Origin of the sequence: Eubacterium sp. AM05-23, assembly GCF_003477535.1 — a bacterium.
Classification (GTDB): domain Bacteria; phylum Bacillota; class Clostridia; order Eubacteriales; family Eubacteriaceae; genus Eubacterium; species Eubacterium maltosivorans.
On the sequence record NZ_QUDF01000004.1, the window covers coordinates 1 to 108,615 of the forward strand.

139 protein-coding genes, 6 tRNA genes and 1 riboswitch (1 of these 146 only partly in view) are annotated in these 108,615 nt (G+C 48.7%); of the genes, 121 read left to right on the forward strand and 24 right to left on the reverse strand.

All coding sequences use genetic code 11. From position 1 onward, the window contains the following. Positions 1–293: 293 nt before the first annotated feature. From DW091_RS05680 to DW091_RS05690, 3 genes are read right to left on the reverse strand one after another with little or no spacing between them, the layout of a single operon-like run. Complete coding sequence (locus DW091_RS05680) at positions 294–1,523, reverse strand: aminopeptidase (RefSeq protein WP_058695253.1); 1,230 nt, start codon at positions 1,521–1,523, stop codon at positions 294–296. A gap of 11 nt (positions 1,524–1,534) precedes the next feature. Next, positions 1,535–3,118 carry a carboxylesterase family protein gene (locus DW091_RS05685; RefSeq protein WP_118517606.1) on the reverse strand — a complete coding sequence of 528 codons (1,584 nt, stop codon included), beginning with the start codon at positions 3,116–3,118 and terminating at the stop codon, positions 1,535–1,537. Continuing rightward, the gene (locus tag DW091_RS05690; protein WP_118517607.1) at positions 3,115–4,356 is read right to left on the reverse strand and encodes a nucleotidyltransferase family protein; all 1,242 of its coding nucleotides are present in this window, start codon (positions 4,354–4,356) and stop codon (positions 3,115–3,117) included. The genes DW091_RS05685 and DW091_RS05690 overlap by 4 nt, the downstream gene beginning before the upstream one ends. Before the next feature lie 145 nt (positions 4,357–4,501). Between DW091_RS05690 and DW091_RS05695 the strand changes: the two genes are divergently transcribed. From DW091_RS05695 to acpP, 5 genes are all read left to right on the forward strand, one after another. Beyond that, positions 4,502–5,692: an acetate kinase gene (locus tag DW091_RS05695; RefSeq protein ID WP_058695250.1), complete on the forward strand. Its 1,191-nt coding sequence runs from the start codon at positions 4,502–4,504 to the stop codon at positions 5,690–5,692. Positions 5,693–5,882: 190 nt separating this feature from the next. Next, on the forward strand, positions 5,883–6,353 hold the full coding sequence (locus DW091_RS05700) for a DUF177 domain-containing protein (protein WP_074618482.1): 471 nt from the start codon (positions 5,883–5,885) through the stop codon (positions 6,351–6,353). Positions 6,354–6,383: 30 nt separating this feature from the next. Next, positions 6,384–6,560: a 50S ribosomal protein L32 gene (gene rpmF / locus DW091_RS05705; RefSeq protein ID WP_013381192.1), complete on the forward strand. Its 177-nt coding sequence runs from the start codon at positions 6,384–6,386 to the stop codon at positions 6,558–6,560. Positions 6,561–6,616: 56 nt separating this feature from the next. Further along, entirely contained in the window at positions 6,617–7,633 is a 1,017-nt protein-coding gene (gene plsX, locus DW091_RS05710) for a phosphate acyltransferase PlsX (protein WP_118517608.1), read from the forward strand. Further along, complete coding sequence (gene acpP, locus DW091_RS05715; RefSeq protein WP_058695247.1) at positions 7,633–7,857, forward strand: acyl carrier protein; 225 nt, start codon at positions 7,633–7,635, stop codon at positions 7,855–7,857. Before plsX ends, acpP begins: the two co-directional genes overlap by 1 nt. Here acpP and DW091_RS05720 read toward each other — a convergent pair whose 3' ends face one another. Continuing rightward, on the reverse strand, positions 7,858–8,088 hold the full coding sequence (locus DW091_RS05720) for a hypothetical protein (RefSeq protein WP_118517609.1): 231 nt from the start codon (positions 8,086–8,088) through the stop codon (positions 7,858–7,860). It lies immediately after the preceding gene. Between the two features lie 39 nt (positions 8,089–8,127). On the opposite strand from DW091_RS05720, the gene rnc reads away from it, so the two are divergent. The 15 genes from rnc (at position 8,128) to DW091_RS05795 (ending at position 21,518) form a co-directional block, all read left to right on the forward strand. After that, a complete protein-coding gene (gene rnc, locus DW091_RS05725) occupies positions 8,128–8,796 on the forward strand; it encodes a ribonuclease III (RefSeq protein WP_118517610.1) in 669 nt (222 codons plus the stop codon). Between the two features lie 31 nt (positions 8,797–8,827). Next, positions 8,828–12,406: a chromosome segregation protein SMC gene (gene smc, locus DW091_RS05730; protein ID WP_158577836.1), complete on the forward strand. Its 3,579-nt coding sequence runs from the start codon at positions 8,828–8,830 to the stop codon at positions 12,404–12,406. Between the two features lie 157 nt (positions 12,407–12,563). Then, the gene (gene ftsY, locus DW091_RS05735; protein WP_199678135.1) at positions 12,564–13,472 is read left to right on the forward strand and encodes a signal recognition particle-docking protein FtsY; all 909 of its coding nucleotides are present in this window, start codon (positions 12,564–12,566) and stop codon (positions 13,470–13,472) included. A 246-nt stretch (positions 13,473–13,718) separates the two neighbouring features. Continuing rightward, positions 13,719–14,084, forward strand: coding sequence for a YlxM family DNA-binding protein (ylxM, locus tag DW091_RS05740; protein WP_074618623.1), 366 nt, complete (start codon positions 13,719–13,721; stop codon positions 14,082–14,084). 8 nt (positions 14,085–14,092) lie between these two features. Beyond that, positions 14,093–15,439 carry a signal recognition particle protein gene (ffh, locus tag DW091_RS05745; RefSeq protein WP_118517612.1) on the forward strand — a complete coding sequence of 449 codons (1,347 nt, stop codon included), beginning with the start codon at positions 14,093–14,095 and terminating at the stop codon, positions 15,437–15,439. A 48-nt stretch (positions 15,440–15,487) separates the two neighbouring features. Next, on the forward strand, positions 15,488–15,733 hold the full coding sequence (rpsP, locus tag DW091_RS05750; RefSeq protein WP_058695241.1) for a 30S ribosomal protein S16: 246 nt from the start codon (positions 15,488–15,490) through the stop codon (positions 15,731–15,733). A 15-nt stretch (positions 15,734–15,748) separates the two neighbouring features. Further along, positions 15,749–15,979 carry a KH domain-containing protein gene (locus DW091_RS05755; protein WP_058695240.1) on the forward strand — a complete coding sequence of 77 codons (231 nt, stop codon included), beginning with the start codon at positions 15,749–15,751 and terminating at the stop codon, positions 15,977–15,979. Positions 15,980–16,108: 129 nt separating this feature from the next. Next, a complete protein-coding gene (gene rimM / locus DW091_RS05760) occupies positions 16,109–16,627 on the forward strand; it encodes a ribosome maturation factor RimM (RefSeq protein ID WP_082669341.1) in 519 nt (172 codons plus the stop codon). Further along, on the forward strand, positions 16,624–17,313 hold the full coding sequence (gene trmD / locus DW091_RS05765) for a tRNA (guanosine(37)-N1)-methyltransferase TrmD (RefSeq protein ID WP_118517613.1): 690 nt from the start codon (positions 16,624–16,626) through the stop codon (positions 17,311–17,313). Before rimM ends, trmD begins: the two co-directional genes overlap by 4 nt. A 343-nt stretch (positions 17,314–17,656) precedes the next feature. Beyond that, on the forward strand, positions 17,657–18,448 hold the full coding sequence (locus DW091_RS20815; RefSeq protein WP_317985597.1) for a D-Ala-D-Ala carboxypeptidase family metallohydrolase: 792 nt from the start codon (positions 17,657–17,659) through the stop codon (positions 18,446–18,448). A gap of 142 nt (positions 18,449–18,590) precedes the next feature. Further along, positions 18,591–18,932 (forward strand): 50S ribosomal protein L19, encoded by a 342-nt coding sequence (gene rplS, locus DW091_RS05775; RefSeq protein ID WP_058695236.1) that lies wholly within the window; start codon positions 18,591–18,593, stop codon positions 18,930–18,932. A 53-nt stretch (positions 18,933–18,985) separates the two neighbouring features. Continuing rightward, positions 18,986–19,525, forward strand: coding sequence for a signal peptidase I (gene lepB / locus DW091_RS05780; protein ID WP_118517614.1), 540 nt, complete (start codon positions 18,986–18,988; stop codon positions 19,523–19,525). 1 nt (position 19,526) lies between these two features. After that, the gene (gene ylqF, locus DW091_RS05785) at positions 19,527–20,357 is read left to right on the forward strand and encodes a ribosome biogenesis GTPase YlqF (protein ID WP_058695234.1); all 831 of its coding nucleotides are present in this window, start codon (positions 19,527–19,529) and stop codon (positions 20,355–20,357) included. Further along, positions 20,344–21,132, forward strand: a complete 789-nt coding sequence (locus DW091_RS05790; RefSeq protein WP_118517615.1) for a ribonuclease HII — start codon at positions 20,344–20,346, stop codon at positions 21,130–21,132. The genes ylqF and DW091_RS05790 overlap by 14 nt, the downstream gene beginning before the upstream one ends. Positions 21,133–21,152: 20 nt before the next feature. Next, entirely contained in the window at positions 21,153–21,518 is a 366-nt protein-coding gene (locus DW091_RS05795) for a YraN family protein (protein WP_074618474.1), read from the forward strand. A 210-nt stretch (positions 21,519–21,728) separates the two neighbouring features. Here the strand turns inward: DW091_RS05795 and DW091_RS05800 are convergent, their stop codons facing one another. Next, a complete protein-coding gene (locus tag DW091_RS05800) occupies positions 21,729–22,049 on the reverse strand; it encodes a nucleoside triphosphate pyrophosphohydrolase (RefSeq protein WP_058695232.1) in 321 nt (106 codons plus the stop codon). 139 nt (positions 22,050–22,188) lie between these two features. Between DW091_RS05800 and DW091_RS05805 the strand changes: the two genes are divergently transcribed. From DW091_RS05805 to DW091_RS05850, 10 genes are all read left to right on the forward strand, one after another. Beyond that, positions 22,189–22,956 carry a ZIP family metal transporter gene (locus DW091_RS05805; protein WP_058695231.1) on the forward strand — a complete coding sequence of 256 codons (768 nt, stop codon included), beginning with the start codon at positions 22,189–22,191 and terminating at the stop codon, positions 22,954–22,956. Between the two features lie 332 nt (positions 22,957–23,288). Further along, positions 23,289–24,773, forward strand: a complete 1,485-nt coding sequence (gene glpK / locus DW091_RS05810; protein ID WP_074618475.1) for a glycerol kinase GlpK — start codon at positions 23,289–23,291, stop codon at positions 24,771–24,773. A gap of 258 nt (positions 24,774–25,031) precedes the next feature. After that, on the forward strand, positions 25,032–25,586 hold the full coding sequence (locus DW091_RS05815) for a glycerol-3-phosphate responsive antiterminator (RefSeq protein WP_118517616.1): 555 nt from the start codon (positions 25,032–25,034) through the stop codon (positions 25,584–25,586). Positions 25,587–25,795: 209 nt separating this feature from the next. Beyond that, positions 25,796–27,295, forward strand: coding sequence for an FGGY-family carbohydrate kinase (locus DW091_RS05820; RefSeq protein WP_118517617.1), 1,500 nt, complete (start codon positions 25,796–25,798; stop codon positions 27,293–27,295). Positions 27,296–27,563: 268 nt separating this feature from the next. Further along, on the forward strand, positions 27,564–28,322 hold the full coding sequence (locus DW091_RS05825) for an SDR family NAD(P)-dependent oxidoreductase (protein WP_058695227.1): 759 nt from the start codon (positions 27,564–27,566) through the stop codon (positions 28,320–28,322). Positions 28,323–28,504: 182 nt separating this feature from the next. Further along, positions 28,505–29,953: an NAD(P)/FAD-dependent oxidoreductase gene (locus tag DW091_RS05830; RefSeq protein ID WP_118517618.1), complete on the forward strand. Its 1,449-nt coding sequence runs from the start codon at positions 28,505–28,507 to the stop codon at positions 29,951–29,953. 13 nt (positions 29,954–29,966) lie between these two features. Beyond that, on the forward strand, positions 29,967–31,223 hold the full coding sequence (locus tag DW091_RS05835) for an FAD-dependent oxidoreductase (RefSeq protein ID WP_058695225.1): 1,257 nt from the start codon (positions 29,967–29,969) through the stop codon (positions 31,221–31,223). A gap of 4 nt (positions 31,224–31,227) precedes the next feature. After that, positions 31,228–31,599, forward strand: coding sequence for a DUF1667 domain-containing protein (locus DW091_RS05840; protein WP_074618369.1), 372 nt, complete (start codon positions 31,228–31,230; stop codon positions 31,597–31,599). A 2-nt stretch (positions 31,600–31,601) separates the two neighbouring features. After that, positions 31,602–32,471 carry a class II fructose-bisphosphate aldolase gene (locus tag DW091_RS05845; protein WP_118517619.1) on the forward strand — a complete coding sequence of 290 codons (870 nt, stop codon included), beginning with the start codon at positions 31,602–31,604 and terminating at the stop codon, positions 32,469–32,471. A gap of 361 nt (positions 32,472–32,832) precedes the next feature. Then, a complete protein-coding gene (locus DW091_RS05850; RefSeq protein WP_118517620.1) occupies positions 32,833–33,378 on the forward strand; it encodes a hypothetical protein in 546 nt (181 codons plus the stop codon). Positions 33,379–33,462: 84 nt separating this feature from the next. Here DW091_RS05850 and DW091_RS05855 read toward each other — a convergent pair whose 3' ends face one another. Beyond that, positions 33,463–34,113 (reverse strand): TetR/AcrR family transcriptional regulator, encoded by a 651-nt coding sequence (locus DW091_RS05855; RefSeq protein ID WP_118517621.1) that lies wholly within the window; start codon positions 34,111–34,113, stop codon positions 33,463–33,465. Positions 34,114–34,484: 371 nt separating this feature from the next. Between DW091_RS05855 and DW091_RS05860 the strand changes: the two genes are divergently transcribed. The 9 genes from DW091_RS05860 to DW091_RS05895 all read left to right on the forward strand — a co-directional run bounded on the left by DW091_RS05860 (position 34,485) and on the right by DW091_RS05895 (position 41,514). Continuing rightward, positions 34,485–35,660: an MFS transporter gene (locus DW091_RS05860; protein ID WP_158577837.1), complete on the forward strand. Its 1,176-nt coding sequence runs from the start codon at positions 34,485–34,487 to the stop codon at positions 35,658–35,660. A 29-nt stretch (positions 35,661–35,689) separates the two neighbouring features. Then, a complete protein-coding gene (locus DW091_RS05865; RefSeq protein WP_118517623.1) occupies positions 35,690–36,853 on the forward strand; it encodes a uroporphyrinogen decarboxylase family protein in 1,164 nt (387 codons plus the stop codon). Between the two features lie 10 nt (positions 36,854–36,863). Beyond that, positions 36,864–36,989, forward strand: coding sequence for a hypothetical protein (locus tag DW091_RS20670; protein ID WP_263422105.1), 126 nt, complete (start codon positions 36,864–36,866; stop codon positions 36,987–36,989). Between the two features lie 183 nt (positions 36,990–37,172). Then, complete coding sequence (locus tag DW091_RS05870; protein ID WP_118517624.1) at positions 37,173–37,547, forward strand: DUF2089 domain-containing protein; 375 nt, start codon at positions 37,173–37,175, stop codon at positions 37,545–37,547. Positions 37,548–37,615: 68 nt separating this feature from the next. Beyond that, on the forward strand, positions 37,616–38,041 hold the full coding sequence (locus DW091_RS05875) for a hypothetical protein (RefSeq protein WP_118517625.1): 426 nt from the start codon (positions 37,616–37,618) through the stop codon (positions 38,039–38,041). 17 nt (positions 38,042–38,058) lie between these two features. Continuing rightward, the gene (locus DW091_RS05880) at positions 38,059–38,322 is read left to right on the forward strand and encodes a hypothetical protein (RefSeq protein ID WP_118517626.1); all 264 of its coding nucleotides are present in this window, start codon (positions 38,059–38,061) and stop codon (positions 38,320–38,322) included. A 112-nt stretch (positions 38,323–38,434) separates the two neighbouring features. Beyond that, positions 38,435–39,355 carry a hypothetical protein gene (locus DW091_RS05885; protein ID WP_118517627.1) on the forward strand — a complete coding sequence of 307 codons (921 nt, stop codon included), beginning with the start codon at positions 38,435–38,437 and terminating at the stop codon, positions 39,353–39,355. A 137-nt stretch (positions 39,356–39,492) separates the two neighbouring features. Then, positions 39,493–40,845: a butyryl-CoA:acetate CoA-transferase gene (locus tag DW091_RS05890; protein WP_118517628.1), complete on the forward strand. Its 1,353-nt coding sequence runs from the start codon at positions 39,493–39,495 to the stop codon at positions 40,843–40,845. Positions 40,846–41,256: 411 nt separating this feature from the next. After that, entirely contained in the window at positions 41,257–41,514 is a 258-nt protein-coding gene (locus DW091_RS05895) for a hypothetical protein (protein WP_118517629.1), read from the forward strand. A 48-nt stretch (positions 41,515–41,562) separates the two neighbouring features. Here DW091_RS05895 and DW091_RS05900 read toward each other — a convergent pair whose 3' ends face one another. Continuing rightward, on the reverse strand, positions 41,563–41,898 hold the full coding sequence (locus DW091_RS05900) for a helix-turn-helix domain-containing protein (RefSeq protein WP_058695215.1): 336 nt from the start codon (positions 41,896–41,898) through the stop codon (positions 41,563–41,565). 181 nt (positions 41,899–42,079) lie between these two features. Here DW091_RS05900 and DW091_RS05905 point away from each other — a divergent pair, with 181 nt between their 5' ends. The 3 genes from DW091_RS05905 (at position 42,080) to DW091_RS05915 (ending at position 43,672) form a co-directional block, all read left to right on the forward strand. After that, complete coding sequence (locus DW091_RS05905; protein WP_118517630.1) at positions 42,080–42,856, forward strand: protein-ADP-ribose hydrolase; 777 nt, start codon at positions 42,080–42,082, stop codon at positions 42,854–42,856. Positions 42,857–43,000: 144 nt separating this feature from the next. Further along, complete coding sequence (locus DW091_RS05910) at positions 43,001–43,210, forward strand: helix-turn-helix transcriptional regulator (protein ID WP_058695213.1); 210 nt, start codon at positions 43,001–43,003, stop codon at positions 43,208–43,210. 27 nt (positions 43,211–43,237) lie between these two features. Beyond that, positions 43,238–43,672 (forward strand): hypothetical protein, encoded by a 435-nt coding sequence (locus DW091_RS05915; RefSeq protein ID WP_058695212.1) that lies wholly within the window; start codon positions 43,238–43,240, stop codon positions 43,670–43,672. Between the two features lie 29 nt (positions 43,673–43,701). Here the strand turns inward: DW091_RS05915 and DW091_RS05920 are convergent, their stop codons facing one another. The 7 genes from DW091_RS05920 to DW091_RS05950 form a co-directional block, all read right to left on the reverse strand. Continuing rightward, the gene (locus tag DW091_RS05920) at positions 43,702–44,586 is read right to left on the reverse strand and encodes a hypothetical protein (protein ID WP_096919270.1); all 885 of its coding nucleotides are present in this window, start codon (positions 44,584–44,586) and stop codon (positions 43,702–43,704) included. A 164-nt stretch (positions 44,587–44,750) separates the two neighbouring features. Further along, on the reverse strand, positions 44,751–45,242 hold the full coding sequence (locus DW091_RS05925) for an ACT domain-containing protein (protein WP_074618379.1): 492 nt from the start codon (positions 45,240–45,242) through the stop codon (positions 44,751–44,753). Positions 45,243–45,251: 9 nt separating this feature from the next. Continuing rightward, entirely contained in the window at positions 45,252–46,466 is a 1,215-nt protein-coding gene (locus DW091_RS05930; protein ID WP_058695209.1) for an aspartate kinase, read from the reverse strand. 7 nt (positions 46,467–46,473) lie between these two features. Then, entirely contained in the window at positions 46,474–47,205 is a 732-nt protein-coding gene (gene dapD / locus DW091_RS05935; protein WP_118517631.1) for a 2,3,4,5-tetrahydropyridine-2,6-dicarboxylate N-acetyltransferase, read from the reverse strand. A 20-nt stretch (positions 47,206–47,225) separates the two neighbouring features. After that, positions 47,226–47,981 (reverse strand): 4-hydroxy-tetrahydrodipicolinate reductase, encoded by a 756-nt coding sequence (dapB, locus tag DW091_RS05940; RefSeq protein WP_074618381.1) that lies wholly within the window; start codon positions 47,979–47,981, stop codon positions 47,226–47,228. A 40-nt stretch (positions 47,982–48,021) separates the two neighbouring features. Beyond that, complete coding sequence (gene dapA / locus DW091_RS05945) at positions 48,022–48,903, reverse strand: 4-hydroxy-tetrahydrodipicolinate synthase (protein ID WP_074618382.1); 882 nt, start codon at positions 48,901–48,903, stop codon at positions 48,022–48,024. 45 nt (positions 48,904–48,948) lie between these two features. Further along, a complete protein-coding gene (locus DW091_RS05950) occupies positions 48,949–49,947 on the reverse strand; it encodes an aspartate-semialdehyde dehydrogenase (RefSeq protein WP_058695205.1) in 999 nt (332 codons plus the stop codon). A gap of 143 nt (positions 49,948–50,090) precedes the next feature. Next, positions 50,091–50,261: riboswitch (Lysine riboswitch) on the reverse strand. Positions 50,262–50,640: 379 nt separating this feature from the next. Between DW091_RS05950 and DW091_RS05955 the strand changes: the two genes are divergently transcribed. The 9 genes from DW091_RS05955 (at position 50,641) to DW091_RS05995 (ending at position 56,531) form a co-directional block, all read left to right on the forward strand. After that, on the forward strand, positions 50,641–52,872 hold the full coding sequence (locus tag DW091_RS05955) for a PTS transporter subunit IIABC (RefSeq protein ID WP_118517632.1): 2,232 nt from the start codon (positions 50,641–50,643) through the stop codon (positions 52,870–52,872). A gap of 125 nt (positions 52,873–52,997) precedes the next feature. Next, complete coding sequence (locus tag DW091_RS05960; protein ID WP_096919276.1) at positions 52,998–53,822, forward strand: PRD domain-containing protein; 825 nt, start codon at positions 52,998–53,000, stop codon at positions 53,820–53,822. A gap of 122 nt (positions 53,823–53,944) precedes the next feature. Then, positions 53,945–55,132 carry a M20 family metallopeptidase gene (locus DW091_RS05965; RefSeq protein ID WP_118517633.1) on the forward strand — a complete coding sequence of 396 codons (1,188 nt, stop codon included), beginning with the start codon at positions 53,945–53,947 and terminating at the stop codon, positions 55,130–55,132. 23 nt (positions 55,133–55,155) lie between these two features. Then, entirely contained in the window at positions 55,156–55,899 is a 744-nt protein-coding gene (locus DW091_RS05970; protein WP_058695202.1) for a class I SAM-dependent methyltransferase, read from the forward strand. 84 nt (positions 55,900–55,983) lie between these two features. Continuing rightward, positions 55,984–56,059, forward strand: a tRNA-Val gene (locus DW091_RS05975). 15 nt (positions 56,060–56,074) lie between these two features. Continuing rightward, a tRNA-Asp gene (locus DW091_RS05980) sits at positions 56,075–56,151 on the forward strand. A gap of 106 nt (positions 56,152–56,257) precedes the next feature. Continuing rightward, positions 56,258–56,333 (forward strand) — tRNA-Phe (locus tag DW091_RS05985). Between the two features lie 42 nt (positions 56,334–56,375). Beyond that, a tRNA-Gly gene (locus tag DW091_RS05990) sits at positions 56,376–56,450 on the forward strand. Positions 56,451–56,457: 7 nt separating this feature from the next. Continuing rightward, a tRNA-Cys gene (locus DW091_RS05995) sits at positions 56,458–56,531 on the forward strand. 71 nt (positions 56,532–56,602) lie between these two features. On the opposite strand, the gene DW091_RS06000 is transcribed toward DW091_RS05995, so the two are convergent. Next, positions 56,603–57,190, reverse strand: coding sequence for a hypothetical protein (locus tag DW091_RS06000; RefSeq protein ID WP_147365275.1), 588 nt, complete (start codon positions 57,188–57,190; stop codon positions 56,603–56,605). Between the two features lie 326 nt (positions 57,191–57,516). Here DW091_RS06000 and DW091_RS06005 point away from each other — a divergent pair. Then, positions 57,517–57,591, forward strand: a tRNA-Gly gene (locus DW091_RS06005). A gap of 140 nt (positions 57,592–57,731) precedes the next feature. On the opposite strand, the gene DW091_RS06010 is transcribed toward DW091_RS06005, so the two are convergent. The 4 genes from DW091_RS06010 to DW091_RS06025 all read right to left on the reverse strand — a co-directional run bounded on the left by DW091_RS06010 (position 57,732) and on the right by DW091_RS06025 (position 60,904). Further along, positions 57,732–58,871, reverse strand: coding sequence for a site-specific integrase (locus tag DW091_RS06010; RefSeq protein ID WP_118517635.1), 1,140 nt, complete (start codon positions 58,869–58,871; stop codon positions 57,732–57,734). A 155-nt stretch (positions 58,872–59,026) separates the two neighbouring features. Further along, a complete protein-coding gene (locus DW091_RS06015) occupies positions 59,027–60,070 on the reverse strand; it encodes a peptidoglycan DD-metalloendopeptidase family protein (RefSeq protein ID WP_118517636.1) in 1,044 nt (347 codons plus the stop codon). A gap of 13 nt (positions 60,071–60,083) precedes the next feature. Continuing rightward, positions 60,084–60,506 (reverse strand): ImmA/IrrE family metallo-endopeptidase, encoded by a 423-nt coding sequence (locus DW091_RS06020; RefSeq protein WP_118517637.1) that lies wholly within the window; start codon positions 60,504–60,506, stop codon positions 60,084–60,086. A gap of 5 nt (positions 60,507–60,511) precedes the next feature. Continuing rightward, entirely contained in the window at positions 60,512–60,904 is a 393-nt protein-coding gene (locus tag DW091_RS06025) for a helix-turn-helix transcriptional regulator (RefSeq protein WP_118517638.1), read from the reverse strand. 262 nt (positions 60,905–61,166) lie between these two features. On the opposite strand from DW091_RS06025, the gene DW091_RS06030 reads away from it, so the two are divergent. After that, the gene (locus DW091_RS06030; RefSeq protein WP_118517639.1) at positions 61,167–61,493 is read left to right on the forward strand and encodes a helix-turn-helix transcriptional regulator; all 327 of its coding nucleotides are present in this window, start codon (positions 61,167–61,169) and stop codon (positions 61,491–61,493) included. 3 nt (positions 61,494–61,496) lie between these two features. Next, positions 61,497–61,691 (forward strand): hypothetical protein, encoded by a 195-nt coding sequence (locus DW091_RS06035; RefSeq protein ID WP_118517640.1) that lies wholly within the window; start codon positions 61,497–61,499, stop codon positions 61,689–61,691. Here DW091_RS06035 and DW091_RS06040 read toward each other — a convergent pair. After that, complete coding sequence (locus DW091_RS06040; RefSeq protein WP_118517641.1) at positions 61,656–62,099, reverse strand: hypothetical protein; 444 nt, start codon at positions 62,097–62,099, stop codon at positions 61,656–61,658. The genes DW091_RS06035 and DW091_RS06040 overlap by 36 nt on opposite strands. Before the next feature lie 484 nt (positions 62,100–62,583). On the opposite strand from DW091_RS06040, the gene DW091_RS20050 reads away from it, so the two are divergent. From DW091_RS20050 to DW091_RS06290, 57 genes are all read left to right on the forward strand, one after another. Further along, entirely contained in the window at positions 62,584–62,736 is a 153-nt protein-coding gene (locus DW091_RS20050) for a hypothetical protein (RefSeq protein WP_158577838.1), read from the forward strand. 206 nt (positions 62,737–62,942) lie between these two features. Further along, on the forward strand, positions 62,943–63,152 hold the full coding sequence (locus DW091_RS06050) for a helix-turn-helix domain-containing protein (protein ID WP_118517643.1): 210 nt from the start codon (positions 62,943–62,945) through the stop codon (positions 63,150–63,152). Positions 63,153–63,237: 85 nt separating this feature from the next. After that, complete coding sequence (locus tag DW091_RS20055; protein WP_158577839.1) at positions 63,238–63,378, forward strand: hypothetical protein; 141 nt, start codon at positions 63,238–63,240, stop codon at positions 63,376–63,378. Beyond that, entirely contained in the window at positions 63,360–63,989 is a 630-nt protein-coding gene (locus DW091_RS06055) for a hypothetical protein (protein WP_118517644.1), read from the forward strand. Before DW091_RS20055 ends, DW091_RS06055 begins: the two co-directional genes overlap by 19 nt. 449 nt (positions 63,990–64,438) lie before the next feature. Then, positions 64,439–64,648, forward strand: a complete 210-nt coding sequence (locus DW091_RS06060) for a hypothetical protein (protein WP_147365276.1) — start codon at positions 64,439–64,441, stop codon at positions 64,646–64,648. Continuing rightward, complete coding sequence (locus tag DW091_RS20060) at positions 64,632–64,802, forward strand: hypothetical protein (RefSeq protein WP_158577840.1); 171 nt, start codon at positions 64,632–64,634, stop codon at positions 64,800–64,802. The genes DW091_RS06060 and DW091_RS20060 overlap by 17 nt, the downstream gene beginning before the upstream one ends. Continuing rightward, on the forward strand, positions 64,792–64,941 hold the full coding sequence (locus tag DW091_RS20065; protein ID WP_158577841.1) for a hypothetical protein: 150 nt from the start codon (positions 64,792–64,794) through the stop codon (positions 64,939–64,941). Before DW091_RS20060 ends, DW091_RS20065 begins: the two co-directional genes overlap by 11 nt. After that, entirely contained in the window at positions 64,934–65,155 is a 222-nt protein-coding gene (locus DW091_RS06065) for a hypothetical protein (protein ID WP_118517646.1), read from the forward strand. Before DW091_RS20065 ends, DW091_RS06065 begins: the two co-directional genes overlap by 8 nt. Before the next feature lies 1 nt (position 65,156). Beyond that, the gene (locus DW091_RS06070; RefSeq protein WP_118517647.1) at positions 65,157–65,768 is read left to right on the forward strand and encodes an AAA family ATPase; all 612 of its coding nucleotides are present in this window, start codon (positions 65,157–65,159) and stop codon (positions 65,766–65,768) included. Positions 65,769–65,782: 14 nt separating this feature from the next. After that, the gene (locus DW091_RS06075) at positions 65,783–66,301 is read left to right on the forward strand and encodes a hypothetical protein (protein WP_118517648.1); all 519 of its coding nucleotides are present in this window, start codon (positions 65,783–65,785) and stop codon (positions 66,299–66,301) included. Between the two features lie 15 nt (positions 66,302–66,316). Next, positions 66,317–66,766 carry an ERCC4 domain-containing protein gene (locus DW091_RS06080; RefSeq protein WP_118517649.1) on the forward strand — a complete coding sequence of 150 codons (450 nt, stop codon included), beginning with the start codon at positions 66,317–66,319 and terminating at the stop codon, positions 66,764–66,766. Beyond that, positions 66,763–67,326, forward strand: a complete 564-nt coding sequence (locus tag DW091_RS06085) for a CHC2 zinc finger domain-containing protein (protein ID WP_118517650.1) — start codon at positions 66,763–66,765, stop codon at positions 67,324–67,326. The genes DW091_RS06080 and DW091_RS06085 overlap by 4 nt, the downstream gene beginning before the upstream one ends. A 15-nt stretch (positions 67,327–67,341) precedes the next feature. Beyond that, a complete protein-coding gene (locus tag DW091_RS06090) occupies positions 67,342–69,243 on the forward strand; it encodes a DUF927 domain-containing protein (protein ID WP_224168754.1) in 1,902 nt (633 codons plus the stop codon). A 248-nt stretch (positions 69,244–69,491) separates the two neighbouring features. Next, positions 69,492–69,971, forward strand: coding sequence for a hypothetical protein (locus DW091_RS06095; protein ID WP_118517651.1), 480 nt, complete (start codon positions 69,492–69,494; stop codon positions 69,969–69,971). Positions 69,972–69,974: 3 nt separating this feature from the next. Next, positions 69,975–70,268 carry a hypothetical protein gene (locus tag DW091_RS06100; RefSeq protein WP_118517652.1) on the forward strand — a complete coding sequence of 98 codons (294 nt, stop codon included), beginning with the start codon at positions 69,975–69,977 and terminating at the stop codon, positions 70,266–70,268. A gap of 2 nt (positions 70,269–70,270) precedes the next feature. Next, the gene (locus DW091_RS06105; RefSeq protein ID WP_118517653.1) at positions 70,271–70,693 is read left to right on the forward strand and encodes a hypothetical protein; all 423 of its coding nucleotides are present in this window, start codon (positions 70,271–70,273) and stop codon (positions 70,691–70,693) included. Next, a complete protein-coding gene (locus DW091_RS20070; protein WP_158577842.1) occupies positions 70,690–70,854 on the forward strand; it encodes a hypothetical protein in 165 nt (54 codons plus the stop codon). The genes DW091_RS06105 and DW091_RS20070 overlap by 4 nt, the downstream gene beginning before the upstream one ends. After that, positions 70,851–71,096, forward strand: a complete 246-nt coding sequence (locus DW091_RS06110) for a hypothetical protein (RefSeq protein ID WP_118517654.1) — start codon at positions 70,851–70,853, stop codon at positions 71,094–71,096. Before DW091_RS20070 ends, DW091_RS06110 begins: the two co-directional genes overlap by 4 nt. After that, positions 71,077–71,361 (forward strand): hypothetical protein, encoded by a 285-nt coding sequence (locus tag DW091_RS06115; RefSeq protein WP_118517655.1) that lies wholly within the window; start codon positions 71,077–71,079, stop codon positions 71,359–71,361. Before DW091_RS06110 ends, DW091_RS06115 begins: the two co-directional genes overlap by 20 nt. Continuing rightward, positions 71,351–71,554, forward strand: coding sequence for a hypothetical protein (locus DW091_RS06120; RefSeq protein ID WP_118517656.1), 204 nt, complete (start codon positions 71,351–71,353; stop codon positions 71,552–71,554). Before DW091_RS06115 ends, DW091_RS06120 begins: the two co-directional genes overlap by 11 nt. Then, positions 71,538–71,924: a hypothetical protein gene (locus tag DW091_RS06125; RefSeq protein WP_118517657.1), complete on the forward strand. Its 387-nt coding sequence runs from the start codon at positions 71,538–71,540 to the stop codon at positions 71,922–71,924. Before DW091_RS06120 ends, DW091_RS06125 begins: the two co-directional genes overlap by 17 nt. Then, positions 71,921–72,148 carry a hypothetical protein gene (locus DW091_RS06130; protein ID WP_074617057.1) on the forward strand — a complete coding sequence of 76 codons (228 nt, stop codon included), beginning with the start codon at positions 71,921–71,923 and terminating at the stop codon, positions 72,146–72,148. The genes DW091_RS06125 and DW091_RS06130 overlap by 4 nt, the downstream gene beginning before the upstream one ends. A 22-nt stretch (positions 72,149–72,170) precedes the next feature. Continuing rightward, entirely contained in the window at positions 72,171–72,533 is a 363-nt protein-coding gene (locus DW091_RS06135) for a DUF4406 domain-containing protein (protein ID WP_118517658.1), read from the forward strand. A gap of 166 nt (positions 72,534–72,699) precedes the next feature. Next, positions 72,700–72,876, forward strand: a complete 177-nt coding sequence (locus DW091_RS20290) for a hypothetical protein (protein WP_187368458.1) — start codon at positions 72,700–72,702, stop codon at positions 72,874–72,876. A 9-nt stretch (positions 72,877–72,885) separates the two neighbouring features. Continuing rightward, positions 72,886–73,266, forward strand: coding sequence for a hypothetical protein (locus tag DW091_RS06140; RefSeq protein ID WP_118517659.1), 381 nt, complete (start codon positions 72,886–72,888; stop codon positions 73,264–73,266). An 81-nt stretch (positions 73,267–73,347) separates the two neighbouring features. After that, positions 73,348–73,761 (forward strand): DUF1492 domain-containing protein, encoded by a 414-nt coding sequence (locus DW091_RS06145; RefSeq protein WP_118517660.1) that lies wholly within the window; start codon positions 73,348–73,350, stop codon positions 73,759–73,761. 253 nt (positions 73,762–74,014) lie between these two features. Then, a complete protein-coding gene (locus tag DW091_RS06150) occupies positions 74,015–75,235 on the forward strand; it encodes a DNA adenine methylase (protein WP_224168755.1) in 1,221 nt (406 codons plus the stop codon). Positions 75,236–75,728: 493 nt separating this feature from the next. Beyond that, positions 75,729–76,106, forward strand: coding sequence for a hypothetical protein (locus tag DW091_RS06160; RefSeq protein ID WP_118517662.1), 378 nt, complete (start codon positions 75,729–75,731; stop codon positions 76,104–76,106). A 76-nt stretch (positions 76,107–76,182) separates the two neighbouring features. Next, positions 76,183–77,535, forward strand: coding sequence for a terminase large subunit (locus DW091_RS06165; protein WP_158577844.1), 1,353 nt, complete (start codon positions 76,183–76,185; stop codon positions 77,533–77,535). Beyond that, complete coding sequence (locus tag DW091_RS06170) at positions 77,490–78,959, forward strand: phage portal protein (RefSeq protein WP_147365277.1); 1,470 nt, start codon at positions 77,490–77,492, stop codon at positions 78,957–78,959. The genes DW091_RS06165 and DW091_RS06170 overlap by 46 nt, the downstream gene beginning before the upstream one ends. Then, complete coding sequence (locus tag DW091_RS06175; RefSeq protein ID WP_118517664.1) at positions 78,940–79,659, forward strand: hypothetical protein; 720 nt, start codon at positions 78,940–78,942, stop codon at positions 79,657–79,659. Before DW091_RS06170 ends, DW091_RS06175 begins: the two co-directional genes overlap by 20 nt. A gap of 97 nt (positions 79,660–79,756) precedes the next feature. Beyond that, a complete protein-coding gene (locus tag DW091_RS06180; RefSeq protein WP_118517665.1) occupies positions 79,757–80,251 on the forward strand; it encodes a DUF4355 domain-containing protein in 495 nt (164 codons plus the stop codon). An 18-nt stretch (positions 80,252–80,269) separates the two neighbouring features. After that, positions 80,270–81,148 carry a phage major capsid protein gene (locus DW091_RS06185; RefSeq protein WP_118517666.1) on the forward strand — a complete coding sequence of 293 codons (879 nt, stop codon included), beginning with the start codon at positions 80,270–80,272 and terminating at the stop codon, positions 81,146–81,148. A 14-nt stretch (positions 81,149–81,162) separates the two neighbouring features. Then, positions 81,163–81,312: a hypothetical protein gene (locus tag DW091_RS20075; protein ID WP_158577845.1), complete on the forward strand. Its 150-nt coding sequence runs from the start codon at positions 81,163–81,165 to the stop codon at positions 81,310–81,312. 11 nt (positions 81,313–81,323) lie between these two features. Further along, entirely contained in the window at positions 81,324–81,716 is a 393-nt protein-coding gene (locus tag DW091_RS06190; RefSeq protein ID WP_118517667.1) for a Gp19/Gp15/Gp42 family protein, read from the forward strand. Continuing rightward, the gene (locus DW091_RS06195; protein ID WP_118517668.1) at positions 81,713–82,054 is read left to right on the forward strand and encodes a hypothetical protein; all 342 of its coding nucleotides are present in this window, start codon (positions 81,713–81,715) and stop codon (positions 82,052–82,054) included. The genes DW091_RS06190 and DW091_RS06195 overlap by 4 nt, the downstream gene beginning before the upstream one ends. Further along, entirely contained in the window at positions 82,047–82,307 is a 261-nt protein-coding gene (locus DW091_RS06200) for a hypothetical protein (protein ID WP_118517669.1), read from the forward strand. The genes DW091_RS06195 and DW091_RS06200 overlap by 8 nt, the downstream gene beginning before the upstream one ends. Beyond that, entirely contained in the window at positions 82,304–82,642 is a 339-nt protein-coding gene (locus tag DW091_RS06205) for a hypothetical protein (RefSeq protein WP_118517670.1), read from the forward strand. The genes DW091_RS06200 and DW091_RS06205 overlap by 4 nt, the downstream gene beginning before the upstream one ends. A gap of 13 nt (positions 82,643–82,655) precedes the next feature. After that, on the forward strand, positions 82,656–83,213 hold the full coding sequence (locus DW091_RS06210) for a phage tail protein (RefSeq protein WP_118517671.1): 558 nt from the start codon (positions 82,656–82,658) through the stop codon (positions 83,211–83,213). 8 nt (positions 83,214–83,221) lie between these two features. After that, positions 83,222–83,500, forward strand: a complete 279-nt coding sequence (locus DW091_RS06215; protein WP_118517672.1) for a hypothetical protein — start codon at positions 83,222–83,224, stop codon at positions 83,498–83,500. A 128-nt stretch (positions 83,501–83,628) separates the two neighbouring features. Continuing rightward, the gene (locus DW091_RS20080) at positions 83,629–83,895 is read left to right on the forward strand and encodes a DUF5361 domain-containing protein (protein ID WP_158577846.1); all 267 of its coding nucleotides are present in this window, start codon (positions 83,629–83,631) and stop codon (positions 83,893–83,895) included. Further along, positions 83,885–86,647: a tape measure protein gene (locus tag DW091_RS06225; RefSeq protein WP_118517674.1), complete on the forward strand. Its 2,763-nt coding sequence runs from the start codon at positions 83,885–83,887 to the stop codon at positions 86,645–86,647. The genes DW091_RS20080 and DW091_RS06225 overlap by 11 nt, the downstream gene beginning before the upstream one ends. After that, a complete protein-coding gene (locus DW091_RS06230) occupies positions 86,640–88,181 on the forward strand; it encodes a distal tail protein Dit (protein ID WP_118517675.1) in 1,542 nt (513 codons plus the stop codon). Before DW091_RS06225 ends, DW091_RS06230 begins: the two co-directional genes overlap by 8 nt. 3 nt (positions 88,182–88,184) lie before the next feature. Further along, positions 88,185–92,510 (forward strand): phage tail spike protein, encoded by a 4,326-nt coding sequence (locus tag DW091_RS06235; RefSeq protein ID WP_118517676.1) that lies wholly within the window; start codon positions 88,185–88,187, stop codon positions 92,508–92,510. Between the two features lie 19 nt (positions 92,511–92,529). Then, positions 92,530–92,790, forward strand: coding sequence for a hypothetical protein (locus tag DW091_RS06240; RefSeq protein ID WP_118517677.1), 261 nt, complete (start codon positions 92,530–92,532; stop codon positions 92,788–92,790). After that, entirely contained in the window at positions 92,790–93,131 is a 342-nt protein-coding gene (locus DW091_RS06245; protein WP_118517678.1) for a hypothetical protein, read from the forward strand. Before DW091_RS06240 ends, DW091_RS06245 begins: the two co-directional genes overlap by 1 nt. Before the next feature lie 31 nt (positions 93,132–93,162). Continuing rightward, on the forward strand, positions 93,163–93,489 hold the full coding sequence (locus DW091_RS06250) for a hypothetical protein (RefSeq protein WP_118517679.1): 327 nt from the start codon (positions 93,163–93,165) through the stop codon (positions 93,487–93,489). Further along, a complete protein-coding gene (locus DW091_RS06255; protein WP_118517680.1) occupies positions 93,479–93,748 on the forward strand; it encodes a phage holin in 270 nt (89 codons plus the stop codon). The genes DW091_RS06250 and DW091_RS06255 overlap by 11 nt, the downstream gene beginning before the upstream one ends. A gap of 18 nt (positions 93,749–93,766) precedes the next feature. Next, complete coding sequence (locus DW091_RS06260; RefSeq protein WP_118517681.1) at positions 93,767–94,777, forward strand: peptidoglycan-binding protein; 1,011 nt, start codon at positions 93,767–93,769, stop codon at positions 94,775–94,777. Positions 94,778–94,996: 219 nt separating this feature from the next. Further along, complete coding sequence (locus DW091_RS06265) at positions 94,997–95,455, forward strand: type II toxin-antitoxin system antitoxin SocA domain-containing protein (RefSeq protein WP_199678138.1); 459 nt, start codon at positions 94,997–94,999, stop codon at positions 95,453–95,455. 2 nt (positions 95,456–95,457) lie between these two features. Continuing rightward, positions 95,458–95,889, forward strand: a complete 432-nt coding sequence (locus tag DW091_RS06270) for a hypothetical protein (protein ID WP_118517682.1) — start codon at positions 95,458–95,460, stop codon at positions 95,887–95,889. A gap of 303 nt (positions 95,890–96,192) precedes the next feature. Continuing rightward, positions 96,193–97,167, forward strand: coding sequence for a choloylglycine hydrolase (bsh, locus tag DW091_RS06275; RefSeq protein WP_118517683.1), 975 nt, complete (start codon positions 96,193–96,195; stop codon positions 97,165–97,167). A 171-nt stretch (positions 97,168–97,338) separates the two neighbouring features. Then, the gene (locus DW091_RS06280) at positions 97,339–97,638 is read left to right on the forward strand and encodes a hypothetical protein (protein WP_118517684.1); all 300 of its coding nucleotides are present in this window, start codon (positions 97,339–97,341) and stop codon (positions 97,636–97,638) included. Positions 97,639–97,652: 14 nt separating this feature from the next. Continuing rightward, positions 97,653–97,811: a hypothetical protein gene (locus tag DW091_RS20295; RefSeq protein ID WP_187368459.1), complete on the forward strand. Its 159-nt coding sequence runs from the start codon at positions 97,653–97,655 to the stop codon at positions 97,809–97,811. A 435-nt stretch (positions 97,812–98,246) separates the two neighbouring features. After that, positions 98,247–98,867: a lysozyme family protein gene (locus tag DW091_RS06285; RefSeq protein ID WP_279219877.1), complete on the forward strand. Its 621-nt coding sequence runs from the start codon at positions 98,247–98,249 to the stop codon at positions 98,865–98,867. A gap of 39 nt (positions 98,868–98,906) precedes the next feature. Continuing rightward, positions 98,907–99,062: a hypothetical protein gene (locus DW091_RS20085; RefSeq protein ID WP_158501363.1), complete on the forward strand. Its 156-nt coding sequence runs from the start codon at positions 98,907–98,909 to the stop codon at positions 99,060–99,062. A gap of 197 nt (positions 99,063–99,259) precedes the next feature. Then, positions 99,260–99,778, forward strand: coding sequence for a GNAT family N-acetyltransferase (locus DW091_RS06290; protein ID WP_118517685.1), 519 nt, complete (start codon positions 99,260–99,262; stop codon positions 99,776–99,778). Here DW091_RS06290 and DW091_RS06295 read toward each other — a convergent pair. Continuing rightward, a complete protein-coding gene (locus DW091_RS06295) occupies positions 99,773–99,982 on the reverse strand; it encodes a KTSC domain-containing protein (RefSeq protein ID WP_207665235.1) in 210 nt (69 codons plus the stop codon). The two genes, DW091_RS06290 and DW091_RS06295, sit on opposite strands and share 6 nt — an antisense overlap. Before the next feature lie 79 nt (positions 99,983–100,061). After that, the gene (locus tag DW091_RS06300; RefSeq protein WP_013379637.1) at positions 100,062–100,229 is read right to left on the reverse strand and encodes a YjzC family protein; all 168 of its coding nucleotides are present in this window, start codon (positions 100,227–100,229) and stop codon (positions 100,062–100,064) included. Positions 100,230–100,766: 537 nt separating this feature from the next. Between DW091_RS06300 and DW091_RS06305 the strand changes: the two genes are divergently transcribed. Continuing rightward, the gene (locus tag DW091_RS06305) at positions 100,767–101,960 is read left to right on the forward strand and encodes a CaiB/BaiF CoA-transferase family protein (protein ID WP_074618209.1); all 1,194 of its coding nucleotides are present in this window, start codon (positions 100,767–100,769) and stop codon (positions 101,958–101,960) included. Between the two features lie 151 nt (positions 101,961–102,111). On the opposite strand, the gene DW091_RS06310 is transcribed toward DW091_RS06305, so the two are convergent. Further along, complete coding sequence (locus DW091_RS06310; RefSeq protein ID WP_058695195.1) at positions 102,112–102,402, reverse strand: hypothetical protein; 291 nt, start codon at positions 102,400–102,402, stop codon at positions 102,112–102,114. Positions 102,403–102,577: 175 nt separating this feature from the next. Between DW091_RS06310 and DW091_RS06315 the strand changes: the two genes are divergently transcribed. From DW091_RS06315 to DW091_RS06335, 5 genes are all read left to right on the forward strand, one after another. After that, positions 102,578–102,757 carry a hypothetical protein gene (locus DW091_RS06315; RefSeq protein WP_013379641.1) on the forward strand — a complete coding sequence of 60 codons (180 nt, stop codon included), beginning with the start codon at positions 102,578–102,580 and terminating at the stop codon, positions 102,755–102,757. A 149-nt stretch (positions 102,758–102,906) separates the two neighbouring features. Continuing rightward, complete coding sequence (locus DW091_RS06320) at positions 102,907–104,379, forward strand: alpha-amylase (RefSeq protein ID WP_074618210.1); 1,473 nt, start codon at positions 102,907–102,909, stop codon at positions 104,377–104,379. Positions 104,380–104,418: 39 nt separating this feature from the next. Further along, the gene (locus tag DW091_RS06325) at positions 104,419–105,327 is read left to right on the forward strand and encodes a CorA family divalent cation transporter (RefSeq protein WP_158577847.1); all 909 of its coding nucleotides are present in this window, start codon (positions 104,419–104,421) and stop codon (positions 105,325–105,327) included. Between the two features lie 76 nt (positions 105,328–105,403). Beyond that, positions 105,404–105,856, forward strand: a complete 453-nt coding sequence (gene mscL, locus DW091_RS06330) for a large conductance mechanosensitive channel protein MscL (RefSeq protein WP_058695192.1) — start codon at positions 105,404–105,406, stop codon at positions 105,854–105,856. 75 nt (positions 105,857–105,931) lie between these two features. After that, the gene (locus DW091_RS06335; RefSeq protein WP_118517687.1) at positions 105,932–106,279 is read left to right on the forward strand and encodes a DsrE family protein; all 348 of its coding nucleotides are present in this window, start codon (positions 105,932–105,934) and stop codon (positions 106,277–106,279) included. Positions 106,280–106,370: 91 nt separating this feature from the next. Here DW091_RS06335 and DW091_RS06340 read toward each other — a convergent pair whose 3' ends face one another. Beyond that, positions 106,371–106,730 carry a hypothetical protein gene (locus DW091_RS06340; RefSeq protein WP_118517688.1) on the reverse strand — a complete coding sequence of 120 codons (360 nt, stop codon included), beginning with the start codon at positions 106,728–106,730 and terminating at the stop codon, positions 106,371–106,373. 254 nt (positions 106,731–106,984) lie between these two features. On the opposite strand from DW091_RS06340, the gene DW091_RS06345 reads away from it, so the two are divergent. From DW091_RS06345 to mscL (DW091_RS06360), 4 genes are all read left to right on the forward strand, one after another. After that, positions 106,985–107,545: a TetR/AcrR family transcriptional regulator gene (locus tag DW091_RS06345; RefSeq protein ID WP_058695189.1), complete on the forward strand. Its 561-nt coding sequence runs from the start codon at positions 106,985–106,987 to the stop codon at positions 107,543–107,545. A gap of 16 nt (positions 107,546–107,561) precedes the next feature. After that, the gene (locus DW091_RS06350; protein WP_118517689.1) at positions 107,562–108,005 is read left to right on the forward strand and encodes a hypothetical protein; all 444 of its coding nucleotides are present in this window, start codon (positions 107,562–107,564) and stop codon (positions 108,003–108,005) included. 107 nt (positions 108,006–108,112) lie between these two features. Continuing rightward, positions 108,113–108,412, forward strand: coding sequence for a hypothetical protein (locus DW091_RS06355; RefSeq protein ID WP_147365278.1), 300 nt, complete (start codon positions 108,113–108,115; stop codon positions 108,410–108,412). An 82-nt stretch (positions 108,413–108,494) separates the two neighbouring features. Further along, positions 108,495–108,615 carry the 5' portion of a large conductance mechanosensitive channel protein MscL gene (mscL, locus tag DW091_RS06360; RefSeq protein ID WP_224168756.1) on the forward strand. It continues 410 nt past the right edge of the window, so 121 of the gene's 531 nt are visible here — the first part of the coding sequence; it begins with the start codon at positions 108,495–108,497; the stop codon falls past the right edge of the window.

Below are 108,615 nucleotides of genomic sequence, written 5' to 3' on the forward strand. Positions count from 1 at the left end.
CTTTTAATCAGGGTGTCGGGCGTTCAAGTCGCCCATGGGTCACCATTTTAGAAGATATAGCAGCTGTGAAAACAGTTGCTTTTTTTATTTTTTAGAGAAACAAGCCAGGCGGCTTGAATGCTGAGAGGGGAACATGGCGCGCTGTTTTGGCACGTCATCTCACGGGGATTTGGTGAAAAATTGGGCCGGAGCTGAGTGCACAGCATGGTGTGTCGTTTTGGCATGTCGTCTTATTCCATCAAAAAGAACCTTTGGCTGGAACTGCCAAAGGTTCTTTTTTTTGACAGCTTGGGCTAGATGGCCCAGTCGCCGTTCACAAAGATGGGCACTTCGGTGCCGTCGGCCTGGATACCGGTAATGCTCAGGTCTTCGGTGCCGACCATGAAATCGACGTGGGTGGTGGAATAGTTAAGACCAGCCTTTTTAAGCTCGTCCACGCTCATGCTGGAGCCGTCCTTGACACAGGTGGGATAGGCAGCGCCAAGGGCAAAATGGCAGGAGGCGTTTTCGTCGAACAGGGTATTGTAAAACAGGATATCCATATTGGAAATGGGGGAGTGGTAGGGAACGAAGGAGATCTCACCCAGGTAGTTGGAGCCTTCGCTGGCTTCGACGAGGTTTTTGAGGGCTTCTTCGCCGGTTTCGGCCTGGTAGCTTACGACCTTGCCGTCTTTAAAGGTCAGTGAGAAATTGTCGATGAGCTGGCCATTGTAGACGAGGGGATGGGAGCTGACCAGTGTGCCGTTGACCTTGTCCTTATGCGGGGCGGAGAACACTTCCTCGGTGGGGATATTGGGGAAGAATTCGACGCCGTCAGCGGCTTTTTCACTGCCGCCGGCCCAGATATGGTTTTCGGGCATGCCGACCTCAATGTCGGTGCCCAGGCTGTTTTTATAGATGAATTTGACGAACTGGCTGTTGTTGAGGAAACGGGTTTTATCCTCAAAGCTTTTGTTGAACTGGCGCCAGGCGGCAATGGGGTCATCCTGGTCGGCCCGTGTGGCCTTGAAGATGGAATCCCAGAGCATATCGACAGCGGTTTCGGGCTCGACGCCGGGGAATACTTTGGTGGCCCAGCCGACTGTGGGTACAGAGACGACACACCAGCGGCATTCGTTGTTCATCATAGCCATGTGGTAGGCTTCGGTGGCGCTCTGGATGGCGGCTGAGGCGGTTTTGATCTTTTCGGGGTCGACGTCCTTCAGGAGATCGGGGTCGTCGGCGTAGACAGAGATCATGGCTGAGCCTTTTTCGACCACGGCGTTCTGCTTGGCCACGAACCAGTCGGGCACTTCTTTAAACACGTCGAGGTCGGCGTGGGTATAGCGGATTTTGCTGAATTTTTCGTCGCTGTAATTGATGCTGACGTCTCTGGCGCCGGCCTTGTAGGCTTCTTCGGCCAGGGCTCTGGCGAAGGCGCTGCACTCGATGGGGGAATTGACGACCAGGTTCTGGTCTTTTTGAATGTTGACGCCAATGCGGACAGCCAGTTTAGCCAGCTTTTGTAAATTTTCTTTCTGCATGATTATCTCCTTTATAGATAGTAGGGTTTTTTACCATAGAGTAAATTCTGTAAAAAATCGAGGGTATCGGCATCGGGCATGGTCTTGTTGGAAAGCTCCTTGTCAAAAACCATGAGCTGCCGGGTTCTGGTGTTGTAGAAGGGCCAGAACATCATATTTTTGTACTCGCCGCCAGTGTTTGGGTTGCCGGTTTTCATAAAATTGGTCCAGTGGGTCTGCATCTGGTCGGACAGGATGCTGATTTTGCTGATGCGCATTTTTCCGATGGCGTTGCCGAACACAAAGGGCAGCTCCAGGGAGTGGGCGGTGTCGAGTCCGACAATTTTAAGGATGGCCGGATCATAGTTAAAGTTATAGAAAAACACGCTGCGCCCGGCGTCGGCAAAGTAGTCGGCGATGATGCGCATGCCCAGGATAAAGCCGGTGTGGGTAAAGATGGCTTCGAGCTGGCGTTCGGCTTTGCGCTCGTCCTTGATGGGGAAGCGCTCAAACACAGCGGGGGCGTTGTCGGCGCCGAAGAGATCATAGATCATCATCTGGTAGGAGCCAAAGTTGTTGTTGCTCTTGAAGAACAGGGTGGCCTCGTTGGTGTTGTAGCCGATGAGCAGATCGACGGCGTTGTAGTCGCCGTTTTTCAGGGCCTGTATGGGGTCCTTTGGCAGGATGACGCCGTCGAATACGGGCCAGAAGGAAAAACGCAGGGGCAGGGCGCGGTCGGCCTTGATCATGGAGAGGTAGGCCATGGCCTCGGCCGGGGCTTTCCGGAGTTTTTCAAGCCCCTCCGGGCTGTCATCTGCGCCGAAGATCTGGGCAAAGTCTTTTCCCATGGCAATGGATTTTGCGAGGTTACCCTTGGCCCGGGTGCAGAAGGCTCCGATGGACAGGATGGAGCCGCTCTCGACGATGGCCCGGTGGAACAGGCCCCTGGCCAGCGGGCTGAGCAGCAGGCCGGTCACGCTGAAGGCGCCGGCGGACTCGCCGCCCAGGGTGATGTTTTCGGGATCGCCGCCGAAGGCTTCGATGTTTTCCCGCACCCACTTCAGCGCCTGAATCTGGTCGAGGAGGCCGAGGTTGCCGATGCTGCCGGATTCTTCTGCCATGGCCCCGAGGGCTAAAAAGCCGAAGGCGCCGAGGCGGTAGTTAAAGGTGACGACCACCACGCCCCGCCCGGCCATATTGGCGCCGTCGAACATGAGCTCGGAACCGGAACCGGTGGCAAAGCCGCCGCCGTGGACGTAGACATAAACGGGGAGCTTTTCCCCGGGCTCGGTGGCGGGTGTCCAGACGTTAAGGTACAGGCAGTCCTCGCTTTTTCCGACGGCGCTATACATGGGCGGCAGGTCGGCCAGAATGCCGCCGAACTGGAGGCATTTATCGCTGAATTCAAAGCATTCGCGCGGGCTGATCCAGGCCGGGGCGGGCTCTGGCGGCCGGAACCGCAGGGGGCCCACCGGCGGTTTGGCAAAGGGAATGCCCTTGTAGCTGGTGACGTTTTTCCGGAAAACGCCGGTGACGGGGCCGCAGGGCGGATAGATGGTGGGATTGGGGGGCAGGGGGGCTTCTGCGTTGGGGATCATGTTAAAGTTCAGATTCATAAGGCCTCCTTTTCGGCGATGATGACAGGGTTTTGGGTGTAGTCGCGGTGGTAATGGTACTGCTTTTCGCAGAACAGGCTGAACAGGTCGGTGGCGCGGGCGTCGAAATCGAAGCAGGCGCGCTGGTCGGGGCTCAGCCTTGTGATATTGGCGCGGGTGTTGGTGATGACGGGCAGGCTGTCCTGTTCGCGGATGGCCTTTAGCAGCGCCCGGCCTTTTTCGTTAAAGCCCAGAACCCGGAGGCAGGGCACAAAGCCGGGGGCTGCGAAACGGCTGAGGTCGCGGGCCTCAAAGCCCATGGACAGGTTCATTAAAATTCGCCGTATCCGGCTTTTGGGCGCGCGTTTTGAGGTGAGGGTATCCACAATACTGTCGTAGCTCCCGCTTGCTTCCAGGGCCTTTTTAAGCTTAAATTCGAGGCCTTTCTCCATATAGGGCAGGGTTCTGAAGCGAGCCAGATCCTGGGAGTGGATCTGGCTGAGCAGGGCCTTGGCGTAGCTTTCCTCCCAGGGGACGCGGGCTTTTTGCATATAGCTTAAGAGCAGGCTGGGATCGTAGGGCAGCAGGGGCGCCAGGGCCGGGGCGCTGACGCCCGGCGCGGCCAGCAGCTGCCGGATGGCGGTGGCGCTGGCAAAGCGGCTCTGGGTGTCGGTGTCGTGGTAGGCGTTTCCTTGCCGCTTTATGGTGACGGGCCGGATGGCGCTGTGGGTGCGGAGCAGGGCTTTGAGATATTCTATACCCAGAATATTGTTGGGCTCCCGCAGATAAGATGCGGATTTTTCGCCTTTTGTAGCTTTAAAAGCAAGTTCCCGGGCCTTTGGAAAGGCCAGGCCCTGGCCGAGGGCGGCCTTGAGGGCGTCTCTGAAGGCGGGCGTCTCAAAGGCGAGGCTCTGGGCCACGTGGCTCAGGGCCTCGAGGTCGCCGGCCTCGGAGCCAAAACAGAGGGTGTCGCACACGCCGGTGGCGTTTAGGATTTTGACGGCGCCGGCGGCAAAGTACTCGGCGCTCTGGGCGGCGTAGCAGAAGGGAAGCTCGCAGACCAGATCGGCCCCGGACAGCAGGGCGGTGCGGGCGCGCAGCCATTTATCGGCTACGGCAAAGGTGCCCCGCTGGACCACGCTCCCGCTCATGAGCGCCAGGGTATGGGTGCTGCCAGCGGCCTTTTTTCCTGCCTGTATCTGGTAGGCGTGGCCGTTGTGAAAGGGGTTGTATTCGCAGATGATGGCCTGGGTTTGCATGGTTTCCTCCAACTGAGCAATAATTTAGCCCAAAAAAACAAAAAAATAATGGCATTATTGGTTTGTTACTGTTATTATATACTAGTGTAGTTCAATTATAAATTGTTTATCTGAAAAAGACAATAAAAGGAGAAAAAATTTAAAAATGAATGTACTTGTTATTAACTGCGGTAGCTCATCACTGAAATATCAGTTGCTGGATATGGACACTGAAACAGTGTTGGCAAAAGGTTTAGCTGAGAGAATTGGTATTGACGGCTCTGTTGTGGTGCACCAGCCGGCTGGTAAAGATAAGGTTAAGTTTGAACAGCCAATGGAAACACATAAGGAAGCCCTGGATATTATTATGGCGGCTCTGGTTGACGCGGACCATGGCGTGATCAAAGACCTTAAGGAAATTGACGCTGTCGGCCACAGAACCGTTCACGGGGCTGAAACTTTTGCGAGCTCTGTTGTGATCAATGATGAAGTGATTAAGAAAATGGAAGACTGCTCTGAGCTGGCGCCGCTTCACAATCCTGCCAACTTAATCGGGATTCGTGCCTGCGAAGAACTGCTGCCGGGCGTACCGATGGTCGGCGTGTTTGACACGGCTTTCCACCAGACCATGCCGGCAGAAGCTTATATCTACCCGCTGCCCTATGAAATGTACGAAAAATACAGAATCCGTAAATACGGCTTCCACGGCACCTCTCACCGTTTTGTGAGCCTGACGGCTGCTGAGCTGTTAGGTGAAAACATCGGCAACTTAAAATTAATTTCCTGCCACTTAGGAAACGGCGCGAGTGTCGCTGCGATCCGCTATGGCAAATGTATTGACACTTCCATGGGCTTAACCCCGCTGGCTGGCCTTGAAATGGGTACCCGCTGCGGCGATATTGACCCGGCCATCATTCCTTTCTTATGTGACAAGGGATATACCGTGGATCAGGTAAACACCATGATGAACAAGGAATCCGGCGTGCTGGGCGTTTCCGGCGTAAGCTCGGACTTCCGTGATGTTGAAGCGGCGGCTGAAGCGGGCAATGAACGCGCGAAGCTGGCTCTGGATATCTTTATCTACCGTGTCAAAACCACCATCGGCGCTTATGTCGCTGCCATGGACGGCGTTGACGGCATTATCTTCACTGCCGGCCTGGGTGAAAACTCTGCCAAGGACCGCGCAGCGATCTGCAGCGGCTTAAAATACCTGGGCATCCAGTTGGACGAAGAAAAGAACAGCAAACGCGGCGAAGCGCTTGTGATCTCTACCCCGGACTCCAGAACCAAGGTCATGGTGATCCCGACCAACGAAGAATTAATGATCGCCCGCGATACCGTCGAATTAGTCGGTTAATCATAAGAAAAACAATCACACAGAGATGGCGTGTCATATGGGCACGCCATCTTAGTGTCCAGAGGCATAGAAATCCCGTATTTTTAAGCTTTTGTCAGCCTTTGAAATTTGTGGCCTGTTTGTAAAGATTTTTACTTGACAAAATGGGCAATCCTATATATAATGAGGATTGCCCATTTGGAGTTATGAAATGATTATTAATGTTTTAAAATTATTAAATGATGAAACCCTGAATTATGAATTTCGTCTGTTTCAGGATGATCTCAAAGGATATGGGGACGATTATGAGGGCAAGCTGGATGAAAACGGCGCTTTGGTAAAGGGCAGCATCAAAAAGCTCGGAGCTACTGAGTTTTTGATGAAGTTTACCTTGACCGGAGTGATTGTTTACCCCTGCGCCCGCTGTCTTACACCCACCCCCGTTAGCAGTGTCTTTGAATTTGAGGACACGATCGAAACGGACCCGGGTACGGAGACCATTGATATGGTGCCCTATGTTGAGGAGTGTCTCTTTATCAACGAGCCGTTTAAGGTTTTGTGTGACGAAGACTGTAAGGGGTTATGTCCAAGTTGTGGAGCAAACTTAAATCAAGAACAATGCAGTTGCGGGGATGAATCGGATATTGATCCGAGGATGGAAGCCCTTAAAAAGCTACTGTAAGATGTGACTTAAACATAGGAGGTGTAAAAGATGGCAGTACCAAAGAGTAAAATTTCTAAATCTAGAAGAGACAAGAGAAGAACACATTACAAACTGAATATCCCTGGTATGAGCGTATGCCCAAAATGTGGTGAAATCAAATTACCACACCGCGTATGCAAATCCTGCGGAACTTATAAAGATGTAAATGTAATGATTGAAGACTAAACAGAGTTCCGACTCTGTTTTTTCTCTATACGGAGTTATTTTAGGAAGGTGTTAACGTGAATATATTCGTCGATGCAATGGGCGGCGACAACGCGCCGGTTGAGATTGTCAAAGGCGCGGTGGACGCCGTTAAGGAGTACGGCGTGCCCCTCACCCTTGTGGGTAAGGAGGACATCGTAAAGCAGGAGCTGGCAAAATATACCTATCCACAGGATAAGATAAAGGTGCTTCACGCAGAAACCGTCATCGGCTTTGACGAGGAGCCGGCAATGGCGATCCGCCGAAAAGAGGATTCCTCGCTGGTGGTGGCCCTAAACGCCATGAAGGGCGACCCGGACAGTGTGCTCATCTCAGCGGGCAGCACAGGTGCGCTGCTTTCCGGCGGGCTTCTTAAACTGGGAAGGATCAAGGGGATCAAGCGTCCCGCGCTGGCGGCTGCCCTGCCAAAGGACGGCGGCGTGGTGCTGCTCATTGATACCGGAGCCAACGCGGACTGCAAGTCCGAGTATCTGGAACAGTTCGCCATGCTGGGACATGTCTATTTTGAGAGCGTTTTGGGTAAAAAGAATCCTAAGGTGGGCCTGGTCAACATTGGCTCTGAGGAGGAAAAGGGCAGCATGATGGTCAAGGAAGCTTACCAGCTGCTCAAAAACAGTGACCTGAATTTTGTGGGCAATGTCGAAGCCCGGGATATCCCCACCACCGATGCGGATATACTGGTGTGCGACGGCTTTACAGGCAACATTGTGCTCAAGCTGCTCGAGGGCCTGTCCAGCTACCTGATGAAAGGGATCAAAAAATCCATCATGGGCTCTGCCAAGGGCAAGATCGGCGGGGCGCTCATCAAGAACGACCTGAAGCAGTTCAAAAAACAATTTGACTCAGACGAAGCCGGCGGAGCACCGTTTTTGGGCGTAAAAGGCGGTATCATCAAGGCCCACGGCAGCAGTGGCGCCTATGCCATCAAAAACGCCATTAACCAGAGCATTAAGTTTATCGACAACGATGTTCTGGGCAAAATCACTGCCAAACTACAGGAAGAAAAGGCAGTTAAGGAACAGGAGAAAGAATAATGGAAGAAAAATTTGCAAAAGTTCAGGAAATTATTGCGGAACAGCTGGAGCTTGACCCGGCAAAGATCACCATGGAATCCTCTCTGATGGAGGATCTGGAAGCGGATTCTCTGGACGTTATCGAGCTGGTCATGGCCTTTGAGGAAGAATTCGGCGTTAAGATGCCCGATGAGGAGCTTGAAAACATTAAAACCGTTGGCGATATCGTAAACGCCTTGCAGTAATCAAAAGTCCCTTTGCGGACTTTTCTTTTGTTTTGGCCCCAAAATTATGATTTTGGCTGTTAGAAAAGCAGCTGTCAGAACCGAAAAGAAGCTCTTAAGGAGGTATAAGAGGTTTCTTAATTGAGAATTGAGAATTGAGAATTGAGAATTAAGGAAACAAATTTGCCCTGGCAAATTTGAAATTAAATCGAATTGGCAAGCCAATTCGTTCATAAATTCTCCATTTTCCATTTTCCATTCTCCATTATTCTAAAAGCGAGGTGGAAAAGAATGAAGAGAATTGAAGATCGCATTGCTTACACATTTAAGGACAAGGAACTTCTGAAGGTGGCGCTGACCCACAGCTCACATTCAGGAACGACCACGAACAATGAACGCCTGGAGTTTTTGGGGGATGCAGTATTGGAACTGATTATCAGCGAGTATTTATATAAATACAACAAGCTTTCCGAGGGAAAGATGACGAAAATCCGCTCCAATATTGTATGTGCCGAATCCTTGTCCCAGGCCGCCTCTGACCTGAACCTGGGCGATTATATGCTCCTTGGCAAGGGAGAAATCGTGACTGGAGGCAGAAAACGCAAATCCAATCTGGCCAACGCCTTTGAGGCGGTGATGGGTGCGGTGTTTTTAGACAGTGACTACGACACCACCAAAAAAGTGGTGCTGGGAACCCTGGAAAAAAACATCGAGCTGGCCCTGAGCGGCGGCCTCATCAAGGATTACAAAACCGAGCTTCAGGAGCAGATCCAGAAGCACAGTGACAACGCCATCGAGTATGTGCTGGAAAAATCCGAGGGGCCGGAGCACAACAAGACCTTTTTCATCGACCTTTCCTTTAACGGCGTGGTCGTGAGCAAGGGCACCGGCAAGAGCAAGAAGGAAGCCGAGCAGAATGCTGCTAGAAACTATCTGTTTAAAGACAAAAAGAGTGAATAAATAAACCAATCAAAAAAGAGGAGGTGTGCGGTTGTACCTGAAAAAACTGGCCCTGGCCGGCTTTAAATCCTTTGCGGAGCCCGTAGAGCTGGAATTTTCCAAGGGGGTATCGGCCATCGTCGGCCCCAACGGCAGCGGGAAGAGCAATATCACCGACGCGATCCGCTGGGTGCTGGGGGAACAGAGCACCAAGTCCCTGAGGGGCAAGAAAATGGAGGATGTTATCTTCTCCGGAACTGAGAAAAAGAAACCCCTCAGCTATGCAGAGGTCACCCTGACCTTAGACAACACCAGCGGCTTCACCCTGGACAATCTGGACGAGATTGTCATCACAAGACGACTTTTCCGCTCCGGCGAGAGCGAATACCGCATGAACCAGAAAAACTGCAAGCTCAAGGACATCCATGAGCTGTTTATGGACACCGGCCTTGGCAAAAACGGGTACTCCCTTATCAGCCAGGGCGGGATCGAGAATATTATCGGCGCCAGCCCCCAGGAGCTCCGCGGCATTGTGGAGGAGGCTGTCGGCATTGTCAACTACAAGACCAAGAAGCAGGAGGCCGAGAAAAAGCTTGAGAACACCCAGAATAACCTGGAACGGCTGAAGGACATCCTGGAAGAAATTGAAAAACAGCTGAAGCCTTTAAAGGCCCAGTCCGAAAAGGCCAAGGAATACCTGGAGCTGCGGGAGGCCCTGAAAAAGGTTGACCTCATGGTGTTCTACCACAACATGAAGGACGCCTCAGAGCAGCTGGCCGCCTATGAGAAGCAGCTGGCCGAAATCCGGTTTCAGATTTTTGAGATTGAGAAAAAGACCGAAGAAAAGGACCGCGCCTTCCAGGCCGCCCGGGGCAATATCCGGGGCATTACCGAGCAGGCCGACGCCATGGCAGAAGCCTTGGAGCAGTTAAAAAAGCGCATTGGCGCGTGTGAGCGTGAGCTTTTGGTCACTCAGGGCAAAAGTGAGAACGAGTCTGCCAACGCTGAGCGGCTCACCCAGGACCTGAACGCCCACCTGGACGAGCACAGCCGCTGCCAGGCGGAGTATGACGGGCTGGCCGCCTCCCGCGACGCGGCCGCCCAGGCCTACGCGGCTGAGAGCGAAGCCCTGCAGAAGCTGGTGGACGAGAAAAGCCGGCACCAGGCCGAGCTGGAAGCCGAGAAGCTGAAGCAGGCCGAGGGCGTGAGCCTGAGGGAAGAACGGGAGCAGCAGCGGGCTGTGCTGAACGATACGCTGTTGGATTTAAAAACCCGCCTGGCCGGCTTTACCACCAGGAAAAGCTTTCACGAGGACCAGCTGAAACGGGTGAGCGAGGAGCAGGCGCGCAGCAGTCAGCTGCTGGCCGACATTAAGCTGGAGGCCGAGCAGAACGAGCGCACCCACGCCCGCCTGGCCGCGGAGACCGAGAGCCTTAAAACCCAGGCCGAGGCGGCTGAGAAAAAAGCCCAGGGCCTGAGAAATGACTACAGCGTGCTGGAAAACAACTATAAGGTAAACCTGTCCCAACGCGATTATCTCAAGAGTGTCCAGAAAAATTACAGCGACTACTTTCCGAGCATCCGGACCATTATGAACTCCCGGGAGCATCTGGGCGACATGATCGACAAGGTCTACGGCCCGGTCGGGGAGCTTTTATCCATTCCCGACCGCTTTACCATGGCTGTGGACGTAGCGCTGGGGGCCAAGAGCCAGAACATCGTGGTGGAGGACGTGTCCACTGCCAATCAGTGCATCAATATTTTAAAAAAGCAGCGGGCAGGCCGGGCGACTTTCCTGCCGCTGGACAATCTGCGCTACGGCCGGGTAGAGGCAAGGGACCTGGAGATTCTGTCCCGCGCCCCGGGCTTTGAGGGCATCGCTTCCGAGCTGGTGGCATACGGCCCCCGGTTTAAGCGGGTCATCGAGAGTCTGCTGGGCCGCATTGTGGTGGCCGCCGACTTTAACGCCGGCCGGGCCATCCAGAAAGCCATCTTCGGCAAATATACGGTGGTCACCCTGGAGGGAGAAATCTTTTACCCCGGCGGGGCCATCGTGGGTGGTTACAACAAGAGCGGCAAGCAGTCGCCTCTGTTTAAAAAGGCCGAGATCGAAAAGCTGGAAGCCGAGATGAAACGGCAGGACAGCGAGAAAATCAAGCTCAAGGCCGCCTACCGCGAGGCCTTTAAGGCCTATGAGGGCCTGAAAGAGGCCGCCAAAAAGGCCGAGCTGCGCCTGAACAGCGTGGAGCAGGAGCGCTGGAAAATCAGCCAGAACCTGGAGACCACCAAAAAGCGCATAGCCGAGAGCGACCGTATTTTTATGAATCTGCAAGACGACGCGGGCAGCTCTTTGGAAAAAGAAAAACGCCTGCGGGAAACTGTCGCCCAGAAGGAGGCCGAGCTGGCCGCCCTGGAGGCGGAAATGGAGCAGGACGATACCGGCAGCGCCGAGTACATCGAGGTGATCCGCGGGGCCATCGAGGGCCTGAACCGTAAAATCTCCGAGGGGCGGGTCAAGCTGGCCCGGGACAACGAGGGCATCCGCTCCCTGGAGCAGCAGATGGCCATGATCCACAGCCAGATCGAGACCAGCGTCAGCCGGGAGAAAAAGGTGGAGAGCGAGATCCGGGCCTGCCGTGAGAGCAGCGCCCTGCACCGCACCCGCTGCGAGGTGCTGAAGGTCGAGACCGAGGAGCTGCAGGCAGCCGTCAACGAAAAGCGCGCGGCCTTAGAGAGCTTCTCCGCCGAGACGCGAGAGCAGACCGCCATCAGCGAGGCCCTGGAGCAGGAGATCAAAGACCTGAACCACCAGCTCATCCTGCAGAATGAGACCAAAAGCAACGCCGAGATGGCAAAGAACAAGCTGGAAATGCAGATGACCCACTGGGAAGAAAATATCTTCGAGAGCTATGACATGAACTTTGTGATGGTGGGGGACATCTATGAGGCCCTGAGCCGGGAGAACCTGGACCTGAGCCCCGAAAACCAGCGCAGCTTAAAGGGCCGCATGGCCGCCATGGGCAATGTGAATGTGGGGGCCATTGAGGAATATCTGGAGCTGAACGAGCGCTACGGCTTCATGAGCGCCCAGTATAAAGACCTGATCAAGGCCAAGGGCGAGCTGGAGCGCATTATCGACAACCTGTACGAATCCATGGAGCGGCAGTTCGCAAAGCAGTTCGCCGAGCTCCAGAAAAAATTTACCCGGATCTTCGGCATCCTCTTCGAGGGCGGCAAGGCCCACATCGAGTATACCGACCCCGAGAACGTGCTGGAAAGCGGTATCGAGCTGGTCGCCCAGCCGCCAGGCAAGAACCTGCGCCACATTTCCCTGCTGTCAGGGGGCGAGAAATCCATGATCGCCATCGCGCTGCTGTTCTCCTTCCTGGAGCTGAACCCGTCGCCCTTCTGCGTCATCGACGAGATCGACGCCGCTCTGGACGACCATAACATCTACCGGTTCACCAGCTATTTAGAGCATATTGCCGCAGATAACCAGTTTATTATCATCACCCACCGTAAGAGCACCCTGGAGGCCTGCGACGCCATATACGGCGTTTCCATGGCCAAAAACGGGATCTCCAAGCTGGTGGCGGTAAGGCTGTCGGACTATATCGAGCCGGGCGCTTAACAGCTTTTGTGGAAGGTTGAAGCTGGAAGGTTGAAGGTTATAGAACGAATTTGCTTTGGCAAATTCGATTTAGAAACAAATTCGCATAGCGAATTTGAACCTGAACTTTCCACTTTCCACCTTTCACCTTCAACTTTAAAAAAAAACGAGGTGTAACATGTCAGAACTGACCCTTTATGAGCGGATGTGCGAGAAGCTCAAAAAGACCAAGGATAGCTTTATGCAGAAGGTCGAGAACGTCGTGTACTACGGCGACCTCGACGATGATTTTTTCGATGAGCTGGAGGAAACCTTTATCCTTTCCGACCTGGGCATCGAAACGGCCGCCAAGATTACCGAGACCCTGCGTGAGCAGATCAAGGAGACCAAGACCAAGGCCAAGCAGGACGTCATGGACCTGCTCAGGCAGATCATGACCGAGATGGTCGAGGTGGAAAAGCACGAGACCAAATTACCTGTGATCATGCTGGTGGTGGGCGTCAACGGTGTGGGAAAGACCACCACCATCGCCAAGCTGGCCCAGAAATACAAGGACCAGGGCAAAAAAGTCATGGTGGCCGCAGCCGATACCTTCAGAGCCGCCGCGGCCGAGCAGCTGGACGTGTGGGCAGGCCGCGTGGGCGTGGACATTATCAAGAGTGTGCAGGGGGCAGACCCGTCCTCTGTGGTCTTTGACGCCATCGGCGCCGCTCGGGCCCGCGGCGCCGACATCCTGCTCTGCGACACCGCCGGGCGCCTGCACAACAAAGTCAACCTGATGAAGGAGCTTGAAAAAATCACCCGCATTGTCGACCGGGAAGGCCCGGATTTCAGCCGGCATAACCTGCTGGTGCTCGACGCCACCACAGGCCAGAACGCCCTGAACCAGGCCAAAACCTTTAACGACGCCGTACACCTGGACGGCATTGTCATGACCAAAATGGACGGCACCGCCAAAGGCGGCGTGGCCATTGCCATCATCGACGCGCTCCAGGTGCCCATCGAGTACGTGGGCATCGGAGAAAAGCCCGAGGACCTTATTGATTTTGACGCCGGCGAATTTGTGCGCATGCTGTATGAGGGATAAAAAAATGTGGAAGGTTGAAAGTGGAAAGTGAAGGTCCAAATCCGCACAGCGGATTTGATTTGAAATCAAATTTGCATTGCAAATTTGTACCAAAACCTTCCACCTTCAACTTTACACCTTCCACCTGTTTTCCCCTGTCAAGTTTTTTTCTTGACAAAGGCGAAAAAAGCTTGACAAGCGGATCGAAAAACCTTAAAATAGGTAAGTGCGTAAAGGGAAGAGACTTTACGCGCTGTGAAGGTGCTTATGGAAAAGAACGTATTAGAGCGGTTACTCTTTGATTTCTACGGAGAATTGCTGACAGACAAGCAGAAAATGATCATGGATTATTATTATAACGATGATTATAATCTGGCCGAAATCGGCGATGTGGTTCATGTCACAAGGCAGGGCGTCTACGATGTCGTCAAGCGTTCGAAAGCGCAGATGCAGGCCTACGAGGACAAGCTGAAGCTGGTGGAGCGGTTTTTAAAAAGCCAGGAGCTCATCGACGGCGTGATCCTTGAGCTGGAAGCGCTCCTCGCGACCGAGCTGGTCACAGGGCATCCGGCCCTGGGCAGCGAGCTGACAGCCATCAAAGAGAAAATGAACAGAATTAGCGAAGATTATTAGGTGATATCATGATTTTTGAAGGCTTGAATGAAAAATTTCAAAACATCTTCTCAAACTTAAAACGCAAGGGCAAGCTGAGCGAAGCCGACATCAAGGCCGCCAGCCGCGAAATCAAGCTGGCACTTTTGGAAGCCGACGTCAACTTTAAGGTCGTCAAGCAGTTCACAAAAGCTGTGAGCGAGCGCGCCATAGGCGAGGAGGTCTTAAAATCGCTGACCCCGGGACAGCAGTTCATCAAAATCGTCAACGACGAGATGACCAAGCTGCTGGGCGGTGAGCTCCAGAAAATGGCATTTGTGGACCAGGGCATCAACATCTTTATGATGGTGGGGCTCCAGGGGGCGGGTAAAACCACCACCGCGGCCAAAATCGCGAACCTTCTGCGCAAAGAAAAGAAGCTTAAACCACTGCTCGTGGCCTGTGACGTCTACCGTCCCGCGGCCATCGACCAGTTAGAAATACTGGGCAAGGAGCTGGACATTCCCGTTTACCTGAACAAGGACGAGAAGGACCCCAGAGTCATTGCCAAAAAGGCCCTGGAATTTGCCGAGGCTGAGGGTTACGACCTGGTGATCATCGATACCGCCGGGCGCCTCCAGATCGACGAAGCCTTGATGAACGAGCTGGTCGACCTCAAGGCACTGCTCGAACCAACCGAGATTTTGCTGGTGGTCGACGGCATGACCGGTCAGGAATCCGTGAATGTGGCCGACGAATTTAACAAACAGCTGGAAATAACCGGCGTTGTCCTGACCAAGCTTGACGGGGACACCCGGGGCGGGGCGGCACTGTCCGTCACCTACACCACCGGGAAGACCATCAAATACATCGGGACCGGCGAAAAGCTGACCGATATCGAGCTCTTCTACCCCGACCGCATGGCCAACCGTATTCTGGGCATGGGCGATGTCCTGTCACTGATCGACAAGGCACAGAACATGATCGACGAGGAAAAGGCCAGGGCGCTCGAAGAAAAGCTGAGGACCCAGGAATTTGACCTCAACGATTTCTTAGACCAGATGCAGCAGCTTCAGAACATGGGCTCCATGAGCGAGCTGATGGAAATGGTGCCAGGCGTCAACAAAAAAATGCTGAAGGGCATGAACATGGATGCTGCCGAGGGACAGACCAAACAGACCGAGGCCATTATCCGCTCCATGACGCCCGAGGAAAGGCTGAAGCCCGGAATCATTAACGGCAGCCGCAGAAAGCGCATCGCGCTGGGCAGCGGCACCACCGTCTCCGACGTCAACCGGATGCTCAAAGGCTTTGAGCAGACCAAAAAGATGATGAAGCAGATGGGCGCCATGCAGGGCAAGGCCAAAAAAGGACGGTTCAAGCTACCGTTTATGTAAGCTTTTAGATAAATTAATTTAGCAATTTCACAGAAAGGGGGAAATAAAATGGCAGTTAAAATCAGATTAAAAAGAATGGGTAAAAAGAAAAAACCTTTCTATAGAGTCGTTGTTGCGGACATCCGCGCACCAAGAGATGGTAAATTCATCGAAGAAGTAGGTTACTACAATCCATGCGTAGAACCCGCAGAGTTAAAGCTGGACGCAGAAGCCATCAAAGGCTGGTTAGCCAACGGCGCAAAGCCGACGGACACCGTTCAGGCATTACTGAAAAAAGAAAATATCATTGGATAGTCCAGGAGAGTGGTAATGAAAAAGCTTGTAGAAATCATTGCTAAAGCGCTGGTCGATCATCCGGACGCAGTTGTCGTCAACGAAATTGACAAAGAACAGAGCATTGTTCTGGAGCTCAGAGTCGCCGACGAGGACATGGGTAAAGTGATCGGCAAGCAGGGCCGCATTGCCAAGGCAATCCGTACGGTTCTCAAAGCAGCGGCTACAAAAGACGATAAACGCGTTGTACTGGAAATTGTTCAATAGAGAAAAACGGGATTGTTCAAAAGCGAACGGTCCCTTTTTTGATACCAAGGGTCCAAAAGGGCCTGTGTTTCACGCTCGCGTGAAAAAACAGGGCTTTTGCCCCCGATAGCGTATTTTAATTTGGAGGAAATGATGAAAAAAGAAACCATGGTGATCGGTAAAATCCTGGGCGCCCACGGCATCCGCGGTGAGCTCAAGGTCTACCCGCTGACCGACGATCCCGGCCGGTTTTACGGTCTGGACGCCGTCTATCTCCAGGACGATAAAAAGCGGGAGCGCCGCGAGGTAGAGCTGGTGCGCCTGCACAAGGGCAACGTGCTCCTGACCCTGAAAGGCGTGAGCGACCGCAACCAGAGCGAAAAGCTCATCGGCCGCACCATTGCCATTGACCGCGAGGACGCAGTGGCCCTGGAGGCGGACGAATATTTTATCGAGGATATGATCGGCCTGGAAGTCTCAGACCCGGACGGCGCGCCCATCGGCGTCGTAAAGGACGTGATCCAGACCGCCGGCAGTGTGGATAATATCGAGATCAAAACCCCGGAAAAGCTGGTCTACGTCCCGGCGCGCAAAATCTATTTCCTGAAGGTGGATTTAGAGGCAGGGCGCATCACCGCCGACATTCCAGAGGAACTGATGAACCTATGAAATACTATTTCCTGACCCTGTTTCCGGGGCTCATTCACCAGTACTTCGGAGACAGCATGATGAAGCGGGCGGTGGACAGCGGCGTGGTGGACTACACGGTCATCGATATCCGGGATTACTCGGGCAACAAGCACAAAAAAGTGGACGATTACCCCTACGGCGGCGGCGCGGGCATGGTCATGGCCGCCCCGCCCATTGCCGCGGCCCTTAAGAGCATCGAGGGCTGGGAGCGTTACCCAGTCATCCACCTGAGCCCGGGCGGCAGAACCTTCGTCCAGCAGGACGGCGAAGCCCTGTCCCAGGCAGAGGGGCTCATCTTTATCTGCGGCCACTACGAGGGCATTGACGAGCGCTTTATCAAAGCCTATGTCACCGACGAGTACTCCATCGGGGACTATGTGCTCACCGGCGGCGAGCTGCCAGCCCTCACCATGGCCGACTGCATCGCCAGGCACCTGCCCGGCTTTCTGGGCAACAACGAGAGCCTGAGCGAGGAATCCTTTGAGAACGGCCTGCTGGAATACCCCCAGTACACAAGGCCGCCGGTGTTTGAGGGCCGCGAGGTGCCCCCGGTGCTGCTCTCCGGCAACCACAAGGCCATCGCCGACTGGCGCCACGAGCAGGCCGTCCAAAAGACAAAAGCCCGGCGTCCCGATTTGTACGAGAAGTGGAAGCGGAAGCAGTAAAAAGAGAGAAGAAAGATGGAGTGCTTTTTGGGCGCTTCGTCTTTTTTGTCGTGGCGAGCTGCGAGGCGGCGCCTTTCACCTAAGTAAAGAAAAGTCGTCCTGCGGCTACATCATTTGGACTTGGATCAAGCGATACTAAGTGGGGCCTGTTATCTCACAAGTGGCCGGCTGTTCCGGTCAATTACCGCGATTCCAGATCGTATTCGTCAGCGACTGGACACTTTTCTTTGTCTGGATGAAAGGCAGAGCCTCGTACCCCGTATCTCCCCATATCTCCCTGTATCCATTCCGCCCTCTTTCTGCTATAATAAAATAAACACTGCAACGCAGAGAGGGAGGGCTCATGGATAAACCAGATTTTATCAATGATGATTTTTCGGAGTTTGAGGATTTTCTGATGGGGGAGGAGCATGGAATCATCCGGCGCAAAAAGGGCGAGGTGCTCAACGGCGCGGGCGACGTGTTCGACCGTTATTTTTACGTTTTGGAGGGAGCGGTCCGCTCCTTTTATTTTCATGAGACGGGAAATGTCCGCACGGTGCTCACCTATTACGGCAAGGGCGCGCTTTTTCCACTGTACTGCCCAGGCGCTTCAGTCTTTGAAATGGCCACCAGTTTTGTGGCCGATACCGACACGGTGCTGCTGACCCTGGCGCCAGAAGTCATGGACCGATGCGTCAACGGCAGCGCCAGCTTTAACCGGGCCAGAAAGCCCCGAAACCCCGGCAGAGACCACCGATCCCCCGGCAGCCACAGACCCGCCGCCCGAAGCCCCGCCGGACAGCCCGCCCCCGAGCCCATGGCCAGCGCGCATTTCGCCCTGTGGGAGTATGCCTGCGACTGCGCGGGTTACTGCGACGGCTACCCCCACAGCCTGGAGCCCGAGCTGCTTGAAAAGGTCGAGGCCCTGCGAACCGGGCTGGGCCGCCCGGTCATCATCACCTCCGGCGTGCGGTGCGAAGCCCGCAACCAGGAAGTGGGCGGCGTATCCTGGTCCTTCCACAAGCGCGGCGCCGCCGCCGACCTCTACTGCCCCGGCGTGGGCGTGGGAGAGGTGGCCGCCGCGGCCCAGGCCGCAGGGCTGAATATCCTGCCCCATTACAGCGAGGGCTACATCCATGTCGAAATCCCCTGATTTTCAAAGGATAAAATTTCAAAAACAGCTTGCCAAACACTTTGCTTTAGGGTATACTATCATAGTATGCGAAATCAAGAGATGGTCCTCTGTATGGGCTTCATATACGAACATCAAAAAACGAACTGAAGGAGGCTGTGAGATGGATATTATCAAAAAGATCGAACAGGAAAACATGAAGGCAGAAAAACCGGAATTTAACGTAGGGGACACCGTAAAAGTCCACGTACGCGTTATTGAGGGCAAGCGAGAAAGAATTCAGATTTTTGAAGGCGTTGTACTGAAAAAACAGCACGGCGGCATCAAAGAAACCTTTACCGTAAGAAAGATTTCTTCCGGCGTTGGTGTTGAAAGAACCTTCCCGGTACACTCACCAAAAATTGAAAAAGTTGAAGTGACTAGACGCGGTAAGGTCAGAAGAGCAAAACTTAACTACCTGCGCGACAGAGTTGGTAAAGCAGCAAAAGTCAAAGAAAGACGGTAAAAACGAGAGGGGGCCTGTAGGCCCCTTATTTTATATGTAAAGGAAGTGATTCTGTGAGTCAGAACGAAAATGTAAAGCCTAAAAAGCAGCATTCCGAAGCCAGAGAGTGGATACAGTCCATCATCATCGCCGTGGTGCTGGCCTTTGTCATAAAAATGTTTCTCTTTGATTTTGTGCTGGTACAGGGGAGCTCCATGCACCCCACGCTGGAAAACGGCGACCGGCTCATCATCAATAAAATTGAGTACCGGCTGGGCGAGCCCGACTACGGCGACATCGTCATCCTCAATTACTCCAGCAGCGTGGAATACGTGAAGCGCGTGATCGCCAAGGGCGGCGACACCATCGCCATCAAGGACCAGGTGGTTTACGTGAACGGGAAGCCCATCGACGAGCCCTACGTGAACACCGATCCCTACGGCGATTTCCCAGAGGTAACGGTGCCCGAGGGCACCTATTTTGTCATGGGCGACAACCGGGCCAACAGCTCCGACAGCCGTTTTACAAGCCTGGGCTTTGTGGACCGCAAGGACATCGTGGGCCACGTGTTCTTCAGGTTCTGGCCCTTTGACAAGTTTGGATCGGTGAGCTGATATGGAAAAGAACGATGCAATCCAGTGGTATCCGGGCCATATGGCCAAGGCCAGCCGGCAGATCCGCGAGAAGTTAAAGCTCATAGACATTGTGGTCGAGGTGCTGGACGCCCGCCTGCCTGTGGCCAGCAAGAACCCCGATATCGACCAGTACACCGAGCATAAAAGACACCTGGTACTCTTAAACAAGGCCGATTTGGCCGACCCCGACCAGAACCAGAAGTGGGCCGACTACCTGAAGGGCAGAGACAGCGTGGACGAGGTCATGCTCTACAACGCCTTCGACCAGAAGAAAAAGCCCGAGCTGGTCGCCAAGCTCAGGAGCCTGAACCCAAAGGATAAAAAGCAGCTCAAATGCCTGATCTGCGGGATTCCCAACGTGGGCAAGAGCACCATCATCAACTCCCTGATCGGCAAGAAAAAAACCCAGATCGGCAACAAGCCCGGCGTGACCAAGGGCCAGCAGTGGCTCACCGCGCCCGACGGCCTCATGCTGCTCGATACACCGGGTATCCTCTGGCCTAAATTCGAGGACCCCGAGGTCGGCGTTCACCTGGCCTGGATCGGCTCCATCAAGGACACTATTTTTGAAAAAGAAAACATCGCCGCCGACCTGCTCAAATTCCTGGTCGGGCACTACCCGCAGGACGTGGCCGCCCTGTATAAAATCGACCTCGCAGACAAGCGCCTGCCCGAAATCTTCGACGCGGTCGCAAAGAGCCGCGGCCTCCTTTTGCGCGGGGGCGAGTACGACTATTTCAGGACCAGCGAAATGCTCCTGAATGATTTTAAAAACGGAAAGGTTGGGAGAATCACCATTGACCAGCGTTAACCCAGAACAGATCGCGGGCATGACGGCAAAAGCCGTCCGAGAGCTGTGCCAGAGCGCGGATATAAACGGCTATCCCGCCCTGGCGCAGGTGCTCTCACAGGACAGCCGGGCCGCGGTTAAAAAGCAGGGCCAGAGCCTGATGCGGCAGTACGAAAAGCACTGCGCCGCTATCCGGAAAACCGCCCGGATGAAGGCTGTCGAGGAAGGTTTTTACGGCGAGGGCTACCAGATCATCGGCGGCAGCGACGAGGTGGGCCGCGGGCCCCTGGCAGGCCCGGTGGTCTGCGCGGCCGTAATCCTGCCCAGGGACTCCGCCATTCTGCACGTGGACGACTCCAAAAAGCTCTCCGCCAAAATGCGCGAAGCCCTGGATGCGCAGATCCGCGCCGAGGCCCTGTCCGTCACCATCGGCCTGCGCACCCCAGAGCAGATCGACGCCATGAATATTCTGGAAGCCACTAAAAGCGCCATGAGCGAGGCTGTCAGCCGGCTGGCTCCCCAGCCCGACCTCATGCTCATCGACGCCCTCACCATCGAGACACAGGCCGAAGTAAGAGGCATTGTCCACGGCGACGCCACCTGTTATTCCATCGCCGCAGCCAGTATTGTGGCCAAGGTACACCGGGATAAGCTCATGCACGAATACCACGAGCAGTACCCCGAATATGGCTTTGACCGCAACGTGGGCTACGGCACCGCTGAGCACATCGCCGCCATCAAAAAGTACGGAATCACCCCCATACACAGGCGGTCCTTTGTTAAGAATTTTGTGTAGGGTAGAGCAGGGAAAATGGCATGAAAAAAGACAATAAGCAGAAGGGTGACCGCGGCGAGGCCATGGCGGCCCGCTATCTTAAAGAAAAGGGCCATGTCCTCCGGACGCGCAATTACCGCAGAAAGACCGGAGAGATCGACCTGGTCAGCCAGATTGGGGAGACCCTCGTCTTTACCGAGGTCAAGCTGCGCACCACCGACGCCTACGGCACCCCGGCCCAGGCGGTGGACAGCCGCAGGCAGCAGCGCATGATTAAAACGGCCCTGTGGTATCTGCAGGAGAACAGCCTTTTTGACTGGAACGTGCGCTTTGACGTGGTGGAGATTCTGGGAAGCCCCGAAACCGGCTATGTGATGAACCATATCGAGAACGCGTTTTTAATGTAGATAAACTTTAACATTGAGAGATAAAGCGTTAAGAAGAGGCTTTTGAAAGTTGATAGTGGAAAGTGGAAAGTTGAAAGTTCAGGAGCAAATCAGCCCTTGGCCGATTTGATTGGATGCGGCCTGCGGCCGCAGCTTTAATCGCTTGAGCAAAGCGAAAGCGTTCAATAACTATCCACTATCAACTAAAAAAAGCGGTCAAAGACCGCTTTTCTAATTCCCGTCATCTGCGGAAATCAGGAAGGTGTTGCCGGAGTAGGTGCCTTTGCTCTCCTTGTTCTGGAGCTTGAGATAATCGATGTGCATGGGTTCATAGTCAAATTTTTCCACAATGGCGTCGATGAGCTCATAGATATCGGAGATTTCATCCTCAGAAGGACGTTCGGCGAAAATATTGGCCTTTTCGATAAGCTTATCCTTCAAGGCATCTAAAACTTCTGCATCACTAAGAATTTTGTAATCACAGCTTCTGCCGCTTTCTCGAATGATATCAGGGATTTTGTCTCGTACTAATTTGTTATATTCGTGTTTCATATCATCACCTCGCTATTATTATATCCTATTTGGGGTATATTTAAAACAGATCATCCCCAAAAACGCAATATTTTCTCTTTTAACCCTCCCAAAAAGGGCATATAATTAAGATAATACGAAGAAAACAACAGGAGTTTTTATGATACAGATCTATTTTGGCGTTTTAGCAGCCGCCGCTATGATGCTGGTGGGCGGCTACATCTTTGTCACCTTAAACAAAAAATACCCCAAAAGCATCGGCCTTTTGCTGGGCCTGTCCGGCGGTTTTTTATTGGGCATTATCTTTTTCGGCATTATCCCCGAGGCTCACGAAATCTTAGAGGAAGCCTTTGACGCTCCGCTGTGGGTGATGGCCGCTGCCCTGACCGGCGGCGCCCTCTTTATTATCCTGTTCGAGAAAATGATCCCGGTTCAGCACCACCACGATCTGGCGCCCGGCGAGCGGGAGCACCACGGGCATCACCAGCTGGTCTACATTATTCTGGCCGCCTTTGGGTTCCACAGCCTCTTTGAGCTTTTGTCCATCCTGGTTGCAGGAAACGCAGATCCGGTGCTGGCCTGGTTCATGATCCTGGTCATCGGCCTGCACAATATCCCCATCGGCTTTGTCATCATCGCCCAGCTTGAAACCCTGGAATGTAGCCAGAAAAAGTGCCTGCTGCTCATCGGCGGACTGGCGGTGGCAGAGGCCCTGCTGGCCATTGTGTGCTATTTGATTTTAATGCCATTTATTACAACTGCATTTCAGGGAGTACTTCTCGCCATGACCGGGGGCATCATGCTCTATCTGGTTTTTGACGAGCTGCTCCCCAAAATTTACCAGGACGAGGAACAACACCATGTCAATTACATGATCATCCTGGGCGTGCTGCTCATGTACGTCTTTCTCCAGCTCGCGGGACATTAAAAATCCCGGGGCGGTCAATGGAGAATGAAGAATTGAGAATGGAGAATTATGGGAACAAAATGCTGTGCATTTTGATTGGATTGGCGGCTGCAGGCCGCTTTTTTTTATCGCTTTTTCGTTAGAAAAAGGGCACGTGAATTTGCCATTTTCCATTCTCAATTTTCCATTGAAAAAGCCTTGTTCTAAAAAAAATAAAAGGCAGTTTTAACAAGTGTTTATCAGGGTTTCAGCGGCATGGCTTTTAGATTTCTGAAAAACAAGCGTTTACAAATCCGGATTTATGATATACAATTTTGAAAAAGATTATTTATGAGCTATAGGAGGTTGTAAGTATGAGCAAGTATATTTTGGTTATGGACCAGGGAACCACTGGTTCAAGGGGGATTGTATACAACGAACAGGGAAAGGCCATCGCGCTGGATTACGAAGAGTACGAACAGTTCTTCCCGCAGTCTGGCTGGTGGGACCAGAGCGGTCTGACCGTCTGGAACGTGACCCTGAAAACTGCGCGCAACGCCATCAAGAAGGCGGGTCTGGAAGGAAAAGACATCGCAGCCATCGGCATCACCAACCAGCGTGAAACCACCACCCTGTGGGATAAGAACACCGGCGTGCCAGTGCACAACTCCATCGTCTGGGGCTGCCGCCGCACCACCGAAATCTGTCAGGGCCTGATCGAAAAAGGCTATAACGACATGGTGAATAAAAAGACAGGCCTTGTAATCGACCCCACCTATTCGGCCACCAAGATCCGCTGGGTCTTAGACAATGTGCCGGCAGCCCAGGAAAAGGCCGAAAACGGCGATCTGCTCTTTGGCACCATTGATTCCTGGCTGCTGTGGAACCTGACAAAGGGCAAGGTACACGCCACCGATTATTCCAACGCCGCCCGCACCATGGTCTTTAATTCCTACGACCTGAAATGGGACGACGAGCTCATGGACATGCTGGATCTGCCCTGGAAGATCTTCCCGGAAGTCAAGGAATCCGTAGGGCTTTTCGGCTACGCCGACCCTGAATGGTTTGGCGCGGAAATCCCAATCACCGGGATTGCCGGCGACCAGTCCGCCGCTTTGTTTGGACAGGCCTGCTTTGAAGAAGGAACCGCGAAAAATACCTACGGCACCAGCGCCGTTCCGCTCATGTTTACGGGCGACAAAGCCCCGGAAACCGAAAAAGGCCTGCTGACCGTTGCCTGGGGCAAGGACGGCAAGGTCAAATACTCCATGGGCGCCAGCATTCTCATCGCCGGACAGGTTATCCAGTGGCTGCGCGATAAGGTCAACATCTGCGAAAAGGCAGCGGACACCGAAGCCATGGCCGAAAGCATTCCAGACAACGGCGGCCTGTACTTTGTACCAGCCTTTACCGGCCTGGGCGCGCCGCACTGGAACATGAATGCCCGCGGCATGATGATTGGGATCACCGCTGCCACCACCAAGGAACAAATGGCCCGCGCGGCCCTCGAATCCATGGCGTACCAGACCCGCGACCTGCTCGAAGAAATGGAACGGAACTCCGGCGTCAAGCTCAAAGAGCTGAAAGTCGACGGCGGCGCCGCCCAGAACGATTTCCTCATGCAGTTCCAGGCCGATATCCTGAACTGTAATGTTATAAGACCAAAAGATATTGAAACCACCGCCCTTGGCGCCTGCTACCTGGCCGGTCTGGGCTGTGGCATTTTCGAAAACGAAGACCAGATCAAGGCCCTGTGGGAAGCCGACCGCGTCTTTACCCCACAGATGGACGAAGCGACACGCGAAGCCCTGTACGCCCAGTGGTGTAAAGCCGTCGAAAAATCAAAAGACTGGCTCTAAAAAAAAGCCCTTCGGGGCTTTTTTTTAGGTGGAAGGTTGAAAGTTCTGGTACAAATGTGCTCTGCACATTTGATCAGATGCGGCCTGTGGCCGCAAATCCAATCAAATCGGCCAAGGGCTGATTTGCACATTAACCTTCCACCTTCCACCTTCCACTTTTAACTTTCAATTTTTAACAATTTTCCATTTTAAATTTTCCATTTTTTTATTGACGTTTATTTTTTTCTGTGATAATATTTAGACAATTGGTGAGTGACTATGAATAAAATTGACTTTGAAAAATTTCAGATGATTCCGTCCATACGGCGGCTTAATGACCTCGAGTTCGCGCTTAAGAGCGCGCGGGACATTGTCCTTCTGACCGAAGCCAACATCGCCAATTTGCAGTCCCTGGTGGAGATGGTCCACCAAAATGGCAAGGACGCCTGGGTAAACCTGGAGCTTCTCGGAGGTTTTGGACGGGACCAGGTGGGCATGAAGCTGCTGAAAAACTATTATAAGGTGGACGGCGTGATGTCGACCGACAGCACCAAGCTCGGCATGGCCAGGCGGTGCGGCCTGGTAACCGTACAGCGTTTCTTCATTGTCGATTCAAGGGGTTTTGACACCAGCCTGAGGATTCTGGAATCCGCCAAGGTCGACGCAGCCGAAGTGCTGCCCGCCGTCGCGGCCCTCGGATTTGTCAGCGAGCTGAAACGGGTATCCCGGATTCCGCTGTTGGCAGGCGGCTTTATCCAGACCGCTGAGATGATCGAAAAGGTACAGCGTACCGGTTTCGCAGGCATCACCATCAGCAAAAAGGCTTTCTGGTAAACTTTTAAAAACAAAATAATCATGCATGGATGGTTTTTGGTGAGTCCTGCTTAATAGACACACAGTGCACAGGGGTGTAAGACTGTGGGTTTATTAAGCAGGATTTTTTTCGTATTATTTTGGGGGACCGGGCCTGCAGACAGGCCCGGAAAATTGTGAACCATCGGCTAGAAGCCGAAAATATAGATCCATGAAAGGGGTTAAAAACAATGGGAAAATATTTACTTGGTTTAGACAACGGGGGGACAATGACAAAGGCGGCGCTGTACGACCTGAACGGTAAGGAAATCGCGGTTTCCAGCCGGAAAACAGAAATGTACCAGCCAGCGCCTGGTTTTACCGAAAGAGATTGTGAAGAAATGTGGGCCGCCAATGTGGGCGCGATCCGCGCAGTGCTGGAGCAGTCCGGCGTCAGCGGTGAGGAAGTGCTGGGCGTGGCCGCCACTGGCCATGGCAACGGCATGTACCTTATGGGTTATGATGGGAGAGCGCCCTACAACGGCATGATCTCCACCGACTCCAGAGGTAAGCAGTACGCCATTGACTGGATGAAGGACGGCACCTTTGAAAAAATCCTGCCAAAGACCATGCAGTCTGTATGGGCCGGCCAGCCGACCACGCTGCTCCGCTGGTTCATGGACAACCGCCCGGACGTCCTGGAAAATACCCAGTGGATTTTCATGTGCAAGGACTATATCCGCTATAAGCTGACCGGCGAAGCCTACGGCGAAATCGCCGATATGTCCGGCTCCAGCCTCATGAACGTCCGCGACGTCTGCTACGACAAAGACCTGCTGGCCGACATGGGCCTCGAGAGCATTTACGACAAGCTGCCGCCGCTCAAGTATTCCGGCGAAATCTGCGGCTACATCACCGAGGACGTGGCAGGGCTGACCGGCTTAAAGGCCGGCACGCCAGTAGCCGGCGGCTGTATGGACATCCACGCCTCCGCCATGGCGGTGGGCATCACCGACGAGGAAAAAATGTGCGTGGTGGCAGGTACCTGGAGCATTAACGAGTACATCAGTAAAAAGCCAGTGGTGGATAAGGACCTGTTCATGACCTCGATCTACACCATGCCAGGCTACTGGATGATCCTGGAAGGCAGCCCGACCTCCGCCAGCAACCTCGAGTGGTTCCTGGCAGAGATTTTGAAGGACGTAAACCTGGGAGACAAGGACATCTACGAATACTCCAACCAGTGTGTGGACGGCATTGGCGATCAGGACTGCGGCGTGGTATTTCTGCCCTTCCTGTTCGGCAGCAATGTGAACATCAACGCCAAGGGCGCCTTTATCGGGCTGCAATCCTGGCACACCCGCGAAAACCTGCTGCGCGCAGTTTACGAGGGCATTGTGTTCTGCCACAAATACCACATCGAAAAGCTGCTCAAGTTCAGAGACCAGCCCAAGATGATCCGTATGGCCGGCGGCGTCGCCAAATCCGAAATCTGGGTTCAGATGTTTGCCGATATCCTGCAGGTGCCCATTGAAGTGGCCAAAAGCCAGGAGCTTGGCGCCTTAGGCTCAGCCATCTGCGCCGGTATCGCCACCGGAACCTTTGATTCCTTCCAGTCCGCGTCCGAGTCCATGGTTGACATCATGTACACCGCTGAACCAAACCCGGAAAAATTTGCCGGCTACGACAAAAAATACGCGCGGTACAAAAAAATTATCGAAGCCCTGGACCCGATCTGGGACGAATATTGAAGCTGAATCCGGTTTCTGAAAGAAACCGGTAGGACGAAGGAGCGTGAGCGGTCGTCCGGCAATGAAGCAAATGCAGATAATCCAGAAATGCTCCAAGTTTGAAATAAAAATTTCTGGATTATCTGTAAATAATTGAAAGGGAGATGGGGCGCCGAACCGGCACCTCATCTCCGCACAGTAAGAATTGAAAATTGAAAATGGAAAGGCGCAGCGTCAAGCCGCCCGCTTTCCACTTTCAATTTTCAATTGACAAAGAAGGGGTGCAAAAATGGATTTAAAATTAAAAGGAAAAAACGCAGTGGTCACCGGAGCCTCCAGGGGCGTGGGACGGGCCATTGCACTGGGACTGGCAAAGGAAGGGGTTAACCTCGTGATCTGCGCCAGCCGCATGGGAGCCGCCATCGAAGAAGTGGCAAAGGAAGCGGAAAGCTATGGCGTCAAGGCCACCGCGCTGGCAGCGGATCTGGGGTCTTCCGAGAGCACGCTGGCCTTTATGCAGGAAGCCGAACGGCTTCTGGGCGATCTGGACATTCTGGTCAACAACGCCGGTATCTGGCTCCAGGGCTGGTGCCAGGAAATCCCGCTCGAGGACTGGCAGCGCTCGCTGGACGTTAACCTGACCGGGCCGTTTTTAACATCTCAGTATTTTGCCAAATCCAATCTGGCGAAGGGCCGTCCAGGCAGGATCATCAACATCAATTCCCAGGCAGCCTTTAACGGCTCCACCACCGGTCATGCCCACTACGCGGCCAGCAAGGCCGGCATGGTCGCTCTGACCATCTCCATGGCCAGAGAGCTTTCCCCCAAGGGGATCACCGTCAACGGAATTGCCCTGGGCATCGTGGCCACCGACATGACCAAAGCGTCCCGCGAGAACAAGCCAGGCTACTACGAAAGCCGTATCCCTCTGGGCCGTGTGGCCGAGCCCGAGGACATCGCCGGGATTGTGGTGTTCATGGCCTCCGAGCCGGCAGCCTACCTGACCGGGACCACCATTGACGCCACCGGCGGCATGCTGATGCGGTAAAAACCGGCCAGAGACCGCGATCGCTGTGTGTTGCCTGAACGGGCGCGGTTACATATGCGCAATATGCGCCCTCACCCTTATCCGGCAGCCGCCTTGCGCTCACGGCCTCTGACGCGGTTTTAGGCTCTGGCATTATTTAATTGGTTAAACGAGTATTAAAGAGTATAGTTAAGGAGTTTGCAATGAAAAATTACGATGTAATCATTATCGGCGGGGGCATCACCGGTACCGGGATCGCCCATGAGCTGGCAAAGTACGATGTGAAAACAGCCCTGATGGAACGGGGAATGGACGTGGGCATTGGCGCCACCAAGGGAAACGGCGGGGTAGTTCACCCGGGTTACGACCCGCATCCGGGCACCCTGAAGGCCAAGCTGAACCCCGTGGGAGCCAGAATGTACCCGAAGCTCTCTAAAGAGCTGGGCTTTGGTCTGCGCCATACCGGCACCCTGGTTGTCGCATACTCTGACGCCGACCTGAAAAAGGTAGACGAGCTTTTAGATAACGCCAAGGTTAATGGTGTCGATCAGGTTGAAAAAATCAACGGCGAACAGCTCAGAAACCGCGAGCCGTTCATGAACCCGGCGGCAGTGGGGGCGCTTCTGGCCCACACCACCACCATGATCGACCCCTTCGAGGTCGCCATCGCCTTTGCTGACAACGCTAAGGATAACGGCACCGACATTCTGACAAACCACGAAGTTCAGGGCATTACCAAGGACGAGGACGGCCTCTTTACGGTGCGCACCTCAGCCGGGGACTACAGAACCCGCTACGTGGTCGACGCCGCCGGTGTCCACGCCGATGATGTGGCCGCCCTGGCAGGCATTCACGAGTACCGGGTTCAGGGCCGCCACGGCAACATCTGCGTGCTGGACAAGGAGCTCTCAACCCCCATCAGCACCGTTATGTTCCCCTGCCCAAGCCCGGAAACCAAAGGCCTGGCCCTGATCCCGACCGTCTCCGGCAACACCCTTATCGGCTCCACAGCTACCATGAAGGAGGATAAAGAGGATGTGACAAACGATGCCGAAGGCATTAACGAACTGATCGCTGGCGCCAGACACCTGGTGCCAGATATTGATATCAGCAAAATTATCCGTACCTTTGCCGGCCAGCGCCCCGTCGCTCTGGACAACGGCAACGACTTTTATATCGCAGAGTCCGAAACCGTGCCCGGCTTCATCCACGCAGCCGGTATTCAGTCGCCGGGGGCGGCCTCCTCGCCGGCCATCGCCGAGTATGTCCGCGATCTGCTGGCAGACGCAGGCCTTGAGCTCAAGGACCGCGAGGGCTATAATCCTTACCGCGAACCCGCACCGGATTTCAGTGAGCTGTCCGCCGAGGATCAGGACGCCCTTATCCGCAAAGACCCGGCCTACGGACGGATTGTCTGCCGCTGTGAGACAGTGACCGAGGGTGAAATTGTCGCCGCCATTCACGAGGGCGTGGGCGCCAGAACCGTCGAGGCGGTCAAGCGCCGGACCAGAGCCGGTATGGGCCGCTGCCAGAGCGGCTTCTGTCAGTACCGCGTCATGCAGATTTTAGCCAGAGAGCTGGGGATTCCGGAAGAAGAAGTCCACTTCGAGGAAAAGGCTTCGCAGGTACTGTTTGGAAAACTGAAGGGTTAAGGAGAGTAGAGCAATGAAAATTTTAGATTATGATGTTGTCATTATCGGCGGCGGCCCCGCGGGTCTGGGCGCTGCGATTAAAGCAAAGGAAAACGGCGCCCGGGTAGCGGTCATCGAGCGAAACGACGAGCTGGGCGGTATCCTAAACCAGTGTATTCACAGTGGTTTCGGCCTTCAGTACTTTAAAGAAGAGCTGACAGGGCCGGAATATGCCGAGCTGTTTATCAATAAAGCCAAAGAAGCCGGTATCGATTGCTATTTAAAGACCATGGTCCTGGATATTACAGGCGACCGAAAGGTCACAGCGATCAATGAAGAAGGCACAGTCATTTTTAACGCGGGAGCTGTGATTTTAGCCATGGGCTGCCGCGAGCGAACAAGAGGGGCAATTAAGATCCCGGGATCAAGACCAGCCGGTGTTTTTACGGCAGGCCTGGCACAGCGCTATGTGAATATGGAAAACTTTAAACCGGGCAGCAGGGTGGTCATTCTGGGCTCGGGCGATATCGGCCTGATCATGGCCAGACGCCTGACCCTGGAGGGGATCGACGTTGTGGGCGTATACGAGCTCATGCCGTACCCCAACGGCCTGTACCGGAATATCAAAAATTGTCTGGACGATTTTGATATTCCGCTGCACCTGTCCACCACGGTTACCAAGATCAACGGCAGTGACCGGGTCGAGTCCATCGAGGTCACCAGGGTTGACGAAAACCTTCAGCCAATAGAGGGGACTGAAGAAACCATAGAGTGTGATACATTATTACTGTCCATTGGTCTGATCCCGGAAAATGAGTTGTCCAAAAAAGCGGGTGTTAAGCTAAACCCGGTTACCAACGGCCCGTTGGTCGACGACTCGCTTGAAACCAGCGTAGACGGCATTTTTGCCTGCGGTAACGTGCTCCATGTCCACGACCTCGTCGACAATGTTACCATAGAGGCAGAGGAAGCCGGCGCAAACGCTGCCCGTTACGCCAAGGCGGCTAAAGCGAAGGAAGGAGACGCCCTCGCTGTCAAGCCGGAAGGACTTGTGCGTTACACTGTGCCTTCAAAAATTTATAAAGGTGAAAATGACCACGTTATTGTCAAGTTCCGCGTGGGGCGCCCGGTGGACAGCGCCAGAGCTGTGATTACAAGCGGCGGCGAGGTGGTCTTTGAAAGCAAGAAAGCCCGTAAATTTATCCCGAGCATCATGGAAGAAATCAAGCTGAAAGCAGAGCAGCTGGAGGCGCTTACAGAGCCCCTGGTCGTGAGCGTAAAGGAGGCGTAAAAATATGAAAGAAGTAACAATGTGCTGTACAACCTGTCCGTCGGGCTGCGCCCTGGTCGTGACAGTGGACGGTGACAAGGTCGTAAAGGTTGAAGGAAACACCTGCAAACGCGGGATCAAATTTGCCGAAAAGGAACTGGTAGCGCCTGAAAGAATGCTTACCAGCACCATTCTGGTGCGCTGCGGTGGCCAGGAATGCCTGATCCCCATCAAGTCGAAGGAGCCCATGCCAAAGGAAAAAATGCTGGACGCCATGACCGCGATCAAGGCAGTGCGCCTGGACCACCCGGTTAAAATGGGCGAGGTCATTATCCCGAACATCGTGGACTGCGGCGTGGATATTGTCGCCTGTAAGTCGATGGAAGGGCAGGCCTGAAGATGTTAGTAACCCTGAATGAAATCATGAAGGACGCCTACGCCAAAAAGTACGCGGTGGGGGCCTTCAACACCGTTAATCTCTCCAGCATCCGCGCGGTGCTGGACGCGGCCGAAAAGCTGGACGCGCCGGTTATTTTACAGCACGCCCAGATCCATGAGCGCGTCGCGCCCTTAAAGGTCATCGGGCCCGTCATGCTGGAAATGGCCAGGGCCGCCCAGGTGCCGGTCTGTGTGCATCTGGACCACGGCGAAGATATCGACTACCTGCTCACCGCCATGGAAATGGGCTTTACCTCTGTCATGTTTGACGGCTCGGCCCTGCCCTACGACGAAAACGTGGCAGGGACCCGCGCGGTGGTACAGGCCGCTGCCAATTATAATGTCTCTGTCGAGGCAGAGCTGGGCCGCGTCCTGCGGCCAGAGGGCGGCGGAGAACCCTCCGAGGAGGAAGCGGACCTCACACCAGAGGACTGCTACACCCGGCCCGAAGAAGCCCGGGCCTTTGTAGAAGCCACAGGCATCGACGCCCTGGCCATTGCCTTCGGCACCGCCCACGGCGTGTACGAAGCCGAGCCAAAGCTTGATTTTAACCGCATCGCGGAAATCCGCGCCGCGGTGGGGATGCCCCTGGTCATGCACGGCGGCTCCGGCGTCGGCGATGCCGACTTCAGAGAAGCCATTAAAAACGGCATCACCAAGGTCAACTACTTTACCTATATGTCCTTAGCCGGCGGCGACGCCGTCAAGGCCTTTTTAAAGGAAAACGCGGCCCGGGCCGAGATTCGTTACGACGAGCTGGCCGAAGCCGCCAGAACCGCAATGCAGGCCCATGTCGAGCATGCCATTGGGATCTTTACCAAACAAGCCTAATAAAGATATGATGCCTTGGGATTTCTACGTGTTTCACACTTCCGAAATCCAAAAACATTCGAAATCCGCTCATTTTTCTACGAAAAATGGCTACTTTCTCATGTTTAGCGGGTCCCAAAGTCCTGTTTTTTCACGCGCGCGTGAAACACATGACCTTGGGACCCTGGCATCAAATCATTGTTAGTATAACCCCTGTAAAAGCCGCCGGCGCATCCTCCCCGATCAACCCGGCGGCTTTTATGCGGGCGTCTTTAAGAATTCTTTACTTTACAGAGCAAGGGTGTTCAGGTATAATTAAGGAAGTATTAATCTTCTTTGTTTGCAACAAAGAGTTTTTTCAATCAGTTTAAGGAGGTTGAATATGAACGCAAGCGGAAAAACCTTTATCAAGGTTACAGCAATTATTCTGATTATTTTAGGCGCCTTTTCTGCTTTAACCGGGGCACTGTCCATGGCTGGCAGCAGCATGATGGGCTCTGTGGCAAATGACCCGGCTGTACAGGACGCCCTCGCGCAGGCAGGCTCATCCGTTTCCACAGACGAGCTCGCGCGTATGGCCATGATCAGCGGCGGTATGCTGCTGGGAATGGGGATACTCTACCTGGTCGTTGGGATTTTAGGCGTTGTTTTTGCCAAGAACACCGGAAAAGCCAAGCTTTTGATGGTTCTGGGCGGGATTGTAGCCGTTCTGGCCATTGTCAGCACAGTGATCAATATCGTCAACGGCGCCAGCATGAGCGGTGTTTTCATGGATCTGGCCTTTATCGTGCTCGCCGGCCTGTATTTCCTGGGCGCTAAGCTCAATAACGACGCCGCCAAAGCCGAAATGGCCGCCGCGCCAGCCGCAGAAACAGTCGAAGTCGTCGAAGCCGAAATCGTCGGGGACGATCAGGACGAAGAAAAGTAGAAACTTAGGAAAAGAAATGATAAAAAAGCATCCGAAAGGGTGCTTTTTTAATACTTTAAATTTATAAATATTTTTTTGATTTGATCACACAAGAAATTTAATACTGCTGTAATTTAAGGATTTTGCGATATTGGCGGATTGGAGAAGAATACTGTCGACAATGCTTTTATCAATACGCATCATAAGAGGAATGATAGACTCGACATAATCTGAAACCTCGTATGGTGACAGGTTTAAATGATGCTGAAAATAGTGCACAAAAAATTCTCTGCGAGCTCCGGCGTTAAGGACACACATAATTTCAAATTGTTCATCAGAAAGAATGAGATTAAATTCGTCGATGTACTTTTTGAAAATGGGGTCTGTAATGTCCTTATTTACGCGGTAATTTGAATTTTTTTCCAGAACTTCATAATAAAATTGGGCGTTCTTTTTATCGCTTAAAATAATTTCATAGTAAATTTTAGATAATATGGTTTGTTTTAAAAAGTATGAAGTCTTTAAATTAGGATACTTTTGAACGATCAGCTGGTCAATAGAATCAAAAAGTTCTTTATATATTTCCTGAACGAGTAAATCCTTTTTTTTAAAATAATAGGTAAACACGCCAATGGGAATATCAATCTCTGAAAATATTTTTGAAATCGTTGTTTTCTTATATCCATAATGATAAAAATTAAATTTTGCGGACTGAAGGATACGTTTTTTGGTGGTCTCATTTTCCTTACTAAGCATTCGATTTACCCTGCCTGTTTTGATTTTTTATTAGATTATACAACAAATACTTTCAATGCGCAAATATGATAAAATTAAATAAAAAAATTAATTTTTTGAAAAAAATCAGAAAATAACGGCGTATAAATACGATATTCTTAAGAAAAAATATTAAAATTATTATTTTTACAGATATACCTTGACAAAAATCCATGCGCGAGTATAATAAATAATATAAAATTTATTATTTATACTCGTTTACAATCGTTGATTTTAGATAAATTAATAATTTATCTATTAATATTTATTGTTTTGCAAAAATTGATTTTTTACTAATAATGATAATTCTTTGTAGCTACAATGATTATAATTATAAAATGAGGAGAGAAGTAATGAATGATGAAACAAAAAAGGGCTCTCGGTGGTTAATTCTTTTTCTACTATTTGCGGCATTTATGGGTTCATTTGCAGCGCGGATGATTTGGTCTCCATTTATTGCGTCGGCGTCTGAAGAATTTGGAATTAACGCAGCTCAGGCAGGTTTGTTTGTTTCGATGTTTTATATCGGGTATATGGTCACTCAATTACCAGGGGGAATTCTGGCTGACCGTATAGGCGTCAAGTATGTTTTATCCATATCGGTAATGATAACAGGTATATTTACCCTGCTTATCAGTGTAATTGATTCTTACACACTTGGCTTGGTTTTTCGATTGCTGGCGGGTTTGGGATCCGGCACCATTGTGGCATGTTCCTCAAGAGTGATTGCTTCAAGTTTTGAGGTTCAGCGGCGCGGCACGGCAATGGGAATTTTCTTTTCTGCAACAATGGCGGGACTATTGCTGAGTAATACCCTTGCGCCAGTCGCATTGCGTATTGGGACCTGGCGGACAGGTTTCCTTTGGCTGGGGGCTGGCTTAATTATTTTAGCAGTTTTATTATTCCTGTTCATCCAGAAAGAACCAAGGAAAATAACAAATGAGACCGTTTTTGGCGGCGTCATTACAGTTTTTACAGTTAAAAATGTGTTGATTATGGCTTTTGTTGGTTTTGCGTATATATGGCTGGTACTTGCTTTTGCCACATGGGCAAACCGCTACATGGGCTCAATTGGAATTGATGTAGCTGCGGCTGCGGCCGTCATGAGCTGGTACAGCGTTGCAGGATTAGTTGGAACGATTGTTGGCGGCTGGGTCGTCGATGCGCTTAAACTAAACCGGCGTTATTTTGTAATTATTCTGTTTGTGCTGATGATTATTACGACCTTTGTATTTTCGGTTCAGACAACAATTTTGGGTCTCAGCATTGTAGCTGCGGTCTATGGCTTTGTCTCTTACCTGCCGAATTCAAATCTTACCTCGCTGGTCATTACCTATGCCGGAGATAAATACGCGGCAACAGCCGTCGGAGGAACGAATTTTATCTGGCAGTTTGGTGCGGTTTTAAGTCCGACCATTGCGGGAGCTGTTTTTGGCGCTACCGGTAGTTTCAGTGCGGTTTGGATTGTACTGATTGCCCTGCCGGTTATGGGAATTTTAGGATTATTCCTTTTACGAAACAAACAATAAGAAATAAGTATAAAGAGAAAGGTAAAAAAATGAATACAAATAAAATATTAGCTTACCGGAAAAAGTTATTTACAGATGTGACAAACCATGAGGTGCCAGATCGGGTGCCGCTGTGTCCTTTTGTTGAAACCTGGGCATTTCATTATGCGGGGGTCAGTATTAAAGACGCTTTTATGAAAGATAACAATCTTCTATTTGAAGGGATTAAAAAATTTACTGATGATGTTCCAGTAGACGCAATCGGAAGTATCTCAAATACGATTCCCTTTAAAATGGGAATGCATTACGGCGAAGGCATTTACATGGTCAATGATGATGGTGTTCAGATTAAAGGCTCCTACGGGAAACTAATGGAAGGTGAAGAACTGTCTGAACTGGCAAAGGGTGCCAAAGAATTTTTTGCCAATAAGCTTGCTCCAAGAAAATTTCCAAAATTAGATCAAAGCCTAGAAAAAAATGTTGATTTGATAAAAGAATCAATTAAGGATATGAACGATTGGAACGTTTATAATGGCGAAGTAATCGCCAGGATCGAAAAAGAATTAGGGATACCAGTCATCATTAAAGCAACAAATTATATGCCAACTGATGTTGTTCTTGACTATCTGCGGGATTTTGTAGGGATTTCTGCCGATGTCCGTAAAAGACCCGACGAGCTTTACGCGGCTTCCGAAGCTTTGTTGGATTTTGTTATGGAAATGTGTTTGGATTCAAAACTGCCCGTAGATGAAAAATGGCTGTTTTCCCCGCTCCACTATCCAACCTATATGCGACCAAAAGACTTTGAACGATTATATTTTCCGTTTTTGAAAAAATATATTGAAGAATTTAGCGTAAAACGCGGATATACGCTGCATTTTTTTATGGAAAATGATTGGATGCCATATTTGGATATTCTTCAGGATCTTCCTGAAAATGCAAAAGTAATTGGCCTGTTTGAGGCTGGAAACGCAAAAGAGATCAAAGAAAAACTTAAAGGTAAGATGATTTATCATGGTGGACTCTCAGCTTCTGATTTGATGTACCGAACAAAAGAAGAAGTGAGTGATATCGTCAGAAAAACCTTTGATGAGCTTGCGCCCGGTGGCGGATTTATCTATGGAACCGAGTTTTCAATGATGAATCTTAATGACGGTAAGCCAGAAAACTTTATTGAAGCGATGACCGTTGCAAAAGAATACGGAAAATACTAGGAGGCATAAAATGGATTATAATTTAATGGATGCTTTTCAGAAAGTGCAGGAAGATATGATTAAAAACGGCATGACAGAGGAACAGGCTGAGGCGGTAATAAAGAAAGTTATCTGGACGCTTATATGCCGTTTATAAATGAAATAAGAAATAAGTTTTAGAAGTAAAAAATAACAGCCCCATCTGAGGGTTGTTGTTTTTTTAAGATATTTCATAAGAAAATTAATTTTTTAAATAATTATATTAATATTATTAAAATAATAATTGACAATGTTTATTTTTAGGTTTATATTATAGATATCAAAGAGAGAAGGTGATGTGATGTACCAGGTAATCAGCCGATGCCCTGTGTGCGGCGGCAGGCTTAAAGCCGTTAAGCTCCAGTGCGAAAATTGCGATACCGCCATCGAGAATGATTTCTGCCTGAGCAAATTCGATTATCTCTCCGCAGAGGATCTGTTTTTTGTCGAGACCTTTCTGGTCTGCCGGGGCAATATCAAGGAAGTGGAAAAGAGACTGAAGATTTCCTACCCGACTGTCCGATCCCGTCTGGACGGGATCATCGAGAAGCTCGGCGGAAAGCCCGAGAGCCCGCCGCCAGTTTCCGAAGCCCGGAAAAAGGAGATTCTGGACGCCCTGGAAAATGGGGAGATCACGCCCGAGGAGGCTCTGGAGCAGATGAAAGAAACCGAATAGCGGCCCGGCAAAACAGGCATTAAAATTTGAGTGCAGAACCGGACAGGTCTGCAGAAAAGAGGAATATAATGGAAGAAAAAATGCGAATATTAAAAATGGTAGAAGAAGGCAAAATTTCCGCCGAGCAGGCAGTGGGCCTTCTGGACGCGCTGGGGCAGGCAGCTCCGGCAGAAGCCGGAACACCGGCAGACACCCCGGAAGGCAACTGGATTGAGCCTGTCAGCACGAAGGGCACTGGCTATGATGACAAAATGCTGCGCGTGGTCGTGGATACCCCGGAAGGGGACAAGGTGAATGTGCAGCTGCCCGTTAAAATTGTGCAGCAGATGCTCAAGGTTACCGGTAAACTGCCGATCCAGTGGGAGGGCTCCGAGAAAATTGACCTGGAAGCTCTGACCACCGCCATTCTGGAATGTATTGATAATGAAACCCTTGGGACCATTGTCGATGTGAGCGCGTCAGACGGCTCGACCGTTAAAGTTTACATTGGCTGACTCTGGAGGAACGACCCATGCGCATTGTAGTACATGAAGGCAACCTGCGGCTTCGGCTGCCTGTTCCGCTGCGGCTGGCCTCCCTCGCGGTTAACCTGGTGCCAGAGATCGCCTTTGTCAAAATGCGGGAGTCTGTTCCCGAGCCCTTCCGGGAACTGGTGACCAAGGATTGTTTTAAGATGATCGTGCGGGACTGTACCTCTGTTCTGAGACAGTATAAGGGCCTCGAGATCGTCCGCGTCGAGGCGAAGGACGGCACCTATGTCTCCATCCGGATCTGACAAACGGGGACAGGCAGGAGATAAATATTTACTCTCGATAAAACGATTGCAAAATGCTATACTAAATCAAAAGCTGCTTGAGTATAGCATTTTTTGGAAAGAGGTGTGAATTATGAAACAGGAAATCCACCGGATACGGGGCGGCCTGCTGGCCATTCTGTTTATCCTGCTGTACGCGGCCGTTCAGGCCTTTTATGCCATATATCTTAGCGCGGCGAATCAAAGCTTTTCAGAAAGCGGCGGCGTGGTGGCGGTGCCGTTCTATATCCGGGCCATGTTCTGGGTGTACCTGGTGCTTCTGGGGGCCCTGATCGGGGGCATTGCCAACGACTTTAAACGCCGCAAAGCCCACTTGTCGGTTTTTAACCTGACTGTTGGCCTTGTGATGGCAGCTCTGGGCGCGTCCCTCACGGCCCTTATCGCGGTAGTTCCTCTGCGGGCCTCCCTCGCCAACGCTTCCAGCGGCCTTTTCCTTTTCGGCGGGGTTTTTCTGTATAAGGGGCTGCGCAGCGCGCCCAACCCTGAGCCCGTCTCCAAAAAAATCATGAACCTGATTCTGGCCATTATTCTGATCATGCTCTTTGTCGTCGCCTACGATCAGCTTCAGGCCCATATGACCGGGGCCATGGCGGCTGTGAGCATGGAGGAAAGAGTAGGGGTAACAGGCAAAATCCTCGCGGTTTACAATTTTCTGGTCACGCCGCTGCTCACCCTGCTCCTGGCCGCAGGCGCCTGCTTTGTTGCATGGTTTCGCACGCCGCGGCCAGATTTTGACGTGAGCCACTTGCTTTTCGCCCTGGCCTGCCTGGCGCTTTATGGAGGAACCGTTTATATGATGCTTGACGGACGGATTTTTGCTTCACTTATAAAAAGCCTTCCGGAGTTGTATAAAACCGAAATTGTGAACAGCGTCTGCTCGTCACTGGCCTTTACCCTGCCAGTATTTTCAGGACTTTACCTCCTCAAGGCCTTTTTTAGAGGCGCGCCGGAGGTATGGATCAAAAAAGGCGGTAGAAGCAGCAAAAAGAAATAAGGGAAACGCCAGAATGACAAAAAATTCCACGTAATTTCTCGCTTTTTTTTAAAAACCAGCGGATAGTATGTTATAATAAGGGATAAGTAAACATTGACAATTGTTTAACTAAGAGCAATTCCAAATGGGAGGGAAAAATGAGTTTTATTAAAGAATATGCTGAAAAACTGGTAACGGCAGAAGAAGCTGTCAAGGCTGTAAAATCCGGCGACTGGCTGGATTACGGCTGGTGCTCCGCCACAGCAAGAGAGCTGGATCGGGCACTGGCAGCCCATGTGGTCGAAAACGACCTGGTTGACCTCAAAATCCGCGGCGGGATCCTGATGTGGGTGCCAGAGATTTTTAAAATCGAAAATCCGGCAGATCATATCACCTGGAATTCCTGGCACATGAGCGGCATCGAACGAAAGGCCATTGCCCAGGGCTTCGCCTACTACACACCGATCCGTTACTCCGAAATGCCGAGATACTACCGAGATTCCAAGCAGGATGTGGACGTGGCCATGTTCCAGGTCGCACCGATGGATGATCATGGTTATTTCAATTTTGGCCCCAACGCCTCACATATGATGGCAATGTGCGAACGCGCAAAAACAATCATCGTTGAAGTCAATAAAAATATGCCGAGATGCCTTGGCGGCTTTGAAGAAGCCATTCACATCTCTCAGGTCGATAAAATCGTCGAAGGGCCTAATCCTCTCATGGCAGAGCTGGGCGCCGGCGGTCCCGCAACCGATGTTGACAAAAAAGTTGCCGAGCTGATCGTAGAAGAAATTCCGAACGGCGCATGCCTCCAGCTTGGTATCGGGGGAATGCCAAACGCTGTCGGATCACTCATCGCCGAATCCGATCTGAAGGATCTGGGCGTTCACACCGAAATGTACGTCGATGCCTTTGTCGATATCGCGAAAGCCGGCAAAATCAACGGCTCCAAAAAAAATATCGACCGCTTCCGCCAGACCTACGCTTTTGGCGCAGGTACCCAGAAGCTGTATGATTATATCCACGACAATCCGCAGTGCATGAGCGCGCCGGTAGATTATACCAACGATATCCGCTCCATCGCCGCCATTGATAATTTTATGTCCATCAACAACGCGGTCGACGTTGACCTTTTCGGCCAGGTCAGCTCAGAATCCTCCGGGATCAAGCACATCAGCGGCGCTGGCGGACAGCTCGACTTTGTGCTGGGCGCTTACCTGTCAAACGGCGGAAAGAGCTTTATCTGCTGCTCCTCCACCTTTATGACAAGAGACGGCGAAATGAAATCCCGTATCGTGCCGACCCTGCAGCCGGGCTCCGTTGTCACCGACACCCGCGCGAATATTCACTACCTGGTAACCGAGTACGGCAAGGTCAACCTTAAGGGCCTGTCCACCTGGGAAAAATGTGACGCCATTATCTCCGTAGCCCATCCGGATTTCCGCGACGAGCTCATCGCAGAAGCCGAAAAAATGCATATCTGGAGAAGAACCAACAAAGATAACTAAAACATTCAGGGATCAGCCCAATCCGGGCTGGTCCTTTTTTCATGAGGATGATGTGCCGAATGGGCGCGCCATCCTCCGGCCGCCTTGCGGGCGTCCGATATGGATGAATTTGATCCCGACGTTTAAGAAAGCTTTAATTTATGTAAAAAGACGCAGTGGCCGCAAGCCCGCCCAGAAAGCGGCCTGCAGTGAATAAAAGTATTTTATCGTTAAACAGATAACTAACAAAGGAAACTTTTATCTGAAATTCCTTGATTTTAAAGGATTAACCGTCTATAATGAGGACACAGCCAAAGAACATAGTGACAGAAAAGAAAAAAGTTCGTTTGTTTGGCGATTGCCAGTACGGCGGCGGCAGATGGTCAAATTTGTCCCGCGTGATGTTGGAATGTAAGGAGCCTTTAGTTTAAAATGAAAACGGATAATACGATCAAGAAGGAATATGCAACCTGGGAAGAATTTCAAAACAGGCTTGAGCATGATATGGCAGTGATGAATAATGTGGAAAAAACCAAAAGAAGCAGCGTTACCGTCATTTTCAAAACCGCTGTCGTCAACGAGGAAACCGGAAAAATTGAAGTCAGCTTTAAAAAACAGAAGGACAGAAAATATACAAAGAAGTCGAGAGCCATGCTGCCAGGGCTGAAGCAGTCCTGCCAGAAAATCTAAACGCAAAAGAGATGAGGCGCCAAAAAGGCACGCCATCTCTTTTTTGTTTCAGGGTTTAGCGGCCCCGGACTGGTTTTTGTACGCTGTGCCCCAGTCCACCATGGAGTCGAGAATGGGTTTCAGGCTGTAGCCGGTCTCGGTCAGGGTGTACTCAACCCTCGGGGGCACCTCGGGGTAGACCGTACGGGTGAGCAGGCCGCAGTCCTCCATATCTCTCAGGTTAGAGGTCAGCACTTTCTGGGTAATGGCCCCGATGGATTTTTTAAGCTCGCTGAAACGGCGGGTGCCGTCCATCAGATCCCTCAAAATCAAAACCTTCCATTTACTGCCGATGAGCATCAGCGTGGTTTCGACAGGACAGGCCGGAAGTGGTCGGTCGTTCATTTTTTCACCTGCTTTCACTGGATTTGTGGTATCCTAAAGATACTTACATAAAAAAGTATATCAGGTTTTGGATAAAATTTCAACCCTGGTATCCCGAGAGATACCAGGCCACTATTTTGTGCCTGCTTCACAATGGGCCCCTTGTGCATTACAATAGAAGAAAAAAGAAAGGAGCCGTCTTATGAACAGAAACGAGCAAATGCTCCGGCTGATCACCGCCCTGCTGGCAGAACAGCCGGAATATAACCTGATAAAAATCCCGGAGACAGCGCAGGAAAGATGGCGGATACTCCGGTCGCTGATGAACCTGCGCCCGCCCATGCCCGCGGACCCGGATTTTCTGGCGCTTCAGGATACCTTCCTGCAAGGCGAGACAGCCCGCAAGGGCATTACCTGGGTCGGTGACCTGTCGCCTTTACAGGAGGGACTTTACCTTTGGCAGGGTGATATTACAACCCTTCAGGCAGATGCTGTTGTGAACGCGGCCAACAGTCAGCTGCTGGGCTGCTTTGTGCCCTGCCACGGCTGCATTGACAATGCCATCCACACCTATGCCGGCGTCCAGCTGAGCCAGGCCTGCCACGAGCTTATGCTTTGGCAGGGGACGCCCGAGCCTGCCGGGACGGCAAAAATCACTCCGGGCTATAACCTCCCTGCGGACTGGGTAATCCATACGGTCGGCCCCATTGTCAGCGGCGGCCTGACCCCAGAGCACTGCGGCCTGCTGCGAAGCTGCTATCAGGCCTGTCTTGCGCTGGCCGAGGAAAGAGGACTGCAGAGCCTGGCCTTTTGCTGTATTTCCACCGGAGAGTTCCGTTTTCCGCCGGAACAGGCTGCCGCCATTGCGGTAAAGACCGTAAAAACGTTTATGCGGGAGGCCAGAAGTCTAAAAAAAATTGTGTTTAACGTCTATAAAGACAGGGACCTGAACATTTACCAGTCTCTGCTGAGGAATTGATCAGGTTAAGAGGACAAGCCGCCGCGCCTCAGGGTGAAGGCGGCTTTTTTTGCGTAAAATTAAAATTTATAAGATAAAAAGTAAAATATATTTGACTTTTTGTCGGATTTTGTTTAGAATAAGCGTGTAAAGGATGGTGACGCAATGGGGAAGAACTTAAGGATTAAAGCTGCCAGGGCAGCCCTCGACATGACCCAGAAAGACCTGGCCGAGGCAGTAGGTGTCACCCGGCAGACCATGAACGCCATTGAGAAAGGGGACTATAACCCCACTATCAAGCTGTGCATCGCGATCTGCAGGGCACTTGGGAAAACACTGGACGAGCTTTTCTGGGAAGAGACGGAGTGTGTATAAAGGTTTTAACGACAGGAGGATTATAAAATGTTTAATTTATGTAAGGAATACGACGAGCGTCAGCAGATTATCCGCGGCAGCATCTGCAAGCACATTATGGTGATTATGGGGATCTGTGTTTTGATCAATGGCATCATTGAGGACGCGGGTTTTGTCTGGCCGGACAAGTTCATCGCCAGTATTATTCTGATCATGGTGCCCATTACCATCGGAACGGTTGAGATGAACATCCGGGGCGTTTATCTGAGTAAGAACCGCCAGGTTTTCTTTGTGGTCATTTTTGGTCTGGTGGCCCTGGCCAATGTGGTTCTCCTCATCAGCCACAACGAGTCCCTTTTTACCGCAGGTGTTATCACCGATTACGGTGAACATGCGGTTCTGGCCATCTGTTTTCTGACTATTTTTATCGCTGCCATCATTCGCCTCATCTACGATAAACGCATGGAAAAGATTGAGGAATAAAAAAACAGGACCCGCAAAGGTCCTGTTTTTTATTCGCCTTCCCCGGCCGCAGTGGGGGAAGGAAGGATGGAATTGATGGCGTCGTTGATGAAGTTCGAGCTGCCGCCGGAGTCTGAGCTGTTGTTTGTGTCATTTCCCGGGGAGGTCGTGTTGGTGCTGTCCGAGCCGCTGTTGGTGGTCGTGGACGGCGTGGCAGACGGGCTGGGACTGCTGTTTTTCTGATTGTTGATGAGCCTTGTAATCTGGGACTGGCCATTTTGGATCCAGCTGTTAATGGTCTCCTGGTTGATCCCTGTGTTGATGCCAAAAAGCCCGAGCCAGATCAGCAGTGTGTAGAGTATGGCGATCAGGGTTACAAGGATTCTCGGAATAAGACCGAACTTTTTGTAGTAGTACATTAAAAAAATGCCGAGCGGTGGCACGAGCACCAGCATGAGCAGGATGAACCAGGTGCGGGCATAAAAGGGATCGCCGGAGCGTCTGCCGCCAGGCATGTGAAGCCCGCGGCCGCCGGAACGGCCTTTTTTGCCGCGCTTGCCTTTGCCGCCCCGGCCGCCGGAATCGCCGTCATCCGCCTCGGCTGCGCCCCCGTCCGCGTAGCGGCTGCTCTGCGCGCGGCTGTCACGTCTGCCCTGGCGGCTCTCTGCGCTGCCGCCGCCCTGCATGACCCGGGACACCGAGGATTTAAACTGGTCGATCAGCTCCTTGTCGGAGGCGTCGATTTCCAGTCGCACCCGCCCGTCGTTCTGTATCAGAAAATTAATATCGAGATAACCGTTCTCGCCGATATCGGCGGCGAGGCGGTCAAAATGTTCATCAACCTCTACGCGCTCAAAGCCCGCGTTCCAGAGCGCCGCCTCAGAAGCGTCAATCCAGTCGTCCAGACTGCCTCTGGCAGATAAATTTTCACGCATTTATTTTCACCTCTGATTTTATTGAATATTTCACAGTGCTTTTTATTATACAATGGAAAACTTAAATAATCGGGGATAAAAAAGTTTTTGTTTAAAAAACAGGAGCTGGCCCAAAGAGCAAAAAAAGATGGCGTGTCGTTTTGGCACGCCATTTCAAAGCTGTTTCAGTCCTCCAGGTCAAAGGCCGCTTTTGTGGCCGCGACCGCTTTCTCGGTATCCTCGATCTTGATAATGCAGGAGATACGGATTTCGGAGGTGGTGATCATTAAAATCTGGACGTCGTTGTCGGCCAGCACCTGGAAGAATTTGGCGGCGACCCCGGACTGGGTGCGCATGCCAATGCCAGAGACGGACAGGCGTGTGATGTCCTTGTTGATGGTGATTTTAATTTCAGGGTATTCCTCGCCAAGGGCGTTTACGATGTCCTTAACCTTATCCAGGTCGCGCTCGAGGACAATAAAGGAAACGTCAAAGGCGTTTTTGACCGGCGCAGTCTGGGTGATGATATCGACATTGACGCCGGCGTCTGACAGCTCGCTGAGGCAGCGGGTCAGGATGATGGAATGGACCGGCACCTTTTTCAGCGAGATCATGAGATTTTTGTGGTCAACGGTCAGGCCGTCAACGCTGTGGCTCTCCATATAGGTGGTCGTCATAAGGGCCTCCTACAGGTCGAACGCGTCGGCGGTAGCCATGACAGCCGTATCCCGCAGCTCGGACGGAATCACGCAGGAAATGCGGATTTCCGAGGTAGTGATCATGAGCATGGGGATGTTGTTGTCGGCCAGAAGCTGGAAAAACTTGGCGGCGACACCGGACTGGCTGCGCATGCCAATGCCCACAACAGAAAGCTTGGAGATTTCTTTGTTGATGTCCATTTCCACCTGGGGATATTTTTCCATAAAATCATACAGGATTTTCCGCAGCTCGGACAGGTCCTCGATGGGGGCGGAAAAGGAGATATTGATTGCGCCGTAGACCGGAGCAGTCTGGCTGATCATGTCGATGTTAATGCTTTTTTTAGCCAGGTCTGAGAAGAACTGGGCTGTGATGTTCATATCAAAGGGAACGTTCTTGAGAGATACCATCAGCTCGTCGTTGTCGATGGCGAGGCCGGTAATGGCCTGCTGTTCCATAGGGCTCATGTTGCTGTCACCTTCCTTAATGAGCGTACCAGGCACGTCGTGAATACTGGATGCCACATAGATTTCCGCGTTGTACTTGCTGCCCAGCTCGATGGCGCGTGCATGCATGACGCCAGCGCCCAGGCTGGCCATTTCCAGCATTTCGTCAAAGCTGACCGTGTTCAGCTTTTTGGCCGGCGGGTACAGGCGCGGGTCCACACCGTAGATCCCGTCCACGTCGGTGTAGATTTCGCAGGGGCATTCTAACACACAGGACAGGGCAACCGCGCTGGTGTCGGAGCCGCCCCGGCCCAGGGTGGTGATATCGTCATTTTCATTCACCCCCTGGAAGCCTGCGATGATAACGATTTTGCCGTCGTTGAGGGCATCCTCGATTTTCTTAGTCTCAATATCCATAATCCGGGATTTCCCGTGGTGGCCCATAGTATGGACGCCCACCTGGGGGCCGGTAAAGGAGATCGCGTCGTAGCCCATGGCGTTAAGGGCCATGGACAGCATGGAAATAGAAACCTGTTCGCCGGTAGCTAACAGCATATCCAGCTCACGCCTCGGCGGCGCATCGCTGATGGAGTAGGCCATTTTGATGAGCTCGTCGGTGCTTTTGCCCATGGCAGAGACCACCACGACCATCTGGTTGCCTTCTTCTCTTTTTTTGATAATACGTCTTGCGACATTTTTAATACGGTCAATGGTCCCCATAGAGGTACCGCCGTATTTCTGGACAATGATGCTCATCGGAAACTTAACCTCTCAAATCGTCGAGTAATTCGGTTTTATCCTCGGTTTTTTCGTCTTTGTCTTTCACAACTTTGGCAGGGGAACCTGCGACCACAACGCCGGCAGGGATATCCTCAGTCACCACAGAACCGGCGGCGACCACTGCGCCCTTACCGATTTTGACACCCTCAAGAATGACCGCGTTGGCCCCGATCAGGACTTCATCCTCAATGATGACCGGCTGTTTTGACGGCGGCTCAAGCACACCGGCAACCACTGCGCCTGCGCCGATATGGCAGTTCTTGCCAATGGTAGCACGCGCGCCCAGCACAGCGTTCATATCAATCATGGTGCCCTCGCCCACAACCGCGCCGATATTGATCACAGCGCCCATCATAACCACTGCGTTTTTGTGGATATGCGCGCCCTCGCGGATAAAGGAGCCGGGCTCGATACGGGCGTCCACCTCGGTTAAATCGAGCAGAGGAATGGCCGAGTTGCGGCGGTCACATTCGATGCGGACAGAGGAGATTGAGCCAGCCTTGGCGTCCAGAAGGGTGCTGATCTCACCGGCCTCGCCGATGATTATGCAGGCGGAAGGATCGCCGTAGTATTCGTAACCGGCCAGGTCATTTGCTCTCAGGTAGCCGCGGACATAGGCCTTAACCGGCGTGGACTTCGAGACTGCTTTAATGTATTTTGCGATCTGGTAGGGGTCGTTTAAATCAAATTGTTTTTTCAGTTCTTCGTTTGTCATGTTAAATCCTTTCTTATGGTTTAATTTTCAATCAGCATTTCCATATTGTAGAGGCCCGGGGCTTGATTTACAAGGTATTTGGCTGCGGTCACTGCGCCGTTTGCAAATACTTTTTTGGAAAGGGCCGTGTGGCGGATTTCGATCAATTCATCGTTGCCGGCGAATAAAACTGTGTGCTCGCCGGGGATGGTGCCGCCGCGGACGGCGTGGATGCCCAGCTCCTGGGGTTCCCGCTTGCAGTCTCTGCCGTGGCGGCCAAAGGTATAGTCCTTTTTATTTTTCAGACCGTCGTTTACCGCGTCGGCCAAAAGCAGGGCAGTGCCGCTGGGCGCGTCAGCTTTTTTATTGTGGTGCTTTTCAATAATTTCAATGTCAAAGCCGTCCTCCAGAGCGCCTGCCATATCCCGCAGGGCTTTTGCCAGAAGGTTGATGCCCAGGCTCAGGTTAGCGGTTCTGAAAACCGGAAATTCCCTCCCGCCGGCTTCAATGTCGGCCAGGTTCGCCTCGGAGAGGCCAGTGGTGGCGATGACGATGGGCGTCTTGGTGTCTCTGGCATAGCCAAAGATGCTGTCAAAGGCCTTGTAGTGTGAAAAGTCAATGATCACATCCGCCTTTTCCGCACACTGGCTTAAGTCGGAATAGACAGGGAAGGGCGTATCCTGATCGGTGTTAATATCAAAGCCTGCCACAATCTGGCAGTCCGGATCTTCACCGATAATGGTCTGGAGCATATGCCCCATGGCGCCGCCAACGCCGGATAAGAGTATATTTAGCATAGGGGAGTACCTCGTTTATTAAATTTTATGAATCGCCTTATTAAAGCAGTCCATATTCCTTCAGGGCTTCAACCAGGCGCGCTTCATTGGCCTCTTCCATTTCAACCAGGGGCAGGCGCATTTCACCAGTGTCGGTGCCCAGCAGCCGCATGGCGGTTTTAACCGGGATCGGGTTGGTTTCATAGAACATGGCCAGATTGATCAGGTTCGTGCTAAACTGCATTTCCCGGGCTTTGTCTACATCGCCGCTCATAAAGGCCGCTACCAGGTCGTGCATATCCTTTGGAATAATGTTGGCAGAAACGGAGATAATGCCCTTGCCGCCCACAGAAAGGATGGGCAGGGTCTGGTCGTCGTTGCCGCTGTAAACATCCAGTTTGCCGCCGCAGGTGCGGGCGATTTCTGTGATCTGGCTGATGTCGCCGCTGGCTTCCTTGACCGCCTGGACATTGGGGATCTCGGCCAGCTTCTGCATGGTGGGCACGCTGATGTTGGCCCCGGTGCGGCTGGGCACATTGTAGACAATGATCGGCACCTTGATGGCGTCGGCAATGGCCTTGATGTGCACGTAAATCCCCTTCTGGGTGGATTTGTTGTAGTAGGGGTTAATGACTAAAACCGCGTCTGCGCCCTGTTCCTCAGCGTATTTTGAGAGCATGATGGAGTAGGCGGTATCGTTACTGCCAGTACCGGCAATGTAGGGAACGCGTCCGGCGATATGTTCGCCGGCAACCCGCAGCAGATCAAGGTGCTCCTGATCGGTGAGGGTTGAGGTCTCACCGGTGGTTCCGGCCACCAGAATGGCGTCGGTGCCGTTTTCGATGTGCCAGTCGATGAGCGCTCTGAACCGGTCAAAATCGATTTTGTTGTCCTTGAATGGTGTGACCAGGGCCACACAGCTTCCTGTGAAAATAGTGGACATAGTAATTCCTCCTCAGTATTTTATCCGGCGCGGGGCCGGAAAGTGTTAGATTAAGCCTTCTTCGATTAAGGCAAAGGCGATCTGTACCGCGTTGGCAGCTGCGCCCTTGCGGATGTTGTCGGCAACACACCAGAAGTTGATGCCGTTGTCGATGCTGAAATCGCGGCGGATACGGCCGATATAGACGTCGTTGGTGCCTTCGGCCTCACGGGCCAGGGGATAAACGTTGTTGGCCGGGTCGTCTCTCAGGACACAGCCTGGGGCGTCCTTGAAAAGAGCTTTGACGTCCTCGATCTCAAAGGGCTTTTTGGTTTCAACGTTAATGCTTTCGGAATGACCATAGTAGACCGGAACACGCACAGTGGTAGCGGTCACGCGGATGTTGTCGTCATGCATGATTTTGTGGGTTTCGTTGACCATTTTCATTTCTTCCTTGGTGTAGCCGTTGTCCAGAAAATCGTCGATATGGGGCAGGCAGTTGTAGGCGATGGGGTGTGGGTAAAACTGGTTTTCAGCGCCCTTTACGCCTTCTTCCAGATCCTTGTAGCCTTTGACGCCAGAACCGGAAACGGCCTGGTAGGTAGAGTAGACGATACGGTCGATCCCGTATTTGTCATAGATGGGTTTTAAGGCGACCATGGCCTGGATGGTGGAGCAGTTTGGATTGGCGATGATGTTTTTGTGTCCTCTTAAGTCCTCGGGATTTACCTCCGGCACTACCAGCGGCACTTCCGGGTCCATACGCCAGGCAGAGCTGTTGTCAATGACAATGACGCCTCTCTTGGCAGCGGCAGGGGCAAAGCGTTCGCTGGTGCTGCCGCCGGCAGAGAACAGGGCAATATCAATGTCCTTGTCAAAAGCCTCGTCGCAGAGCTCCTCAACCACGTATTCCTTACCGCCGTATTTAACGGTTTTACCCTTGGAGCGGGCAGAAGCCATTGGATATAAATTATTCACTGGAAATTTCATTTCTTCCAGAACCTGAAGCATTTTTTGACCGACCATGCCAGTGGCGCCGACCACAGCAACGTTGTATGATTTCATCGAGAAATCCTCCTTTGATTAAATATAATAAAAAAAGCCAGTAAAGATACCAGCTATAAAATTGCAAAAAGTCACGGATTCCGGCCGGTGTGTAAGCCCTGAGGCCCTACGGCGCGGAATGGTTAAAAATATAACGAGTTTGCAGTTTTGACAGCACTCCATCTTTCGATGACAGTATTATTGTTATTCACAATAACCCCAGGAATCCGGCTGACAGTACCGGGCCCTTCGGCGTTTTTCCCTTTGGCCGCCATTCCTCTTACCCTGTCGTAATCCTGGCAGTTACTCTTTAAAAACGCGCCTCTATCTTTACTTATTAGTTTGTAATCCCTATTGTACCAGATGTATACAGGAAAAGAAACAGAAAAATTCAAAATAATGTAAAATTTGCAGAATATTTATTTTTGCAAAAAAAGCTTGACAGATTCTTAACAGTGCCGTATGATAAATGCAATTAAATAATTTGTACCGATGGTGTGTTACTGGTTATGCAGGCATTAACTGTCAAAGAGCTGTTTGTTACAGTTTTTTGAAAGTTAATGCCTTTTTTGTTGCCTGAAATGAGACCAGCCTGCAAAATTGGGTATATAGCCTGAGAAGTCTGTTATCGTTTTATCCGATAGCAATCGCGCAGGGTCTCTGTTTCCAACGAGTACAAATCCTGACACCATTAAAAAATGAGGAGGAAAACAAATGAAAGACAAGATTTTTGGTGTTCTGCAGCGCGTGGGCCGGGCCTTCATGCTGCCAATTGCCCTTCTGCCGGTAGCGGGCCTGCTGCTGGGCATCGGGGGTTCCTTTACAAATGAAGTGATGCTGGAATCCTACGGGCTCACCAGTGTCATGGGCGAGGGAACCGTCGTCTATACCATTTTAACGGTTATGAGCGAGGCGGGAAATGTTATTTTCGCGAACCTGCCCATTATTTTTGCCATTGGCGTTGCCATTGGCATGGCGAAGAAGGAAAAGGCCGTTGCGGCGCTGGCGGGGGTTATCGGTTTCTTCGTCATGCACACGGTCATCAGTACCCTGATCGGCCTGACCGGCACCTATTCGCCGGAAACCCTGGCCGCCGCCAACGAAACCGCCCGGGCAGCCGCTTTAGCCGCGAACCAGCCCTTTACGGAAATTGTGGCCAGCCGCCTGCTGCCGTCCGGCTCCATCTCGAGCACTGTCGGTATCGAATCCCTGCAGATGGGGGTATTCGGCGGGATCATCGTCGGGCTCGGCGCAGCAGCCTTAACCAACAGATTCTATAACATTAAGCTGCCGTCTGTGATCTCCTTCTTCGGCGGCACCCGCTTTGTCCCGATCATCACCGCCTTAGTTTACCTGGTTGTGGGCGTTTTAATGTTCTTTGTATGGCCTTATATCCAGATCGGCATCAACGCCATCGGCAATGTGGTCATCAATTCCGGCTACATCGGCACCTTTATCTACGGCTTTATCGAGCGTGCCCTCATTCCCTTTGGCCTGCACCATGTGTTTTATATCCCGTTCTGGCAGACCAGCGTGGGCGGTGTGATGAACGTGGACGGGCAGATGATCGAAGGTGCCCAGAATATTTTCTTCGCCCAGCTGGCCAGCGGCAACGTGACCCAGTTCAGCGTAGAGGCTACCCGCTTTATGTCTGGTAAATTCCCGTTCATGATCTTTGGGCTTCCGGGGGCGGCTCTGGCGATGTACCAGTGCGCCAAGCCTGAAAAGCGTAAGCTTGTCGGCGGCCTGCTGTTATCTGCAGCCCTGACCGCTGTCCTGACAGGGATTACCGAGCCCATCGAGTTCACCTTCCTGTTTGTGGCGCCATTCTTATATATTATCCACTGTGTGCTCTGCGGGCTCTCCTATATGCTCATGCACATTTTAAACGTTGGGGTCGGCATGACCTTCTCCGGCGGCCTTATTGATATGTTCCTGTTCGGTATTCTCCAGGGCAATGACAAGACCCACTGGGTCAATATTGTGCTGGTTGGCGTGGCTTACTTCTTTATTTACTGGATTCTGTTCAGAACCCTGATCAAAAAGTTCAACCTGAAAACACCAGGCCGTGAGGATGACGATGAAGAAATCAAGCTCTATACCCGGGCCGACGTCGACGCCAGAAAAAACAGCGGCGGCACAGAAGACAGCCCTGCCGCAGGCGGCAGCGACCCTGTCTCAGCCATGATCACAGTGGGTCTCGGGGGTAAGGACAATATCGAGGATCTGGACAACTGCATCACCCGCCTGCGCACAACGGTGAAGGATTCATCCCTTGTTAAGGAAGACCTTTTAAAACAGAGCGGCGCAGCCGGCGTGGTTATCAAGGGACAGGGCGTTCAGGTCATTTACGGCCCGACCGTACCGAATATCAAGTCAAACCTTGAAGAATTTTTGGAAACGCCGGAAGCGGATAACCTGTCACTGGATGTGGCCGTAGCCGAAGCGACAAAGGCCGGAGAAAGACCAGAAGCCGCCGAGAAGAACGGCACTGTCGAATTTTTCTCAAGCCCCATCGACGGCCGCGTTGCCAGTATCGAGGAAACCCCGGACGACGCCTTCAGCCAGAAAATGCTGGGCGACGGCATTGTGGTATTCCCGACCGGCTCCGAGGTACACGCGCCCTGTGACGGCTCCATCGAGGTGCTGTTCCCAACAGGCCACGCCATCGGGATGAAATCCGCCGACGGCACAGAGCTGCTTATCCATGTGGGCATTGACACAGTCAATCTTGACGGCAAAGGCTTTACCCCACACGTTGAGCAGGGCGATACGGTTAAACGCGGCGATCTGCTTTTGACCATCGACCTGCCCTTTATCGAGGCCAACGCCCCGTCCGCGGCTGTGCCCATGATCTTTACCGGACTGCCGGCAGGCAAGGATATGAAGATTCTGGCAAAAGGCGACGCTACCACCGATATGGATGTTGTCGAAATTGACGGATAAGTGTATAATAGGATAGAAAGCTAAAACAAGACCATCAGCGAACGACAAAAGGAAGGCTCTTTATAATAGGAAAGGCCTTCCTTTTTACAGCTCTGCGAGAAGATACAGAAGGGGGGACACACCGAGTGTACTGTGTCAAAAAAGTTTTAAATAACAACGCGGTTCTGGCCGTTGACCTCAGACGCAAGGAGGAGGTCATCTTTCTGGGGAAAGGCGTGGGCTTTAATAAAAAAGTCAACCAGCCCTTTGAGGATCCGAAAAGCGTTAAAAAATACCATCTGCAAAAGGAAACCAGCAAAGGCCCCTCAGACAAGCTCATCAGCGCGGTCGATCCGGTTTACCTGGAAATTGCCAACGATATTATCCGCCTGTCCGAGGAAAAATTCAAAGCTGTGGATACCAATATTCTGTTGCCCCTGGCCGACCATATCGCCTTTTCCATTGTCCGTATGAACAGCCGGATGGATCTGTCCAACCCCTTTTCGGAGGATATCCGCCTGCTTTTTGAGGAAGAGTACGCCATTGCCGAAAAGGGCCGGGAGATTATCCGCGAGCGTACCGGCTACAGCATTCCCGACGACGAGGTCAGCTACATTACGCTGTACATTCACTCAGCCCTCAGCGACACACAGGTTTCCCAGTCGCTCAAAATTCCGGTGATCATCCGGGAGAGCATCGAGCGGATCGAGAAGGAATGCGGCGTCAGGATCGACAGGGGCTCCTTTGCCTACAACCGGCTTTTATACCATATTAAATGTATGCTGGCCCGGGTGCACAATAACGAGAAGCTCAACAGCGATATGATCGAATTCACAAAGGAAAAATGCGCCTACGCCTTTGAGGTGGCCGGAGAAATCTGTGAAAAGCTGTCCCATGAGCTGGGCGAGCAGTTTACCGAAAAGGAGGTCAGCTACCTGGCCCTGCACATCGAGCGTATCCGAAGCGCTTAATAGAAAAAGATGACGTGCCGTTTTGGCAGGTCATCTTTTTTAATGGCTGAGGGGGCGTGCGCTTGTGTTATCCCGGTCTTTAATATATAATTATGCTTAATCTTTAAAAAAGGAGTGATTTCATGGCAGTTGACTTTTACCAAAAGCTTCCTGAAGCCATCAAAGCCTATGAGCCGGAAGCCGTCAGCCTCCGGCGGGCTTTACATAAAATCCCGGAAACGGGCTTTAATGAGCGTGAAACCCAGGCGTTTATTATGGATTATCTTGAAAAGCTGGGTTATACCCCCGAGAAGGTCTGCGATACCGGCGTTGTCCTGTTTATCCCAAGCCTGAACGGGCTGGACGAGACCATCGCCATCCGTACTGATATGGACGGGCTGAGCGTCGTGGAGGAAACCGGGGTGGATTTTGCTTCCGAGCATGAGGGGATGATGCATGCCTGCGGCCACGACGGCCATATGAGCATGGTGCTTCTGGTGGCCAGATATTTAAAGGAACACCCCGAAGCCAGAGTGCGCAACACCCTGCTGGTGTTCCAGCCCGCCGAGGAGGGCCCGGGCGGGGCCGGCCCCATTGTTGAGAGCGGCGTGCTTGAAAAGTACAAAGCAAAAGCTATTTTTGGCTACCACTTGTTTCCCTTTGTAGAGGAAGGGCTCATCAGCACCACCCCGGGGCCGATGATGGCAATGACCTCAGAATTTTATATTGATATCCTGGGAAAAAGCGGCCACGCGGCCGACCCAGATCAGGGGATCGACGCCATTGTAGCTACTGCCGACTACGTTTCGGGCCTTCAGAAAATCGTAAGCCGGACAGTGAGCCCAAACGACAGCGCCCTGCTGTCCATCGGCACCATCAACGGCGGTACCCGGATGAATATTATCGCTGATAAGGTCAGCCTTTCCGGTACAGTGCGCTCATTCTCAGAGGATGTCCAAAAGGCCATGAAGCAGCGCATGGTGGATATGGCCAGGGGCATCGAGCAGATGTACCATTGTAAAATCGAGATCAAGTTTGTGGATATGTACCCGCCGGTGATCAATAGCGAGGCCCTGTTCGACCAGATCTGGCCCTTGTGCGGCGAGGTGGGTGAAAAGAAGCTGTTTAAAAAGGTGATGCTGGCCGAGGATTTCGCCATGTATCGGAAAGCTATTCCCGGCGTTTTCATGGGCCTCGGCACTGGCAGCGAGGAGAAAGGCTATACCCAGAACCTCCATACCCATGGCTTTAATTTTGACGAAAAGGTTCTTCTGAGAGGACTTCAGGTTTATATGAATATTCTTACCAAAGCGGGAGAATATACCCTTTAAAAAGAGAGTGAGGAGAAAAGAGAATGTATGAGGAATTTGCACAGGTCTATGATGACCTGATGCGTGAAATCGACTATAAGCAGTGGGGGGATTACGTGTTCCGCCTGCTGCTGAACGCGAAAAGTGAAGTGAAAAGCGTGCTGGAATTTGGCTGCGGCACCGGTAACATTACCAGTGAGCTGGCAAAAAAGGACTACGCGGTAACCGCTGTGGATTTGTCCGAGGAAATGCTGACCGTCGCGGATGAGAAAATCGCTGAGCAGGGCCTTTCAAATGTCCGCTTTTTCATGGGGGATATGAGTAATTTTCAGATCGGCGAAGAATTTGACGCGGTGGTTTCCTGCTGTGACAGCGTCAACTACCTGCCCGACAAGGACGCGGTTCAGAACTTCATTTATTGCAGCCAGGATGCCCTTAAAAGCGGCGGACTGCTCCTTTTTGACATCAACACCCCAGTCAAGTTTAAAGAGGTTATCAAGGACAATACCTATGTTTATGACCTGGACAATGTCTACTGCGTGTGGGAAAATTCGCCGGACTTCGAAACCGGACGTATGGACTATGACCTCTCCTTCTTTATAAAAGAGGAGGATGGCCGATACTCCCGTTACGATGAAAGCCAGAGCCAGTATATTTATACAGTAGAAGAAATTTACCACATGCTCAAGAACGCGGGCTTTATCAATATTAAAATCTACGCTTTTGGCACCTTCCTGCAGGGAAGCAACGAATGCGACCGCGTCCAGTTTGTGGCCGAAAAAAAATAAATTCAAATTTTTTTAAAATTTGTGTGAAAAAGTGTTGACAAAGAGTGCGTGCTGCCGTATAATAATGCACGTACTCAAGTTGATGGTCGCTTAGCTCAGCTGGGAGAGCACCTGCCTTACAAGCAGGGGGTCATAGGTTCGAGCCCTATAGCGACCACCATTTTTTATGTACTGCGGCCTGGTAGTTCAGTTGGTTAGAATGCCAGCCTGTCACGCTGGAGGTCGAGAGTTCGAGTCTCTTCCAGGTCGCCATTTCTATTGTACATAAACTAAAAGTATTTATTTTTTTCTAAAAAAGTACTTGACAACATTAACTTGAGACGGTATAATTAATACTCGTCACTGCAAGTTTATGCAAGCCCAGATAGCTCAGTCGGTAGAGCAGAGGACTGAAAATCCTCGTGTCGGTGGTTCGATTCCGCCTCTGGGCACCACTTTAATCCTCAAGTGGTCAGACAGTGTTAATTAATTATTAAGCGGAAGTGGCTCAGTGGTAGAGCATCGCCTTGCCAAGGCGAGGGTCGCGAGTTCAAATCTCGTCTTCCGCTCCATTATTAAGGTGCTATAGCCAAGCGGTAAGGCAAAGGTCTGCAACACCTCTATCCCCAGTTCGATTCTGGGTAGCACCTCCAATTTTAAACTTTAGTCGCTGATACAGCGGCTTTTTTTATTTAAAAAAGAGCCCTTGCAGGCTCTTTGCAGATTACTTCGTTTTTGACAAAATACCGATGGTAGATCTTCTGGGCAGGACAAAGGCCGCGTCCTCCATTGAAACCCCGATTTCGGCCGGATAACCGCCAAATAGGTCAAAAAGTTTGACCTGTTCCTCCTTTGGCCAGGCTTCGCCCGCGCCGGGAACATAATCGTAAATATCCGGCCAGCTGGCAGCACTGCCAACCTGTTTTGATACAAAGGCCTTTCCAGCGCCCACCAGAAGGTTCATGATACCATCCATCATAAAAAGATCCATCTGATCCGTTAAGGAAGCCGCGTAAGCGTCAATTTCAGTGCCGCAGGTCGCAATGTACGCGTAAAGGGCATCGCCCTCATCCAGATTTGCCATAAGCTTCGGGCTTGTAAAAGCCGCGCCGTTGATCACGATCCGCGTTTCTGTTTTTTCATCGACAGAGCCGGAGATCATCAGTGCCTTAGGCACCGCGGCGGCATTCGTCTGGTCCAGCAGAATCTGCGCCTGGTTTAAAAGCCGTTTACGGTTCCGAAGCTTCAGCGCGTCGTTCAGAGTATCCATCGTTATTTCGAAGGGAATCGGATTAAAGATTTGCCCATTCATAAAAATCACTTCCTTAATTAAATTCTTAATAGCATTATAGCATACCTTTACATTAATATATCCTAAAAGAAAATAATGAAACATCGGTTTTACTTATGCCCGTTCATAAATTTTTTTGAAATATTATTGACATTTTCAAAGGAAAAGAGTAAGATAATATGCAGTTGCTTATGTGCGAAGTGGCTCAGTGATAAGTAGGGAAGCTAAATCTATGGTTTGATTTAAGGTGAACCATTTATACAAAGTTCACTCAAATCCGGGATTTGGAGTGTCCGGGAGTGTAACACAAGCCGAAAGCACGAAAGACAGAATACCAGTTTTATTAAGCGGAAGTGGCTCAGTGGTAGAGCACTGGCTTCCCAAGCCGGGGACCGCGGGTTCGAATCCCGTCTTCCGCTCCAGTATAGTAAAGTAAACGCCTGTAATCCAGTATTTAAGCGGATTGCAGGCGCTTTTTATATCTAAAGCAAAGACGTTTTGCCCCCTTTTTTGCCCCTTATAGCTTTTTTTATTTTTTTATGAGTGAGTGTATATTCATTTTTTATTCATTCGCTTTTTGAGCCTTTTCGTCTAAAATTTGGACATATTTGGACTGCTCTTCCAATGAAACATGTGTGTAAATGTTGGCTGTTGTGGCGATATCGCTGTGACCTAGCAAAGACTGAACCATTTTGATATCTTTTGTTTTTTCATAAAGCCGTGTGGCATAGGTATCTCGAAAATCGTGAAGGTTGAGAGATTCTAATCCAATTTCTTTGGCGAATTCTATGAGAGCGCGGCCAACTGTTGTGGCAGCCAGGTAATTACCAAAATCATTAGGGAAAACTAAATTGAGATTTTTATATTTATTGGAGAGTAAAAGACGCTTTTTGTTTTGCTCAACTTTATGCTGCTTTAACTTTTCGACAAGAAAACGAGGGATCGGCACTTGCCGGATGCTGTTTTCTGTCTTTGGAGGGCCAATAGGCTGATCCTTATTCCGCTGATCATAAGTCTTATTTACGTCGATGATTCCTTTTTCGAGATCGACATCATCCCATGTCAAGGCCATAATTTCACCGCGGCGAAGTCCAGAGTTTAGATCTGTCAAAATAAATACTTCCCATTTTGTTCCAGAGCAGGCTTTAATAAGCGCGTTTTCCATGTCGAGCGAAAGAGCTTGGCTGGCACGGCGGCTTTTTTCCTGTTTCTTTTTCGCTTCTGGAAGCACGATTGAACGTGAGAAGTCGGTCAAAATCTTTCCTTGCGTAAAAGCATAGCGAATGCAAGGATTAATGACGACGCTGAGCGTTTTGAGCGTAGGCTTACTGATGCCATCAGAGACCAGTTTGCTGTAGTGCTCTTGAATATCCAGAGCGGTCAAATCCTTGAGTTGAATATTGGCAACGGGATAGGGAAGGACATGCCTTTCGAAAAGCCCTTTATACTTTGTTTTGGTTGCCTGTTTTTTATTGTTTAAATGGACATCGTTGAGCCATTTTTTCATGTAGTCGCCGAAATATGCCTTTTCAGATGTAACGCCACGATCCAGTTCATTTTTTAAACGGCGAATTTTGTCTTCGAGTTCTGTAACAGTTCGGCCATAGAGATCGCGTGGCGTCCTTAGATTTTTATGCCGAAGCCGGTAAAAATAATATGTGGTGCCGTTTTTAATCTTTTTTCGATATTTAGTACGCGGCATATTGTACCTCCTTAATTTTGGGCATAATAATGCCCGGTAATTGATTTTTACCGGGATAGTGTGGTACAATTATCTTGTCTAGGGATAGTTGTACCGGCTTACCCCGGGAATCTATGTCATCGCCTCTGTGTTGGTAGCACAGGGGCGTTTTTTTTTTATGGTTTGATATAGTCTAAAGGATTTACATATTCAGAATCCTTTAAAAAGGCGAAATATAAATGCGGCGTGGTAGTTGCACCAGTGCTTCCAATAGTGCCGATAATATCCCCTTTATTTACAATTTGTCCATATTCGACATTGTACTGAGAGAGATGGGCGAATAAAATAGCATCTTTATCGTCAAGTTGAATCATGACAGAATTTCCACCACCGCCATTCCAACCTGCCCGTAAAATTTTACCGTTGCCTGGAGATTTAACAGGAGTTCCTGTCGGAGCAGCAATTCCGATTCCATGCGAAAAAATGCCATCGCCGTTATCACCAAAATGAAAAAGTAAATCTGAATATCCTTCAACAGGCCATATATAGCTTTCAGAAGGTTCCAAAGGAGCTGGAGTAGGGGTAGGCTCAGGAGCGTCACCAGGATTCGGTGAAGGCTGTGGGGTAGGTGTTGGAGATGGAGGTGGATCCATCTGTTTTTCATTCTCAATTTCTTGGAGAACCTCTTTAACAATGTCTTTAATAAATGTTCTGAACTCTAAAGCAATGTTGGTGCTAAAATTTACCGTGGGGTTATTTATGAAATTTCCACCGGAGGTGTCTGCTACCGAGTTGGTGTTTCCTAAAAGCGGATTATTATCATCATTCCGATAGACAGTGATCTGCTTTCCGCTAAAGGTCGCGCCGTCCTGGTAAGTTTGAATGACCTTTTGATCGGTCATTTTATAACCTTCTGGGACGGAACTGACAGTAAATGTGTATGTTCCTGTTTTCCCAGAGATAGGCACAAAACCATTCTGTGGTGTGGTTACTTCGATATTTTTTGAATCTCCATCTGCTTCATAGAGTACATTCAGTTTCACATTTGAAACTGGGATACCAAACTGGTCAACAACTGTAATGTTTGGAGACTCAGCAAAAACTTCTTGCGCTGTAGTGTTTTTGGAAGATTGGGACGATCCGTTTGAAGCTAATACAGGAACGCAGATCATCGATAAAATTAATATTGCTGATACAATGATGGGCTGGTACTTTTTCATTTTATTTCCTTTCTTATGTAATTATCAAGCGAAGATATTCGACCGGGATACCTGTAAGGCCCCAGATTTGATCTATAGATAATCCGTATAAATCTCTTTTATCCCAATTTGCTAATGCAAGATAGACTGAGACGCGATCGGCTTGACGTTCATATTTTGACGGACTAAAAAAGGTCGTATCCATAAAGACGCGATTCATACCTCTGTGGAGAACGGCGTGTCCGATTTCATGTCCGCATACAATCTTAAGTAGTTCATCTTGGACTGATGTATTGATTGTAATAAATTGATTTCTTTTAGAATATCGATATATTCCTCGATATTCACCAATGTCGCTGTAGCGTACTAAGATATTCATGCAATCGCAAAGCTCAAAAGGATCACAAGTTTTATACTTTTTTACGAGCCCATCAACAACATCTTTTTCATGGCACATAACGATCACCTATATTTTTTAGGAATGTATTTCTTATTTACAGCCTTTACGATTCTTTCCTGTTGTTCTATTTCTTGAAGGAGCAATTCTATGGTAGCTGGGTCCATGGCTTCACCATCGAACATCAAGTCTGTTTCATTCATAAGTTGCTTTTTCATTTTATCCATTGTTTTTGCGATGTCTTTTTCATCTTTTTCGGTGAGCGAGCGATCTCTACCTAACAGATAATCTATAGACACATCAAAGTAATCAGCGACTTTTGCTAGCTTTTCTGTGTTTGGGGCGCTTTTTCCCCATTTTGCGATTGTGCTTTTCCCAAAACCCAACTCTTTTTCCAGAGCGGTTATACTTATTTTTTTCTTTGTGCTTAGTTCTTGTATTCTTTGTAGAACATTCATATTTCTCTCCTTTGGACGAAAAAAATCACTAAAGAAGAAAAAAATCACCATAAAAAGCTTGACATAGTGAAAAAAATCGGCTATACTTACCTTAAAAGTGAATTAAATCGGTTATATTGTGATTAATTCCTGCATATGGAGATTAAATTCGTCGTTATTGGTCGTTTGATTATTTCTAATAATAGAATATTTTCTCCTTTTTGTCAAGAGGTTTTCCGATTTAATTCACTGAAAATTCAAGAAAGGAGGGCGCTTTTATTAAATGTATGAAAAAATTCTTCGTTTGTGCACTGTCAAAGGTATTTCAATCAAAGCTTTGGAACGCCAACTTAATTTTGGAAATGGAACGATATTAAAATGGAGAACATCGTCTCCAGGAGTAACGAAGCTTGAAATGGTGGCGGATTATTTTGATGTGAGTTTGGACTATTTATTATCAAACAATCCAACAGAGCCATCACCGAAAGCTTATCTTGTTGCAAAACATTATGATCAATTGGATGATAACCAAAAAGAAATTGTTGAGGCTGTAATGGAAGGCTTCGTGGGACAGGAGAAGAAATGCACAAACCGACAAGAAAGGAGATAAAAAATGTTTATTCCGAAATGGCTCTTAACAGACTTGTTGGAGTCTAAAAGAGACCTAGAAAGAAGGGTGAAGAGGCTAGAAGTAATTTTGCTCAGGGAATCAGAAGAAAAAATAGCCAGACTCAAAGATGAATCTGGCGGACTGACAATGGACGAACAAATATTAACTATTGATAAAATCATCGATAAACGCATCTAAATCATTGGTATATTCAACAACAATATTGTAAAGACGCTTAAGCTGGGCGTTTATCTCTATATCATTATCGGGTGTTTCGGCGAGAACCTTGCTAAATGGGGAAGAACTATTTTGAACACACAATTTTAGATTACCTTGCTCAGCCATGCCTAGGGCTGGTCTATCGCAACACAAAAGGAATACACGTCCTTGCTTGTAATCCGCATAAAAACTGAAGTCATAATTAATTGATGGCTCAACCATGGCGCTAATAGTTGAAGCAACTCCATGACAAGCGGATAGCTGTGCATCAATAGATGATTTTTTTAGCAGGTCAGCTTTTCCGCTCAGCGATCTCCATTTAAGATCCTTCCTTTTAGTCTTTTGAATAGCGCTTTGAATAAAATCATTGACTGTTTTGTTGTTCATGGTTAGAAAACTCCTTTTTCTTTAAACGAGCAATTAAATAATCTAAGTTGCCGCAAATTGCCCTCTTGTTATCTTCAGTAATTCCTTTTTTAAGTCTATAGAGACATTTAAAGGAATGGACGATGCACCGTATTGAGGAAATCTTCCAATATTTCTGCTGATATTCAAAAATACAAGTTCGGATCTGGCTTATTAATTCTAAGCCACATAAATCGTCTTCGAAAACATTCTGGCGAAGGGCTAATAGGGAAGATAACAGCTTCTCACGTTCATTGTTATATTGACTGCGTTGCTTTTCGATATTTTTGAATATACTGTGTGAAATTATAAATAGGACAATAGACATTAAAAAACTCAAAATTCCTGCTATATCTGCTATAGTGCCTACCCACGCCGGCAAGTGCATCACCACCTTTTGCACTATTATAGCATATTTTAAGAGAAACAAAAAGCAACAACTAACCCAACCAAAGAGGAGATAAAAATGAAAAAAAGCAAAAAGAAAAAGTCTCTCTATGAGGAGATGGTAACGGATTTGTCAATATTCGTTATTCGGACTGCAAATAAAGATAATCCGACCAACGCAGAAGTAAATGCGATGGTCGAAATTACAAAGCTATTGTTTAGAACGATATAGCCAGCACACCCAGCCAGCAGTATTAACGGGGCCGCATTTCATAAGTATTTTGAGAAGTGTAACTCCATTAAAAATCCTCCTTTCCAGTATATATAGTAACTCGTACGGTTTCGAACAGACGGCAAGTATTAAGTTCGCGTCAAGCATATTTTTACTACTTGCGGCCTCGTTAATCGTGCTGGTTGGGAGAAAGGAAAAATAAAAAAATGAACGAAGAAAACAATCAACTAATGTTAAGTATTGAACAAACTGCGGAGATACTCGGTATAAGCCAAAGCTTAATGTACCGGCTTTCAAGAACCGAAGGTTTTCCAGTAACCAAGATTGGTCGTAGAAGTTTAATTAGCAAAAAAGCATTGGAACAATGGATTGACAAAACCGCAGGGGAGGTGGTGCTCAAGGAGGCCGCTTCATGAACCTAAGTTACGCCGGATTACCCTTTGTCTTGATGGGCATCGCAATTTATCAAGCCCTTCGCTTTGCGGTCAATAAGGGGTGGCTATGGAAGGATTGATCTATATTTACTGGGCGGGGAGACTCGCAGAGATGACCGTCTGGCTGACCGTGATCGGGCTGATGTTAGTGCCGGTGGGGATTGAGATTTTTAAGGAGGTGAGCGGGAAATGGCCGAAGAAACATTGAATAAAACCATCAAGCCGGAAATTCCACCACAAAAGCAAAAGGAAGACCGCAAGAAAGAAGAGAGCAAAAGGCAGATAGATAATTACTACTATTTAAAGAGTCTTGGCGTCTGTACGAGGTGTGGAAGAGAAGACGTGTTTCCAGGACATGTACACTGCCCATCATGCATGGAAAAAAATCAAAAAGAGGGCAGGGCGTATTACCGGCGGTTAAGCGACGAAGATAGAGAATTAAGACGTAAAAAAAAGAATGAATACGACAAAAAACGCTATCAGCAGCGAAAAGCAGAAGGGCTGTGTGTTGCGTGTGGGAAAAAAGCAGTCAAGGGAATTTTCTGTATAGAGTGCTATGTCAAAAATAAAAAAAAGAATCAGAAGCGCGCCCAGAAAAAGAAAATTGAAACAGGCGGTGATCCCAGAGACCTCCGCACAGAAAAAGGGTTGTGCCGTTTTTGCGAGGAACCGGCCCTGCCAGGGCATCGGCTCTGCGAAAAGCATTATTCGATAGCCGTAGAATCGGCTCGACATGCGCGTCAATTTACCCAATACTGGCGGGAAGAAAACCAGCTTCTATTAATTAAAAAAAGGTCCAAAAGCGTAGCACCGCATTAGGGACCAGATATATGTTACGTGGTTATTTTACCACAGAAACGGAGAAAAAACAATGATCTTATACACAGGCATTCCACCATAGTAAGAGCCGTGCGACGCCATATTACCACTTTAAGTTAAGCCTTATCCGCAGGCTCAAAATGCGGAAATAAAAACAATAAAAATCGGTTTGTAAAGCTATTTATTAACAGCCCCGGGGAGCGTCGGGTAATCCGCTCACCCCATGCAACTGTTTAAAAAATTAGTAATGATTTTGTCATTGTCTACGGGCAATCCCGGCACGGCAGCGGGCGGTCTGCCTGAATTGCTTTAATGGATTAGAATGTCATGCCAGCGCCGCAGTGGCGTATATCTGCGGCAATAAAAAAAGCTCCCCAGCCTGACAGCATGTGGGAGCAACATGAAAAGTTACCTAATGCAAGTATATACCCTTTGGAGGAAAAATGCAAATGAAAAAAGAAACGGACTATGAAGACACATTAAGAGACGTTAGCGATTATATTAAATTTTTAAAAGAGCAGATAAACATCAGCGAACAAAATTTCAAAAGCCTGCTAAACGCGTTGGCGGAGAAGGAAGTTGAAAATAAATGCCTCCAAGACCGCAACGATGAACTCCGGGCTGAGCTGGAGGCGTTGAAAAATGATCGAGCATCCTGATATTACCAGGGCTTTATTGACGGGATATCCAGATGCAGAAATGGCGATAAGCGACATGCGGTGCCCTTATACCGGGCGCGCGTGCCGGTATGCCGGGAATAATGCCTACTGTTTAGGGTGTGTGATGTACGAGGAGGCTGACGATGAAACGTAACGTAGAAGTGCTTGAGGCCGCTAAACGCCTTGACGCCTATAAAATCAAGATGCTAAAAGGCAACCCGCATTTGACCGCGGACATCGAGACCGTGCTCCGGTATGTGCGGGAGACGATGGAGGTGAACACAAATGGATGACCGGTATAGGAACGGGGTATCCCACTACACCATTGTTGAGTTTCGTTTTAGAAAAGCCTTTCCCGGGGATGCGCCATGCTGCAAATATTGCCATATGCTCCGCTATGAGCCGGGGCTGAGGCGCTATATCTGTGAGGCGACACAGGAATGGATTCTAGAGCCTGAGATCGGCGTTGGGAACAGCTGTCCGGGTGAGATTATTGAGGAGGAATAACATGGGAATACCAGTATTAGTTTTAGGCGAAAGCGGCAGTGGGAAATCCACATCCCTCCGGAATTTTGCGGAGGATGAAATTGGCGTTTTTAACGTGGCAAGCAAGCCCATGCCGTTTCGAAAGAAATTCGAGCACATTACCAATAAAACCTCTTACGAGGTCATCAAGGCGTCCTTAAAAAAGGCGTCACTAAAAACCTATGTGATTGACGACAGCCAGTATTTGATGGCGTTTGAGTCTTTTCGGAAAGCAAAGGAAACAGGCTACGGTAAATTTACAGACATGGCTTTGAATTTTGAAAGCTTAATTGAATGCGCCATTAATGATGTGCCGGAGGATGTGATCGTATATTTTCTACACCATGTGGAAAGCACGGATACAGGACGTCTCAAAGCCAAAACACTCGGGAAAATGCTGGATAACCAGCTTACCATTGAAGGGCTCTTTTCGATTGTTTTATTGGCTTTTGTGGATGGCAGCAAGCATTATTTTTTAACTCAGTCGGACGGAACCAACCCGTGCAAAACCCCGATGGACATGTTTGAAGATTTAAAAATTGAAAATGATCTGAAGTATGTGGATACGACCATTCGGGAATATTACGAAATATAAGGAGAAAATGAAGGATGAAAAACATTGATTGGAATAACGTAAAAGAAGCCGAAGAATTTGAACGCCTGCCAGCCGGCGGGTATATCTGTGTGATCACAGGGGTGGAAGACTTCCCGGATAAGGAATATTTAAAAATTGAGTTCGATATCCTTGAAGGGGAGCATCAATCTTATTTCACCCGTCTGGCCGCTTCCTTAAACTTTTGGGCGGGGAATTTTATTCGCTCCTATAAGCCGAAAGCACAGCCATTTTTCAAGGGATTTTTGACCGCTGTAAAACAGAGCAATCCGGGGTTTGTATTTAACAATGATGAAAACAATCTGCTGTCTAAAACAGTCGGATTGGCCATTGGAGATGAAGAGTATGTTGGACAAGATGGAAAAGTGAAAAAACGCTATTATGTGGAAGCCGTGCGCTCCGTAGACGCGATCCGAAAAGGTGAATTTAAAATCCCGGAACTTAGAGCGCTTTCGGCCTCTGATCGTGAGATGATCGGGTTTGCCGAACTCCCAGACGACGAGCCGCCGTTTTAAGCCATGAGGTGAAGCATGCTGACCATCGTTGAAGATACAAGACAGAAAAAAGATAAGTACAAAGAAGCACACCAATATTTCGAAGACCGTGGGATCAACGTCCTTCGGTCCAAGCTTCCATATGGTGATTATGGCCTGCTGACCAATATGTCAAGGGTGATTGACACCAAAAAAGGCTTTGAGGAGTGTGTTGGGAATTTTGCGTCAAAGGATCACGACCGCGTTAAGCGGGAGATCGTGGAGGCAAAGGCGCATGGCATTGAACTGATCTTTCTGGTCATCGACAAAAAAGCAAACTGTCTGGAGGACGCAAAAGACTGGCGCAACGTTCACGGAAAGGTCAAGGGCGAAACCCTGTATAAGATCCTGAATGCTGTTCAAATCCGCCACGGCGTGCGCTTTGAATTCTGCACGCCGGAGCAATCTGGTCCTAAAATTTTAGAGCTGCTGGGAGTGCAGCCATGACCACCAAGGAAAAGGCCGACCTCATCAAGGCCAGCCTGACCATGCGGGAGATTCTTGGGATGTATGGCTTAGACGGGAATAGCCGGCACAACCGGATTCCATGTCCCATCCATGACGGAAAGGACCGGAATTTCAGTTTTACGGAGTTCGGATTCAAGTGCTTTGTCTGCGGCGCGGAGGGCGGCCTGGTACACTTTGTGGAGCTATACCGGGGCCTGTCCTTTGAGGCGGCGCTGGAGGAGATTAATGGGCATTTCAGGCTTTGGGGAGGTTACCCGGAACTGGAATCCGCAGAATCCTCTCGGAATCAACACAAAAAAGACAGCGCTTTCCGGAGCCGCCGGGCCATCGCGAAGCTCCGGCATGACCGCCGGACCGCCGAGCGGAAAAAAGAGAAAGCTGAAAAAAGACGGATGACCCTTCTGGAAGAACTCTGGCGCCTGGACGCCAACAAAATTAAATACGCCCCGGAGTCAGAGGATGAACCCTTTCATCCACTCTATGTTGAGGCGTGCCACCAATTAGAATACCAGAAATATCTGGTTGAAAGTATCGTGTAAAGGGCGGTGAAGTCGTTGCAAATTGAAAAATTAACCAAGGAAACCATTCTGGAGGATACCACCTTTGAGGAGATCATTGACGAAAAAGACGAAATTTACCGCCAGCGCCTCATTAATGAACTGACGGACCGGGCTGCAGAGCTCGGCGTGAAAACAAAGTTCACTGGTCTGCTCAAGGCCTATCTGAAGGAAGAGAAGAAAATGCTCCAGGAACAGAAAAAACAGCTCCAGGAGCAAAGCCGGGCGCGAATGCTCCAGAATCTGGACAGAAAAACAGAATTCGGGAGCGAATGTTACCCGGATCTGCGCTGCGGAAACTGGTTCGCCGGTGAAACCGGCATCCGGACCTTTGGCATGTTCGGGGAGGTACAGGCCTGTTACCATCCCATTTTACCTGTTGAGCGGTTTACCAACCTGGAGACTGGGGATGAAAAGATCAAGCTCGCCTTCAAAAAAGGGGAGCGCTGGAAGGAGATCATCTGTGATAAGGACTTGATCGCCTCCAGCACCAAGATTATTTCCCTGGCCAACTCCGGGGTGGCTGTGACCAGCGAAAACGCCAAGTACCTGGTGCGGTATCTGGCCGATGTGGAAAACTTCAATATGGACCTCCTGCCTGAATGGGTGTCTACCTCCAAGCTGGGGTGGCATGGAGAGAACGCCATCAAGGAATTTGTCCCCTATTACAGCAACATTGTCTTTGACGGCGACGTACGTTTTCGCAATGTATACGGCGACATAAGACAGAGCGGCAGCGAAAAGAAATGGGATGCGTTTGTTAAAAAAGTCCGCGCTGAAGGGCGAATCGAGCCAAGAATTATGATGGCTGCCAGCTTTGCCAGTGTGATCATCAAAATGTGTAATGCGCTGCCGTTTTTCGTCCATCTCCATGGCCAGTCTGAGGGCGGAAAAACCCTCTGTCTGATGCTGGCCGCCTCGATCTGGGGAAACCCGTCTATGGAGAGCGCCTTTACCGGCGACTTCCTTTCCACGCAGACGGCTATTGAGGTGCGGGCAGATATGCTCAATCATCTGCCTTACATCATGGACGATACGGCTCAGGTCATGGAGAAGTATAAGGGCGATTTCTCAACATTAATCTACACCATGTGCTCGGGAAATGGCAAGGACCGATCCAACCGGAGTCTGGGCCTAAACCGGAACTACAACTGGCACTGCGCCTTTCTGACCACTGGGGAGCTGCCCATCACCAGGGAATACTCCCAGGCGGGGGCAGCCAACCGGGTCATTGAGGTGGAAGCCGGCTACAGTAAAATCTTTGATAATGGCATCGAGGTGGCACGGACGCTCAACGAAAACTTTGGCTTCGCGGGCAAAAAGTTCATTGAAATCCTGCAGAACATCGGCGCCGAGGAGGTATGCCGTATCCAGCGGGAGCTTTTGGCTGAGATTGAAAAAAGCGGAAAAATGCAGAAACAGAGCATCTCCCTGTCCCTGATTCTAACCGCGGACCGGATCGCTACAGATTGCCTATTTGAGGATGGGTGTTATCTGTCCATTGAGGAAACGGCCGCTATGCTGAAGTCTGAGAAGGAGATTTCGGAGAATGAGCGGTGCTATGAGTTTATCATGGGGGAGGTCGTGCGGAATCACCATCGGTTCATGAAACGGGAAAATGAAGATTTTATACAGGAATGCTGGGGGCTTAAAGAGGACGGATACATCTATATTATTAAAAATGTTTTTGACCAGATGTGCCGGGACTGCAATTACAATAGTGCTGCGTTTTTGAAATGGGCGGACATCAGAGGGCTGCTCATCACGGATAAAGGCCGGAAAACAAAGCGAAAGCGCTTTAATGATAATAATGCCAACTGTGTTTGTATTCTTGAAAAACAGGATGAAAGCCGGGTGCAGGAAGGCTTTGAGGGCTTTTATGAGATTGAAGAGGAATAAAAAGAGCGTTCACAGTTCACAGTGTTCACGTAGCAAAGAAGGTTTATATAAAAGAAAAAATTTAAACGCACATTTTGTGAATTCTGAAGCGTATACGCGTAGGAGCAAAAAAACGTGTGAACATTGTGAACATGTGAACAAAGTACTTAGAACCCTTATAAATACCAGGTTTCTGCGGTTCACAGTAATAAAAAATCAAGTGAACAAGAGTGAACATTACTAAAAGTTATATTTTGAAAGGAGGATACATGTTTGACCTAAAACAATGGGCCGCCGTCAACAAAGTCTCCAACAACCAGATTCACAGAATGTCTGGCATCTCTGAGAGCACCATTGCCAGCGTGATGCGCGGGTGCAGCTGTACGGAGCGGACGTTAAAGCGAATCTGCCGGGGGATCGGGCGGCCGTATGATCCGGCGGAGTGGAAAAATCCGGTCAAAGCGTCGTTAAAGCCTGTTCCGGTTGTGGACTATGACCGGGTTAGGAACTACCGGGATCGTCGCTCTATGGAGGCGCTACGCCGGAATCTGACTATCGGTGAGACGGTCCAGGTAGCCTTTGAGGGAAAGCATAAAATTCGGTGGGCAGCTGGAGAGATTGTAAGGATATACGACACACACGTCGGCGTGATGGTTCAGCTTAAAACAACGCACGGAAACGCGTTAAGCTTGCGCAAGAGCTATATGATTGACGATGTGGTAAAGTGGAAAACAAATTTGGAGGTTTAAAAAATGATTCGATTAGATGAAAACTTTCGTCTGGATAATGACGATCGCTGCTATATTTTGCAAGAAAGAAAGATCGCTCAAAACGGAGAAAACAAAGGCGCTGAACGTTGGGAAAATGTTTGTTATCCGAGAACACTGGAAAGCGCATTGAAAACCTATCGGGATTTATTGCTTAAAAGGCGCTCAGCGGCTGATAAAGCGTTAAATATCGAGCAGTTAATACATTTAATCAAAGAGGAGGATAAACAGTTCTTACATGGGCTGACAGAGGTTTTAGATAGCGCAAAGGAGAATTAACGATGGGAAAAAACTACATGCCAGAAGTCGCCCAAATGCTGGGCGTGGAGATTGGGGAAGAATTTGATATTTTGTTTGAAAATGGAGAAGTTGGGAGTTTTGGCCCCTATAAATTTACGGATAAATCTATAGTAGATTCTTACATAGTAGATTCTTACAATGATGAGATAGATAGTTTTGTGCTTTCCGAATTATTAAAAGGAGAGTACACCCTCCAAAAACGCCCGTGGGGGCCGAAAGTGGGAGAGTTGTTTTGGACTATTAATGGTAAAGGTGATGCAGAACAATACCATTTTACCAATGATGTGCGCGACCTTGCCATGCTGAACATGGGCAACTGCTTCCCGAGTAAAGAAGCGGCCAAAGCGGCAGTGCCCGAAATGCTGGCGAAATTCGAGGAAATTAAGAAGGGGGTGCGGGAGTGAACATTAACACACCAGATGAATTAAGAGATGCGCTTTTAAAGGTGCACAAACAGAATAAAAAGGCCCTGTATTTTGAATATGATAATGATGATTATTACTGGGAGCAGTGGTATTTGCACGCTACTTGTTTTAAATGCTGGAACCGGGAAGTAGAAGAATGACCGATAAGAAAAAAAGAACAATGCTTTGTCCGTATCGCGTTTGGACTGAGGTAGTGCCTCCTGTTTTAAGAGGACAGGGAGAATTTACCAAACAGGGATTTTATGAGTGTTTGAAAGAAGATTGCATTTGTTATCGGCGCAAAATAACGCCACTTTGTATTATTGAAAAGTGTGTGCGTGGTGGATCGGATGATGTTTTTATTACGGAGTTGGAGGTAGAAGATGAGCAACGAAGAATTTAGCACGTACAAATATGGGTTCTTTTGCGTTGCCGCCGATGAGTGGTATCGAATAATGGACAAACTTGACGGAGGTGAGGATATTACAAAAGGGAGTTATGCGGAGTATCTCGAATTTGAGGATGTCTATTCCCATAACGAGATAGACGAAGAACAGGAAAAATTGATCCGTGCTCTAAATGACTACTTTGAGTTTAAAAAGCTGCCATACCATGCTTACCGACGGATTGATGAAGTTAGGATTGAGAGGTTGAAAAATGAATCTTGAAGCAATAAAAGAAGCATGTGCGGAGTGCAACCATTATTGTGAGGAATGTGAAATGGAAAATGCCTGTCTTGCGGCGGCCGAACTTACTCGTGCACTCTATGTGCGTTGTCCTGAGGATTGGGAGCCAGGTGATATGGATGCGATTAAGATTTTAGAAAAAAGTAAGGAGGTAGAAAATGCCAGTACAGATTGATATGGAAATGCCCAGAAGCTGCTTAGACTGCCGATTTTGCATAGAAGAGTCCTCCGGCGGTGCCAATTGCGCTGCATCTGGAATATGGGGCAGAGAAATATGTAAGAGCGTAGAATCAATACCGTGTGTAATAAGAAAGAAATGGTGCCCATTAACAGAAACAACAGACACGAAATGGCACGTTGTGGCTGAGGGGGATTTGCCGGAGGAAAAAGGGTTTTACCAATGTACAGTTTTAGACAATCATAAAAACGAGGTGTTTATCGCTGATGTTTATAAAGAGGCCGCTGGATTTTTCTTCGACAACGAGCTCTATGAAGTAATCGCCTGGCGGGAGCTGCCGGAGCCGTGGGAAGGAGCGGAAAAATGAGCTTAAAAGACGCATTAGAAAATGATGTATTGACAGAAGAGGATCTCAGAGAATCTTTCGAACGCTTAACAAAGATAAGCGCAGCTGCAAAAGATTTGAAATGGGGAGAAAGTAAAGAGATCGAATGTCTAGACTGTAAAGGTGTCTTAACGGTATCGCGATCAGACTATAACGGCCATATCTGGGCGGTTTGCGAAAACTGCGGCGTTAAGATGATGCAGTAGGACGTTTAAGGGAGGAATACAAATGATTAAATTAGATCCAACAAAAATATACTACCTGTCCCACCCGTGCACGAGCGTGGGGACGATGGCAGAAAATAAATGGCACGAACAAGAGTGTGTAGACACGATCTTACTATCCCAGGAGGGCTATGTGTGCCGAGATCATCCCGGAGATAATAAGATTAAGCTCGTCCGGCCATTGACATTGATTCCAGAATATTTACCAGAGGATGAAGTCATGGTGCGGTGCCTCGGATTCCTGGAAGAATGTGACGCGATTATCATGTGTGGCGACTGGGAAAAATCAAAAGGATGCGTGAAGGAAAAGTGGGCGGCGGAACGTTGGGAGCTTGAGGTTTTGTTTTATGAGCAGGTGATAAAGTGAATCGCTGCGAAGATTGCATTCTCTACCAGTTCTGCACATACGACCGAACGGGAATCTGTGAAGCGGAGAATTTTAAAGAGGTTATCCCGAATAAGTGCAAGTTCTGTGAAGTGCGCCGGGAGTGCCCGGTTGATCGTGGTGGGGAGTGTGTAAGAGAGGGGGAAGCATGAAAGACAAAATAACAAAAGCATTTATAACAGTGGCTGAGTGGATCGGCTCTCTGTTTGGTGGCATCGCAGCCGGGCTCGGGTGTTTGCTTTGGTGTGTGGTAATTATCGGAATCCCGGTCGGCATCATCACGGTGGTAATTGTGGCGGTGTTGAGGGGATTCGGAGTGATATAGGAGGTTAAGATGATTGGTGTAATTACAGGAATAATTATATTTGCACTTTGCATTGTGTTTTTCTTTGTTGGAGAAAATGCGTATAGGTTAGGGCTTTCCGTGGTTTCTATAATAGTTGGACTTTTTACTGCTTTTTACCTGTTTTTTGCAGGGGCATCGTATGTTATTACGAAGGCACAAATACCAGAATTTCAAAATAAAAAGACGTATATTGAAGAGACTCTTGGTAAAGAAGGAAAGTCGCTTAATGACTCCATTGACGAACAAGCGTTACAGGAGTTGAAGGTAAGCTGTAATCGGTGGTTGATTGAAGTAAAGACATACCACGAAAATTTAAAAATGTGGTTGGTAATACCAGACGAAGTGATGGATCTGACTTTTATTGAGTAATAAAAAAAGGAAGCTTGCGCTCCCTAGTAAACCCAAATGAAATTATACCACATCTTGTGGTTTCATACAAGGAGGGCGCAAGTGACCAATAAAGAAAAGAAAGACTGGCTTTGGCGGTATAAAGAAGCGTTGCTGGACATCGACAGTTGGCAGCGGGAGCTGGAGGAGTGGCGGACTCGGGCGGAGAAGATCACGCAGGTGGTGTCGGATATGCCGAGAGGGGGAAGCGCCCTAAAGGTAGACGATATTGTGATCAAAATGACCGAAATTATGGATAATATCAAGGAAAAGGTATCTGAATCCCAGAAGATCAAATTGGAGCTCGAAATCGCATTTGAGGGGCTGAACGATGGCATACTAGAAGGGCTGATGAAGTATCGTTATATTAATTGTCTGGACTGGGCTCAGATTGCGATTGTGATGGGATATTCAGAGCCGCATTGCTGGAAGCTACATGGACGAGCATTACAAAGATTAGAAGTGGATAGACAATGATAGATTGAAGTGTGTTATTATGTTAGCATCGAAAAATGTTAACATCGCCACCGTGACAAACCGGCAGAGCATATCTGCGCAGGCTTAAACGGCTGGCAGGCCGCCACTTCTTAAAATCTGGTTAACTTTAATGACCGGATGTGGGTTGATCACCACGCGAGACTTGGCGGCCCTATAAAAAACAGCAATGGTGACTTAAATGGCACTGAAACAGGCATCGGGAAACCGGTGTCTTTTTTCGTGGAGGGAAAACATGCAGTACGGCCTACCGTATAAGGGGAGCAAAAACAAAATCTGTGAAGACATCATGGCCATCCTACCAAAAGCAACACATTTCTACGATCTGTTTGCAGGTGGGTGCGCGATGACGCATTGCGCCATGTTAAGCGGAAAATATAAGGATTTTATCGCCAATGACATCGAACCAGGGTGCGTCACCCTTTTTCAAAACGCCGTAGGTGGAAAATACAGAAATGAAGAACGGTGGATCAGCCGCGAGATGTTTTCCGAGCTGAAGGAGACGGACCCTTATGTAAAATATTGCTGGAGCTTCGGGAATAATGGAGAGCATTATCTCTATGCGCCGGAAATTGAGCGCTTTAAAAAGCACCTGCACCATCTGTTCTTTGCCGAGACGCCGAAAGCAGCGCGGCTGCATTGGAGAAAGTTTGTTCGTGAATTTGCATTAGTACAGGAAGATATTAAAGCGCTGAGCACAGAAGTGGAAAAGCTGTGCGAAGAATGCGGCGCTGAAGTTTTAAGAAAAGAAGACGGCACAATCGATGCGGCGCGAATAAAAGACAATGTCTACAAGGTATTAAGCCGTGATATACGGGAATACATGCGTAAAGCCCTTAAAACCTCTGGAAGAAAAGCGGTGGACGTGGATCGGCTGCTTGGTACGAACGGCATGGCCGGGCATTATTTCGGCGAATCGCAATGGCTTCTCCCAACACAGGAGGCCTATGAAAAGATGCAGACCATGCTTCCGGATTTAACCACCCCATTGGCAGAATTAAACGAAAAACTGCAAAGACTGCAAAGACTTCAAAGTCTGGAAAACCTGCAAAATCTTAAAAGCTTGCAGAGCCTGCAAAGTTTGCAAAGTTTGCAAAGTTTGGAAAGTTTGGAAAGACTGCAAAGTTTGGAAGGGTTCGAGAGAGTTAAAACATATACCGGAGATTATCAGGCGGTCGAGATTTTAGAAGACAGCGCAGTATATTGCGACATTCCTTATAAAGGCACAAACAAATACGGAAAAATAACATTTGATTATGAACGGTTTTATGAGTGGGCTTGCGAACAATCGCAGCCCATTTTTATTTCAGAATATTGGATGCCAGAAGACCGGTTTGAGTGTATCTGGCAGAAAGAGAAGACGTCGGCTTACGGAACCGGCAACAACCGGCGGACAATCGAGAAATTGTTTGTGCCGAAAAAACAAAATGTAATCAGTGGACCACGACCTCGGTAAGCTACGGCGCCGGGGTCTTTTTTCGCGCCGTGAAAGTGAGGTGATCTTATGTCAACATATCCAAACCCAAGAAGAACTAATGGAGCAAGGCGCGACGCCATAAGGCGTTGGGTTTTAGCTACGCAAGATCATTGCGCCCTGTGTGGCAAGCCAGTAGATAAGAGTTTAAAAACACCGCACCCAATGTCTGCGGAAGTAGACGAGATCATCCCTGTATCAAAGGGCGGAAGCCCGTACGATAAAGACAACGTACAATTGACGCATCGATCTTGCAATCAAAGAAAGTCAAACAAGACACAGGTAACCCAGAGCATCAACCGGCCCATACCAAAATCGAGAAACTGGTAAAGCGTCTGAGCGTGACGGCATGGGGCGGTATCCCCCTCCCCTCTGGCAGCCCTCACCCCGGCGGCATAGGGCTTTTTTTCTTTTAGGAGGTGATCGTATCGTACGAAAAAGAAAGTTTACCATTAAAGAGGATGAATACATACGTATGAATTATCCGAAGTATTCTCTCAATGATATTGCAACGGAGTTGGGGCGATCAAAATCGAGCGTCCAGAGTCGCGTGAAGGCATTGGGCCTAAAAGACGACAGGCCGGCAGCCGTCATGACCTCCGAGGCGTTGATCGAAAGCGCAGATCTTAATGACCGAGACAGTGACACGCTCAGGCGATTGATTGAGCTACGTGATTTGCTGCATGACAACCTATTTTCTAAAGACACGCCAACAACAATCATCGCAAAGCTATCAAAAGAATATCGCGACACCATCCAAGCCATCCACGAAATGACCGAAACAAAAACTGACGAGGGCGGCGAATCGAAGCTTGAGGCTTTATTTGCTGAATTTGAGTCCGATGCGCGGTAGCAGAAAACCAAGGATACACATTAGCCAACCGTATGATGACACAGATTGCAAAAAAGCAATGCGCTTGTCGAGTGCGATGGGTATCACATTAGATGACTGGCAGGCGGATGTCTTGAGTGATTGGCTGGCGGTGGGAGTGAGTGGAAAATGGGTGCATATTCGAAATGGACTGTCCTGTCCAAGGCAAAACGGCAAAACGGCACTTTTGGAAAGCCGGATTAATTTTGGAACCCTGTTTCGGGGCGAGAAAATACTTTATACTGCGCACGATTATTCAACGGTCACGCAACTGTTTGACCGTGTCCAACACTTCTTTGGCGAAAAAAAAGATGATCCAGAGTGCAAATATCCGGAACTAAATGCCAGGGTGTCGTCGGTTCGGCGGGCAGCGGGAAAAGAGGCCATCTTCTTTAAGAATGGCGCGGGGATTTATTTTTCGACGCGAACCAAGTCCTCGCGGCGTGGTTTTACAGTCGATGTGGTCATCGTCGATGAGGCTCAGGAGCTTACGGATACACAACTAAAAGCTATCATGGCGACCGCGTCCAGCTCCCCCCTTAAGAACCCGCAATTTATCTTTACCGGCACGCCGCCGGGGCCAGAAACATCTGGGGACGTATTCGCCCATATCCGGGAAGGGGCATTGACCGAAGAAGAAAAGGACGTATCATGGAATGAATGGAGCGTTGAGAGCGTCGGGGACACCCGCGATGAAAAGAGATGGTATGACACAAACCCGTCGCTTGGCATTCGCCTAGATGTGGACGTTGTCCGGGCGGAAATTTCGACCATGAACGAAGTATCCTTCGCGCAGGAGCGCCTTGGGTACTGGCTGCCAAAATACCAGTTTGCCGCCGTGATTGACCGTAAGGAATGGGAAAAATGTGCGACCGAAAGCCCGGCGAAAGATGGAAAGCTGGCCTATGCCGTTAAATTTTCGGCCGATGGCGCAACGGTGTCTCTGGCCGTGGCATTAAAGCCACAAAAAGGACTGACGCATGTGGAAATTATCGAAAATCGTTCCATGGCGGGCGGCATCTCTTGGTTGGCAGACTGGTTGATTAAGCGAAAAACTAAAGCGGCCACTATCGCGATTGACGGGCTCAACGCGTCGATGGTACTTGTCGAAAGGCTAAGAGAGGGTGGCATTACCGCCAAAGGGGCGATCACAATCCCGAAGTCCGGCGACGTTGTGGCTGCGGCCAGCATGTTACTAAACGCGATCCGGGAGGGCGAGGTGACGCACTTCAACCAGCCCGCCCTGAATGAATCAGCGTTAATGAGCGAAAAAAGATTGATCGGAAGCAATGGCGGGTGGTCTTTTGGCAGCAAGCAAGTAGACAGCACGCTAATAGAGGCGGCGGCACTGGCTTATTGGTCGGTGTGCACCACCAAACGAAACCCACAAAGAAAGCAGGTGTTGATATGACGGAAGAATGGGTGCCGATGAACAGCATTTTTGATTTTAAGCCCGGAAACATTCGCGGGCTATTGCCGCAAGACCAGACGGCGTTTAGCGAGCTAATCGAAGTGTGGCAGTGGAAACTGGGGAGAAACCAGCTAAAAAAGAAATACTACGACCAGAAAAATAAGCTCAAGGACTTGGGCATCGCGGTACCGCCAGCGCTAAAAAAAATGGAGTGCGCGCTTGGCTGGCCAGCGAAAGCGGTCGATATGTTATCTGCCAGAAGCCGCTTTGATGGGTTTGTACTGCCAGACGAAGCGGACGACTACGGCATCAACGATATTTTAAAACAAAATAATTTCCCGGTGCTCTACAGGCAGGCGACAACCAGCGAATTAATCCATTCGTGCTCTTTTATTACGGTGTCTAAAGGTGGTGCGGGCGATCCGCCGGTGGTGATGTCGGCTTACGATGCCGAAACAGCCGCCGCGCTGTGGGACAGCCGCCGGAAGAAAATAAAAAGCGGGCTGACGATTGTTGACGTCGACCCAAAAACGAGAGAGCCGACCCAGATAAACCTGTACACGAATAGCGCAATCATTGAGATAAGCAGAAATGGCAACACGTGGGATGCGGACTACAAGCCCCACAAGCAGGGGCGGCCACTAATGGAGCCCATGGTTTACAGGCCGTCACTTGACAGGCCTTTCGGAAAAAGCCGGGTGAGCCGGGCGGTGATGTCAATCACAGACAGCGCTATCCGTACGGCTGTAAGAACCGAGGTATCATCCGAATTTTTCACAAGCCCGCAAAAGTATCTTTTGGGGGCAGATCCGCAGCTCTTTAAGGAAAATTCGAAGTGGGAGGCGTACATCGGAAGTATCTTCGCGGTATCGAAGGACGAGGACGGGGATATCCCGAGTTTTGGGCAATTGCCCCAGGCTTCCATGCAGCCACACATGGACTACATGCGAAATTTGGCCGCCCAATTTGCCGGAGAAACAGGCATTCCGATATCATCGCTGGGCGTGATACACGATAACCCGGCGTCAGCAGAAGCGATCTATGCCGCAAAAGAGGATTTGATCATCGAGGCGGAAGGTCTAAACGAAACAAACGGGGCAGCATTAAGAAATATCGGTTTGCTGGTGGCGGCGATATCGGCGAATACAACCATCGACGCCCTGCCGGATAACGCAAAGAAAATGCAGCCACGCTTTAGAAACCCGGCGATTCCATCGGTCGTTAGCCAATCCGATGCAATTATTAAGCAGGTGTCCGCGATTCCGTGGATTGCCGAAAGCCAGGTGGCGTTAGAGGAGCTCGGATACACAGAAAGCCAGATTACAAGGCTCTTAAGCGATAAACGAAAGTTCCAGTCCCGAAAGGCGCTTGAAGCGCTTATGGCGAGCGGTAACGGTAACGGGGGTGAAGATAATACTGAGTAGTAGAGAACTGGAAAGCTACGGGCAAACCACTATTAAGCTGGCGGGTGAAGCGTCGGAGAAATTTAGTCGGTTTTTAAAAACGCTGAACATAAAAGACGGCAATTATTGGCCGTACAAAGACATGATCTTTGACGTCGCGGAGGGGCTGATACGCCAATACGGCGGCGCGGCTTCTCTGAACGCCGCTGAGTTCTTCGAGAAGCAGACCGGCATCGGTAACGCGCTGGCGTCGGAATGGATTGACCTTGATAGCTTAGACCGAACAATTCGGTATGCGATTGCCACAAACCGATACGACGCGCTGGGCGCCGACCCACTGCCGGAGGTGAATAAAAATATTTCGCGGCAAACGAAAAACCACGCGCATCAAACAATGGTTGACAATGCAAGAAAAAACAAAGTGAAGTTTGCGCGGGTTCCCGCTGGGGCAAAGACCTGCGCTTTTTGCATGATGCTGGCCAGCCGGGGGTTTGTGTATGTTTCTAAACAGACAGCCGGAGAGATGATGCAGTTTCACAACGACTGCGATTGCCAGATCATTGCGGGAGTGGAGGATGTAGAAGGGTATGACCCCGAATCTCTGCAAGATCAGTACCTCGAATCAAGGAAAAGGGTCGAAGAGGCAGATAAGGCAGATAAGGATGCGAATACCACAAAGGATATACTTGCGCAAATGCGAAAAGACTACAACGTCAAATAAAACAGTTTATATAGGGCTTAATAGCTCTTTTTTATTATAATTTACGCCGCGGTGAGCGGAAATCACCGATACGCCAAAAGGCGGGATAGGAGATAAAATGAGTGAAGAATGGATTAATGGGACTGAATCCACCGAAAGCAACCATCAAGAAAATACTTTTGAGCCCATAAGGTCCCAGGAAGATTTAGACAAAATTATCGGCGCACGCGTTGCCAGGGAGCGCAAAAAGTATGAAGGTTTTGAGGTTTATAAGGAGAAAGCGGAAAAGTATGATGCTTTTGAAGAGAGCCAAAAGACCGAGATGCAAAAGTTAAATGAACGCCTCGAAAACGCGGAAAAAGAAAATGCTGCTTATAAGCAACGAGAGCAGCTGGTAGGATGGGCAAAAGAAGTCTCCGACACATCGGGGGTTCCGGCTAATTTGCTGCGGGGCAGCACAAAAGAAGAATTAATGGCCCACGCTGATGAACTGAAAGCTTTTATTGGTGAACAACCAACAGCTCCGGTCGTGCCAAGCGACGGGCAAAAACCAAAGCACAAAACCGCAACAACAGCGGATTTATTTGCCGAGGCACTCGGCGACAAATTGTAGAAATGAGGTAAAGAAAACATGGCAATTGATATGAACAGAAAAACCACCGGCGTTACGTTGCCGGAAGCAGTATCCACTGAAATCTGGGGGAAGGTTTTAGAAAGCTCTGCGGTTATGCAGTTGGCCCGAAAAATTGAATTACCGGGCCCTGGGATTAAAATTCAGACAATTACGGGCGAGCCTACGGCTGCCTGGGTAGGGGAAACGGATAAGAAACCCGTATCCAGACATACACTGGGAACCAAAACATTGGCGCCTTACACTATTGCAGTCATCGAACCTTTTAGCAACCAGTTTCGACGTGATGTCAGCGCACTTTACGCTGAGTTAATCCGACGCCTGCCCTATGCATTGGCAAAAACTTTTGACAGCACCGTGTTTGGTGGTACCACAAAGCCCGGGAGCGACTTCGACCAATTAAGCGACGTGACATCCGTCAACATTAAAACTGACCCTTGGGCTGGACTTGTGGCAGCAGACGCCGCGGTGTCTGCGGAAGGGCATGTGATTAGCGGTTATGCAATCTCCCCACAGGCTAAGAGCATCCTGCTTAGCGCGAAGGATGGCAATGGACGACCACTGTTTATTAACAGCGTGGCCGACGGCGGCATCCCGGTTCTTCTTGGCAATCCCGTGCAGGTTGTAAAGGCAGCTTATTTGGCGGGCACCAGTGATGGGGCTAATACGATTGGTTATGCTGGCGACTGGACGAAAGCGGTATATGGAACGGTCGAAGGCGTACAAATTGCGATCTCTGATCAGGCGACTTTGACCGACGGGGAAAACACAATCAACTTATTCCAGCAGAATATGTTTGCGGTTCGCGCCGAAATTGAGCTCGGCTTTAGACTGGCGGATACCACTGCCTTTGTTAAGCTGACCGACAAAGACGCATAAAAAGGGGGCACAATATGACCCCGATGATGTGTCCGATTACTGGTCAAGCGGTTTTGGTTAACCCAAACAGTGTTGAAAATTTTTTGAAATTAGGATATGCAATCATAAAAGACAATCCTAAAGCTGTCAAAAAGACAAAAGCTAAAGAAACGGATGAAAAATAGGAGGTAGAAGCATGGTCACGTTCGCAACATTAGTGGACTTGGAGAGACGATGGCGTCCCTTGTCAGACGTCGAAAAGGAACGGGCCGAGATGCTGTTGTCCGATGCCGCCACAAAAATAGCGCTTCTTTGTGAGCAAAGTGGGGTTGAGATCGACCCTGAGAATGACTTGCAAAGCGATGCGCTGGTTGGGATTAACTGTGAGATGGTTAAGCGGGCGATGCTGTCTCCGATTGATCTACCGCCTATTTCAACCTTTGCGCAGACGGCAGGGAGTTACTCAGAATCTCAGACTTATGTCAACCCAACTGGGGACATCTATATGACGTTGGCCGAAAAAAAGCTGATAGGTATTGGCGCTCAACGTATGGGGAGCATCTCGCCAGCAATTGGAGGCATTAGATGATCACCGGTGAAAAAGTAACTCTTGAAATATATGCGGAAGGGCCACTAGATGCCATGGGGGATCCTTCTGTGGTTGCAGTGACAGAAGACATTGAAAACGTGCTTGTTGAGCCCGGGGCCACGGACAACTTATCAAGTGTTTCTAACCGCCCCGATGGGGATATCGCAGAGTATAAGCTGCATATCCCAAAAGGTTATGAGCGGTATGTATTTAGAGGTTGTCGCTTTAAGGTACGGGGTGAGTGGATGGAAGTTATCGGAAATCCGACCTACTACACTCCGGAAAATACGCCAGGTGACTGGAATTATCCTGTGGAGGTGAAACGCTGCGATGGCTAACAATGTAAAAGTAAAAATAAACAGCTCAGGCGCGCGGGAGATATTAAATTCTGCTGGCGTCCAAAGCGGTCTGCTACACCGTGCCAACGGCATAAAAAGAAGCGCCGAAAGCATGGGGAACGGCACTTTTGAAGCCGATGTACAGGCCGGAAAGAGCCGGGCCCATGCCATGGTTAAGACAACGGACATTGTATCGATCCGGTCAAACGCCAAAAATAACACACTGCTGAAAGCGATGGGGTCAGGAAAATGAACATCGAGACAAGAATAATCGCATACTTAAACGAAAGAGGCTTCCAGACGTACGCGAACGTTCCAGCAACGCGCCCAGAGCGCTTTTTAACAGTAGAGCGTACGGGAGGGGGCATTGATAACTATGTTATCGACCGTCCAACCGTGGCCATCCAGGCATGGGGCAAGAAACGCCTTGATGCATCAGAACTCGCATACTCTGTAAAGGATGCGATGGTGCAAATGGCAAGTGAAAAAGATATTTGTAAAGTGTCTATCAATACGATTTACAATTTTCCGGACTTAGAATCCGGGTCGGCCCGTTACCAATTGGTAGTGGATTTAGTAACAATATAAGGAGAAAAAAGACATGGGAAATGAAACAAAAAACGTATCTGTTGGGAAACCGCTGGCGACTGGTGCAATTTTCGTGGCACCTTCAGGAGCAGCTGTGCCAACTGACGCGGCGACTCCGTTAGCGGAAACATACAAATGTGTTGGATATATCAGCGAGGATGGCGTTACCAATGCTGTCACGACCGATTCAGAACCTGTAAAAGCATGGGGTGGTGATACTGTGTTAAACACACAGACATCGCGCGAGGAAACCTTTGCTTTTAAGATGATCGAAACAAACAAGACCTCATTGGAGCAGGCCTACGGTTCTGGGAATGTCACGGAGGACCCTGAATCCGGGAGCTTGTCCATTAAACATAACAGCAAAGAAAAGTCCGTTTATGTGTACGTTATGGAGGTTATCCTCACCGGAAACAGAATAAAGCGAATTGTCGTGCCGGTCGGCAAAGTGATTGAAATGGGCGATGTTGTTTACAAGGATAATGAGCCCATTGGTTACGAGATTACAGTATCGGCTGCACCAGACAGCGACGGAAATACCGCGTATGAATACATTGCAAGCGCGAAATAGGAGATAAAATGGCTGAACAAAAAATTCATGATATTAATAAAGTGAAAGTGGACGGCGTAGAAGTTTCGATTTCCAAGGCCAGGTTAGAAGATATCGAAACAATTGAGGCAATGTCGGACATCCAGGCAGGTGATGCGTTGGCGATTATTCCGCTTTTCAGGAAGCTTTTTGGGGATGATTACACCCGCATCAAAACGGAATTGAAGGGCGATAATGAAACACTGAGCATTGAAAAAATGTCGGAATGGTTTGGCGCTGTCCTGGAGGAATTAGGCGCAAAAAACTGATTTGGCTCGCAACTTTTATGAGAAGGTACCCCGCAGAGTTACGAGCCGATTTTAGGCAATATTATCACATAAGCGCGGATGACATCGGCTGTACAGTGTCAATCGCTGAGGCAGCCGATTTGGCAGCAATGTTACCACTAAGATCGCGATGTATGAGCGCTGTGGATCAAAGGCTGTCCTGGGACGTGGAGCACCATTTGCTGGCAAGGATTGCGGACACCTTGTCTTATTTTTTTTGGTCTACAACTGTGGATGGCATGAATGGGCGCAACCAACCGGAGTGCGTCATGCGGCCAGGTGAAATGCGGAAAACCGAAGCAAAAGGCGAAGGAAAAACCGTTGAGGAGTGCCGAGAAATATTACACAGAAAGAGGGTGACGGAGAATGGCAACTGAGTTAGCGTCGGCTTATATTACTTTAATTCCCTCGCTTAAGGGAGCGCAGGAATCGATATCGGGACAGTTAGGAGGCATCAACTTATCCGGCGTAGGTCAGAAGATCGGAAAGAGTTTATCGAACGGAATGACTGGCGGTATTAATACTAGCACACTTGATTCCCTGAAATCGAAAGTTGAAAGCGCTTCTCAGGCCGTCAGCGCTGCGCGAAGAAGAGAAGCGGACGCAGCAGAAAAGGTGCTCCTTGCAGAGGCGAGACTGAATGAAGTTCGCAATCAGTATAGCTCGGATTCGTCAAAAATAATTCAAGCTGAAAATAATTTGGTAACGGCGCAAAACAAGGCGGCTGAAGCTGCAAAAAAAGTCGAATTGGCACAGGCGAAATTGTTTGAGGCTTATTCCAAGCACAAAAGTGGTTCGCCCCAGGTTATAGCCGCAGAAAACAACCTAACAGCAGCGCAAAACAGAGCAGGAGAAGCAGCGAATAAAGTGTATTCTGCAGAAAGAAAGCTAACGGAAGTTCGGGAAAAGCATGCAAGTGGTTCATCAAAAATTGTAGCTGCTGAAAATAATTTATCAAAAGCACAAAGGGATGTTGCTTCAGCCCAGGATAATGTAAAATCATCGACCCAAAGATTAACTACGGCAAAAGAGAATCTAAAGACAGCAACAGATAAATACAATGATTCCTTGGACAAAACTGCAAAAAAATCAAATACACTTTCTGAAAAATTTTCTTCATCGTTCAAATCTTTTGCTGGTTTTGGCGCAATTGCCGGGGTAGCCGGGGCGATCACATCGAAAGCCATCGGCGCCATATCTGCATCCCTTGATGGGGCGATTAAACGTACGGACATCATGAACAACTTCCCAAAAGTCATGTCGAACATGGGCATTAGCGCTGAAGCTTCCCAGGCAGCCATTACAAAAATGAGCGATAAGCTTACCGGTTTGCCCACCAGCATTGATGCCGCGGCGTCAAGCGTTCAGAGATTTACGTCTAAAAACAATGATGTCGGCAAATCAACGGATATGTTTTTGGCACTCAATAACGCATTGTTGGCGGGGGGCGCATCCACTGAGATCCAAAGCGCAGCAATGGAGCAGCTTTCACAATCCTATGCCAAAGGGAAAATGGACATGGAAGAATGGCGTTCGCTTCAAACCGCTATGCCTGCTCAACTCAATCAAGTGGCACAGGCTATGGGCATGAGTGCGGATGAATTGGGAGAAGGATTGAGAACCGGGACCATATCCATGGATGAATTTATGGATATGATTATGAAGCTAAACACAGAGGGAACGGGCGCCTTTGCGTCGTTTGAAGAACAAGCTAAAAGCGCTACAGGCGGCATCGGGACGCAGCTGCAAAATATGAAAACCGCTGTAACCCGTGGGATTGCCAACGTGCTTGACGCCATTGGCCAAGATACCATCGGTAAGGCTTTCGCAGGAATTAACGGTGTCATAAAAGGGGTTAGCGATGTTGTTGTCGAAATGGTTAAAAGAGTAAAAGAAAGCGGACTTGGTGACGCTTTTGGAAGACTTTATGAATCTGCTAAATTGGCCTTTGAACCAATCATCAACAATATCGGCCCTGCATTCATGAATTTTTTTGACGGCCTGATCGAAGCCGTGACAAATGTCGTTGATTTTTTTGCCGACCTTTTCGATACAATTTCCGTGGCGGGTCTTGGAGATGCAATTGCGGAGTCTTTTGGGAAAATATCCGAAACCATAGGACCATTGCTGGAAATGCTTGGTAACACACTTGGCCCGATCATTGAGATTATCTTCGGTGTTATTGTAGATGGTCTAAATGTTATTCTGCCAATTCTTTCTCAGGTTGTCGCCTGGATTGTACAGATCGTGACATGGATCGGAAATATTCTTGGGCCGGCCCTTGTTGCGATGCAACAAATATGGGCTGCGGTCTGGAGGGCAATTTTTGATAAGATACAAGCATTCTGGACAGGTCTTACCGAGGGCTTTTCTGCCCTTGTTGGTTTTTTTCAATGGCTTTGGGGCGTTGTGTCATCGGGGTTTGAGTCGCTCGTTTCCAGTATCAGTGACTTCTTTATAAGGGCAGGGGACACAATCCGAAGTCTATGGGATGGAATCGTAGGGTTTTTCTCAAGTATATGGAACGCTTTATCAACAGGCGCATCCAATGCAACCAATACCGTGATTGAATTTGTCGGCGGATTGCCGGGCAAGATCAAGGGCTTTTTTTCAGATGCCGGTTCATGGCTGCTTGACGCTGGCGCTAACATAATCGAAGGCCTGAAAAACGGGCTTGTGAGCGCCTTTGAGGGTGTTAAAGACTTTGTTTCTGGCATCGGATCATGGATTGCTGAACACAAAGGACCGAAAGCCTACGACTTGGCACTTCTTGTTCCCAATGGGGCGTGGATCATGCAATCCCTTGCAAAAGGGTTACAGAAAGGATTTCCGGCCGTAGAAAAGACGCTATCAAGCTTAACCGATGATCTTATGTCTACGCGCTTTGATGGTGAAATGGCCGTGTCGGTGGTCCCTCGCCAATCAATGCTCCGCGGCAAGAGTGCCCTTGCGAGCGCGGAACAGCTGCCCAAAAAGGAAGCCAAAAGGCCGATTGTGGTACAGGCGGTTGTGGAGGCAATTCTTGATGGTCGGAAGGTTGGATATGGCACTGCAAAGTATTCAAAGGAAAAAAATGATTTTGACGAAAAACGTAGAAATCGGATAGGAGGTGTATTGACGGATGTATGATGCGAGAAATGCAAGCGACGAAGCCATCTCTCTTGATGGTGTCTATATTGAAGACGCTGTTGAGGGATATAAAACACTCTCTGTTTCTGGCCGTGAGTCCTTGGAGTATAGCGTTTCCGATGAAGACCGTCCTATTGGGATGGATGGTATGGAATACTACGGAAAACGCCAAGCAGGCCGTACCATTATCATACGCTATAAACTCGAAGCCTATACAGCCCGTAACTTTATAGCACGCTACCGAAAACTCAAAGCCTTTTGTAGTGGCGATAACCACAAGCTCCGTTTTGCTGATGAACCAAACGCCCATTATACGGGAACCTTATCTCGGATTGATTCCCCGGATTCTGGCTGTCTTAGCGTGGTTGGCGAGATCGAATTTTACTGCGCAGACCCTTACCTTGAGTCTGACTTAATCACCACCGTTCAAGCGAAGATGGAAGAGGGCAAGTTGGTAGCGCATGTTAACAACGACGGTAGCGGCTCTGTTTATCCAGTTTATCGAATCAAACACAAGGCGGAGAACGGCTATATCGGCATCGTGCACACCGGAGGGGCCTTCGAGATGGGGAATATCGAGGAGGCGGACACCACGCCCTATGAACAGTCCGAGACGCTTTTTAATACGGAGACGGACGGATTTGGGGCGTTTAAACCTTATACTGGAACCTATCCTCAAAACCCAGGTTTCAATTGCAACGGCACCTTAAAGGTTGGCAATGTCCACAAGGTGGATCCGGCTACGGAGGATTATGAGACACTGTATCTGGATGCTCACGGTACAAGCAGCGGTGGGATCTTTGGTGGGTGCTGGCGTCTTGAGCTGCCGGCAGACAGCGAGGGCGAGGTCGGCGCTAAGAATTTCTATCTGTGGTTTCAGTCCCAGTTTATGACTGGTGCTCTAGGTCAGACAGGCATTATTCAAGTCTCTCTGACTGATGAGAACAACGACTTTATCGCCTGTTTTGAGGTGAGTAAAACGGACGCGACGGGTAATACGGCGCGTGTTGTTTTCTTAAATGGTACAGTGTCTGATAGTAACGGCGGCTGGTATCGAAAATTTGAATTTCAACCAACGGTCTATTTTGAACACAACCCCTTTAGACACCGCGGCTATGAGGATCTTCTCAAAGAGGGCAGCAAGATAAGGTTCTTTTATTGGGGAGCCTATTATACGTTAGATATACCGGCCATTAAAGATAAAAAGGTACGGTATGTGTATGTTTTTATCGGCCAGTATGCGGGGCGGCAAAATTATGTGACGGTCATGAATGTCGGGAAGATCCTCGGGGTTAAGAATCGTGTTGAGAAGCAGCGGGATGTGCCAAACCGGTATTCTGCCGGCAGCGAGGTGGTGGTTGACTGCGAGAGCGACAGCATCACGGTTCGCGGACTTCCCAGAAACGAGGAAATGGTGACCGGGAGTGCTTTTTATCCGCTGCCGCCCGGAGAAACCGATATTGAGTTTTATACCTCCAGCTGGTGCCAAGAACCGCCTGAAATCACAGTTGAGTATAGAAAGAGGTGGTTGTAGGTTATGTTAATCAGTATTCACGATAAGACCTTACAGCGCGTTGCTTTTATTGATAACGAGAAGCCGGGGACACTTCACTTTTTTGATGATGTCTGGCACCGCTATCTGACGGAAGCCACCAGCACCTTTGATTTTTCGGTTCCGAAAACAGGCAATGCGGCGCACAGGTACTTAACGGAAAAGAACTATGTCTCCTTTCAATACGAAGGACAGGACTACCTGTTTAATATCATGCGGACAGAGGAAACAGAGGACGATTTAGCCTGTTATTGTGAAAATCTGAATCTCGAGCTGCTCAACGAAATGTCTCCAGCGTTTAAATCGGATGGTGCTAAACCCTTTGTTTGGTATTTTAACAACAGCGATATTGTTGGCGGGCAGAATTTCAGTGACCTGGTTTTGGGGATCAATGAAGTTTCGGATTACAGCCGTTCCCTTGAATGGGAAGGGACCGATACAAAACTGGCCAGACTTTTGTCGCTGGTGAATAAATTTGACGCGGAATGCGAATTTGTCACAGAGCTGAACCGCGATGGCACCCTGAACCGTATTGTATTAAATATCTATAAAAAGCATGACGACACCCATCAAGGGGTAGGCACTCGGCGCCAGGATGTCACTTTGTATTATGGAAAAGAAATCGATGGTATCCGCCGGACCGTGGATAAGACAGGGTTGTACAACGCCATCTATCCGCAGGGAAAAGACGGCCTGAGCATCACGGGGATTGAAAAGACCGAATATGACGCGGATGGCCGGGTTTTATATTACACACACAGCGGCCAGCCTTATATCTACGCCCCTCAAACAGCCGAAGAATACCCAGCGCAGATATCCTCAAAGGATGATCCCTGGATTCTATACCGATGGGAATACGAGACAGACAATGTCAATACGCTGTATGGCCAGGCGCTGGCAAAACTCAAAGAAATCAGTGTCCCGGCAGTCACTTACGAGGTGGAAGGCAGCCTCATACTGGAAATTGGCGATACCGTTAAAATCCATGATGACAAGTTTGTGCCAACACTGCTTTTGGAGGCACGGGTCAGTGAGCAGGAGGTTTCTTTTTCCGACCCAACAAAAAATAAAAACGTCTTTTCCAATTTCAAGGCTTTGGAAAATAAGCTGTCTGCCGACATAACCGGACGCTTAGACGCTTTAATACAAGCGGCAATGCCCTACGCTGCGGAAATCTTAAGCAATAACGGCACGGTCTTTCGAAACGGCGAGGGTGAGACGACCCTGACCGCACGTGTGCTAAAAGGCAATGTGGATGTAACAGCCGCTGTTGAAGTAACCTGGGTTCGGGCAGATGCACCCCAGACGGCGGTCGCCGCCCCTTCAATTACAATCACCGCGACAGACGTCATTGGCAAAGCCGTGTATAAGCTTGCGGCCAAAAATAAAGAAGGCAGCACGCTCACAACCGCCGAAGTGACCATCACACATGTCCTTGACGGAACGGGGGGCGAGCAGGGTGTTTCCGCAACTGCGATTGAAGAACAGTTCTACTTGTCAACATCAGATGCCATGCCAGCCGGCGGAAGTTGGCAGGCGGTATGCCCAGCTTGGGAGCCTGGAAAATACATCTGGAGCCGGTACAAATGCAGTTGGTCCGATGATCGAATAACCTACACAACACCGACGTTGGCCACAGGTCTCAACACAGCCAACACAACCGCCAGTTCGGCCAATAGCACAGCGAATGACGCGAAAGATACCGCGGATATAGCGCTTGGCGAAGCTTCCGCAGCGGTAGCACGAGTTGGTGATTTAGAAGCTGAAAATGTGACGATCACAAATAAGCTGACTGTGACGGAAGCAGATATTAAAAAACTAAAAGCAGACGTGGCAGAGATTGGAGACCTTTCTGCGGTAACAGCGGACATTGAAAACTTAAAAGCCGATGTCGCAGAAATCGACACGGCTCTTATTGGCAAAGCAGACATCGACCTTGCCAACATCAAGAATGGCTGTATTACCACGGCGATGATCGGCACAGGTGTTATTGGTACGACACAAATTGCAGACGGTAGTATTACCGATGCGAAAATCGTTGGGTTGACAGCCAACAAGATTACCGCCGGGCGGCTGGACGCTGCCCAGATCGAGGTTGTGAACCTCAACGCGGCCAATATTACCGTTGGTACCATCAACGGGGTACAGATCGCACCTGGGGCCATCACAGGAGATAAATTAGCACAGCAGGTCAATGACCAGATCACAGGCGCAGCCAATGCGGCACAGCAGGCCCAAACCACCGCTGATGGAAAAAACAAGATTTACTATCAGAACACCCAGCCCGGATTAACCGGAAATAAAAAGGGTGACACCTGGTTTGATACCGGAAACGGCTACAAGGCTTATGTCTGGGACGGGACAAAATGGTCTGCCAGTCCTTTTGGTTCAGGCGCTCTGTCGGATGCCGTAAACAGCAGTATCACGACGGCAGGCAGCAACGCCAGTACCGCCTTAGCCAATGCGGCGGCCGCTAAAACCGCAGCCGATCAGGCCACGAAGGATGCGCAGGCAGCACAGAGCAATGCCAGCGCGGCAAAGACAGCCGCAGACCAGGCCACCAAAGACCTGGAAGCTGCTGAAAAAAATCTGGCAGCGGTTACGGGCAGAGTGGATGCCACAGAGGAAGAAATCGCAGCTGCACAGGAAGCGGTCACAACAGCTCAAAACAAGGCTAATGCAGCAGCTCAGGCAGCAGCCGCAGCCCAGAGCACAGCGGATACCGCAAAGCAGAACGCGGCGACCGCCCAGACAAAAGCCGACAGCGCCTATACGCTTGCGGATCAGGCTAAAAAGGCAGCGGCCACCGCCCAGACCAGCGCGGACGGCAAAAATACCGTCTTCTACCAGACCGCACAGCCGCCGACAACGGGGCGAAAAACCGGGGACACCTGGTTTGACACCGACGATGGAAACAGGATTTACCGTTGGGATGGCAGCAAGTGGGCAGCAGCGCAGCTTGGCACAAACGCCATTGCGAATGCCACCATTACGAATGCATTAATTGCGAACTTAGACGCGGGCAAGATCACAACGGGCACCTTAGCGGCGGCAAGAATCAGCGCCGAAAGCATAACAGCCGAAAAACTGGCGGCGGGATCGGTCATTGCTGGCAAGCTCGCAGCCAACGCGGTGACAGCTTCGACCATTGCCACAGGCGCGATCAATGCAGACAAACTGGCAGCTAACTCGGTTATCGCTGGCAAAATTGCCGCCAATGCGGTGACAGCAGGGACCATTGCCGCAGGTTCCATCAATGCGGACAAACTGGCGGCAGGCGCAGTGACAGCGGATAAGTTGGCGGTGGGTGCTGTCACGGCCGATAAGATTGTCGCCGATGCCATCACGACAGCCAAGATCGCAGCAAAAGCAGTGACGGCCAATGAAATAGCGGCAAATACGATCACCGCAGCCCAAATCGCGGCCAACGCCATCACGGCGACACAGCTGGCAGCTGGCGCAGTGACCGCAGCCAAGATAGCAGCCGGACAGATCACCGCGGACAAAATTGCCGCAGGGGCCATCACCGCCGATAAATTCTATGGAACGGCCATCACATCAAAGAACTATGTTGCTAATAGCGCCGGAATGAAAATCAATTTGGCGAACGGAACCATCGACACCAAGAATTTCAAGGTGGACAGCGCCGGAAATGTCGCAATGACCGGGACGCTGACCATGCAGGGCACACAGACATTAAAAATATGCAATAACTCAGCGGTTGAGATCGCGTCGTTGAAGTACGAAAGCATTAACTGGAATGGGAAAACATTTGATTCTGCCAAATTGTATGGCAAAACAAATGTTGATCTGGCAGTAGGAAGCACATCCAATAATGTAGAGTGTCAAGTTCGGATGATGGCAGGGGCTTATGCACCAATCGCATGTGGGCAAAGGAGTAACGGACAAACATGGGTATCCTTAACCGGATCAGGAGGCGTTATTGGAATAGACCCGCTCAATAGTCCAGCCACATATGCAACGGGCTGCACCATCACCCAACCGTTAACAGGTCTCAACGGATTTGCAAAAGTCGGTGATAATGGATTCGAAGTTACCAGGAATGCCCTTGGTAATTTTTATGTTTTGACCTGCGTATGTGCAGGAAAATTTTCAGGTGCAACGAATGTTCCTTTTGCTCGAATACCGGCTGGCTTTCGGCCTAAAAGAAACTTCTCCTTTGTTGTTATGGATGCGTCTCGAAAGGTAGGAATGGAAGTCTCGATCAGCGCAGCAACAGGGGATATCGCAGTGTTTCGACCGTCTTTTACCGGAGATGCCTATCTATATTTTACAATTACATATTATTAATAATTAGGAGGAATTTATTATGTTAAAGAACAAAACAGAAACAAGATCAATTAATGCTTACGGATATGTTGGAGAAAAACAGGTTTGTATTTTTAGTGCCACGATCGACAGCCAATCTCCAGAGAATATGGATGTGACTCGTTCGATTATCGACCGAGCTGCTTATAAAGAAAACAGAACCCAGATGATGAAAGATCAGACTGCTTTTGAAGACGCTGTTTACGCGCTTCAAGATGAAATGATTGCTGCGAACAAAGTAACAGAAAGTGAGGCAAAATAATGAATACTGTCAAAATGACCAACCAGGAAATCATTAACCACATCAACCAAATCGGCGAGATTATCGACGTGCGTTTGCCCGCAAAGGCTTCATATGCGCTGAATAAAAATAGAAAGATTTTTATTAAAGAATACGACTGCTATTATGAAGAGTTTTCAAAACTCCAGGAAGAATACCCAGAGGGCGGCGATGCTTATCAGAAAGAACTCATTGATCTGTTGAGCATTGAAAATGATGTACCGATCCACACAGTGCCAGAGGTTATTTTGGAAACCGCCACCCATGACTTAAGTCTGGAAGTCTTCCAGGCCCTTGAATTTATGCTGGAAGAAGAAATGTAGGTCAGAAGAGAAAAGGAGGTCCACACATTGGATGGATTATTTTAGATTGCTTGTCGAAATTGTCGGCGGGCTTACTGCAATCTGGATATTTACAAAGCCGATCCGCAAAATGGTTAGGGAACAGACGAAACGCATCGAGCTCATGGAGGAGGGAATACAAAGCATTTTGCATGACCGGATCTATCAGGCCTGCCATTTTTTTATCTCCAGAGGATGGGTGTGTATATCAGATTTAAAGAATTTGGAACATCTTTACGAACCCTACCGGGAGATGGGCGGCAATGGAACGGCTAAAGAACTGTATGAACGTGTGTTAGATTTAGAAATTAGAGAGGATGTAATAAAAAATGAACATTAACTGGAAAATAAGATTAAAGAGTTTACCATTCTGGGCCGGCATGTTGTCGGCTTTGGTTGTTTTTGGACAGAGCATCGCGCCGCTGTTTGGGTTAACTATCGACTTTGGCCCGATTCAGGACGCTGTGAACGCGATCTTAATGCTTTTAGTGGCTTGGGGTGTATTGGTAGACCCCACCACGCCAAAGACAACGGACAGCGACGTTACTATGGCAAAAACGAGCATTCAGGAAACAGCTCAGGACGTTTTGAAAAAATAATAATGGAGGTAAAAAGTAATGGCAAGTATCTTTTTAGCAATTGGACATGGTGTGTCCAGTAACGGAAACTGGGATTCTGGGTGCGTCGATGGCAATTATACCGAGGCCGGTTTAATGCAGCCGATCGTCGGCGCTGCCATTGACGTTTTGAGGCAATACGGCGCCGACGTGCACACCGACTACCCGGAAAACGACATGAATATTTCCGCGTGTGTGGACTATGCGAACCGACATGGCCTGGATTTGTACGTTTCTTTGCATTGCGACTGGAACGAGGCACCGTCTGGAACCTTCCCGATTGTGCATCCGAACAGCGACAGCGGCTATCGGCTGGCACAGTGTATCAACGCCTCTGTGATGCTTAGGATGGGCATTGGCACCCGCGGTATCTTAAAGCGAGACGACTGGGAAGTGGCGGATACGGATATGACCGCCTGTATTTTCGAAACCGGCTCGATTCGAGCAGATATTAACACGTTATTGAACGCGAGTGCCTACGGACAGGCCGTGGCTTATGGGATTCTAGATTATCTCGGCATCGCTTACGACGGGAACGCTCCGGCGCCAAGCCCCGAACCAACGTCGACACCAGGCCCGCAGCCAGGCAGCGACAACCCTTATGGTTTTACCTCCATTTTTAGCGGCAGCTACTACCTCTCTTATGGTGACGGCCCAGATGAAAACATTCGCCAGTTCCAGCGGGACTGCAATTTCTGTGGCTACTGGGGAGAAACGGGCCCATTAACCGAAGACGCGCTTTACGGATCAGAGAGCCAATACGCTTGTGAGTGTATTCAGCGGTTCCATGGCTTAACCATCGATGGTGAGTACGGGATTAAGACGGACCTTGCGCTCATGACCGAGATCGCACGGATTCAGGAGGCGCTAAAACGTCATGGCTATGACGTCGCCATTGACGGTGGTGCGGGACCGGTTACCATTGCTGCGCTGAAAGACTTCCAGGCGAAAAATGGACTGGAAGCGGATGGAATCTGCGGTGACCAAACCAGAGCGGCTTTGGGGATTTAATTCTCGTGTATTCAGGCCGTCCTTCGGGGCGGCTTTTTTTGTTTTTTGAAAAGATTAAGGCGTGCAAAAATAGCGGAAACCACTTTTTACAATTTATCTATAGCCTTTTTGGTTTAAATCTTCTATAATGTGGATATACACGTTATTGATTACAATACGTGTTTGACGTTACGTATAATGTTTTTTCGTTTGGTAACGTGACTAAAGGAGGATGAATCAATGGAAAAGGTAAAAATGTCTGCAAAAGATGTAGCCAAATGGTTTTTGGCTTACAATCGTGAGATGATGAACGAGGGTGATGCAGAATACATTTCAAATTTGAAGTTGCAAAAGTTACTGTACTATGCCCAAGGGTGTTTTTTGGCACTAAGAGATCAGGCGCTTTTTGATGATCCTATTGTAGCTTGGAAGCATGGCCCTGTTGTTGAAAATGTGTATCATCTATACAAAGAGAATGGCGCAAACGGAATTGTTTTTGATGAAAAATTCGATTTTTCAAAAATCGATGATGATGTTGAAACAATTTTGGAAGAGGTCTATGATGTTTTCGGACAATATTCAGCATGGAAATTAAGAAATATGACTCACAATGAAACACCATGGAAGTCAACAAACCAAAATAGTATAATTCCGAATGAAACAATTAAGGATTATTTTTTAAAAGAGTACGTTGATTAAAAATGAGCATTCGAAATCCAGGTAAGAAAAATAGAGTCAGTGGGAAATCGAAAGTTACGCTGTCGGAAAAGCAATGTGACCAATATCCTGCAATATCATATAGATATATGACTACTAATAAGCAATATAGTTTAAAAGATAAGTGCGAACCTATCGCGTTAGCGCATGCATTACATAAAAGACTTTTAGAAATAACGCAAAAATCGTGGCTTTTTTGGTCTCAACAAGATAAAAATTATGGTTTTGAAACACTAGAATTCTCAAGGATTAAGATTAAACCAAGTGGGTACGAGCTAACTGGAGACGAAAAAATATTTATTTTTAGATTTAATTCTTCCAATTGTAGAATATTAGGGTTTAGAAAAGATAGTTGCCCTACATTATATATTATTGGATTTGATTTGAAATTTTCAGCATATAACCATGGAAGTTGATTTTCAACAGACCTGCCCGAGCCAAAACGGCCTATCGGGGGACATCCCTTGCTTTGGCGAGGGATTTTTTTATATTTTAACTTGATTGATATTTTTTCAACTGCTATACTATAAAGGTGAGAGCAATTTGGGGTACGCCGCAGAGCAGGGTTTCTGACGTTTTTTTGCGGCAGCTCTCACTTTAAACTCTCGGTCTTTGGATCGGGAGTTTTTTTGCTTTTTTAAAAAAAATTTATGTGCGATTAGGGCAGTAAAATTCTGGGTATTGTATATTTGGAATCTATATAAACCGGAGGTGCTAAAATGTGTACGGCAGCGACATACACAGCAAAAGATCATTATTTTGGTCGTAATCTTGATTTGGAATTTTCCTATAATGAAACGGTAACAGTAACACCGCGAAATTATCCGTTTCAGTTCAGAAAGGTAAAAGCGCTGGAATCTCATTATGCTATGATTGGTATGGCCTTCGTTGTGGATAATTATCCTTTGTATTATGATGCCACAAACGAAAAGGGACTAAGCATGGCAGGACTGAATTTTCCAGAAAATGCGGACTATAAACAAGAAACAGAGGGAAAAGATAACGTAACCCCATTCGAGTTTATTCCCTGGATTTTAGGGCAGTGCTCGACCATTGAAGAGGTAAAAGAACTTCTAGGTAGAATCAATCTTATCAATATCAATTTTAGTGAAAAATTACCTCTTTCACCCCTGCACTGGATGATATCAGACCGGAATGAATCGATAACTGTGGAATCCGTAAAAGAAGGACTGAAAATATATGACAATCCTGTAGGAATTTTAACCAATAACCCAACTTTTGATATTCAGATGTTCAACCTAAATAATTATGTAAATGTCACCAGAGAAGTGCCCGAAAATCGTTTTTCAAATGCAATAGCTTTAGATATTTATAGCCGCGGCATGGGAGGTATTGGAATTCCTGGAGACCTTTCTTCTTCCTCACGCTTTGTAAAAGCGGTATTTACTAAACTAAATTCCGTCTCTGGAACTTCAGAATCCGAGAGCATCAGCCAATTTTTTCACATCCTCGGCTCTGTGAATCAGGAACGCGGATGTGTTCGTTTAGCTGAAGATACGTATGAAATAACTATTTATAGCTCGTGTTGCAATATTGATAAGGGAGTTTATTACTATAAAACTTACGAAAACAGCCAAATAACAGGCGTAGACATGCATAACGAAAACCTCAACAGCCAGAACCTTGTCTCTTATCCATTAATCAAAGAGCAACAGATAAAAATACAAAACTAAAAAACGTATTAGCATAAATTTTTATGGTATTTTTTAGCCCCTGGTTGAATTGGGGGCTTTTATTGTTTGGGTGTTTTATTATACTAAAAATTGAAGGAATTTAACTCGCTTGTCTTTTTGAAACGTTCGTTCTATAATTTAGACACAAACGTTCTTTAATGAGGTGGTTTTATGCGACATAAGTACAATAACGTAAGAGTCGACCTGCTAAAGATGTGCACCAAGTACATTCCAAAAGCTTTCTACGCCGATGGGAAGCAATACGAGATTAAAGAGATTGTGGAAGTAAAGAAAGGATTTATTCGCTGCGGATCGCCTGGACTTCGATATCTTCTAATAACCGACAAGAAAAACGCGGAGCTACTTTTCGACAACCGAACAAAGCAATGGACGGCTATTATTTTCGATCCGCAGAGCAAGGAAAAGGAATCGCAGGAAGAGATATTAAACGATCTAAAATATTTAAATTAAAACGGGGGATAGAGATGAAAATTGCACAAGAATATAAAGGCTATTACCTGGATGTGTTTTACAAGGATGGGGTTGTAAATGGCATCATCCAGCAGACGCAGGAACAGCTTCAAGGGTTAACGGTTGAAGAAGTTGTACGGGAGTTTAAGAAGAGGGTTAATTTGATTGATTAGTGTAAAAGAAAATATTAGACATTTTATAGTGTCTTTTAGTGTTTTTATATGCTATACTGTATATGCACAAAATTTGAATAATTATGTTGCCCCCTTTTTTGCCCCCTATAGAATTATAATAGAGATCACCAAAAAACAAACAATCACATTATATTGTGCTTTCTTAAAATTGGTAACACTATATAACGTAAAAAACCACCAATAAAAGTAAATACTGCGAATCCCGTCTTCCGCTCCAGTATAGTAAAAAAGATGCCTGAAACCCAGTGTCTGATTGGGGGACGGGCTTTTTTATTTGTACCCGGTGCCTGGGGATAAATGGTTCAGCACAATTTTATTAAATTTACATTTAATAGAGGGCTTAAATTAATTCTTATATAAGATTTAAAGATTAGAATAGTGTCTGAACATTATTTTGAAAGGGACTTTAAATTTATGAAGAAAAGAAGGCGTTCCAGAAAGAAAAAACGGTTCAGGCCGCTTATCTGGGGAATCGTGGTGATCACAGGGATCCTTCTTCTTAACTGCAGCTTTATGGCTGGAAGGGGAAATAAAAACAATGACAAATCTCAGGAAGAGGGACTTTCGTCAGCGGTTGTTGAGTACAGACCAGTGGTCGCGCAGTACGCTGCCGAGTATGGGATAGAAGAATACACGGATTATCTGCTGGCGGTCATGCAGGTAGAATCCGGAGGCAACCATGAGGATGTAATGCAGTCCAGCGAATCACTGGGGCTGCCGCCGAACAGCCTGGAGACAGAAGAGTCCATCAACCAGGGATGCCGCTATTTTGCAAAGCTGTTGAGACTTGCTGCGGAAAAGGGCTGTGATTTTAACACCGTCGTGCAGGCCTACAATTTCGGTGACGAATTTCTGGACTTTATCGCGGAAAACGGAGGTATCTACACCATAGAGCTGGCAGAGGAATACGCCAGACAGAAATCCGGCGGCGAAGAAGTGACCTATTTAAACCCCATCGCCCTGAAAGCAAACGGGGGCTGGCGCTATAAATACGGAAATATGTTCTATGTTCATCTTGTTTACCAGTATGTCTGAGATAGGCCAGAACAGGATTTTTAGATAAAAGGAGAAAGAATGAAAATAACACCGGAAGAAAAGCGACGCAATCTGGATATTTTTTACGTGGACGGGCTGATTGATAATATTCTCGAGGAAATGCTGAAAGAAGTCGATAAGCTGACGCCAGAAGAGAGCGTTCATTTTAAAAAGAAGAAAAATATAATTATTTAGATTTCAGATATGATTAAAATATGCTGACAGGGGTATAATTAGTTTTGAACACACATACCTCTTACTTAAATTAATAAAACTTACTCCCCCAACTTTTCCTTTTTTAAAATCCCCAGCTCCTTGCGAACCGGGGATTTTTCTGTTGTTAAAAAATGGAATTTAGATTATAATATAGTGCTGGAAATTTAAAAGAGGAGGTGTACAGAATAGAGGATCTAACCATTGTGCAGGCTGAGAAGAAGGACGTAGAGGCGCTCTTAAAATATCGCGATGCAATCGGCGCTGAGAGCGACAATTTAACCTTTGGCAGAGAAGGCTCTGGCATGACACTGGAAGCCCAGGAGGCTTTTATCCAAAAAACAAGAAAAGACGAGGGATCAGTCATATATGTTGGAAAAATTAATGATGAAATCGTGGCTCTGGGCTCGATTACAGCCTATAATAAACCGCGTATCCGCCATCGGGGAGAGCTGGGTTTGACGGTTCGGAAACCGTACTGGAACCAGGGAATTGCTACAAAAATGATGCAGGCCCTAATGGATTTTGCAAAGGAGAGCACAAGCTGTGAGATCGTTGAGCTGGAGGTCCGGTTAGATAATAAGACTGCTGTCCACCTTTATGAGAAGTTTGGTTTTAGAACCATCGGTGTCTATGAAAAATTCTTTAAAATCGGAGAACAATACGCCCCAGCCAATTTGATGACCTGCTGTCTATAGGCTGTAGGCGATCTTTTTGCGGGGATACTGCCCACGGATGTACCTTCCGTAATATTTGCCGACAGATTCCGCGGCCAGCATGCCCTGGTAATGACGGAAAGGGACATTAAAATATTCGTATAGATTACCGTTTTTAAACTGGATATACAGATTCCCATTGTGGTACCCGATGGAATCGACCAGGGTAGAGCTGACAAAATGCATTGACATAGAATTCACGCCCTTTTTGCTCATTATAACATGCGAGTATAGAAAAAGCCACTGACAGGCAGTGGCTTGAAAATTATTGCTTTTTCCATTTATGGCCGGCTTCCTGAGTAGGGGGAAGGCGGTCGCCCTTGGCGATTGTGACGACACGGCCGTTTTTAATTTCACCGCCGCGTGGGCCTACTTCCTTATAGGTACCTGGTGCCTGATTGTCTGTACCAGGATTTACGAGTTCTGACATCATAGAAATCACTCCTTTCAAGATTAAAGGTGTTTGTATTTTGTATAGAACAAATATATCCAAAGGGCATAATGAATAACACTCTTAGCAACCATTCAGCAAGATGCCAATAAACTTTTAAGAAAAATCGGCTTTATTTAGAATATGAGAGAGTAAAGATGAAAATAAGTTGCTTTGTTCTTTTAATTCTCTAAAGCGATGAGCGAAAAAGAATAAAAAAAGGCAAAAATTTACTCTTTTGGAATGTTGAAACAAATATAGCAAAAAATAGTGGCCTATTTTACGGTCGCCAGCCTCTTTTTCTGTCAAGATTTTAGCAGTAAACAGAGGCAAAATACATTGAAACTTTAGCATTAAAAGAATAAAATAATGAGGAATTCCAAAGAGCTTTTGTCTTTAAACGCAAAAGCGACTGAAAAGAATTGAACAATTCTTTTCCCCTCATTTTTTGTCTCCGGTCCGCCGGAGGCATTTTTGTTTTTTTGCATAATGGCAGTCATTCTGTTAAAATGAAGCTAAAAAATGGGAGGGAATTATACAATGACCGATAAAAGAGAAGAAGGTGCTCTGGAGGGATTGAAAATACTGGATTTTTCAACCCTTTTGCCGGGTCCTTTCGCTACAACCATGCTGGCAGACCTGGGGGCAGAGGTACTGAAAATAAGCGGGCCGGGCAAGCCGGATATTGTATTGGACTATCCGCCTTTTATTGAGGGGACCACTGTATCGGCGAACCAGACTTGGCTTGGGCGCAATAAAAAGACCATGCTGCTGAATTTGAAAAAGCCCGGAGCCGTAGAAGTCGTCAAAAAGCTGATCATGGAATACGATATTGTGATGGAGCAGTTCAGACCTGGGGTTATGGAGAAACTGGGGCTGGGCTATGAAGCCCTTGCCGAGATCAACCCGCGCCTGATCTACTGCTCCTTAACTGGCTATGGACAGACAGGGCCTCTGAGCCATAGGGCTGGACATGATATTAATTACCTGGCAAGAAGCGGAAACATGGCCCAGGCCGGACGTGCAGAAACAGGACCAGTCCTGACCAATATGCAGGTTGCGGATGTGGCGGTTGGCTCGATGAATTCAGTCATTGGAATTTTGGCAGCGGTCCAGTACCGGAATCGGACGGGGAAAGGACAGCGTGTGGATATTGCCATGCTGGACGGCCTTATTCCCTTTAATGGTATGGACGGCACTGCCTTTCTGGCAGCTGGAAAAGTTCCGAAGCGGGAAGGCGAGCGCCTGAATGGGGGCTGTATATATGATTTTTATGAGACAAAAGATGGGCAATACCTGAGTGTTGGCGCTCTTGAGCCAAAATTCTGGGCAGAGTTTTGCCATTGCATCGGGCGTGAGGATTTGATCGAGGGATCGGTGTGGCCAGAGGACGTAAAGGCAGTCAAGGAGGTCATAAGGGGGATTCTCAAGGAAAAAACAAGAGATGAGTGGATGGCTGTTTTTGACGGCCGCGATGTGTGTGTGGAGCCAGTGCTCTCAGTACAGGAGGCTCTGTTGGAGGACGTGCATATTCGCGCGCGTGAAATGGTGGTAGAGGTAGAGCTGCCGCTGTCGGATGGTAAGAAGGTCCCCCAGTACGGCACTGCAGTCAAGCTGTCCGAAAGCCCCGCCCAATACCGGTTCGGCGGTTATCCGGTCGGTTATCACACCGAAGCAGTGCTGAAAGCATTGGGCTGCTCAGATGACGCGATCGAAAGCTTAACTTCTATATAATTTAACAAGCTTTTAACTGGTGCTCTGGTCAGAAAGCAGCTATAATAAAGCAGACACCAGAAAACTTTTCATTTCTCTCTGGGGCTTCCGCTTTTTTGGTGGGAGCTTCTTTTTGTATTAAAAAAAGCCTGGTAATCCAGGCATAAGGTAATTAGAAAAGACGTCCACCGCCGAATATAAAAAACAGCAGACTGGCAAATTTAAAAACAACCACCATAAGACCAATGGTCCGTCCGGTTTTGGCATTATCGTTTTTCGGGTCCGCCGCCAGTTCTTTTTTCCCCATAAAAAAGGCCACAGCGCCGCAGACGATAATCAGACCACTTAAAACAAGCGAAACAGGGTTAGTGTTGTTTTTAAAGGTCAGCAGAATATTAAGCGCCCACAGAATAATGGCTATTACACCAAAGGTATAGCCTCTCTTACCAAATTGAAAGCCCATATTTTTCTCCTTTTCTTTTGTTAGTTGAACGTTTTGGCTCAGTGCTATTATACTTGTTCAAATAAAAAAATACAACATTGAACCATTGATTTTCTCCTTTTCTGAAATTTAGGGAGAAGTGTTATTTTCACCATGTCTTTGGGTAAAAACTAGATAACACTAAAAGGAGGTATTTATGATGGAAAAGGATACAAGCGCATTTTTAAAAGATAAAAGAGGTGCCGCCTTGACAGCCGACAACACAGGTAAGTGCGGTGAGTATATCTACGAGGAAACCATTTGCTCCGCCGAATTTCCGCAGGGATGTATTGATTCGGAATCACCGAAGCCCGATGCAGCGGCGGATGTTGAATAAACACGATTAAGCAAATCCGGGCACGTCTGAGGGCGTGTCTTTTATTTTATTAAAATGTGGCGTCGTTTTCATTGTGGTTTAATGTTTTTATAATCTCTGCATGATATAATAAAAGCTCAAACCTATAATCGTTATGAGAAGGTGATAAAATGAATAACGGAACAATGATGCAGTATTTTGAATGGTACCTCCCGGCGGATAAGCTGTTATGGAAGCGTTGTGCCGCTCAGGCGGGAAATCTGAAAAAAGCTGGAATCACTGCTGTATGGCTGCCGCCTGCCTATAAGGGAGCGGATGGTATTTACGATGTGGGCTATGCGGTTTACGATACATACGACCTTGGAGAATTTGATCAAAAGGGGGATGTTGCCACCAAATACGGCACCCGCGAAGAGTACCTGATGGCTATTGACGCCTTTCACAATGAGGGAATTCAGGTTTTAGCCGATATTGTATTAAACCACCGGATTGGCGCGGATGAATGTGAGGAAACAGAAGCGATCCAGAGTAAGGAAACAGACCGTAACGAGCAAATCGGTGAAAAGAGCGTTATCACAGCCTGGACCAGGTTTACCTTTCCGGGAAGAGATGGAAAATACTCGGATTTCACCTGGAACTGGCGTTATTTTGACGGAACAGACTGGGATAATAAAAGCAACAGCGGCGGTATTTACCGGTTCCATGACAAGGGCTGGGACAGCGAGGTCGATCCGGAAAACGGCAATTATGACTACCTGATGGGCGCAGATGTTGATATGACCAACCGCGAGGTGGTCGAGGAGCTGAAGCGGTGGGGAAAATGGTACCTCGAAACCGCCAATATGGACGGTTTCCGTCTAGATGCGGTCAAGCATATTCGTTTTGAGTTTTTTGATGAATGGCTCTCCTATCTCAGAGAGGCAAGCGGCAGGGAGCTTTTTTCAGTGGGCGAATACTGGAGTGCGGAGGTCGAAACGCTGGAGCATTATTTTAAGGTCTGCAACTGGAGCATGTCGCTCTTTGACGTGCCTCTGCATTTTAAATTTCATCAGGCCTCCTGTGAGGGACAGGCCTTTGATATGGGCAGTCTTCTGGAAAACACGCTGGTCACCACTTTTCCGGATAAAGCGGTAACCTTTGTGGATAACCACGATACCCAGCCAGGACAGTCTCTGGAGTCCTGGGTTCAGGAATGGTTTAAGCCCCAGGCCTACGCGGTGATCCTGCTGCGGGAAGGCGGTTATCCCTGTATTTTTTATGGGGATTATTACGGCATGCCCCACGATAACCTGCCGGCAGTCATTGGATTGGAAATGCTTTTGAGGGTCCGGAGCCTTTACGCCTACGGACAACAGCACGATTATTTTGACGATGCGAATATTGTGGGATGGACAAGAGAAGGGGACGTCGAGCATCCGGATTCTGGTATTGGAGTTTTACTCTCCAACGGACCGGAAGGTGAAAAGCGTATGTATCTTGGAGCCACCTTTGCAGGTCAGTCTTTCAGAGACTGTACCCGCCATTTTTCGGAGCCGGTTGTCATAGATGCAGAGGGCTACGGCGTTTTCAGGGTTTCGCAGGCCTCGCTGTCCGTTTGGGTTAACGAGCGGGCCTACGGAGTGCTGATGATTAATCTCCCATAAAATACAGGATTAGGAATGGATTGTGAAATGTTATATTTGATGGAAAAATCGGGAATTCACCGTGCAGAGGAAAAAACGGCGCTGGAGCCGGATAAGAAATATATTGGTGTCTACACATATGAGGAGGCCAGCGGGCAGGGGGATAAATTTGGACTTCATGCCGGGTTTTTAAATCGGACGCTGTCCAATGACTCGATTCGCTTTGAAAGCTACGACCATCTGGATATGCTCTGCATTGCCGTGGTCGATCTGGCGGTAATGAAGCTGGATGTCCCCACAATGCATCTGTTTATCCAGGAAAACGCTTTTTTGATTGTCTGTGAGGATATGGCATTTGTCAGCAGAATTCTTGAGCAGATTTCAGTGTACGATAAGCTCGAGGTGAGTTTCGGACGGCTGCTGTTTTATCTTTTTGATAAGCTCCTGGAGGACGATAACAGTTACCTGGATAAATTTGAAGAGAAAATTATGGTGCTTGAGAAAAAGATCATCAATGACAAAAGAAATAAAAACTATGTGAATAATATTATCGGCTACAGAAAAAAATTGGTACTGCTGAAAAGATATTATGAACAGGTCAATGTTGTTTTTAAGTATATTGATTTAAATGAAAATAAGCTTTTTGATCATCAGTCTTTAAAACTGCTGCGAATTTTGTCGGGGAAAGTGGACCGCCTTTATAACAACGTGCTCTCGCTCATCGAATATGTGACTCAGATACGGGAGGCTTATCAGGCCGAGGTCGACATAAACCTCAATACAACAATGAAACTATTTACGGTTATCACCACCATCTTTTTTCCGCTCAGCCTGATTGCAGGCTGGTATGGTATGAATTTTAATATGCCGGAGTATCAGAGCCTTTACGGCTACCCTATGGTTATTATTCTGAGCGCCGGAGTGATCATTGCCTCAGTTATCTATTTTAAGCGGAACCACTGGTTTTAAAAAGTTGACAAAAAATGTTGTTTTTTTCTGTAAGTTGGATATATTTATTAAAATAACTTAGGGAAGGATTGTATCGATGAAAAATTTACTCAAAGAATTCAAAGAGTTTGCGCTCAGAGGCAATGTGATGGAACTGGCTGTCGCGGTGATTATGGGCGCAGCCTTTCAGGGAATTATCAGCTCATTGACCGGGGACATTATTTCGCCAGTTCTTGGCCTTTTTGGCGGTGTTGATTTCAGTAATCTTGCAATTAATATTGGTGATGCCAGTATCCGGTATGGCGCCTTTGTAACAGCGGTTATTAATTTCATTATCATGGCCTTCGTCATTTTTTTAATGGTCAAGGGCATGAACAAGCTGGCAGGCCTCAGAAAAACAAAGGACAGCGAGGTGGATGAAGAAAAAACAAAAACCTGTCCTTACTGCTATACTGAAATACCCGAAAAAGCAGTGCGCTGCCCAAATTGCACCACAGTTTTGGTTAAACGGAAAAAGCAAGCGGCAGCAGAAATCCAAAAGGAAGATTAAAGCTTATGCGGGACCAGATAGGCAAGGGATGATTCGGGTATAATTAAGAAAAACCATTAAAGGAAGTGTTTTAAAATGAAAATACTGTTTCATGTTGATGATACAGACCGGTTAAGCATGGCGGCAACCAATGCTGCCAATGCCGTTAAGTATATTCAGGATAACAAGCTTACCCTTGAGGCCGAGATTGTGGTGAACGGCGAAGCTGTGGCCGGGTTGGTTCGCAGGCGTATTGATGAGCCGCTATACCAAAGCCTGCAAAAGCTGGCAGACGGAAAGGTGTGCATTGCTGCCTGTCAAAACGCGTTGAAGGCTCATCAGCTTTCAAAAGAAGACCTGTGCGATTTCGTTACTGTTGTCCCCGCAGGGGTCATTGAGTTAGCCCAGAAGCAGGAAGAGGGCTATGCTTATATTAAGCCTTGACAAAAAATCGTCATGTAAAAAAGCTAGCGCTGTGTTCTAGGCGGTAGCTTTTTTATTACTTAAGAGGTCTTAGAATATGGGCTCAAATGGCTTAATGGGTTTGCTGGTCCTTGAGTTTGTCGGCGGCCGCATCTGTCTTATCCTTGGCTGCATCGGCGGTCTCGTCAGTCTTATGCTTTAGCCTGTCAATCGTTTCATCAGCTTTGGTTTTTGCTTTAGAAGCCATTTCTTCAGAGTTGCTCTGAACCTTTTTTCTGGACTCCTCAACCGAGTCTTTGGCCTTATCGGCCGCTTCATTCAGCTTATCCACCATATTTTCAGCCGCTTCATTTATTTTATTGGCAGCCTTTTCCACACTTTCGTTCACCTTATCGACCGCTTTCTTTGCTTTCTGGCTGGCTTTATTGTTTATTTCCTGTGTTCTTTCTTTTAATTCATCAAGATTTTTCATTATGAGTGCTCCTTTCTGTCAGAATATTCTTAAATTTTGTTAATATTCTATATACCCGCATTGTGAGCTTTAAACAGAAAAGCAATATAGGGTCAGTTTAATTAAAGCAGCGATAGTGGGCTTTGGCAGAGGCGCTGCAGATGCTGGATTATTTATAAAATATTAAATTAAAATAATTCCGCTTTAAAAGATTGACAAACTTGCAAAAAAGATTTAATATTATAAAATGAACAACGTTCATTTTGGAGGAAACAATGAATACAAACGTAACGTCCAGGGAAGCGCTGGTGACGGCTGCCCGGGAAATCGCGCTGGCAGAAAGCCTATCTAAAATCAGTATACGGCGGATTGCCACTGTATGCGGCATCTCTGTCGGAGCAATATATAATTACTTTCCGACCAAAAGTGAGCTGATGATTGCAGTTATTGAAGACTTTTGGCGGTCCGCCTTTCATGGCGTGGGAGACGATTTATTTAAAGAAAAGAATTTTTGCCTTTTTATAAAAGGCGTCTATGAGCGTCTGTATTGCAATGTGCAGGAAGTTTATGAAAGCTGGCTGGAAGAAATTACCAGGCTTGATCTGGGCCAGAGCGGTAAGGAGCAGGAAGCACGGCATTTTGAGCATATCAAAAAAGGGCTGCTGAAGGTTCTGGAGAACGACGATGCCATAAGACAGGACGTCTGGAATGATCAGTTCACAAAAACAGGGCTCATTGATTTTGTTTTTGACAATTTACTGCTCCTTATGGGAAAAAGGGAAAAGGAATGCTGCTTTTTAACCCAGATGCTGGAGCAGGTGCTCTATCGCGAATAAAGAAAGGATCAATCAAATGAAAAAAATAATTCCAAAAGTTGATAAGCTGACGCTGCTGGTACTGGCCGGTGCCGTCTGGTTTATCGCAGGCTTTAACATTATGCGTATCGGCACACCAGATATGATTGCAAACTGGCAAAGCCCGGTGTTGCCCCTGTTGTTTTCGGTGGTGGTATTTGGCCTGTTTTTTAAATTTGTTTTTTATAAAATGGTGGTTAAGCACAGCGCGCGTATTATGAATTACGGAGACGAGAAAATACCGTTTTACCGCTTTTTTGATAAAAAGAGCTATCTGATTATGATTTTTATGATTACTTTTGGGGTAACCTTAAGAATGTCACATTTAATCCCGCCGCTCTATCTCGGTACTTTCTATACCGGGCTGGGGGCATCCTTAATCGGCGCTGGTATTTTCTTTTTTATCCAGTACCGGAGAAACGCTGTGGCTGTAAATGCTTAAGCCTTTCTGATTTAATGTGATTGAGCACACATCTTAACATGTTTCTAATGACACCTGTTGGGTAAATATATATAATAGAAATATAAAAAGAAAGGAGTGCTAAAATCATGCTATATAGTACAGAAATGATGCGGAAAGCAATGTCTCTCGCAAGACATGCCTATTCAGACCGTATCGACAGAAGAGGAAGATCTTTGTTTTTGATGGCCTGTGCAAAGGCAGAAAAAATGAAAACAGAGAAAGAAACCGTCATTGCCCTGTTAAAAACGACAATGGAAGAAACAAATCTGACACTTAATGAAGTGAAGCAGGCGGGCTTTGAAGATGCGATAATCAATGCGCTTCCAAGCGGACAGTCTGCTAAAAAATGCTATGTGAAATCCACATTAGAAAGTCTGACGGCTTAAACGTTCGCTCGGAAAGCTCAGGCTTTCTTTTTTTATTTTTTGAAAAAGGGGTAATAAATATAAGATGAAGGGAGGCAGCTTTGTGTTTGATGATTTTAAAAAATTTGCGTTTAAGGGAAATATCCTTAGCCTGGCCATCGGCGTGGTCATTGGTAACTCTTTTAATAAGGTAGTATCCTCGGTAGTCAGCGATATTCTCATGC

What these genes read in the sequence shown, in the direction of transcription:
- DW091_RS06240 (WP_118517677.1), top strand. Translation starts at nt 92,530, where the DNA reads ATGTTAAAGAACAAAACAGAAACAAGATCAATTAATGCTTACGGATAT.
- ftsY (WP_199678135.1), top strand. Translation starts at nt 12,564, where the DNA reads ATGTCAGAACTGACCCTTTATGAGCGGATGTGCGAGAAGCTCAAAAAG.
- DW091_RS06200 (WP_118517669.1), top strand. Translation starts at nt 82,047, where the DNA reads ATGGCTAACAATGTAAAAGTAAAAATAAACAGCTCAGGCGCGCGGGAG.
- DW091_RS05830 (WP_118517618.1), top strand. Translation starts at nt 28,505, where the DNA reads ATGAAAAATTACGATGTAATCATTATCGGCGGGGGCATCACCGGTACC.
- DW091_RS05930 (WP_058695209.1), bottom strand. Translation starts at nt 46,466, where the DNA reads ATGAGCATCATTGTCCAGAAATACGGCGGTACCTCTATGGGGACCATT.
- DW091_RS06100 (WP_118517652.1), top strand. Translation starts at nt 69,975, where the DNA reads ATGATTCGATTAGATGAAAACTTTCGTCTGGATAATGACGATCGCTGC.
- DW091_RS06110 (WP_118517654.1), top strand. Translation starts at nt 70,851, where the DNA reads ATGACCGATAAGAAAAAAAGAACAATGCTTTGTCCGTATCGCGTTTGG.
- DW091_RS06000 (WP_147365275.1), bottom strand. Translation starts at nt 57,190, where the DNA reads ATGAATGGGCAAATCTTTAATCCGATTCCCTTCGAAATAACGATGGAT.
- DW091_RS05805 (WP_058695231.1), top strand. Translation starts at nt 22,189, where the DNA reads ATGATACAGATCTATTTTGGCGTTTTAGCAGCCGCCGCTATGATGCTG.
- DW091_RS05880 (WP_118517626.1), top strand. Translation starts at nt 38,059, where the DNA reads ATGCGCATTGTAGTACATGAAGGCAACCTGCGGCTTCGGCTGCCTGTT.
- DW091_RS05690 (WP_118517607.1), bottom strand. Translation starts at nt 4,356, where the DNA reads ATGCAAACCCAGGCCATCATCTGCGAATACAACCCCTTTCACAACGGC.
- DW091_RS06165 (WP_158577844.1), top strand. Translation starts at nt 76,183, where the DNA reads ATGGGTATCACATTAGATGACTGGCAGGCGGATGTCTTGAGTGATTGG.
- DW091_RS06305 (WP_074618209.1), top strand. Translation starts at nt 100,767, where the DNA reads ATGACCGATAAAAGAGAAGAAGGTGCTCTGGAGGGATTGAAAATACTG.
- DW091_RS06225 (WP_118517674.1), top strand. Translation starts at nt 83,885, where the DNA reads ATGGCAACTGAGTTAGCGTCGGCTTATATTACTTTAATTCCCTCGCTT.
- DW091_RS05845 (WP_118517619.1), top strand. Translation starts at nt 31,602, where the DNA reads ATGTTAGTAACCCTGAATGAAATCATGAAGGACGCCTACGCCAAAAAG.
- DW091_RS06335 (WP_118517687.1), top strand. Translation starts at nt 105,932, where the DNA reads ATGAAAATACTGTTTCATGTTGATGATACAGACCGGTTAAGCATGGCG.
- DW091_RS06250 (WP_118517679.1), top strand. Translation starts at nt 93,163, where the DNA reads ATGGATTATTTTAGATTGCTTGTCGAAATTGTCGGCGGGCTTACTGCA.
- ylxM (WP_074618623.1), top strand. Translation starts at nt 13,719, where the DNA reads ATGGAAAAGAACGTATTAGAGCGGTTACTCTTTGATTTCTACGGAGAA.
- DW091_RS06185 (WP_118517666.1), top strand. Translation starts at nt 80,270, where the DNA reads ATGGCAATTGATATGAACAGAAAAACCACCGGCGTTACGTTGCCGGAA.
- DW091_RS05680 (WP_058695253.1), bottom strand. Translation starts at nt 1,523, where the DNA reads ATGCAGAAAGAAAATTTACAAAAGCTGGCTAAACTGGCTGTCCGCATT.
- DW091_RS06080 (WP_118517649.1), top strand. Translation starts at nt 66,317, where the DNA reads ATGCTGACCATCGTTGAAGATACAAGACAGAAAAAAGATAAGTACAAA.
- DW091_RS06020 (WP_118517637.1), bottom strand. Translation starts at nt 60,506, where the DNA reads ATGTGCCATGAAAAAGATGTTGTTGATGGGCTCGTAAAAAAGTATAAA.
- DW091_RS06350 (WP_118517689.1), top strand. Translation starts at nt 107,562, where the DNA reads ATGAAAAAAATAATTCCAAAAGTTGATAAGCTGACGCTGCTGGTACTG.
- DW091_RS20815 (WP_317985597.1), top strand. Translation starts at nt 17,657, where the DNA reads ATGGATAAACCAGATTTTATCAATGATGATTTTTCGGAGTTTGAGGAT.
- DW091_RS20085 (WP_158501363.1), top strand. Translation starts at nt 98,907, where the DNA reads ATGAAAATAACACCGGAAGAAAAGCGACGCAATCTGGATATTTTTTAC.
- rimM (WP_082669341.1), top strand. Translation starts at nt 16,109, where the DNA reads ATGATGAAAAAAGAAACCATGGTGATCGGTAAAATCCTGGGCGCCCAC.
- DW091_RS06135 (WP_118517658.1), top strand. Translation starts at nt 72,171, where the DNA reads ATGATTAAATTAGATCCAACAAAAATATACTACCTGTCCCACCCGTGC.
- glpK (WP_074618475.1), top strand. Translation starts at nt 23,289, where the DNA reads ATGAGCAAGTATATTTTGGTTATGGACCAGGGAACCACTGGTTCAAGG.
- DW091_RS05965 (WP_118517633.1), top strand. Translation starts at nt 53,945, where the DNA reads ATGGCAGTTGACTTTTACCAAAAGCTTCCTGAAGCCATCAAAGCCTAT.
- DW091_RS06195 (WP_118517668.1), top strand. Translation starts at nt 81,713, where the DNA reads ATGATCACCGGTGAAAAAGTAACTCTTGAAATATATGCGGAAGGGCCA.
- DW091_RS06300 (WP_013379637.1), bottom strand. Translation starts at nt 100,229, where the DNA reads ATGATGTCAGAACTCGTAAATCCTGGTACAGACAATCAGGCACCAGGT.
- DW091_RS20295 (WP_187368459.1), top strand. Translation starts at nt 97,653, where the DNA reads ATGAAAATTGCACAAGAATATAAAGGCTATTACCTGGATGTGTTTTAC.
- DW091_RS06010 (WP_118517635.1), bottom strand. Translation starts at nt 58,871, where the DNA reads ATGCCGCGTACTAAATATCGAAAAAAGATTAAAAACGGCACCACATAT.
- DW091_RS06295 (WP_207665235.1), bottom strand. Translation starts at nt 99,982, where the DNA reads ATGCATTTTGTCAGCTCTACCCTGGTCGATTCCATCGGGTACCACAAT.
- DW091_RS06035 (WP_118517640.1), top strand. Translation starts at nt 61,497, where the DNA reads ATGTTTATTCCGAAATGGCTCTTAACAGACTTGTTGGAGTCTAAAAGA.
- DW091_RS05720 (WP_118517609.1), bottom strand. Translation starts at nt 8,088, where the DNA reads ATGGAAAATGGAGAATTTATGAACGAATTGGCTTGCCAATTCGATTTA.
- DW091_RS20050 (WP_158577838.1), top strand. Translation starts at nt 62,584, where the DNA reads ATGAAAAAAAGCAAAAAGAAAAAGTCTCTCTATGAGGAGATGGTAACG.
- dapD (WP_118517631.1), bottom strand. Translation starts at nt 47,205, where the DNA reads ATGACAAACGAAGAACTGAAAAAACAATTTGATTTAAACGACCCCTAC.
- DW091_RS06245 (WP_118517678.1), top strand. Translation starts at nt 92,790, where the DNA reads ATGAATACTGTCAAAATGACCAACCAGGAAATCATTAACCACATCAAC.
- DW091_RS05755 (WP_058695240.1), top strand. Translation starts at nt 15,749, where the DNA reads ATGAAAAAGCTTGTAGAAATCATTGCTAAAGCGCTGGTCGATCATCCG.
- DW091_RS06115 (WP_118517655.1), top strand. Translation starts at nt 71,077, where the DNA reads ATGAGCAACGAAGAATTTAGCACGTACAAATATGGGTTCTTTTGCGTT.
- DW091_RS06050 (WP_118517643.1), top strand. Translation starts at nt 62,943, where the DNA reads ATGAACGAAGAAAACAATCAACTAATGTTAAGTATTGAACAAACTGCG.
- DW091_RS06160 (WP_118517662.1), top strand. Translation starts at nt 75,729, where the DNA reads ATGAATTATCCGAAGTATTCTCTCAATGATATTGCAACGGAGTTGGGG.
- DW091_RS06085 (WP_118517650.1), top strand. Translation starts at nt 66,763, where the DNA reads ATGACCACCAAGGAAAAGGCCGACCTCATCAAGGCCAGCCTGACCATG.
- DW091_RS06055 (WP_118517644.1), top strand. Translation starts at nt 63,360, where the DNA reads ATGGCCGAAGAAACATTGAATAAAACCATCAAGCCGGAAATTCCACCA.
- rpsP (WP_058695241.1), top strand. Translation starts at nt 15,488, where the DNA reads ATGGCAGTTAAAATCAGATTAAAAAGAATGGGTAAAAAGAAAAAACCT.
- DW091_RS05795 (WP_074618474.1), top strand. Translation starts at nt 21,153, where the DNA reads ATGAAAAAAGACAATAAGCAGAAGGGTGACCGCGGCGAGGCCATGGCG.
- DW091_RS05895 (WP_118517629.1), top strand. Translation starts at nt 41,257, where the DNA reads ATGAAAACGGATAATACGATCAAGAAGGAATATGCAACCTGGGAAGAA.
- DW091_RS06235 (WP_118517676.1), top strand. Translation starts at nt 88,185, where the DNA reads ATGTTAATCAGTATTCACGATAAGACCTTACAGCGCGTTGCTTTTATT.
- DW091_RS05885 (WP_118517627.1), top strand. Translation starts at nt 38,435, where the DNA reads ATGAAACAGGAAATCCACCGGATACGGGGCGGCCTGCTGGCCATTCTG.
- DW091_RS06190 (WP_118517667.1), top strand. Translation starts at nt 81,324, where the DNA reads ATGGTCACGTTCGCAACATTAGTGGACTTGGAGAGACGATGGCGTCCC.
- DW091_RS20065 (WP_158577841.1), top strand. Translation starts at nt 64,792, where the DNA reads ATGAAACGTAACGTAGAAGTGCTTGAGGCCGCTAAACGCCTTGACGCC.
- dapA (WP_074618382.1), bottom strand. Translation starts at nt 48,903, where the DNA reads ATGTCCACTATTTTCACAGGAAGCTGTGTGGCCCTGGTCACACCATTC.
- DW091_RS06270 (WP_118517682.1), top strand. Translation starts at nt 95,458, where the DNA reads ATGAGCATTCGAAATCCAGGTAAGAAAAATAGAGTCAGTGGGAAATCG.
- ffh (WP_118517612.1), top strand. Translation starts at nt 14,093, where the DNA reads ATGATTTTTGAAGGCTTGAATGAAAAATTTCAAAACATCTTCTCAAAC.
- DW091_RS06065 (WP_118517646.1), top strand. Translation starts at nt 64,934, where the DNA reads ATGGATGACCGGTATAGGAACGGGGTATCCCACTACACCATTGTTGAG.
- DW091_RS06310 (WP_058695195.1), bottom strand. Translation starts at nt 102,402, where the DNA reads ATGGGCTTTCAATTTGGTAAGAGAGGCTATACCTTTGGTGTAATAGCC.
- DW091_RS06030 (WP_118517639.1), top strand. Translation starts at nt 61,167, where the DNA reads ATGTATGAAAAAATTCTTCGTTTGTGCACTGTCAAAGGTATTTCAATC.
- DW091_RS06105 (WP_118517653.1), top strand. Translation starts at nt 70,271, where the DNA reads ATGGGAAAAAACTACATGCCAGAAGTCGCCCAAATGCTGGGCGTGGAG.
- DW091_RS20080 (WP_158577846.1), top strand. Translation starts at nt 83,629, where the DNA reads ATGTTACCACTAAGATCGCGATGTATGAGCGCTGTGGATCAAAGGCTG.
- bsh (WP_118517683.1), top strand. Translation starts at nt 96,193, where the DNA reads ATGTGTACGGCAGCGACATACACAGCAAAAGATCATTATTTTGGTCGT.
- DW091_RS05800 (WP_058695232.1), bottom strand. Translation starts at nt 22,049, where the DNA reads ATGAAACACGAATATAACAAATTAGTACGAGACAAAATCCCTGATATC.
- rplS (WP_058695236.1), top strand. Translation starts at nt 18,591, where the DNA reads ATGGATATTATCAAAAAGATCGAACAGGAAAACATGAAGGCAGAAAAA.
- trmD (WP_118517613.1), top strand. Translation starts at nt 16,624, where the DNA reads ATGAAATACTATTTCCTGACCCTGTTTCCGGGGCTCATTCACCAGTAC.
- DW091_RS06355 (WP_147365278.1), top strand. Translation starts at nt 108,113, where the DNA reads ATGCTATATAGTACAGAAATGATGCGGAAAGCAATGTCTCTCGCAAGA.
- dapB (WP_074618381.1), bottom strand. Translation starts at nt 47,981, where the DNA reads ATGCTAAATATACTCTTATCCGGCGTTGGCGGCGCCATGGGGCATATG.
- DW091_RS20290 (WP_187368458.1), top strand. Translation starts at nt 72,700, where the DNA reads ATGAAAGACAAAATAACAAAAGCATTTATAACAGTGGCTGAGTGGATC.
- DW091_RS06015 (WP_118517636.1), bottom strand. Translation starts at nt 60,070, where the DNA reads ATGAAAAAGTACCAGCCCATCATTGTATCAGCAATATTAATTTTATCG.
- DW091_RS06075 (WP_118517648.1), top strand. Translation starts at nt 65,783, where the DNA reads ATGAAAAACATTGATTGGAATAACGTAAAAGAAGCCGAAGAATTTGAA.
- DW091_RS20060 (WP_158577840.1), top strand. Translation starts at nt 64,632, where the DNA reads ATGATCGAGCATCCTGATATTACCAGGGCTTTATTGACGGGATATCCA.
- DW091_RS06095 (WP_118517651.1), top strand. Translation starts at nt 69,492, where the DNA reads ATGTTTGACCTAAAACAATGGGCCGCCGTCAACAAAGTCTCCAACAAC.
- DW091_RS05905 (WP_118517630.1), top strand. Translation starts at nt 42,080, where the DNA reads ATGAACAGAAACGAGCAAATGCTCCGGCTGATCACCGCCCTGCTGGCA.
- DW091_RS06150 (WP_224168755.1), top strand. Translation starts at nt 74,015, where the DNA reads ATGCAGTACGGCCTACCGTATAAGGGGAGCAAAAACAAAATCTGTGAA.
- acpP (WP_058695247.1), top strand. Translation starts at nt 7,633, where the DNA reads ATGGAAGAAAAATTTGCAAAAGTTCAGGAAATTATTGCGGAACAGCTG.
- DW091_RS06040 (WP_118517641.1), bottom strand. Translation starts at nt 62,099, where the DNA reads ATGAACAACAAAACAGTCAATGATTTTATTCAAAGCGCTATTCAAAAG.
- DW091_RS06215 (WP_118517672.1), top strand. Translation starts at nt 83,222, where the DNA reads ATGGCTGAACAAAAAATTCATGATATTAATAAAGTGAAAGTGGACGGC.
- DW091_RS05955 (WP_118517632.1), top strand. Translation starts at nt 50,641, where the DNA reads ATGAAAGACAAGATTTTTGGTGTTCTGCAGCGCGTGGGCCGGGCCTTC.
- DW091_RS06130 (WP_074617057.1), top strand. Translation starts at nt 71,921, where the DNA reads ATGAGCTTAAAAGACGCATTAGAAAATGATGTATTGACAGAAGAGGAT.
- DW091_RS06120 (WP_118517656.1), top strand. Translation starts at nt 71,351, where the DNA reads ATGAATCTTGAAGCAATAAAAGAAGCATGTGCGGAGTGCAACCATTAT.
- DW091_RS05700 (WP_074618482.1), top strand. Translation starts at nt 5,883, where the DNA reads ATGATTATTAATGTTTTAAAATTATTAAATGATGAAACCCTGAATTAT.
- DW091_RS06180 (WP_118517665.1), top strand. Translation starts at nt 79,757, where the DNA reads ATGAGTGAAGAATGGATTAATGGGACTGAATCCACCGAAAGCAACCAT.
- DW091_RS05900 (WP_058695215.1), bottom strand. Translation starts at nt 41,898, where the DNA reads ATGAACGACCGACCACTTCCGGCCTGTCCTGTCGAAACCACGCTGATG.
- DW091_RS06205 (WP_118517670.1), top strand. Translation starts at nt 82,304, where the DNA reads ATGAACATCGAGACAAGAATAATCGCATACTTAAACGAAAGAGGCTTC.
- DW091_RS06255 (WP_118517680.1), top strand. Translation starts at nt 93,479, where the DNA reads ATGAACATTAACTGGAAAATAAGATTAAAGAGTTTACCATTCTGGGCC.
- DW091_RS06210 (WP_118517671.1), top strand. Translation starts at nt 82,656, where the DNA reads ATGGGAAATGAAACAAAAAACGTATCTGTTGGGAAACCGCTGGCGACT.
- DW091_RS05970 (WP_058695202.1), top strand. Translation starts at nt 55,156, where the DNA reads ATGTATGAGGAATTTGCACAGGTCTATGATGACCTGATGCGTGAAATC.
- DW091_RS06230 (WP_118517675.1), top strand. Translation starts at nt 86,640, where the DNA reads ATGTATGATGCGAGAAATGCAAGCGACGAAGCCATCTCTCTTGATGGT.
- DW091_RS06315 (WP_013379641.1), top strand. Translation starts at nt 102,578, where the DNA reads ATGATGGAAAAGGATACAAGCGCATTTTTAAAAGATAAAAGAGGTGCC.
- DW091_RS06325 (WP_158577847.1), top strand. Translation starts at nt 104,419, where the DNA reads ATGGAAAAATCGGGAATTCACCGTGCAGAGGAAAAAACGGCGCTGGAG.
- DW091_RS20075 (WP_158577845.1), top strand. Translation starts at nt 81,163, where the DNA reads ATGACCCCGATGATGTGTCCGATTACTGGTCAAGCGGTTTTGGTTAAC.
- DW091_RS05910 (WP_058695213.1), top strand. Translation starts at nt 43,001, where the DNA reads ATGGGGAAGAACTTAAGGATTAAAGCTGCCAGGGCAGCCCTCGACATG.
- DW091_RS06285 (WP_279219877.1), top strand. Translation starts at nt 98,247, where the DNA reads ATGAAGAAAAGAAGGCGTTCCAGAAAGAAAAAACGGTTCAGGCCGCTT.
- DW091_RS06340 (WP_118517688.1), bottom strand. Translation starts at nt 106,730, where the DNA reads ATGAAAAATCTTGATGAATTAAAAGAAAGAACACAGGAAATAAACAAT.
- DW091_RS05865 (WP_118517623.1), top strand. Translation starts at nt 35,690, where the DNA reads ATGAATACAAATAAAATATTAGCTTACCGGAAAAAGTTATTTACAGAT.
- ylqF (WP_058695234.1), top strand. Translation starts at nt 19,527, where the DNA reads ATGGAAAAGAACGATGCAATCCAGTGGTATCCGGGCCATATGGCCAAG.
- DW091_RS05820 (WP_118517617.1), top strand. Translation starts at nt 25,796, where the DNA reads ATGGGAAAATATTTACTTGGTTTAGACAACGGGGGGACAATGACAAAG.
- rnc (WP_118517610.1), top strand. Translation starts at nt 8,128, where the DNA reads ATGAAGAGAATTGAAGATCGCATTGCTTACACATTTAAGGACAAGGAA.
- DW091_RS05915 (WP_058695212.1), top strand. Translation starts at nt 43,238, where the DNA reads ATGTTTAATTTATGTAAGGAATACGACGAGCGTCAGCAGATTATCCGC.
- DW091_RS06265 (WP_199678138.1), top strand. Translation starts at nt 94,997, where the DNA reads ATGGAAAAGGTAAAAATGTCTGCAAAAGATGTAGCCAAATGGTTTTTG.
- DW091_RS05825 (WP_058695227.1), top strand. Translation starts at nt 27,564, where the DNA reads ATGGATTTAAAATTAAAAGGAAAAAACGCAGTGGTCACCGGAGCCTCC.
- DW091_RS06320 (WP_074618210.1), top strand. Translation starts at nt 102,907, where the DNA reads ATGAATAACGGAACAATGATGCAGTATTTTGAATGGTACCTCCCGGCG.
- DW091_RS05855 (WP_118517621.1), bottom strand. Translation starts at nt 34,113, where the DNA reads ATGCTTAGTAAGGAAAATGAGACCACCAAAAAACGTATCCTTCAGTCC.
- DW091_RS06060 (WP_147365276.1), top strand. Translation starts at nt 64,439, where the DNA reads ATGAAAAAAGAAACGGACTATGAAGACACATTAAGAGACGTTAGCGAT.
- DW091_RS05890 (WP_118517628.1), top strand. Translation starts at nt 39,493, where the DNA reads ATGAGTTTTATTAAAGAATATGCTGAAAAACTGGTAACGGCAGAAGAA.
- DW091_RS05925 (WP_074618379.1), bottom strand. Translation starts at nt 45,242, where the DNA reads ATGACGACCACCTATATGGAGAGCCACAGCGTTGACGGCCTGACCGTT.
- DW091_RS06140 (WP_118517659.1), top strand. Translation starts at nt 72,886, where the DNA reads ATGATTGGTGTAATTACAGGAATAATTATATTTGCACTTTGCATTGTG.
- DW091_RS05850 (WP_118517620.1), top strand. Translation starts at nt 32,833, where the DNA reads ATGAACGCAAGCGGAAAAACCTTTATCAAGGTTACAGCAATTATTCTG.
- DW091_RS20670 (WP_263422105.1), top strand. Translation starts at nt 36,864, where the DNA reads ATGGATTATAATTTAATGGATGCTTTTCAGAAAGTGCAGGAAGATATG.
- DW091_RS05860 (WP_158577837.1), top strand. Translation starts at nt 34,485, where the DNA reads ATGAATGATGAAACAAAAAAGGGCTCTCGGTGGTTAATTCTTTTTCTA.
- DW091_RS05950 (WP_058695205.1), bottom strand. Translation starts at nt 49,947, where the DNA reads ATGAAATCATACAACGTTGCTGTGGTCGGCGCCACTGGCATGGTCGGT.
- DW091_RS06125 (WP_118517657.1), top strand. Translation starts at nt 71,538, where the DNA reads ATGCCAGTACAGATTGATATGGAAATGCCCAGAAGCTGCTTAGACTGC.
- DW091_RS05840 (WP_074618369.1), top strand. Translation starts at nt 31,228, where the DNA reads ATGAAAGAAGTAACAATGTGCTGTACAACCTGTCCGTCGGGCTGCGCC.
- DW091_RS06260 (WP_118517681.1), top strand. Translation starts at nt 93,767, where the DNA reads ATGGCAAGTATCTTTTTAGCAATTGGACATGGTGTGTCCAGTAACGGA.
- DW091_RS05875 (WP_118517625.1), top strand. Translation starts at nt 37,616, where the DNA reads ATGGAAGAAAAAATGCGAATATTAAAAATGGTAGAAGAAGGCAAAATT.
- DW091_RS06345 (WP_058695189.1), top strand. Translation starts at nt 106,985, where the DNA reads ATGAATACAAACGTAACGTCCAGGGAAGCGCTGGTGACGGCTGCCCGG.
- DW091_RS06025 (WP_118517638.1), bottom strand. Translation starts at nt 60,904, where the DNA reads ATGAATGTTCTACAAAGAATACAAGAACTAAGCACAAAGAAAAAAATA.
- DW091_RS05920 (WP_096919270.1), bottom strand. Translation starts at nt 44,586, where the DNA reads ATGCGTGAAAATTTATCTGCCAGAGGCAGTCTGGACGACTGGATTGAC.
- DW091_RS05815 (WP_118517616.1), top strand. Translation starts at nt 25,032, where the DNA reads ATGAATAAAATTGACTTTGAAAAATTTCAGATGATTCCGTCCATACGG.
- DW091_RS05870 (WP_118517624.1), top strand. Translation starts at nt 37,173, where the DNA reads ATGTACCAGGTAATCAGCCGATGCCCTGTGTGCGGCGGCAGGCTTAAA.
- DW091_RS05835 (WP_058695225.1), top strand. Translation starts at nt 29,967, where the DNA reads ATGAAAATTTTAGATTATGATGTTGTCATTATCGGCGGCGGCCCCGCG.
- rpmF (WP_013381192.1), top strand. Translation starts at nt 6,384, where the DNA reads ATGGCAGTACCAAAGAGTAAAATTTCTAAATCTAGAAGAGACAAGAGA.
- DW091_RS06280 (WP_118517684.1), top strand. Translation starts at nt 97,339, where the DNA reads ATGCGACATAAGTACAATAACGTAAGAGTCGACCTGCTAAAGATGTGC.
- DW091_RS05685 (WP_118517606.1), bottom strand. Translation starts at nt 3,118, where the DNA reads ATGAATCTGAACTTTAACATGATCCCCAACGCAGAAGCCCCCCTGCCC.
- mscL (WP_058695192.1), top strand. Translation starts at nt 105,404, where the DNA reads ATGAAAAATTTACTCAAAGAATTCAAAGAGTTTGCGCTCAGAGGCAAT.
- DW091_RS05695 (WP_058695250.1), top strand. Translation starts at nt 4,502, where the DNA reads ATGAATGTACTTGTTATTAACTGCGGTAGCTCATCACTGAAATATCAG.
- DW091_RS06070 (WP_118517647.1), top strand. Translation starts at nt 65,157, where the DNA reads ATGGGAATACCAGTATTAGTTTTAGGCGAAAGCGGCAGTGGGAAATCC.
- DW091_RS20055 (WP_158577839.1), top strand. Translation starts at nt 63,238, where the DNA reads ATGGAAGGATTGATCTATATTTACTGGGCGGGGAGACTCGCAGAGATG.